Origin of the sequence: Saccharothrix sp. S26, from assembly GCF_021390395.1 — a bacterium.
GTDB lineage: Bacteria > Actinomycetota > Actinomycetes > Mycobacteriales > Pseudonocardiaceae > Actinosynnema.
In genome coordinates this window covers 1-88,470 of record NZ_JAJUWT010000033.1, presented here as the reverse complement: position 1 = coordinate 88,470, position 88,470 = coordinate 1, and the positions used below count along the sequence as shown (strand labels likewise).

The following is an 88,470-nucleotide window of genomic DNA, read 5'->3' as shown; positions in this document are numbered from 1 at the left end:
GGTCACGGGCGACCCGCACGACATCGTCGCGGAACTCCCGGGGGTAGGGCTTGGGCACAGCGACATCCTCCCGGCTCGCCATCACGGCAAGCCAGCTCAGATGTCACCAATCCGTGCAGCACACCCGGTTGGTGCACGCGGTGAGCGTCCCGTCGACGGTGAACGTGACCGTCTGCGGTGTGTTGGTCAGCGGCGGGCTGTAGGTCACCTTCTCGGTGAGCGTGCAGGTCTGGCCCACCAAGGCGTGGGCGCTCGGGGTCAGCACGGACATCGTCACGGCGGCGGCCACGAGAGCTGCGGCGGTTCGCGCAATCTTCACCATGGCGCACCTGTCTACGCCGACAGGCCCTGAGCCGGTAGGTCCATCAGGGCGGATTCCGCGGCCCCGGTGTCGACGCTACCGGGCCTTCCACGCCGTACGGCAGCCGAACACGTCGGCCGGCTTGCGGTGAGGACGTGGTGGTGTTCTTGACGCTCGGCGTGCCGTTGATCAGCATGATGCGGGTACAGCCGTTCGATCGGCTTGCCGGGGCCCGGTCCGTCTCACCGGGGTCGGACACCGAGGCGAGCATGCGCGGACCTTCCCGGTGCGGTGGGACGGTGTGGCCCGCGCCGGTTAGGCGCCCCCGGTGTGGGCGGCGGTCAGTGGTGCCGGGATGGAAGGGGCCGGGGCGTGGCGGGCGAGCTGGTCGCGCAGCTCGGCCAACCCGGCCGCGGCGACGTCGTAGGCGCTGTCGACGCCGGGAACCGGGTCGTCCTCGCCGGGTCGCCAGAACCGGCGGCGGGTCATCCGCATGGAGCTGTCGAACGGCGGGATCGCGTTGAACACCTCGACCAGGTACGGCCCGCGGTACCGGGGCTCGACTACGGGCAGGACGACGTCCCAGGGGATCCAGCTGTCGTGCACCGCGCCGCGGTCGGGCGCGGAGACGTGGACGTAGAGCAGCCGACCCAGGCGTGCGGCCCGGGCGACGTCGTCCCGGAACACCGAGGGCCCCTGGCTCTCCATGACGACCTGGGCGGTGTCGATCGTGGCGCCGCACTGGGCGTGCCCGAGGTCGTCGAGGAAGTCCAGCACCTGCGAGACCGCGTTGGGCGCGGGCGTCTCCCAGTTCTTGACCGGTTCGATGGCGAGCTTGACCCCGCGTTGCGCGGCGTACGTCGCCAGCTCCTCGAAGACCGGGCGTGCCGCCTGGTAGCGCGGCCGCATCCAGTCCAGCAGGGCGTCGCTCCAGATGCCCTGGCCGTCGTCGGTGACCGGGAAGACGCCGTAGGGGTAGAGGAACGGGCCCGACATGATCGAGTCGCCACCCAGGACGCGGGTGATGTCGACGCGCGACTTGAGGTAGGCCAGGGCCTGGCGGCGCTGCTCCTCGTAGGGCGAGGTCGGGTCGAAGGTGCGCGTGGTCCCGACGTTCGTGGTGAACTTCAGCCAGCCCAGCCCCGCGCCGTCGAACGCCTCCTTGAGGCGGGCGTAGCTCTCGACCTCGAGCCGGTGGTCCACACCCGGTGGCCGGGAGGCGATGTGCAGGTCGAAGCCGGCGTAGCCCAGGTCGGCGCACGCCTTCAGGTGGGTGATCAGGACCTTGGTGTAGCGGGGATCCTCCGGCTTCAGGTCGGCGGTGAACATGAAGAAGCTGAAGAACACGTCTCGTTCGGCTGTCGCGTTCATCCGTGGTGTCCTCTGCGTGAGGTGGGTTCGGTCCGCGTCCGGTCGGGCGCGCTACCGGCCCAGGAGACCGGCGAGGTAGGCGCGGGCCTTCTTGGCGTACGCGAGCGGGTTGGCCTTGTTCGGGTCCTGCTCGGCTTCCACGACCAGCCACCCGCGGTAGTCCGCGGCGGCCAGCACCTCGAGGATGGGCTTGAAGTCGATCGCGCCGTCGCCGGGCACGGTGAAGACGCCCAGCTCGATGGCATCCTGGAACGACAGGCCCTCCACGGTCACCTGGCTGACGACCTCCGGCCGGACGCTCTTGAGGTGGACGTGGCCGATGCGGCCGGCGTGCGCCTTGGCCAGGTCCAGCGCGGCCAGCGGGTCGCCGGTGGCGAACGCGATGTGGCCGGTGTCGAGCAGCAGGTGGACCCGGTCCGAAGTCGACTCCATCAACCGGTCGACGTCGTCACCGAACATCACGCCGGTGCCCATGTGGTGGTGGTAGCTGAGCCTCATCCCGGCCGAGTCGGCGATCTCGGCGAGCTCCTCCAAGCCGGACGTCAGCTCGTCCCACTGCGCGTCGGTGAACACCGGGCGGTTGGCGAACAGGTCGATCGGGAGCAGGTGCGAGGACGCGCCGAACTCGGCCACGACGACCTCGCTGCCGCCCAGCGCCTTGATGCGGGCCAGCGTGGTCTCGAACGCCGAGATCGTCTTCTCCCGCATCTTCTCGATCGTGAAGTACGTGCTCGTCCACGGCTCGGAGACCTGGAGGCCGCGCAGGTCGAGGGCGGCCTTCAGCTCGGCGTTGTCGGAGGGGTACTTGTGCCCGATGCTGCACCCCTCGAAACCGGCGAGCGCCATCTCGCTCACGGCCTGGCCGAACGGGATGCCGGCGTCGATGGTGGGGAAGTCGTCGTTCCACCACAGCGTGCAGCACACGCCCAGCTTCACCTTGTCGGGGCCGAGGCGGTCACCCAGTTCCGTCATGTCCTTGCCCTTTCCGGTATCGCGGGTCGATGCGAGGCGGCTGGGCCCACGAGCCGTAACCGGGGGCCTTGGCGCCGGGTGGATTGGCCGCGATGGCCCGCCACAGCAGCCCTTCCTGGTAGGAGGCGGCCGTGACGGTGGAGGTCTCGGCCGCCGGGCGGGCCCCGTAGCAGTCGGTCCACTCGGGTGGCAGGCCGTACCACGTCCCGGCGTACCACAGCTTGATCACGTTGCGCGCCACCGGTCCGAGGCGCTCGTCGCTGAAGACGCGGTGGCGCAGGGCCCGGTCGAGCCGCCGCGGGTCGGGTCGCCCGTCGTCACCGGTCGCCTCGGCCCTGGCCGCCCGGTAGGCGTCCAGCAGGGCGGTGACGACTTCCTCGCCGCACGCGTCGCGCACCTTGGCCAGGTACTGGTGGGCTAGACCGGTGCCGAGCAGGTCGGTCTCCTCGAACGCGGTGAGGTCCACCGAGAGCGAGAGGAACTCCTCGAACGCGGGGGCGGTCACGGCGTCACCACCGCGGCCGCCTCGCCGACCACGAGCGGACCGTCCGGCGTGGACCGTCCGATCGGCATCTCGAACGTGGGCGCGGCGTGCAGGCCGCCGCTGCCCGGCAGGGGGTTGCGCACCAGGCGGTTGATCCCGTCGCGCAGGCGGAACATGTGCCAGATGGCGTCCTGCAAGAGGTTCGGCTGCCCGGTGAACGCCTCGGTGAGCAGGCCGAGGAACGACCAGTACTCGACGTTGAAGGCCCGGGCCACCTCGGCGATCTGCGAGTCCGGCGGGTAGTCGGCCAACCGGGCGCTCACCTTGACCGGGTAGACCTCGTGCCAGTCGATGGCCAGGTGCGGCCCCGAGGGTCGGTCCGGGTGGTCGCCCACCTCGTAGTAGCGGCCGAGCTGCAACTGCCGGAACCGGTAGTAGTGGGCCAGCTCGCCCGCCTCGTCGTGGATGCCCGCGTCGAAACCCTCGCCCTGGTCGGCGATGAACTCCAGCGCCCGCCGGGCGGAGTCCAGGTCGAAGACGGGGATCGCCGTGCCGCCGCCGGAGAAGAAGTACTCGGGCCCCACCTGCCGGCTCGGATCGCCGCGGAACAGCCCCGGGTCGTGGGACGCCACCTCCTCGAGCCCTTCGATGATCTCCGCGTAGAACTCGCCGATGCTGTAGAAGCGCATTCCGTCCGCGGTCGGGCTGGTGACCAGGGACGGCCTGGCGAGGTCGTGCTCGGGCACCAGCCGGGCGCGGTCGCGGGGAGCCTCGCCCGGCCGTTCGATCTTGCAGAACGTGTCCACCGCGTCGGGCGAGAACGGGCGCAGGTCGACGGTGAAGTCGTCCTCCCCGTCGGGCAGGTAGGCCGGGTACGTCGGTACGAAACCGCGGCGGGTCAGGTCGGGCTCGCCGCCGATGGCGTTGAGCACGTTGGCGGCCAGGGTCAGGTGCAGCATCTCCTCCACCGCGACCACGCGGATGATGTGGGCCGCGTCGGAGTTGGTGGTGGAGCGGATCGAGTAGTACGCGGTCAGGTACGGCGGGATGGTCGCGTGTTCCAACGCCATCGCGGTGTGCAGGTACGCGATCAGGTCGTGGCGGTCGCGGATGGTCGACGCGGTCACAGGACCACCTCCTGGGGTCGGGCCTGGGCGGTGTCGGTGGAGGTGAGGCGGATCGGCGCGGACTCGGCGTCGAGCTGGGCCAGGATGGCGGCCGCGCTGCGCAGGCACAGGGCGGCGATCGTGAGCGTCACGTTGGACGTGCTCACGGTGGGCATGCTGCCGCCGCCGACCAGGTAGAGGTTCGAGTGCTCCCAGGACCGCTGGTTCGCGTCGACCACCGAGGTCTTCGGGTCGCTGCCCATCATGTGGGTGCCGGCGAGGTGGTTGCCCCCTCGGATCTCGTACCCCTCGCCCCCGTACACGGCGTAGCCCCAGAAGTCCGGGTCGTACCGCGTGTGGTCCTCGGCCCCGAGGCGGGCGAAGATCCGCTTCGACAGTTGCCGGGCGTACGCCACGCCGCGCATCGTGTAGTCGGGCAGGTCGTAGGTGAGGATCGGCCGCATGTTCCCCAGGTGGTCGGTGTAGGCCGGGTCGACGGTGACCCGGTTGCTGGGGTTGGCGGGGACCTCGACCATGAACGCCAGTTGCAGTTGGCGCGAGACCCGGTCCACCAGGCCCTGGCGCAGGGACTCGCCGTAACGGCCGCCGGCGTCCACCAGGTCGGCCAGGTCGGTCATCGGCGCGCCCCTGGCCCAGCCCCAGCCGTCGTTGTGGATGTCGACGCTGAACGCCGCCTGGCGACCGCGGAAGCCGCCACCGCGCAGGTCCGTGATGCCGCCGGTGCAGTTGGTGCCGCGGAACGTGCCGGCCACCTCCGGCAGCAGCGCCCACGCCAGCAGGTAGGCGTGGTCCATGAAGTTGCGCCCCACCAGCCCGTTCGACCCGGGCAGGCCGGAAGCCAGCATCAGCCGCGGGTTCTCCACCGCGTTGGCGGCCAGGACGAACAGCCGGCCACGGGCCCGTTCGGTGGTGAAGTGGGTGCTGTCGGGCTTGTCGTAACGGCGGTACTCGATCTCGGTGACCCGGCGCGTGTGCTCGTCGACGTGCACCCGGTAGGCCACCGCTTGGCCGACGAGGTGCACGTCGGGGCTTTGCAGGGCCAGCGAGAGGGTCTTGCCGGCGTGGTACTTGGCCTGCACGGGGCACAGCGGCACGCAGTTGTTGTTGCCCTGGCACCGGCCGCCGACCTCGACCTGGTACGTGCTCACCGCGCCCCGCGGCACGTAGCCCGGGTTGGGTATGCCGTTGCGCGCCTGCGGATACGGCCGCACCCGCAGCTCCCGCCGCACCCCGTCGAGCTCGACCGGCATCCCGTCGACGTCCTCGGCGACCATCCGGTCCAGGTACGACAGGGGCAGGCCCTTCATGGGGAACACGTAGCCCTCGTCGAACTCCACCCCGAGGTAGGACTGGTCCTCGACGTCGGCGGAGACGCCGATCTCGTGTTCGGCCTCGTTGTAGTACGGGGAGAGGTCCTCGTAGGTCAGCGGCCAGTCGGCGCCCACGCCGTAGAGGCTGCGCGTGCGGAAGTCCTCGGGCAGCATCCGCGGGGTCTTGGCCTCCCAGTGCATGGTCGTGCCGCCGAGGACCCTCGTGTAGGTCGTGTCGGTGGCGAACGGTCCGCTCTGCACGAGGTAGGCCGAGGAGTCGGGCGTGCCGGGGGAGATGCGCCGCGCGTCCGTGCCGCGCGGCATCGGGGCGTTGGGGTTGACCGGGTAGGGGGACTGGTTGTCCTTGCTCGTGGCCGAGTAGAAGCGGTCGAGGTAGCCCTCGTAGCCCTTCAGCGTGAGGTCCTCGGCCGGGCCGGCTTCCAGGATCAGCACGCTCTTGCCCGCCGCGCCCAGCCGCGAGGCGATGATGGCGCCGGCGATCCCGCCGCCGACGATGACGGCGTCGTAGACGACGTCGGCCGCCGCCTCGGGGTTGGTGCGCTTCGTGGCCCCCTCGGGGAATTTCACGTACATGAGGCAGTCGCTCCTCTACCGGGAGCCGGGCGGGGCCGGGCCGGTGTGGTGGTCGGGGGTGGTCGGTCGGCCATGCGTCACACGGCCTCGGCACGGGCCCGCATGGCGGACAGGTAGGCCGCGTAGCTCCACGTCAGGTTGTGGACGCTGCGCTCGTAGCCGGACGTGCCGTCGAACTGCTCGGAGAGCTCCAGGTTGTCGCTGTGGTGCACGACCGCCCGCACCATGGCGTCACCGGTGGTCGCCAACGCGGCCGCGGCCGCCGCGGGGGTCGTCGAGGAGTCGATCCCGGACTGGGCGAAGAAGGGCGCGGACAGCTCGTCCACACCCACCTCGCCGCTCGACTTGACCGCGGCGGCCAGCCGGTAGTGCAGCTCGGCCACGTTGCACGTGGACAGCGCCCACGGGTGGCCGCCGAGCACCGGGTGCGCGACGTCGCCGTCGTAGACGTCGCCCGGGTAGCGGCCGAACAGCGGCCCGATGCCGTACTGCTCCCGGTCGGTCTTGTTGATCGGGTAGAAGGCGATGCCGCCCTCCTCCCACTGCGCGCGCAGCTGGGCCGCCGTGGCCAGCAGCCTGGTGTCGGTGACGGGTACCGCGCCGTACACGGCCGCCTGGACGATGTCGATGTTCGGGTCGTACCCGCTGACGACCGGGTCGTGGGGCGAGGGCGCGAGCCCGTCGCCGGGGTCGGCCATGACGCTCACGTACTTGCCGCCGTCCCAGTGGCCGGCGAGGGCCTGGCGCAGCCAGTCGGCGGCGGCCGCCAACCCGGCCGGCTTGGCGATGCCGGGGACGGTCGAGGCCAGGACCTCCTCGAAGCAGCGCAGCTGGGCGGACCGGGCGAAGAAGCTGTAGCCGGTGTGCTCCTCCCACAGGTTCGTGGTGGGTGCCTCGTAGACGCCCAGGAGGAAGGCCACGTTCGCGTTCACCAGGTCGACCGCCCGCGCGCGGGTGGCGGGGTCGAGTTGGTCGTGGGCGGCCAGGAGGGTGACCGACTGCAGGGCCGGGCCGTCGTTCTGCTCGGTCCACGGGCGCACGTCGCCCGCGATGGTGAAGCAGGCGTGGCCGGGGGTCCACGGCGGTTGGGCGTTGGCGTGGCACAGGTCGGCGAACGCCACGTAGTCGTTGAGCGTCTGCACCGTGCCGCCGGGGCCGGGTGGCATGGCGGCCTTGGCCACCTCCATGGCCGTGATCGCGCCGTCGCGCACCCAGTTGTAGACGTAGTCCTGGTCGATGCCCGGCGTGTCGGCGGGGAAGGACGGCGCGGCGATCACGCACCCCGGTTTCGAATCCCGGGAGTAGTCGCCCGGGGCCTGCGGGTCGCTGAAGACGAAACCGTCACTGGCGATGTTGCGGAAGAGGAACGTGTACATGATCGGCGCGAGCGAAGGCAGGTCGACCGCTCCCGGTGCGAAGGAGTGCTGGACGCTCGTCCACCCCCGGGAAGTGCCGGGTGATCGGTTCGTGCGGGCGGGCAGGTCGAGCTTCAGGGTGGGTGCGAGCATGGTCGGGCTCCGATGTCTGCGAGCCGATTCCCCGGCTCGGTGAGCGGCGGGTCGCGCTTCCGATGTGGATCGGTCGAGGGCGTTGTGGCGCGGGGCGCCTGCGCGGAGGTGCTGGGCTCCGGTTGACGACCGTCGTCACGTTTCGTCGGTCATGACGACCGCTCCTTCGCGCGCCGTCCGTCGAACGTAACTTCGCCGGGGTGCTGCGGGAAGTCGATGGCGGCACGAACACCTTCGCGTGTGGCTTGGCCACCACGAATAGCCCAATCGCGTCACCCGCGGTGTGCTTTCGCCGCCGATGGCCTGTGCGGACGTCACCGGAAATAGTGATTTCCGGCTCTGATTTCCGCTATTTTCCGGTGGGGAACCTTCGGGTCGAGATCATTCTCGGGATGGTCGCGAAGATGGCGATTCCCGACCATTTCACTCGACTGGCCCAGTCAGGTACCTCGATGGTGGGAAATGCCGCCGCCGGCACCGTGCCCGAGGGGGCGTTGTCCATCCGGGGTGCCCCGGAGCGCACGTCCCCGTGCTCGATCAGAAGGGGTAGCGGGCCGCTTCGGTGGCGAGGGTCAGCCAACGGGTGGTCGTGAAGGCTTCGACGCCCCAGCGACCACCGAAGCGGCCGTAGCCGCTGGCCCGCACGCCGCCGAACGGTGCCTGCGGCTCGTCGTCCACGGTCTGGTCGCCCACGTGCACGATGCCGGTGCGCAGGCGTCGGGCGACCGCGAGCCCGCGCCGGGCGTCGCCGGTCAGGACGCCCGCCGTGAGGCCGTAGTCGGTGTCGTCGGCCAGCGCGACGGCCTCGTCGTCGTCGGCCACCGGGATGACCGTGACGACCGGGCCGAACGCCTCCTCGTGGTGGACGCGCATCGCCGGCGTGACGCGGTCGAGCACGGTCGCGGGGTGGTGGGCCCCGTCCGGCGGGCCGCCCCCGGCCCGCACGCGGGCGCCGTGCCCGACCGCGTCGGCCACCAGCTCGGCCACGCGCCGCGCCGATGCCGGGTCGATCAGCGGGCCGATGACGGTCGCCGGGTCGGTCGGGTCGCCGTGCGGCAGGCCCGCCGCCTTCGCGGCCAGGCGCGCGGTGAACTCCTCCGCGACCGAGGCGTGCACCAGCGCCCGGTCGGCCGACATGCAGATCTGGCCCGCGTTGTTGAACGCGCCGAACGCCACCGCGTCCACCGCGTGCCCCAGGTCGGCGTCGTCCAGCACCAGCACGGCGTTCTTGCCGCCCAGCTCCAGCACGGCCGGCTTGAGGTGCCGCGCGGCCAGTTCGCCGACGATCCGGCCGACCCTGGTGGAGCCGGTGAAGTTCACCGCCCGCACCCGGTCGTCGCCGATCAACGCCTCGGCGACCGCGGCCGCGTCCGCCCGGTCGTTGGTCACCACGTCGAGCACGCCGTCGGGCAGACCGGCCGCGCTGAGCACTTCGGCGAGGAACAACCCGCTCGCCAACGGCGCGTCCTCGCTCGCCTTGAGCACCACGGTGTTGCCCGCCGCCAGCGGCGCGGCGATGGCCCGCGTGCCCAGGATCAGCGGCGCGTTCCACGGCGCGAACGCCGCCACCACGCCCATCGGCTCGCGCACCGCCATCGACAACCGGCCCGCGGCCTCGGTGGCGAGCACGTCGCCGACCGGCCGGGTGGCCGCCGCGGCGGCCTCGCGCAGGACGTCGGCCGCCAGCCCGACGTTGAAGCGCGCCCACCCGGCGACCGCGCCGACCTCGGCGGCCATCAGCGCGACCGCCTCGTCGGACCGCGACTCCAGCACGTCGGCCGCGCGCAGCAGGACCCGGCGGCGGGCCGACGGCGGCAGCGCCGACCACGGGCCGAACGCGGTGTCGGCCGCCTCCACCGCGCGTCGAACGTCGACCGGGCCGGCCGCGGCGACGGTCGCGTGCACCTCGCCGGTGTGCGGGTCGAGGTCGGTCGTCGTGCGCCCGGCCGCAGCGGGCACCTCCCGGCCGCCGAGGTGGAGTCCGCGGTGGATGGTCATGAAGGCTCCGTTCGCTCAGCGAAATCCAGTTCGCTGGAGGTGCACAGAGTGTCGTGCTCCCGGCCGCCGGCGTCAAGATCCGCCTACGATGTGCGCGGACACGCCGATCGAGCCGAGGACCAGACCGTGCCGGACGCCAGCACCGAGGCCGCGGGCACGTTCGAACGCGGGCTCGCCGTCCTGCACGCCGTCGCCACCCACCCCGAGCCGAGGTTGCGCCGCGGCGACCTGGCCAAGGCGACCGGCCTGCCGCGCTCGACCGTCGACCGCGTCACGGCCACCCTGCTGCACCTGGGCTACCTGCGCGCCGAAGGCCCGGACCTGCGGCTCGCCCTCGACGCCATGCGACCGGGCAACGCCTACCTCGCGTCGTGCGGCCTGGTCGGCCCGCTCGCGCCCCTGCTCACGCGGCTCGCCGACGAGCTGGACGAGTCGGTGACGCTGACCGCGCCGGACGTCGACGGCGCCCGGCTGATCGCCCAGTCGACCCGGCGGCGGGCCGTCTACCTGGCGTTCCACGTCGGGGCCGTGCTGCCCGACGACCGCACCGCCGCGGGCGTCGTGCTCGCCACGACGTGGGACGAGGAGCGGTTCGAGGCGTGGCGGCACCGCCGCACCGCCGACCCGCTGGACGCCGGGTTCCCCGCCGTGCCCACGTTGGCCGGCCCGCTGCCGGACCGCGAGGCCGTGTTCCGGGCCCGCGTCGACGCGGCCCGCGCGCGGGGGTGGTCGCTGGACGACCAGTGGGTCGAACCGGGGCTGCTGGCCGTCTCCGCGCCGGTGCGTGACCCGGACGGGCGCCCGGTGGCCGCCGTGAACGTGCTGACGCACACCAGCAGGCACACCGCCGAGACGTTCCCGGACACCGCCCTGCCGCGCGTGCGGGCCGCGATCGCCGACATGGAGGCGGCGTTGCGCGAGTCCCGCCGCGCCGACCCGGCCCCGCGCCGCGCCGTGCCGCCCGCCGACGACCTGCGGTCGGCGAAGGCGGAGCTCGGGATGAGCTTCCTGGAGGGCCTGGCCCGGGGCCTGGCCGTGCTCACGGCGTTCCGCGACGTGCCGGACGGGCACACGATCGCCACCGCCGCCGAGGCGTGCGGCCTCGCCCGTGCCACCGCGCGCCGGGCGCTGCACGTGCTGTGCGGCGCGGGGTACGCGCGCACCGACGGCCGGCGGTTCGCGCTCCGGCCGAAGGTGCTCGACCTGGGCTACGCCCGCCTCGCGCCGCTCACGCTGTCCGACATCGCCCAGCCCCACCTCGCCGACCTGGCCGCCGAGGTGGGCGAGTCGGCGTCGATGGCGGTGCTCGACGGTGACCAGGTCCGGTACGTGGCGCGGGTCGCGACCGGTCGGGTCATGCGGGTCGACATCACGATCGGCACCCGGTTCCCCGCGGTCGCGACCTCGATGGGCCGCGTGCTGCTGGCCGGCCTGCCCGCCGTCGAGCGCGCCGAGCTGGTCCGCGCCGCCGACCGCCGCCCGCTGACCGCCCGCACGCTGGTCGACCCGGCCGCGCTGGAGGCGGCCGTGGCCGCGGTCGGCCGGGACGGCTGGGCGATGGTGGACGAGGAGCTGCACGAGGGCCTGCGCTCGCTCGCGGTGGCCGTGCGGGACACGTCCGGTGCGGTGGTCGCGGCGGTCAACGTCGCCCTGCACGTCGGCCGCGCCACCCCGGAGGAGACCGCGCGACGGCTGCTGCCCGCGCTGCGCTCCGCCGCGGCGCGGATCGAGGCGGACCTGGCCGTGGCGTTCGACCAGGCGCCGCTCGTCGTGCACTGATGCTCCAGCCCGGCCTGGCAGCGCCGGTCGGCCGGCGCCGGAGCCGAGGCTCGACGGCTCTCGGGGGCATCGTCGGCACCAAACCCGTGCCCGCGCCGGCCACCGCCGACGGCGAGCAGCCGCCATCGGCCGTGGATCACGAACAACGGCTGGGGTACTAGTGTCACCTCGGTGGACCGATCGGAGATCTTCGACATCGCGCACCTGCGCCACCCCATCGCGGCGCCGGTCGCGCCCGACCGGTTGCGCGAGTTGGTCGGGTGGTTGAGCCCCGCCGCCGGCGCCCGCGCGGTCGACCTCGGCTGCGGTGAGGGCGAGTGGCTGCAGCAGGTGCTGCTGGACCACCCCGAGACGACGGGCGTCGGGGTCGACCACGCGCTGCCGGCCTCGGCCGCCCGGCGCACCGGCGAGCGCGGGCTGACGGACCGGGTGCGCTGGATCGAGACCGACGCCGCCACCTGGCACGACGGGCTCTTCGACGTGGTGCTCTGCGTCGGCGCCCGGCACGCCTTCGGCGGGTTGGAGGACATGCTGGTCGCCGTCCGGCGGCACCTGCGCCCCGGCGGCTAGGCGCTGGTCGGCGAGATGATCTGGGAAGCGACCCCGTCCGCGGCGGCGTCGGCCGCGCTCGGACTCCCGGCCGACTCCGTCCCCGACCTCGCCGGCCTGGTGCGGGCCTTCCACCGGCACGGCCTCGAGCCGTCCTTCGGGCATGTCAGCACGCTGACCGAATGGGACGACTACGAGTTCAGCTGGACCGGCTCGCTCGTCGACTGGGCCGTGCGGTCGGCCCCGACCGTCGAGGACCGCGACCAGGCGCTCACCGCCGCCCGCGAGCACCGTGACGCCTGGCTCGGCGGCCTGCGGCGTGAGCTCGGGTTCGCCACCTTCGTCCTGCACGATGTCGCGGCCGGGCCGGTCTGACGGCCATCGGCCACTGGTCACGCACTACGGCCGGAGCACTGATCGGCGTGCGCCCGGACCAGGTCTTCCACCGCCCGCGGGATGGTGGTCTCGAAGTCCAGCAGCTTCGCCCAGGTCGGCTCGACGGTGATGCGGACCATGCCCGCGTACAACGCCCGCACGCCCGCCTCCCAGTCCTCGAACCGGTCGGCGGGCACCAGCTTGCGGCTCGCCTCGACGTACTCGTCCGGCACGCCGTCCACCAGCTCGACGCTCGCCGTGCCGCGGACCAGCAGCACCCGCGGCGGGAACCGGCCCTCGGTGTCGATGGTCAGCGACACGTTCGGGTCGCGGCGCAGCGCACCCACCTTCGCCGCCTTCGGCACCGTGCACACGACGATCCGCGTGCCGTCCCACAGGAAGGCGACCGGCACGACCCGCGGCGCGCCGTCCACCCCGATGTAAGCGAACCTGGCCGGGATCCCCGAGGACAACAGCTCCCGTGCGATCGGCTCGGCCATGACCTCGGCGACCTCTTGGCGTTCCACGTCCGTCTCCTCCGCGTCGTCGGGTTCCGCTTCACGGGTGGGACGGAGCCGGTTCGCCGTTCTCGACATCGGCCGGGTGTCCTGCCCGAGGAGCACGCCGGCCGGCACGAGCACGAGGCCGAGCACCTGGTGCGCGCCCAGCGACTCGCCCGCCAGCAGCACGCCCAGCACGACGCCGGTCACCGGGTTGAGCAGCCCGATCAGCCCCACGGTGCCCGCGTCGAGGTGGCGCAGGCCGGTGAACCAGGCGACGAACGCGACCGCGGTGGCCACCACCGACACGAACGCGAAGCCGAGCAGGGCCGAGCCGGTGAGCGGCGGGGGAGCGCCCTCGACCGCGAGCGCCGGCCCGACGAGCACCGCGCCACCGGCGACGAGCTGCCACGACGTCACCGGCAGCACGCCCGAGCCCGCGCCCCAGCGCCGGGTGAGCACGTGCCCGAACGCGGACATCGCCATCGCGGCGACCGAGACGACCACCCCGAGCGGATTCACCGCGTCCACGCCCGAGGCGAGCATGAGCACCACGCCGACGATGCCGGTGAGCGCGCCGAGCACCGCCCGGCCACGTGGTCGCTGCCCGAGCAGCGGCCACGCCAGCGCCATCATCACGACCGGTGACGTGGCCATGATCGTCGAGGCCAGGCTGGTCGGCAGCAGTTGCGCGGCGAGGTAGACCAGCGCGAAGAACGCGCCCATGTTCAGCGTGCCGAGCACGAGCGAGCGCCACCACCACCGGCCGCGCGGGCGTTCGCGGCACAGCAGGAGCAACAGCACGCCGGCGGGGAGCGCGCGCAGCACCGCGCCCCACAGCGGGTGGTCGGCGGGCAGGAAGTGGTGGGTGACGTAGTACGTCGAGCCCCACGCGACCGGGGCGATCGCGGTGACCAGGCCCCAGCGGATAGTTTCCACGGAAGACATTGTAGCTTCCGTGGAAGCTATCCTGGTGCCGTGGAACTCGACCGCGTGGCCCGGATCCAGGCCGAGTGGGCCCGCGAACGGCCCGACCTCGACGTCACGCCCCAGGGCGTCATCGGCAGGCTGCACCGGCTCGCCGCCGTGCTCACCGAGCAGTTGGCCGTCGTGTACCGGCGGCACGGGCTGGGCGAGGGGGAGTTCGACGTGCTGGCCGCGTTGCGCCGGGCGGGTGAGCCGTATGAGCGCGCGCCGGGGGAGTTGGCCCAGCACACGATGGTGACCACGGGCGCGATCAGCAAGCGCATCGACCGGCTGGAGCGCGACGGCCTGGTCACGCGCCGGCCGGGGCGGGAGGACGGCAGGCGGCGCGTGGTGGCGTTGACCGAGGCCGGCAAGCGCGTCATCGACCGGGCGTTCGCCGAGCACATGGCCAACGAACGGCAACTGCTCGACGCCCTGGACGCCGAGGACGCCCGGCTGCTGGAGCGGATCCTCACCACGTGGCTGGCCCGGTTCGAACCACCCCGCTGAGGAGTCGTTTGCGTTCGCGCGCGCGGGGTAGTCGATCGGCGACCGAAGAGGGTTTTCGCGATCGCCACGGGAGTCGACATGTCCAGACCCGACACAGCGACGTCACGCACACCGGTCCAGTTGGCCGCCACGGTCGTGGGCGCGGTGTTCCTGGTGGTCGGCATCGCCGGGTTCATCCCCGGGCTGACGACCGACTACGACACGCTCCAGTTCGCGGGTCACGAGTCCCAGGCCAAGCTGTTGGGCGTGTTCGCCGTCTCCATCCTGCACAACATCGTGCACCTGTTGTTCGGCATCGCGGGCCTGGTGATGGCCAAGTCCGCGCGCAACGCGTTCCTGTACCTCGTCGCCGGCGGCGTGATCTACCTGCTGCTGTGGCTGTACGGTTTGATCATCGACCACGACAGCGCGGCGAACTTCGTGCCGGTGAACACCGCCGACAACTGGCTGCACCTGCTGCTGGGCCTCGGCATGGTCGCGCTGGGCTTCGCGCTGGGCCGTTCCGCACCGCGGTCGAGGTGACCTGATCGCGGTGGACGGCGGCCTGGACGACACACCGACCGGCGGCCTGCGGCGGTACGTCCGGGCGGTCGCGGCGGAGCTGGGGTTGGCGGGCCGTCGCTGGCGCGCCGACCCCGGCCCTCCCGCGAGCGCCTACCTGAAGGTGGACGGCACCCTGCCCACCTTCCCCGATCGCGACCTCCTGCTGCTCTGGGACGAGGAGTTCGGCTGGGCCGCCGCCCTGCGGGCCACCACCGCCGAACCGCCGGTGGTGATCAGCTACCGGGGCGGCGACGTCCTGCCGCCGGCCCCCGAGGTGGCCGCGTACGTGGCGGCACTGCGCCGCGGCGACCACCCGGGCGACCCGCGCCCGATCCGCCTGCGCGCCTACGGCACCCCCGACGACCTGACCGACCGCCTGCGCGCCTACCGCGGCTGACCCGGCCTTCTCGGACCACTTCGGACCGCGCGCCACGCCTCCGCCTTGGACGGTCCCGCGATGTCGGCGACGGGCCGATGGTTGCGCCTCAGCGCGCCAGCCCCAGCGGCTTTCCGCGGTCCCGCGCCCGGCAAGGTGCGCGGGACCGTCCACTGTGGTCTCAGCCCTCGTGGGCCGAGGCTTCCACCGCCTCGGGCAAGCCGGCCGCCTGGCGGTACACGCGCACCGTCTCCGCGGCGATCCGGACGGTGCTGAACCGGGCTTCCACCCGGTCGGCGGCGGCGATGCCGTAGGCGTCGCGGCGGGCGTCGTCGACCAGCAGGGGGCGCAGCACGCGCGCCAGCACCCGCGGGTCGCCTGGCGGCACCAGCAGCCCGGTGACGCCGTCCACGACGATGTCCGTCGACCCGCCCACCGCCGCCGCCACCACCGGCACGCCGCACGCCATGGCCTCCAGCGGCGTGACGGCGCGGTCCGCGCCCGCGCACACCACCACGTCGGCCGACCTCAGCAGCGCCGGCATCGCCACCTGCGGCACCCGGCCGACCAGGCGGACCCGGTCGCCGACGCCCGACGCGCCCGCGTGCTCGCGCAGCCTGCGCACGTCCTCCGCCCGGCCGCCCACGACCACCAGCTCCGTGTCCCACACCGCCCGCAACGCCGTGATCACGTCACCGGCGCTGGCCGCGGGCGACACCAGGCGGTGCCGCAGCGGCCGGTTCAGGCGCGGTCCCTCCGGCTTGAACCGGTCGACGTCCACCCCGGGCGGCACGACCGCGATCCGCGTGCGGACCACGCCCAGCTGCACCAGCTGCGCCTTCTCGTCCGTGCAGTGCGCGACGACCCGGCTCGCCTCGCGCCCGATCAGCCGTTCGGTGGACAGGCGCGCCTCGGGCACGCCGTCGTCGCCGGACTGCCGCTCCACCGCGCCGACCGAGTGGAAGGTCTGCACCACCGGCACGTCCAGGCCGTTGGCCGCCAGCACCGACGCCACCCCGGACGTCCAGTAGTGCGCGTGCACGACGTCCGGCCGGTCGGCCCGCCACTGCGAGCGCAGGCACCGGGTGAACTCGTCCAGGTGAGGCAGCATCTCGTCCGGGTGAACGGGGCTCGCCGGCCCCGCCGGCACGTGCACGACGTCGTAACCGTGCCGCGTGCGCACCACCCCGGGGGTGCGGGGTGAGTCACGCCGGGTGTGCACCGTCACGTCGTGACCGGCCGCCGCCAGGGCCGCCGCCAGATCGGCGACGTGGACGTCCTGCCCGCCCTCCTCGGCATCGCCGAGCACGGGCAACGGGCTTGCGTGCGCCGAGACGACCGCGATCTTCATGTGGGGTTCCTCCAGCCGGCGAGCACGGCTCGCAGCAGACCAAGGCTGTCGTCTCAACCCGTTCGCACGCTACAAGCAACCCCGGGGCCCTGCCACTCGGCGGAGATCACGTCCGGGTGGTTGACGGCGCGGCTGCCGGGTATGGCACAGGAGGACCGACTCCGCACCGAGCGAGACCGACCAACCGACCGAGGAGGGACCATGGCCACCGGCGAGACCGGCTTCGACGACGTCAGCTACGACCTGATCTCCGTGCAGTACCACGCGCTCAAGGCGGGCCACGACTACGGCCAGTACGTGCGCGACGCCGAGAACGCGGGCAAGGAGGAGATCGCCGCTTTCTTCCGCCGCGTGATGGAGGAGGACTCCGCGCGGGCCAAGCAGTGCCACGAGTTCCTCAAGGAGCTGAGCGGGAGCGCCGACTCGGGCCCGGCCCTGACCTGAGCGCGCGAGCGGCAGGTCCCCCACCATGCGGGTAGTCGTGCTGTCCGACACCCACGCGCCCCGGCGGTGGAAGTCGTGCCCACCGCGAGTGGCGGAACACCTGCGCCACGCGGACGTCATCCTGCACGCGGGTGACGTCTGCGTGGCGTCCGTGTTGGACGAGCTGGCGCAGTACGCGCCGGTGACCGCGGTGTGCGGCAACAACGACGGGCCGGACGTGGTCGAGTGGGGCGCGCCGGGGACCGTCGAGCTGGACTTGGCCGGGCTGCGCGTGGCGATGATCCACGACAGCGGCCAGGCCGCCGGTCGCACCGCGCGGATGCGCCGCCGGTTCCCCGGGGCGGATCTGGTGGTGTTCGGCCACTCCCACATCCCGATGGACGTCACCGGTGACGGCGTGCGCGTGTTCAACCCGGGCTCGCCCACCGACCGCCGCCGCCAGCCGCACGGCACGATCGGGCTGCTCGACATCGAGGACGGCGAGCTGCGGTCGGCGCGGATCCTGCCGGTGACGTGACCCCGCCCACCCCGCGTGGAGGACCATGGGGTGGACACAGGGGGGAACCGTGCCGGAAGTCCTGTTGCTGGGTGAGGTCGCGGTGGCGCACGCGGGCGTCGAAGTCGGGCTCGGGCCGGACCGGCAGCGGTGCGTGCTGGTCGCGTTGGCGGTGGACGCGGGCCGGGTGGTCTCGGTCGAACGCCTGACCGAGCGCGTCTGGGGCACGACGCCGCCGTCGCGCGCCAGGGGAACGCTGTTGAGCTACCTGTCCCGGCTGCGCCACGCGGTGGCGGGGGTCGAGGACGTGGACGTCGTCCGCGCTCCGGGCGGTTACGCGCTGGAGGTCGACCCGGCCGCGGTCGACCTGCACCGGTTCCGCGACCTGAGGGCGCGGGCCCGCGCCGGTGACGACCACCGCGCCGCGGTGCTGCTGGAGCAGGCGTTGGACCTGTGGCGCGGCGAGGCGTTGACCGGCCTCGGCGGCGAGTGGGCGGCGACCGAACGCGCCCGCCTCGACCAGGAGCGCCGTGACGCGGAGAGCGACCTGGTCGACGTGCGCCTGCGGTCGGGCCACGGCGCGGACCTGGTGCCGCGCCTGGCCGTGCGCGCCGCCGAGTCGCCGTTGGACGAACGCGTGGCGGCGCAGTACGTGCTGGCGCTGCACCGCGCCGGCCGCACGGCAGACGCGTTGGCCCACCACCGCCAGGTGCGGGCACGTCTGGTGGAGGAGCTGGGCACCGATCCCGGGCCGGCCTTGGAGCACCTGCACCAGCGGATCCTCACCGGCGACCCCACCCTCACCGCCGCGTGCACCGCCCCGGGCCCCACGTCCACCCCGGCCCCGGCGACCACCGGCCCGACCCCCACCTCCGCCCTGGCCCCTGCCGGCCTGGTCACCGCCGGCCCGACCGCGCACGGTTCGACCGCCACCGCCGTCGCTCCCACCACCGCGGGCTCGGCCACCGCTGCCCGCCCGGACCCCATCCCCGACCAGGCGGCCGGGCCCGTGCCCCGCCAACTGCCGGCCGTGCCCGCGTCGTTCGTCGGACGCCGCGCCGAGCTGGCCGGGCTCGACGCCGCCCTCGCCGACAGCCCGACCGTGGTCATCACCGCCATCGCGGGCGCGGGCGGCATCGGCAAGACGGCCCTCGCGCTGCACTGGGCGCACCGCCACGCCGACCGGTTCCCCGACGGGCAGCTCTTCGCCGACCTGCGCGGCTTCAGCCCGGACGGGGAGCCGATGCCGCCGGCGGTGGCCGTGCGCGGGTTCCTGGACGCGCTGGGCGTCGAACCGGCCCGCATCCCCACCGACCCGCACGCCCAGACCGGCCTGTTCCGCAGCCTGGTCGCGGGCAGGCGGATGCTGCTCGTGCTGGACAACGCCGCCGACACCGCCCAGGTCACGCCGCTGCTGCCGGGCAGCCCCACGTGCGCGGTCGTGGTGACCAGCCGCCACCAGCTGCCCGGCCTCATCACCGGCCACGCGGCCCACCACGTGCGGCTGGACGTGCTGCCGGACGCCGAGGCCCGCGCCCTGCTGGGTGAACGGCTCGGTGCGCGCGTCGCGGCCGAGCCGGGCGCGGTGGCCGAGCTGATCGCGTCGTGCGGCGGCTTCCCGCTGGCGCTGAGCATCGTCGCCGGTCACGCCCGCACCCGGCCGCACGTCCCCCTGGCCGCGCTCGCCGCGGAGCTGCGCGACTTCGGCCTGGGCGCGTTGGACGACGACGAGCCCGCCGCCAGCCTGCCCGCCGTGCTGTCGTGGTCCCGCGACGCCCTGACGCCGGCGCAGGCCACCTCGTTCGCCCTGCTCGGCGTCGCGCCCGGCGTCGACATCGGCCTGCCCGCCGCCGCCGGCCTCATCGGCCTGTCGGTGACCGAGGCACGCGCGGTGCTGCGCGGGCTGGAGCAGGCGTCGCTGGTCACCCAGGAGCCGCACGGCCGCTACCGCATGCACGACCTGATCCGCGCCTACGCCGCCGACACCGCCCGCGACCTGCCCGACGACGTCCGGGACGCGGCCCTGCGGCGGGTGCTCGACTGCTACACCCGCACCGCGCACCAGGCCGCCCGCCTGCTCAACCCCCAACGGCTGCCCCTCGCGCTCGACCCGCCCGAACCCGGCGCGCGGCCGCACCCGCTGCCGGACGTGCCGGCGGCGCTGGCCTGGCTCGACGCCGAGCACGCCAACCTGCTCGCCGCGCAGCGGGCGGCCACCGCCCACCAGCGCCACCACACCGTCTGGCAGGTGGCGTGGGCGCTGATCACGTTCCAGGCCCGGCGGGCGCACCTGCGCGACCGGCTCGCGGTGTGGCGGGCCGCGCTGGACGCCGCCGCGCACCTGCCCGACCCGGCCGCCCGCATCCGCGCGCACCGGTTCCTCGGCATCGCCTGCGTCGACCTGGGCCGTCACGACGACGCCGCCGAGCACCTGCACCACGCCCTGGCCCTGGCCGAGCACCACCGCGACCCCACCGAGCAGGCCCTCACCCACCAGACGCTGGTGCGCGCCTGCGAACGGCGGGGCGACGACCGCCTGGCGCTGCTGCACGCCACCCGCGCGCTCGGCCTCTTCCGCGGCCTCGACCAGCCGGTGTGGGTGGCGTCCGCGCTCAACGACGTCGGCTGGTGCGCCGCCCGCCTGGGCGAGTACGACACCGCCCGCGCCCACTGCCAGGACTCGCTGGCCCTGCAACGCCGGCACGACAACCCGCGCGGCGTCGCGGACACCCTCGACAGCCTGGGCTACATCGAGCACCGCACGGGCGAGCACCGCGAGGCCGTCCGGTACTACCGGCAGGCCCTGGCCCTGTACCGCGAGCTGGGCAACACCAACACCACCGCGACCACGCTGGAGAAGCTCGGCCAGGCGCACGCGGCCCTCGGCGAGCACGACGCCGCCCGCGCGGTGTGGCGGGAGGCCCTGGACCTGTTCCGCGCCCAGCACCGCGCCGAGGACGCCGAACGCGTCGAACGGCAGCTCGCAGACCTGCGCCGGGGCGTGCACGAACCCGGCACGACGATCCGTGGCTGACCACCCAGGCCGCGACGCCGGTGGTCAGGCGGGGGAGCGGGCGATCAGCACCCCGCCGGGCACCTCGTCGTCGGGGCCGAGCAGTACCTGCGCTTCGAGCGCGAAACCCGCGTCGCGCAGCCACCCCGCCACGCGCTCCACCGGGCGGCGGTGCACGTGCAGCGACATCGGCAGCCCGCCGTAGCCCTCGGTCTTGAAGGAGTCGCGGTCGCCCACGTGGAAGCCCAGCATCACCACGCCGCCCGGCCGCAGCACCCGGCGGAACTGGGTGAACACCGCCGGCACCTCGGCGTCCGGGACGTGGATGACCGAGTAGAACGCCAGCACGCCGCCGACCGAGCCGTCGACCAGGTCCAGGTCGGTCATCGAGCCGACCTCGAACCGCAGCCCGGGGTGGTCGCGGCGGGCGATCTCGACCATCCGGGGCGACAGGTCGACGCCGAACGCGTCCAGCCCCAGCCCGCGCACGTGGGCGGTGATGAGGCCGGGGCCGCAGCCGACGTCGGCCACCGGCCCGCCGACCTCGCGCGCCGCCTCGGCGAACAACGCCAGCACCCCGCGCAGCAACGGCAGCTTCGCCAGCGCGTCACGCGTGAAGTCGGTGTAGTTGTCGGCCACCGTGTCGTAGGACGTCCTCGTGTCGGCCAACCAGTCTGGTGCGCTCACCGCCGAGACGGTAGCGGCCCGCGGGAACGCCCCGCGGGCCGCCCACCCGACCTCAGCCCATCGCCGCGCGCAACGACGCCGGCCTCATGTCGGTCCACACCTCGTCGACGTGCGCCGAGCACTCGTCCTTGGTGCCCTTGGTGCCCTCGAACCGCCACCCGGCGGGCACGTCGTGGTGCGCGGGCCACAGCGAGTACTGGCCCTCGTCGTTGACCAGGACCTGGTAGGTGATGTCGTCCCTCATGACTCGTTCTCCTCCTGTGACTTCGCGTACCCGCGCAGAGTCGGGTTCACCGTGACGAAAACCGTGATCAACAAGATGCCCGCCGCGCACACCAGCACGGCGGTGCGGGCCGACAGGGCCTCGGTCAGCACGCCGCCGACCAGCGGGCCGGCCGCGCCCGCGCCACCGACGACGACACCCATCACGCCGCTGAGCCGCCCGCGCAGCTCGTCGGGCGTGAGCAGCAGTTGGTGCGTGCTGATGGTGGTGTTGGCCGTCGGCGCCAGGAAGCTCATCAGGGCGAACAGCACCCCGAGCAGGTACGGCGACGCCACCAGCACCGCGCACGGCACCAGCAGGGTCAGCACCCAGAACACCGAGGCGATCGACCGGTGCGGCCCGAGCGCCCGGTGCAGCCGGGGCGCGGCCAGCGCGCCGAGCACGCCGCCGACGCCGAGCATCGCCGCCATCACGCCGATCTCGGCCCCCGACGCGCCCCGACCCTCCACCAGCACGATGACGACGACGTAGAACGCGGTGAAGAACAGGTTCAGCACCACCGCGCACAGCGCCGTCACCCGGATCTCGCGCCGGCCCCACACCCACCGCAGCCCTTCGCCGATCGACCGCAGCAGGTGGGGGTGCGACTCGACCGGCGCGGACGGCGGCACCCGCAGGAACAGCAGCGCCACGAACGCCAGCACGTGCGTGACCAGGTCCACCAGGAACGGCAGCCACCGCGCCACCGCCAGCAGCACACCGCCCAGCGCCGTACCGGACATCTGCCCCAGCGACGACCGGGCGCTGTTCATCGCCACGGCCGTGGCCAACTGCGACTCCGGCACGAGCCGGGGCAGGCACGCGTCCTCGGCGGGTTCGAACAACGCCCGGCACACGCCGAGCACCGCGGCGACCGCCAGCACGTGCGGGACGGTGACCGCGTCGGCCCAGATCGCCACCACGAGCCCGCCGAGGGTGAGCACCTGGGCGGCCTCGCAGCACAGCATGATCCGGCGGCGGTCCCACCGGTCGACCAGCGCGCCGGCCGGCAGCCCGACCAGCAGTTGCGCGGTCGCGTCGACGGTCAGCACCAGCCCGGACAGCACCGGTGAGTCGGTCAGGAACAGCACCAGCAGCGGCAGGGCCAGCATCGAGGCGCTGAACCCCACCTCGGCCAGCGCCTGACCGCCCCACAGCAGGGTGTAGTTCCGGTTGCGCGCCAACGACGTCGTCACAGCGCACCCCGGCAGTCCGCGGCGATGGCCCGCAACGCGGCGGCGAAGTCGGCGGCCACCGCCTCGACCTCGGCCGCCGGGTGCGCCGACGGGTGGTAGTACCAGGTGAAGCCCAACGTCCGGCCGGCCTCGCCGACCACGTCGACCAGGTGGTCGCCCGCGTCGGCCGGGTCGTGGTCCGCGCCGACCGACGGGCGCACCGCCCGGTACAGGCCGGTCGACTCGGCCGACCCGCCGTCGAACTGGCCCAGGTAGTTGAACGACACCGCGGGCCGCCCGCCGTCGGGCACCAGGCCGTGCTGCCGCAGCGCCCCGTACCCGAACCCGTTGCCCGGCACGGCCCGCAACTGCCGGCGCACCGCCTTCACCCGGTCGCGCCAAGTGCCGTCGGGCACCTCCAACGACACCGGGAACATCGTGGTGAACCAGCCGACGGTCCGCGAGAGGTCCACGTCCAGCACGTCCTCGCGGCCGTGGCCCTCCAGGTCCACCGCGACCCGCGACGACCCCGTCCACCGCGACAGCGCCCACGTCAACGCGGCCAGCAGCACGTCGTTGATCCGCGTCCGGTAGGCGGCGGGCGCGCCGCGCAGCAACGCGTCGGTGTCCTCTTCGGACAGTTCGACCGTCACCGCCTCCGCCGTGCCGGTCGGCCGGGGGAACGGCGGGAACGACTGCGTCCAGTGCTCGACCTCGTCGTCCAGCGCCCCGCCGAGCACGTGGGCCTCCAGCCGCCGCGACCACTCCTGGTAGGAGGTGGTCTTGGCGCCGAGGTCCTCGCCCCGGTAGGCGGTCTCCAAGTCGTCCAGCAGGATCCGCCACGACACCCCGTCGACCACCAGGTGGTGCGCGACCAGCAGCAACAGCGGCTGGTCGCCCCGGAACAACACCGCCTTGACCAGCGGCCCGGTCGCCAGGTCGAACGACGCGTGCACCTCGTCGGCGACCTTCTCCAGCTCGTCCGCGCCGTCCACGACGGTCAGCACGTCGACGTCGCGGACGTCGTCGTTGTGCTGCCGCCACACCCCCTCGACCCGCGTGAACCGCAGCCGCAACGCGTCGTGGTGGGCGAGCAGGGCGTCGAGTGCCCGGCGCAGCGCGGCCTCGTCCACCGCCGGGTCCAGCTCCACCAGGTGCGACTGGTTGAAGTGGTGCGGGCTGCGCCGCCCGGAGGTGAGGAACCAGTGCTGGATCGGCGTCAACGGCACCTCGCCCACCACCGGCGCGCGGTCGGCCGAGGACGCGACCTCCACCGCCACGTGCGGTGCGAGCGACGCGACGGTCTGGTGCGCGAACAGGTCGCGGGTGCTGAACCGGTACCCGGCCTGCCGCGCCCGCGCCACCACCTGCATGGTCAGGATCGAGTCGCCGCCCAGCGCGAAGAAGTTGTCCCGCGCGCCGACCCGCGGCACCCCGAGCACATCCGCCCACACCGCGGCGAGCGCTTCCTCCACCGGCCCGGACGGCGCCACGTAGCCCTCGCCGGCCGGCACGTCGAAGTTCGGCTCGGGCAGCTTCGCCCGGTCCACCTTGCCGTTCGGGCTGATCGGCAGCGCGTCCACCGGCACGAACACCGACGGCACGAGGTAGTCCGGCAGCGAGTCGCCCAGGAACTCCCGCACGTCCTGCACCCGGAACGACCCCACGACGTAGGCGACGAGCCGCTTGTAGCCCCGCGCGTCCGCCTTGGCCACCACGACCGCCTCGCGCACGTCGGGGTGCCGCAGCAAGGCCGTCTCGACCTCGCCGAGCTCGATGCGGAACCCGCGGATCTTCACCTGCTCGTCGGCCCGGCCGACGAACTCCAGCACGCCCCGCGAGGTCCACCGCACCACGTCGCCCGTGCGGTACATGCGCGACCCGGGAGGTCCGAACGGGTCGGCCAGGAACCGCGACGCGGTCAGCCCCGGCCGGTCCAGGTACCCGCGCGCCAACCCGACGCCGGACACGTGCAGCTCACCCGGCACGCCGACCGGCACGGGCTGCAGCCACGCGTCCAGCACGTGCACCCGGGTGCCGGGGATGGGCCGCCCGATCGGCGGCGGGCCGCCGGGCTCCAGCGGCTCGCTCCACGACGTGACCACGGTCGACTCGGTCGGTCCGTAGGCGTTGATCATCCGTCGACCGGGTGCCCACCGGCGCACCAGGTCCGCCGAGCACGCGTCACCGCCCACCACCAGGGTCCGCAACGTGGGCATCGCCCCGTCCGGCACGGTGGCCAGCGCGACCGGCGGGATCAACGCGTGCGTCACGCCGAACGCGTCGACCACCTCGGCCAGCTGGTCGCCCAGCAGCGGCCCCGGCGGCGGCACGACCAACGCGGCCCCGGCGGGCCAGGCCAGGCACAGCTCCAGCACCGAGGCGTCGAAGCTGGGGGAGGAGAACTCCAGCACCCGGTCGCCCGGCGACACCGCGAAGTGCGCGACCTCCGCCGCCGAGAACGTGGCCAGCCCGGCGTGCGACACCACCACGCCCTTCGGCCGCCCGGTCGACCCGGACGTGTAGATCACGTACGCGGGGTGCTCCGGCCGCACGGCCACGCGCGGGTTCGCGTCGGGCTGCCCGGCGCAGTCGACCGGACCGTCCAGCACGACCAGCGGGCGGGCGTCGTCGAGCATGAACGCGATCCGCTCGGCCGGGTACTCGGGGTCGACCGGCAGGAACGCGGCGCCGGCCTTGAGCACGGCCAGCTCCGCCACCAGCAGGTCCACCGACCGGGGCAGCCGCAGCGCGACGATCCGCTCCGGCCCCGCGCCCAAGCCGATCAGGTGGTGCGCCAGCCGGTTCGCGCGGGCGTTCAGCTCGGCGAAGGTCAGCTCCTCCGCGCCGGTCACCGCCACGGCGTGCGGCGTCCGCTCGACCTGCGCCTCGACCAGCTCCACGAAACCCGGGCCGTCGACGGCCGGTCCGGTCGAGCCCCACGCCGCGAGCAGCTCGCGTTCGGCGTCGGGCAGCACCGGCAGCGCCCACAGCGGGCGGTCCGGGTCGGCCGCGATGCCGGCCAGCAGCACACCCAGGTGCTCGACCAGCCGCTGGGCCGTGCCCGCGTCGAACAGGTCGGTGTTGTACTCGACCGAGCCGTGCAGCCCGCCGTCGGCGACCTCGGTGAACTCGACCGTGACGTCGAAGTTGGTGTTCACCGTGGGCTGGGCGACGTCGTGCGCGGCCAGGCCCGGGAAGCCGGGCGCCTGCGGCGCGTTCTGCAACGCCACCACGGCCTGGAACAGCGGCGTGCGGCTGGTGTCCCGGTCGGGCTGCACCGCGTCGACCACCCGCTCGAACGGCACGTCCTGGTGCGCGAACGCGTCCAGCACGGTCTTGCGGGTGCGTGACAGGAACTCCGGGAACGTCGCCGAGGGCTCGACCCGCGCCCGCAGCGCCACCGTGTTGACGAAGAACCCGACCAGGTCCTGCGTCTCCGGCCGGTCCCGCCCGGACGCCACCGTGCCGACCGCGAAGTCGTCCTGCCCGGACCACCGGTGCAGCAGCACTTCACAGGCCGCCAGCAGGGCCATGAACAACGTGCCGTCCACGGCCCGCGCCAGCTCGCGCAGCCGTCGCGCGACCGGTGCCGGCACGACGAACTCGGTCTGCGCGCCCGCCGTCGTCTGCACGGGCGGCCGGGGCCGGTCGGTGGGCAGCTCCAGCGCGGGCACGTCGGCCAGCTCGGCGCGCCAGAAGTCGAGCTGCGCCTCCAGCGGCTGCTCGCGCTGCCAGGCCGCGAAATCGCCGTACCGGATGGGCAGCGGCGACAGCTCCTCGCCGCCGTACAGCGCGGCCAGGTCGGACATCAGCACCCCGCCGGACCAGCCGTCGGTGATGATGTGGTGCATCGTCAGCGCCAGCACGTGGTCGTCCGGGCCGCACCGCACCAGCGCCGGCCGGAACAGCGGCCCCTCGCCCAGGTCGAACGGCTCGATGTAGGGCATCTCGTCGACCACCGGCAGCGTCACGTCCGCCGCCGGCCGCACCACCGCCACCGGCAGGCCGTCCACCGCCGGGAACGTGGTCCGCAGCGACTCGTGCCGCTCGACCAGCGCCGTGAGCGCCCGCTCCAGCCGCGGCACGTCCAGCTCGCCGCGCAGCCGCACCGCCAGCGGTGTCACGTACTCCGTGCCGCCGGGCTGGAACTGGTCGAGGAACCACAACCGCTGCTGCGCGAACGACAGCGGCCCGTCGCCCTCCACCCGCGTGATCGCGCCGCCCGCCGAGGTCGACCCGGCCAACCGGGCCGCGAGCGCGGCGACGGTCGGGTGGTCGAACAGGTCGCGCGGTGAGACGTCGAACGACGACCGCAGCCGCGACACCACCCGGATGCTGGAGATCGAGTCGCCGCCGAGGGTGAAGAAGTTGTCGTCCACGCCGACCTGCGCGAGCCCCAGCACGTCCGCCCACACCTCGGCGACCAGCCGTTCGGTCTCCGTGCGCGGCGCGACGAACCCGACCGCCGCCGACGCCTCGCGCTCCGGTGCGGGCAGCGCGGGCCGGTCCAGCTTGCCGTTGGCGTTGAGCGGCAACCGCTCCAGCGCCACGTACGCGGTCGGCACCATGTAGTCCGGCAAGGTCCGCTCGACGTGCTCGCGCAGGCCGACGACGTCCGCCGCCCCGGCGGGCACGAAGTAGGCGACCAGCCGGTCCTCCCGCACGATCACCGCGACCTGCGCCACGGCGTCGTGCGCGGCCAGCACCGCCTCGATCTCGCCCAGCTCGATCCGGAAGCCGCGGACCTTCACCTGCTGGTCGGCGCGGCCGAAGTACTCCAGCCTGCCGTCCACCCACCGGGCCAGGTCGCCGGTGCGGTACATCCGCGAGCCGGGCTCGCCGAACGGGTCGGCGGGGAACCGCTGCGCGGTCAGGCCCGGCCGGTTGAGGTAGCCGCGCGCGACACCGGGCCCGGCCACGAACATCTCGCCGACCACACCGGGCGCGACGGGCTGCAACTCGTCGTCCAGCACGTAGACCCGCAGGTCCGGGATCGGCACGCCGATCGAGCCGTCCGCGGGCGTCCACGTGACGTGGACCGTGGTCTCGGTGATCCCGTACATGTTGACCAACCGCCCGCGGCCGCGCCACGCGGACAGCTTGCGCACGTCCAGCGCCTCGCCGCCGAAGATCACGTACCGGACGTCGAGGTCGGGCGCCTCCGCCAGCAGTTGGTAGAACGCCGACGGCGTCTGGTTGAGCACCGTGACGCCCTCGTCGGCCACCAGCCGGGCGAACTCGCGCGGCGACCGCGACACCTCGTGCGGCACCACGACCAGCCGCCCGCCGTGCAGCAGCGGGCCCCACAGCTCCCACACCGAGAAGTCGAACGCGTAGCTGTGGAACAACGTCCACACGTCGTCCGGGCCGAAGCCGAACCAGTGGTCGGTCTCGGCGAACAGCCGCACCACGTTCGAGTGCGGCACGACGACGCCCTTGGGCCGCCCGGTCGACCCGGACGTGTAGATCACGTACGCGGCGTTGTCCGGCCGCAGCGGCACGTCCGGCGCGTGCGTCGGCATCCCGGACAGGTCCGGCAGCGCCTCCAGCGTCACGGCCGGCCGGGCGTCCTCGATCATGTGCGCGATCCGGTCCGCCGGGTACGACAGGTCCAGCGGCAGGTAGGCCGCGCCCGACTTCAGCACGCCCAGCACCGCCACCACGAGGTCGAGCGAGCGCGGGAACCGCAACGCCACCAACGACTCCGGCCCGGCACCGGCCGCGACCAGGTGGTGCGCCAACCGGTTGGACCGCTCGTCCAGCTCGCGGTAGGTCAGGCCCGCGCCTTCGAAGGTGACCGCCACCGCGTCCGGCGTGCGCGCCGCCTGGGCGGCGAACAGCGACGGGACCGTGTCCTCGACCACCGAGCCGGACGACGTGCCGTTCCACGTCACCAGCACTCGGTCGCGCTCCTCGTCGGACAACCACGGCAGCTCGAACACCCGCCGCCGCGGGTCCGCGCCGATCGCGTCCAGGAGCCGGGCCAGCCGGTCGCCGAGGGTCGAGATCGTGCCCTCGTCGAACAGCCGGGGGTCGTAGGTCAGCTCGACGTGCAGCGCGTCGTCCACGTGCGCGCGGACGGTGAGCGGGAACGAGGTGGTGTCCAGGCCGTCCACCTCGCCGATGCCCGGCGCGCCGTCCGGCGTCTCCTTCTCCACCGGGTAGTTCTCGAACGCCAGCAGGCTGTCGAACAGGCGCGTGCCCGAGTCCGGCGCGATGCCGGCCCAGCCCTGCGCCTGCGCCAGCGACACGTGCTCGAACTGCCGCGCCTCGGTCTGCGAGTCCTGCAAGCGCCGCAGCCAGTCGACCACCACGGCGTCGGACTCCACCGACACCCTGGTCGGCACGGTGTTGATGAACATGCCGACGATCGACTCGACGCCCGGCAGCTCCGCCGGGCGGCCGGACACCGTGCTGCCGAACACCACGTCCCGCCGGCCCGAGGTGCGCGCCAGCAGCACCGCCCACGCGCCCTGCACCAGCGTGTTCACCGTGAGGCCGTGCGCGCGGGCGACCGCGTCGAGCCGGTCGGCGGGCAGCTCCAGCACGACCTGCGCGGACGACTCGGCGCGGTGCGCCTCGGCGGGCTCCCGGTCGAACGGCAGGGGGGTGGGCGCCTCGAACCCGGCCAGCACACCGCGCCAGTACTCCCGCGCGGCCGACTGGTCGACCTCGGCGAGCCAGGCCAGGTAGTCGCGGAACGGCCGCCGCGCCGGGGCTCGGCCGCCCGCGTACTCGGTCAGCACCTCGCCGAACACCTGCGCCGTGCTCCAGCCGTCCAGCAGCAGGTGGTGCGAGGTCCACAGCAGGTCGACCTCGGTGTCGGACACGCGCCCGACCGCCAGCCGCATCAGCGGCGCGGTGGTCAGGTCGATGCCCGCCGCGGCGTCGGCCGCGACCAGCTCGTCGGTGACGTCGGCGTGGGTCACCGGCACGGTCACACCGCGCCGCACCACCTGCACCGGCTCGTCCAACCCCTCCCACACGACCTCGGTGCGCAGGACCGGCGTGCGGTCGACCACCCGTTGCCACGCCTCGGCGAATCGGTGCGGGTCGTCCACACCGGACAGTCGCACGCGGAGCTGGTTGACGTAAGCCGTGCCCTCGTCCATGAGGCTGTGGAACAACATGCCGGCCTGCAACGGGGTCAGCGGGTAGACGTCCTCCACGTCCCGGTCGACGATCCGGTCCACCTGCTCGGCGGTGAGCCGGGCGAGCGGGAAGTCCGACGGGGTGCGGCCCCACGCGTCGGGCCGGGCGCAGAAGGCCACGATCCGGCGCAGCGCGTCGAGCATCCGGTCGGCCAGCGCCCGCACCGCGGCCTCGTCGTGCGCCTCGGTGGAGTACTCCCACTCCAGCACCAGCTCACCCGACGACACGGCGGCGGTGATGTCGAGCGGGTGCGGCCGGGTGGCGTCGTCGGGCACCTCGCGGCCGTGGTCGACGTCGGTGCCGCCGTCGTCGTACTGGCCCAGGTAGTTGAAGCACACGCGCGGCAACGGGCCCGTGACGCCGCGGTCGGCGTACTTCAGGGCCTCGTAGCTCAAGCCCTTGTCCGGGACCGCGCGCAACTGCTCCTTCACCGACTTCAGCGCCACGCCCCAGTCGCCGCCCCCGGGCAGCTCCAGCGCCACGGGGAACTGCGCGGTGAACCAGCCGACCGTGCGGGACAGGTCCACGCCGTCGAACAGCTCCTCGCGGCCGTGGCCCTCCAGCGTCACCAGCGCCCGCCCGGCGAACGCCGAGGCCAGCGCGGTGAGCAGCACGTCGTTGACCTGCGTGCGGTAGGCGTCGGGCACGGCGTGCAGCAGGGCGTCGGTCTCGGCGCGGCCCAGCCGCACGGACACGCTGCGCGCGGTGCCCGCCTTCGTCGGCACGGGCTCTTCCACGGGCACGTCGGCCCAGTGCGGGAGGGCGTGGTCGAACCGGCCCTCGCGCACGTGCCGGTCCAGCCGGTGGGCCCAGTCGGCGAACGCCGTGCTCTTCGGCCCGAGGTCGCGGCCGGCCAGCGCGGTGTCCAGGTCCTCCAGCAGGATCCGCCACGACACCGCGTCGACCACGAGGTGGTGCGCGGTGACGAACAGCCGGCCGTCGTCGAACAGCACCGCGCGCAGCAGCGGGCCGTGCCGCGGGTCCAGGCTCGTGCGGGCCTGGTGCGCCTCGGTGGCGAGGTCGGCCGAGGCGACGCGGAACACCTCGGCGGTCTCGGACTCGGCGACCTCCTGCCGCCACTCGCCGTCGACCTGCGTGAACCGCAGCCGCAGCGCGTCGTGGTGGGCGAGGACGGCGCGCACGGCGTCGCGCACGGCGGTCGGCTCGACGTCACCGAGCTCCACCACGACCGACATGGTGAAGTGCGCCAACGGGCCGTGCTCGGCGAAGAACCAGCGCTGGATCGGGGTCAGCGGCGCGGGCCCGGCGACGGTCGCGTGCGCGGTCGGGGCGTCCTCGGTGACGGCGAGCGCGAGGTCGGCCACGGTCTGGCGCAGGAACACGTCCTTGGACGTGAGCCTCAGCCCGGCCTGCCGCGCCCGTGACACGACCTGCATGCTCAGGATCGAGTCGCCGCCCAGGGCGAAGAAGTTGTCCCGCGCGCCGACGCGCTCGACCCCGAGCACCTCGGCCCAGATGTCGGCCAACGCGGCCGCCACGCCCGGCTCGGGCGCCACGTACCCGGTCTCGGTGAACGTCGGCTCGGGCAGCGCCCGCCGGTCCACCTTGCCGCTGGGCGTGAGCGGCAACGCCTCCAGCGCCACGAACGCCGACGGCACCAGATAGTCCGGCAGCCGCTGCCTGAGCCAGTCGGCCAGGTCGGCGGCCGTGCCCGCGGTGTAGGCGACCAGCCGCGCGCGGCCGTTGTGCTCGCGCGCCACCACGGCGGCCTGCGTCACGTCCGGGTGGTGCAGCAGCGCCGCTTCCACCTCGCCCAGCTCCACCCGGAAGCCGCGGATCTTCACCTGGTCGTCGGTGCGGCCCAGGTAGTCGAGCTGGTCGCCGACCCACCGGACCCGGTCGCCCGTGCGGTACATCCGCGCGCCCGGCTCGCCGAACGGGTCGGGCAGGAACCGCTGCGCGGTCAGGCCCGGCCGGTCGTGGTAGCCGCGGGCCACCTGCGGGCCGCCCAGGTACAGCTCGCCCGGCACGCCCACCGGCACCGGCCGCAGGTCGGCGTCCAGCACGTGCGCGACGAGGTTGCCCAGCGGGCGGCCGATGAGCGGCCGGTCCCCGGTGACGACGGTGGCCACCGCGTCCACCGTGACCTCGGTGGGGCCGTAGAAGTTGTGCGCGGTGGCGGGGGAGGCGGCCAGCGTCCGCCACAGCGGCGCGGGCAGCGCCTCACCGCCCAGCAGCACGTGCGAGGGCACGTGGTCGCCGTCGAGGAGCCCGAGCCCGAGCAACTGCTCGGCGTGCGACGGGGTCAGGTCCACCAGGTCGATCCGGTGCTCGCGGACGTGCTCGACGAACACCTGCGGTTCCAGGCGCACGTCGTCGGTGAGCACGTGCAGCTCGTGCCCGTCGCTCAGGAACAGCAGCTCCTCCCACGACGTGTCGAACGAGAACACGGCGGTCAGCGCGACCTTCAGGGGCGGCTCACCGCCGAACACCCGGTGGTGGTTGCGCATCAGGTTCGCCAACTGGCGGTGCTCCACCACGACGCCCTTCGGCACACCGGTCGACCCCGAGGTGTAGATGACGTAGGCGGCCTGGTCCGGCCGCACCACCACGTCCGGCCGCGTGTCCGGGTACGCGGCGAGATCGGGCACCTCGTCCAGCACCAGGGCCGGCCGGGCGTCGCGGAGCAGGAAGTCGACCCGCTCGGCGGGCAGCTCCGGGTCGATCGGCAGGTACACCGCGCCCGCCTTGTGCGCGGCCAGGATCGCCACCACCGAGTCGGTCGAGCGCGGCAACGACACCGCGACCACCCGCTCCGGGCCGGCTCCGTGCGCCAGCAGGTGGTGCGCCAGCCGGTTGGCCCGCGCGTCGGCCTCCGCGTAGGTGAGGCGGGTGTCCCCGCACACCAACGCGCCCGCGTCCGGTGTGCGCCGCACCTGCTCCTCGAACGCGGCGACGAACGTGGTGTCGGGGACGTCCAGCCGCACACCGCGCCCGTCCGGCTCGTCGCCCAGCAGCAACGGCACCTCGGCCAGCGGCCGGTCCGGTGCGGCCGTGACGCCGTCCAGCAGCGTCACCAGGTGCCGGGCCATCCGGTCGATCGTGCCGGCGTCGAACAGGTCGGTGCTGTACTCCACCGCGCCGCGCAGCGCACCGTCCTCCTCGCCGAACTCGAACGTGAGGTCGCACATCGCGGTCAGCAGCGGCAGCCCGACTTCCGCCACGTCCAGCCCGGGCAGGTCGGGCACGTCGGCACCGAAGTTCTGCAGCAGCACCATGACGTCGAACAACGCGTTGCGGCTCGGGTCGCGGTCGGGGTTGACCGCGTCCACCACCCGCTCGAACGGCACGTCCTGGTGCGCGAAACCGTCCCGCACGGTCTCCCGCACGGCCGCCAGCACCTCGGTGAACGAGCGCCGCAGGTCGACCGCGGACCGCAGCACGACGGTGTTGACGAACAGGCCGACCACGTCGTCCAGCTCGGCCCGACCGCGCCCGGAGACCGCCGTGCCGACCGCGATGTCGTCCTGTCCGGTGTAACGGGCCAGCAGCACCTTCGTGGCCGCGAGCAGCGTGGTGAACAGCGTGTCGCCGTGCTCGGCGGTCAACGCCCTGAGCGCCTCGGCGACCGGCGCGGGCACGGTGAACTCGTGCTTCGCGCCCGCCGTGCCGCGGACCGCCGGGCGCGGGCGGTCGGTCGGCAGCTCCAGCGGCGGCACGCCGGCCAGGCGCTCGGCCCAGTGGTCGACCGGGGGTTCCGGCAGCCACGCCGTGTAGTCCACGTACTGCACGGCGAGCGGCGGCAGCTCCTCGCCCGCGTACAGCGCGCCGAGGTCGCGGGCCAGCACCCCGGTCGACCAGCCGTCGGTGACGATGTGGTGCAGGGTCAGCACGAGCACGTGCTCCTCGGGCGACACCCGCACCAGCCGGGTCCGCAACAGCGGCCCCTCCCGCAGGTCGAACGGCGTGCCGACCTCCTCCAGCAGCACCGACTCCCAGTCGGTGTCCTCGACCACCGGCTCCACGCGGTACGGCGCGTGCACGAGCTGCACGCCGTCGTCGAACGTGGTGCGCAGCGACTCGTGCCGGGCCACCAGGCCGTCCAGGGCGCGGCGCAACGCGTCCACGTCCAGCTCGCCGCGCAGGCGCAGCGCGGTCGGCGTGACGTACTCCGTGCCGCCCGGCTCGAACTGGTCGAGGAACCACAGCCGCCGTTGCGCGGGCGACTGCGGGTGGACCAGCGGAGGGTGGACGCCATCGCGCGGGATCACCGGGATGGCGTCCACCTCATCCTGGCCGGACCCCGCCCCGGTGCTGATGGCGGAGGCGAGGCCGGACACCGTGGGGTGCTCGAACACCGCGCGCGGTGACAGCTGCACGCCGAACGCCGCGCGCAGCCGCGACGTCACGCGGATGCTGAGGATCGAGTCGCCGCCGAGGCGGAAGAAGTCGTCCAGCGCGCCGACCCGGTCCAGCCCGAGCACGTCGGCCACGACCTCGGCGACGACCCGCTCGGCCTCGGTGCGCGGTGCGACGTGCCCGCCGGTCACCTCCGGCTCCGGCAGCGCCCGCCGGTCCAGCTTGCCGCTGGGCGACAGCGGCAGCTCGTCCAGCACGACGACCGCGGACGGCACCAGGTAGTCGGGCAGCGCGCGGGCCAGCGCGTCGCGCGGGTCGGTCTCCGGCGTGCCGGTCACGTACCCGACCAGCCGGCCGCGCCGGACCACCACGGCGGACTCCCGCACGCCGGGCACGTCCAGCAGCGCCGCCTCGACCTCGCCGGGCTCGATCCGGAAGCCGCGGATCTTCACCTGGTCGTCGGCCCGACCGAGGTATTCGAGGAGTCCCGCCTGTGCCCCGTCATCGGCTAGCCACCGCACCCGGTCACCCGTGCGGTACATGCGCGTGCCGGGCCCGCCGAACGGGTCGGGCAGGAACCGCTGCGCGGTCAGCCCCGGCCGGTCGAGGTAGCCGCGCGCCACCTGCGCCCCGCCCACGTACAGCTCACCGGGCACACCCGGCGGCACCGGCCGCAGGTCGGCGTCCAGCACGTACGCCGACAGGTTGGCCAGCGGCCGCCCGATCACCGGCCGCGCGCCGACGACCGGCGCCATCGCCGAGTCGACCGTGACCTCGGTGGGCCCGTAGTAGTTCACGCCCTCCACCGGCGACTCGGCGATCTGCCGCCACAGCGGCGCGTCCACCGCCTCGCCGCCCAGCATGACCCGGCGCAACCCGGACTCCAGCAGCCCCGCCTGGACGAGCTGGCGCGCGTAGGACGGGGTGAGGTCGACCGTGCCGATGTCGTGCTCGGCGAGGTAGCGGACCAGCGCGGGCGGGTCGAGCCGCAGCTCGTCGTCGATCACGTGCAGCTCGCTGCCCGCGGCCAGGAACAGCAGGCCCTCCCACGACGTGTCGAACGAGAACGTCGCGGTGACCGCGAAGCGGGTCGGTCGGTCCAGCCGCAGGCCCTCGTGGTTGGCGTGGAACAGGTTCGCCAGGTGCCGGTGCTCGACCACGACGCCCTTGGGCCTGCCGGTCGACCCGGAGGTGTAGATCAGGTAGGCGGCCTGCTCGGGCCGCAGCACCACGGGCGGCGGCGTGTCCGGCAGCCCGGACAGGTCGGGCACGGCGTCCAGCACCAGCGCCGGTCTCGCGTCGCGCAGCAGGAAGGCGATGCGCTCGGCGGGCAGGCCGGGGTCGATCGGCAGGTACACCGCGCCCGCCTTGAGCACGGCGAGCACGGCCACCACCAGGTCGGCCGAGCGGGGCAGCACGACCGCGACCGTGCGCTCCGGACCCGCGCCGTGCGCGAGCAGGTGGTGCGCCAGCCGGTTCACCCGGGCGTCCAGCTCGGCGAACGTCGCCGCCTCGCCCCGGAAGACCAGCGCGGTCGCGTCCGGCGTGCGGCGGGCCTGCTCGGCGAACACCTCCGGGTACAGGCCCCAGGGCGTGTCCCGGGCGGTCCGGTTCCACTCCACCAGCACCTGGCGCCGCTCGGCGTCGGTCAGCCACGGCAGGTCCGCGATCCGGGTGGTCGGGTCGGCCGCGATCGCCCGCACCAGCTCGCGCAGCCACCCGGCGAGCCGCTCGGCGGTGGCGGCGTCGAACAGTTCGGGGTCGTAGGCCAGGTCGAGGTCGAGCCGTTCGGTCAGCGACGCGCTCACCGTCAACGGCAGCGTGGTGTTGTCGACCGCGTCGACCTCGACCACGCGCGGCCCGGCGCCGTCGCGCTCGAACGGGTAGTTCTCGAACACCACCACGGAGTCGAACAGCCTCGTCCCGACCCAGGACTGGATGTCGGCCAACGAGGTGTGCTCGAACCGCCGCGACTCGCTCTGCGCCGCCTGGAACCCGCGCAGCCACGCGCCCACCTCGGCGGTCGGGTCCACGACCGCCCTGGCCGGCACGGTGTTGATCAGCATGCCGATCATCGACTCGACCCCGGCCAGCTCCGCCGGGCGGCCGGACACCGTGCTGCCGAACACCACGTCGGCCTCACCTGTGGCCCGTGACAGCAGCAACGCCCACGCGCCCTGCACGACCGTGTTCACGGTCAGGCCCGCGCGCTGCGCGGCGTCGTCCAGGTCGAGCGAGAACCGCACCGACGCCGACGCCTCCGAGCGGTGCGCCCGCGTCGGTGCCCGGTCGAACGGCAGCGGCGTCGGTCCGTCCACATCGGACAGGACGGACCGCCAGTGCGCCTCGGCCGCGGCCCCGTCCTGCTCGGCGAGCCAGTGCAGGTAGTCCCGGAACGGCCGGCGGGCGGGCAGCCGGGCGGACGTGCCGGTGGTGATCGCCCGGTAGTGCTCCAGCACCTCGCCGAACACCTGCGCGGTGCTCCAGCCGTCGAGGATCACGTGGTGCGACGACCAGACCAGCTCGACGCGGTCCTCGGCCAACGGCGTGACGGACACTCGCAGCAGCGGCGCGACGCCCAGGTCGAACGGCGCGTCCACCGGCCCGTCCGGCAGCTCCACGTGCCGGTGCACGACCTGCACCGGCTCGGCCACCCCGTCCCACACCACGCTCGACCGCAGCACGGGCGTGCGGTCCACGACCCGTTGCCACGCCGCGCGCAACGCCGTCGGGTCGCGCACGCCGTCGAGCACCAGCCGCATCCGGTCCACGTAGGTGCCGGGCTCGACCAGGCTGTGGAACACCATGCCCGCCTGCAACGGCGTGAGCGGCAGGACGTCCTCCACGTCCGGCCCGGCGATCGCGTCGACCTGCTCTTGGGTGAGCCGGGTCAGCGGGAAGTCCGACGGCGTGCGACCGCCGACACCCGGCTGGGCGCAGTGCTCGACGATCTCCCGCAACCCGGCCAGGGTCCGCTCGGCCAGCCGCCGCACGGTCCGCTCGTCGTGCACGTGCTCGGAGTACTGCCAGCTCAGCTCCAGCTCGCCGCGCTCGACCAGCCCGGTCACCTCGATCAGGTGGGCGCGCGGCGCGTCGGGCGGCACGTCCTCGCCGACCGCCTCGCGCCGCGCCCGGTAGAAGCCGCCGTCGGCCACGTCGAAGCGGCCGTGGTAGTTGAACGCGACCTGCGGCAGCGGTCCGCCGCCCAGCGCCTCGAAGCTCAACCCCCGGTGCGGCGCGGCGCGCAACGACTCCTTGACGGCCTTCAGCGTGCGGCCCCAGTCGTCGGTGGAGGGCAGCACCACCGGGAACTGCGTGGTGAACCAGCCGACCGTGCGGTTGAGGTCCACGCCCGGCACCAGCTCCTCGCGGCCGTGGCCCTCCAGCGTGACGCTGACCGCGTCCCGCCCGGTCCACTCGGCCAACGCCCGGCCCACCGCGCTGAGCAGCACGTCGTTGACCTGGGTGCGGTACACCGGCGGCACGGCGGTCAGCACCGCCTCCGTCGTCGCCCGGTCCAGCCGCACCGACACCACGCGCGCCGAGCCCGCGGTGTTCGCGCCCTCCCGGTCCACCGGCAGCGCCTCGGGTTCGGGCAGCGAGTCCCAGTGCTCCCGCGCGCCGTCCAACGCGCCGGACCGCACGTGCTCGGCCAGCCGGTGCGCCCACTGCGTGAACGACGTGCCGACCGGTTCCAGCGGCTCGCCGCGGTAGGCCCGCTCCAGGTCACCCAGCAGGATGCGCCACGACACGCCGTCCACCGCCAGGTGGTGCACGGTGAGCAGCAGCTCCGGCCGCGCGCCGGGGAAGAACACCGCGCGCAGCAGCGGTCCCTCGCCCGGGTCCAGGCCGCGCTGCGCCTGCCGTGCCACGGCCTCCACGTCGGCGTCCGGCTCGACCCGGAACACGTCGATTTCGGTGTCCGCGACCTCCTGCGCCCACTGCCCGTCGACCTGGCGGAACCGCAGCCGCAGCGCGTCGTGGTGCCCGACGACGGTCCGCACGGCGGCGCGCAACGCCTCCGCGTCCACCCCCGGTTCCAGCTCGACCAGCAACGACATGGTGAAGTGGCGCAGCGGTCCGTGCTCGGCGAAGAACCACCGCTGGATCGGGGTCAGCGGCGCGGGACCGGTGAACACCGGCTCCGGCGCGGTCTCGGCCGCCGCCGACACCACCAGCGCCAGCTCGGCCACGGTCTGGTGCCGGAACACGTCGCGCGAGGTCAGGTGCAGCCCGGCCTGCCGGGCCCGTGACACGAGCTGGATCGACAGGATCGAGTCGCCGCCCACGGCGAAGAAGTTGTCCTCGACGCCGATGCGGTCCGCGCCCAGCACCTCGGCCCAGATCCGGGCCAGCTCGGCCTCCACCGGCGTGCGGGGCGCGACGAACTCGCCGTCGGCGACCGCGCGGGGTGCGGGCAGGGCGGCCCGGTCCAGCTTGCCGTTGGGCGTCAGGGGCAGCCGGTCCAGCTCCACGAACGCCGACGGCACCGCGTAGTCCGGCACGACGTCCCGCAGGTGCGCGCGCAGGTCGGCGGGCCCGGTCGTGACGACGTAGGCGACCAGCCGCGCGTGCCCGTTGTCCGTGCGGGCCACGACGGCGGCCTCGGTGACGTTCGGGTGGGTGGACAGGGCGGCCTCGACCTCGCCGGGCTCGACCCGGAACCCGCGGATCTTGACCTGGTCGTCGGTCCGGCCGAGGAACTCCAGCGCGGTCCGCCGCGTCCCGTCGGCGTCGTCGAGGGCCAGCCACCGCACCCGGTCGCCCGTGCGGTACATGCGCGTGCCGGGTTCGCCGAACGGGTCGGCCAGGAACCGGTCCGCGGTCAGGCCGGGCCGGTCGAGGTAGCCGCGGGCCACCTGCGGCCCGGCGATGAACAGCTCGCCGGGCACGCCCACCGGCAGCGGCCGCAGGTCGTCGTCCAGCACCCGCGCGGTGAGGTTGGCCAGCGGTCGGCCGATGACCGGCCGGTCGCCCTCGACCAGGCAGGACAGCGCGTCCACCGTGGTCTCGGTCGGCCCGTAGAAGTTGTGCGCCGCCACGTCGGCCCGCGCCAGCTCCCGCCACAGCGCCGGGCCCAGGGCCTCGCCGCCGAGCATCAGCACCCGGGGCCGGTGCTCGCCGTCGAGCAGCCCGGCGGGCAGCAGTTGCTGCACGTACGACGGGGTGAGGTCGAGGAAGTCGATCCGGTGCTCCCGCACGTACCGCACCAGCGCGGTCGGCTCCAGCCGCACGTCGTCGGTGAGCACGTGCAGCTCGTGGCCGTCGGCCATGAGCAGCGGGCCCTCCCACGACGTGTCGAAGGAGAACACGGCCGACACCGCGACCCTCATGTGCTCGCGCGCGAAGTCGTCGCGGTGGTTGTGCAGGAGGTTCACCAACTGCCGGTGCTCGACCACGACGCCCTTGGGCTTGCCGGTCGAGCCGGAGGTGTAGATCACGTAGGCCGCGAGGTCCGACCGCAGCGGCACGTCCGGCCGCGTGTCGGGCAGGCCCGAGGTGTCGACCGCCGCGTCGAGCACGAGCACCGCGCCGGAGTCCTCCAGCAGGTAGCGCCGGCGGGCCTCGGGCAGCCCCGGGTCGACCGGCAGGTACACCGCGCCCGCCTTGAGGATGCCCAGGATGCCGACCACCGAGTCGGCGCCGCGCGGCAGCGACAGCGCGACGACCTGCTCGCGCCCGACGCCCGCGCGCAGCAGGTGGTGGGCCAGCCGGTTGGCCCGCGCGTCGACCTCGGCGAAGGTGAGCCGGGTGTCCCCGCACACCAGCGCCGTCGCGTCCGGCGTGCGGCGCGCCTGCGCCTCGAACAGCTCCGGGAACGTGGTGTCCGGCACGGCGAGCGCCCGGCCGCGGCCGTCGGGCTCGTCGCCGAGCAGCAGCGACAGCTCGGCCATCGGCCGGTGCGGGTCGGCGGTGACGCCCGCCAGCAGCACGAGCAGGTGCCGCGCCATCCGGTCGACGGTGGCCGCGTCGAACAGCTCGGTGCTGTACTCGACCAGGCCGTGCAGGCCGTCGTCGGTGCGGGTGAAGTCGATGCTCAGGTCGAAGTTGGACCACTCGCGGCTGAGCGGGTGCTCCTCGACGCTCAGGCCCGGCAGCTCCGGCAGGGCGCGGCCCGCGTTCTGCAGCACCACCATCACGTCGAACAGCGGCGTGCGGCTCGGGTCGCGGGTCGCGCCCACCGCCTCCACCACCCGGTCGAACGGCACGTCGTCGTGCGCGAAGGCGTCCAGCGCGGTGCGGTTGACCTCCGCCAGGAACTCGGCGAACGACCTCGTGGTGTCCACAGTGGACCGCAGCACCACGGTGCCGACCAGGAACCCGACCAGCCCGGCCAGCTCCGGCCGGTTGCGCCCGGTGGTGACCGTGCCGACCGCGATGTCGTCCTGCCCGGTGTAGCGGGCCAGCAGCAACTGGCAGGCGGCCATCAGCGTGGTGAACAGCGTGGTCTCGTTCACCCTGGCCAGCTCCGCCAGGTCGCCCGCGAGCCGGGCGGGCACGGTGAACTCGTGCGTCGCGCCCGCCGACGTGCGCTCCGCCGGCCGCGGCCGGTCGGTGGGCAGGTCCAGCGGCACGACACCGGCCAGCCGGTCGACCCAGAACCCGGTGTCCACCGGTCGGCCGCGCTGCCAGACGGCGTAGTCGGCGTACTGCAACGACGGCTCGGGCAGTGTTTCGCCCCGGTAGAGCGCGCCCAGCTCCTCGATCAGCACGCCGAGCGACCAGCCGTCCACCACGATGTGGTGCGAAGTCAGCAGCAGCACGTGCGCGTCGGCCGACTCGGTCCTCAGCGCGGCCCGGAACAGCGGGCCGCGCCGCAGGTCGAACGGCTCGTCCAGCACCTCGCGCAGGTCGTCCACGGCGGCCAGGTCGAGGTCGACCTCGTCGTGCACCACCTGCACCGGGCGGCCGTCGACCTGGTCGAACGTGGTGCGCAGCGACTCGTGCCTGTGCACCAGCCCGCGCACGGCGTCGGTCAGCCGCGCCACGTCGAGCCGACCGGTCAGCCGCAACGCGATCGCGCTGGTGTACTCGGTGCTCTCGGGGTGGAACTGGGCCAGGAACCACAGCCGCTGCTGGCCCGCGGACAGCGGCAGCGGTTCGTCGCGCGGCGCGGGCGGGATCACGTCCGCGGTGGGCGCGGCCCGGCCGGCCAGCCGCGCGCGCAGCTTCTCCCGCAGGTGCTCGGGCAGCGCGGAGATGCGGTCGTTCTTGGAGGTGGTCATGTCCGGTCACGCCTCCGTGTCGGCAGCGAGGGCTTCGAGATCCGCGAGAACCAGTTCCTCGACCAGGTCGGCCAGTGCGGAGACGGTGCGGGCGGTGAGGACGTCGCGCGGTGACAGGTCGACGCCGAAGGCCGCCTTGGTCCGGGACGTGATGTGCAGGCTGCGGATCGAGTCGCCGCCGAGGGTGAAGAAGCTGTCCTCCACGCCGACCCGGCCCACGCCGAGGACGTCGGCCCAGATGGCCGCGATGGCCTCTTCGGTCTCCGTCCGGGGCTCGACGTACTCCCCGGACGTGACCGCGTCGCGCTCGGGCGCGGGGAGCGCGACGCGGTCGAGCTTGCCGTTCACGGTCAACGGCAGGCTTTCCAGTGCGACGAACGCTGCGGGCACCATGTGGTCGGGCAGGACCTTGGCCGTGTGGTCGCGCAACTGCGTCGCCGTAGTCGGCTTGTCCGGCACGTAGTACGCAACCAAGCGTTGTTCGTTCGCCAGTACAACGACCTGGGCGACGGCAGGATGCGCGGCGAGGACGGATTCGACCTCGCCGAGTTCGATCCGGAACCCGCGGATCTTCACCTGCTGGTCGGCGCGGCCCAAATAGCGCAACGCGCCGTCCTCCCACCGGGCCAGGTCACCACTGCGGTACATGCGGGAACCCGGTGGGCCGAACGGGTTCGCGACGAACCGCGACGCGGTCAGCCCCGGCCGGTTCAGGTAGCCGCGGGCCAGGCCCGGTCCGGCCACGTACATCTCGCCGGGCACGCCCGCGGGCACCGGGTTGAGGTCCTCGTCCAGGACGTAGATCCGCAGGTCGGGCATGGCGACGCCGATGCTGCCGTCGGCCTCGGTGTAGGTGACGTGCACGGTGGTCTCGGTGATGCCGTACATGTTGATCAACGTGCCGGGACCGTCCCAGCCCTCCAGCTTGCCCATCTCCAGCGCCTCGCCGGCGAAGATCACGCACCGCAGGCTCAGCCCGGTCGGCCGCTCCGGGATCAACTGGTAGAACGCCGACGGCGTCTGGCTCAGGATCGTCACGCCCTCGTCGACCAGCAGCCGGGCGAAGTCGCGCGGCAAGCGGGACACCGCGTGCGGCACCACGACCAGCCGGCCGCCGTGCAGCAGCGCGGCCCACAGCTCGAAGACCGAGACGTCGAAGGCGTAACTGTGGAACATCGACACCACGTCGTCGGGGCCGAGCCGGAACCAGTGGTCGGTGGCGGAGAACAGGCGCACCACGTTGCCGTGCGGGATGACCACGCCCTTGGGCCGTCCGGTCGAACCCGAGGTGTAGATCACGTAGGCCGCGTGGTCCGGGCGCAGGGCCGCCGCCGGCGCGGTGTCCGGCAGCCCGGTCAGCTCGGGCAGCTCCGACAGCACGGCCACCGGTCGGGCGTCCTCGATCGTGGCCGCGATCCGGTCCGCCGGGTACGCGGGGTCCAGCGGCAGGTAGGCCGCACCCGACTTGAGCACCGCCAGCACGGCGACGACCTGGTCCAGCGAGCGCGGCAACCGCAGCGCGACGATCCGCTCCGGCGCGGCGCCCAGGTCGACCAGGTGGTGCGCGAGCCGGTTCGCGCGCTCGTCCAGCTCCCGGTAGGTCAGGTGCTCGCCCTCGCACGTGACCGCGACCGCGTCGGGCGTGCGCGCGGCCTGGGCGGCGAACAGCTCGGGGATCGTCGTGCCCGGCTCGCTGACCATCGTGCCGTTCCAGTCGAACAACACCTGGCGGACCTCGTCCTCGGACAGCCACGGCACGTCGGCCACCGGCCGGTCCGGGTCGGCGACCAGGCCGACCAGCAGCCTGCGCAGCCGCTCGGCGAGCCGTTCGACGGTGCCGGGCTCGAACATCGCGGGCTCGTAGCCGAGCAGCAGGCCGAGCCGTTCCCGCGGGTAGACGGTGGCGCTGAGCGGGAAGCTCGTGGTCTCGACCGCGGCGATGTCGCGCAGGCCCAGGTCCTCGGCCAGCTCGACCGGGTAGTTCTCGAAGACCACCACGCTGTCGAACAGGTTCGTGCCGCGCTCGACCTCGCTCCACGCCTGGATGTCGGCCAGCGGCACGTGCTCGAACCGCCGCGACTCGACCTGGGCGTCCTGCAACGCCCGCAACCAGTCCGCGACCGGTGCGGCGCCGTCGACCTGGACGCGCACCGGCAGCGTGTTGATGAAGATGCCGGTGATGGCGTCCACACCGGGAAGCTCCGCGGGACGGCCCGAGACCGTCGCGCCGAAGCACACGTCACGCCGGCCGGCGGACCGGGCCAGCAGCAGCGCCCACGCGCCCTGCACGATCGCGCTGGGCGTCACGCGGTGGTGGCGGGCGAACTCGTACAGCCGCGCGGACTCCTCGTCGGTCAGCTCGACCTCCAGGCGTCGCGACGACGTGCCGTGCCCGGCCGGCCGGTCGGCGGGCAGCGGCGTCGGCGAGTCGAACCCGGCCAGCGCCCGCCGCCAGTGCTCCCGCGCCTCGGCCTCGTCCTGCTCGGCCAGCCAGGCGACGTAGTCGCGGAACGGCCGCCGGTCGGTCTCCGCGCCGGGGTCGAGCACGTCGGACAGCACGTGGAAGACGCTCCAGCCGTCGAGCAGCACGTGGTGGAACGTCCACAGCACCTGCACGCTGGTGGGGGACAGGCGGGCGATGGCGACCCGCATCAGCGGCGGTCTGGCCAGGTCGATGCCCTGGTCCCGGTCGCGCGCCAGCAGCTCGCGCAGCCGGTCGGCGCGGGTGGCCTCGTCGAGGTCGCTCCAGTCCAGGAACGTGAACGGCACCTCGGCGTGCTCGTGCACCACCTGCAACGGCTGCCGCACGCCCTCCCACAGCACGCTGCTGCGCAGCACGGGCGTGCGGTCCACCACCCGCTGCCAGGCGGCGGCGAACGCGGCCGGGTCGGTGACGCCGTCGACCACGAACGTGGTCTGCTGGAAGTACACGCCCTGGTCGCCCAGGCCGTGGAACACCATGCCCGCCTGCATCGGCGTGAGCGGGAAGGCGTCCTCGCCGGTGATCAGGTCGACCTCGGCCTGGGTCAGGTCGGCCAGCGGGAAGTCCGACGGCGTGCGACCGCCCGCGCCCGGTTCGGCGCAGTGGGCCGTGATGCCGCGCAGCGCGTCGGCGAACGCGTCGGCCAGGTGCGCGACGGTGTCGCGGTCGTGGACGTTCTCGCTGTGGTGGAAGGTGAACTCCAGCCGGTCGCCGCGCACCTGCCCGACCACGTCCAGCAGGTGGGGTCGCGGGGCGCGCGGGTCGACGGACAGCTCCAGGTCGCGCTGGTCGGCGTCGAACCGGCCCAGGTAGTTGAACGAGACCCGGGGGTCGCAGGCGGGCGCGGTGCGGGCCAGGTGGCGCAGCGCGCCGTACCCGATGCCCCGCCCGGGCACGGCCCGCAGCTGCTCCTTCACCGACTTCAGCGCCTCACCCCACCCGCCGTCGGGCAGGTCGAGCGCGACCGGGAAGACGGTGGTGAACCAGCCGACCGTGCGGGACAGGTCGACGTCGGCGAACAGCTCCTCGCGGCCGTGGCCCTCCAGGTCCACCAGCACCCGCGACCGGCCGGTCCAGTCGGCCAGCACCCGGCCCAGCGCGGTCAGCAGCACGTCGTTGACCTGCGTGCGGTAGACGGCGGGTACGTCGCGCAGCAGCGCGGCGGTCTCCCGCTCGGTGAGCCGCACGGTGACCTCGCGCTGGGAGCCGACCGTGTTCGGACCGGTCCGGTCGACCGGGATGCCGGTCGGCGTGGCGGCCACGGCCGCCCAGTGGTCGAGCTCGGCGTCGAAGCCGTGCGGGGCGTGGTCGGCGAGGCGGGTGGCCCAGTCGCGGAACGACGTCGTCTTCGGCCCGAGGTGGATCGCCTGCCCTACGCACGCCTGGCGGTAGGCCGTGGTCAGGTCTTCGACCAGCACCCGCCACGACACGCCGTCGACCACGAGGTGGTGCGCGGTCAGGCGGACCGATCCGCTGTCCAGCAGCTCGGCGCGCAGCAGTGGGCCGCGGGTGAGGTCGAAGCCCTCCAGCGCGAGCGGGTCGGCGTCGGTGACGGGGGCGACCACCTGCCGGTCGCCCTCGAACCGGGTGCGCAGCGCGTCGTGGTGCCCGACCAGCGCGGCCAGGGCGGCGCGCAGCGCGGGCACGTCGAGGTCGACGTCGAGGTCGACCACGACGGACTGGTCGAAGTGCTCGGGCCGCACCGCGTGGCTGTCGAGGAACCAGCGCTGGATCGGGGTGAGCGGTGCGTCGCCGGTGACCTCGCCCTGGTCGGCGGCGGGCGGGAGGTCGCGGGTGACGTGCGGCGCGATCGCGGCGATGGTCTGGTGCGCGAAGATGTCCCGCGAGGTCAGCACCAGGCCCGCGCGCCGGGCGCGGGTGACCACCTGGATGCCCAGGATCGAGTCGCCGCCCAGGGCGAAGAAGTTGTCCCGCACGCCGACCCGGGCCGCGCCCAGCACCTCGGCGAACACGTCGGCCAGCACCGCTTCCACGGGTGTGCGCGGTGCCACGTAGCGAACTTCCGAGCGCTCTTCGGGCGGTGCCGGCAGCGCGTCGCGGTCGAGGTGGTCGAGGCCGACGACCGTGGTGGGCACGGCGTGCGCGGGCAGCACCTGGCCGAGGAAGCCGCGCAGCGCCGAGTCGTTCACCGGCGGCGTCACGTAGGCGACCAGCCGCCGGTCGACCGCGACCACGGCCGCGTCGGTCACCTCGTGGTACCGCCGGATCGCCCGCTCGACCTCGGCCAGGTCGACCCGGGTACCGCGGATGCGCACGGTGTGGTCCGACGCCGTGTGGTCGGCGGTCGCGTCGAGGGCGGCCAGGCCGCGCAGCGGGCGGTCGGGGTCGTCGACCACCAGGCGCAGCAACGCTTCCAGGTCGTCGCCCAGCGCCTCGATCGTGGCCGCGTCGAACAGGTCGGTGTTGTACTCCAGGGTCAGCGCCAGGTCGTCGCCGCGCGGCCAGAACTCCACCACCAGGTCGAACCGGGCCACCGGCCGGGGCAGGTCGTGCTCGACGGCGGTCAGCTCGCCGAACGCCGGGTCGCGCAGCAGCGGCTGGTGCAGCGCCACCACGGCCTGCACCAGGGGCGTGCGGCTGGGGTCCGGGTCGGGCCGCACCTCCTCCACCACCCGGTCGAACGGCACGTCGTCGTGCGCGAACGCCTCCAGCGCCGTGTCGCGCACCTGGTCCAGGAACGCGGTGAACGGCAGGTCCGGGTCGACCCACGAGCGCAACACCAGCGTGCGGACGAAGAAGCCCACCGCGCGTTCGAGGTCGGCCCGGTCGCGACCGGAGCTGACCGTGCCGACGGCGATGTCGCGTTGCCCGCTGCGCGCCGACAGCAGCACCTGCACGGCGGCGGTCAGCGTCATGAACAACGTGGCGTCGTGCGCCCGGCCCACACCCGCCAGCCGGCGGACGAGGTCGGCGGGCAGCGGCCGCCGCAGCACCGCGCCGGACGTCGTGCGCAGCGGCGGCCGGGGCCGGTCGGTGGGCAGGTCCAGCGCCTCGACGCCGTCCAGCCGGGCCCGCCAGTACGCCGGGTCGCCCTCGGGCCTGGTCCGGTCCCACGCGGTGAAGTCGGGGTACTGCACCGCGGGCTCCGCCGGCTGCCCGCCCGCGTACAGCTCGGCCAGCTCCTCCAGCAGCACCTGCACCGACCAGCCGTCGGTGACGATGTGGTGCTGGACGAGGACCAGCAGGTGCTCGTCCGGGCCGAGAGGGCTCAGCACGGCCCGGGTGAGCGGACCGTGCCGCAGGTCGAACGGCTCGTCCAGGCCCAGCTCGGCCGGGCTCGGCTCGGTGGCGTCGGCACGGGCCGGCAGCACGCGCAGCGGGATCGTGCCCCGCGGCGCGACCACCTGCACCGGCTCGTCACCCATCACGTCGAACGTCGTGCGCAGCGCGTCGTGCCGGCACGCCAGCGCGTCCAACGCCCTGGCCAGCCGCGGCACGTCGAGCGGCCCGGTCAGGCGGACGCCCGCCGCGGTGTTCTGCTCGGCGGTGCCGTCCAGCGAGAACAGCCGGCGCTGCGCCGACGACAGCGGCAGCGGCCCCACCCGCGGCACGCGGGGGATCGGCGCGCCGTCGAGGTCGGGCAGGGCCTCGGTGAGCGCGGCGACCGTGCGGTGGTCGAACATCGCCCGCACCGGCAGCCCACCGAGCCGCGACAGCGCCCGCACGGCCAGGATCGAGTCGCCGCCCAGCGCGAAGAAATCGTCGTGCGCGCCGACCCGGGGCACGCCCAGCACCTGCGACCACACCTCGGCGACCCGGCGCTCGGCCGGGGTGCGCGGCTCGACGTGGTCGGCCGGGGTGACGGCGTCGCCGACGACCGGCTCGGGCAGCGCGTCGCGGTCGAGCTTGCCGTTGGGCGTGAGCGGGAACGCCGCCAAGCCCACGAACGCCGAGGGCACCAGGTAGTCGGGCAGCCGCGCGGCCAACCGCTCGCGCAAGCCGTCGGTCTCGCCCACCACGTACGCCACCAGCCGCTTGGGCTCGCCGCGCGCGACCACCACGGCGTGCTCCACGCCCGGCTGCTGCCGCAACACCGCCTCGATCTCGCCGGGCTCGACCCGGAAGCCGCGGATCTTCACCTGGTGGTCGGCCCGGCCGACGAACTCCAGCTGGCCGTCGGCGCGGGTGCGGACCACGTCACCGGTGCGGTACATGCGCGAACCGGGTGGCCCGTAAGGGTCGGCCACGAACCGCTGCGCGGTCAGCCCCGGCCGACCCAGGTAGCCGCGGGCCAGGCCCACACCGGTCACGTACAGCTCGCCCTCGGCGGCCTGGCGCAGGTCGTCGTCCAGCACCCGGACCGAGGTGCCGGGGATCGGGCGGCCGATGGGCGGCGTGCCGCCGGGCTCCAGCGGCTCGCTCCACGACGTGACCACAGTGGACTCGGTCGGCCCGTAGGCGTTGATCATGCGCCGACCCGGTGCCCACTTCGCCACCAGGTCCGGCGGGCACGCGTCACCGCCGACGACGAGCGTGCGGAACGACGGCAGGTCGACGTCGGGCATGGTGGCCAGCGCCACCGGCGGGATCAGCGCGTGCGTGACGCCGAACGCGGCGATCACCTCGGCGAGCTGGTCACCCAGCAGCGGACCGGGCGGTGGCACCACGAGGGCCGCGCCGGCGGGCAGCGCCATGCACAGCTCCAGCACCGAGGCGTCGAAGCTGGGTGAGGAGAACTGCAGGACCCGGTCGCCCGGGCGCACGGCGAAGTGCTCGATCTCGGCGGCGGAGAACGCGGGTAAGCCCCGGTGCGGCACCACCACGCCCTTGGGGCGACCGGTGGACCCGGAGGTGTAGATCACGTAGGCCGGATCCTCCGGGTGGATCTCCGCCTCCGGCGCGGTGCCGGGCCGGCCGGCGAGGTCCCGCGGGCCGTCGAGCACGAGCAGCGGCTCGGCGTCGGCGACCATGAACGCGATCCGGTCGGCCGGGTAGTCCGGGTCGATCGGCAGGTACGCCGCGCCCGTCTTCAGCACGGCGAGCCGGGCCACCACGTTGTCCACCGAGCGCGGCATGGCCACCGCCACGACCCGCTCCCGCCGCGCCCCCTCGGCCTGGAGCAGGTGCGCGAGCCGGTTCGCGCGCTCGTCGAGTTCGCGGTAGGAGAGCGCCCCGTCGGCGGAGAGGACCGCGGGTGCGTCGGGAGTGCGCAGCGCCTGCGCGGCGATCAATTCCGGCAATGTGCGGGCGTGCGTCATCGCGAGAGGTGCCTTTCTGGCTGTCGGGGGCGCGGCTTACCCATTCCGCGGAGGTTCAAACGTGAAATTCAGACCATTTTCGCGGTCTGCCGGCGGGCCAGTCGGCCGCCGATCTGGATCCACCCGATCCCGCCGCCGCCCGGATCGCGCAGGAAACGTCCGGTTTGGTTGGTGTCGCCCGTGTCGGAATCACGCATCGCGAACACCAGGCCGTCGAACAACGACAGGTCCGCGAACGGCTCGCCGTCCACCGTCAGCGCCAGGCGCTCCCGGTCGACCGCCCGCACCGCGTATTCGACGTCGCCGTTGCGGAAGCGCCCGGTGCAGTCCGGGGGAGGGGCGATGCGGTGGTGCAGACCGCGCATTCCGTCGTAATCGGCCACCGGCAGCCCGGCCGCGACCAAATCGGGCACCAGGTCGCGCCACAGCGCGAACCCGCTGCTCCCGGTGGTGGTCAGGGCGACCGCCGACCCGTCGGCCGGGTTGATCCGCAGGTGGCACGACGTGCCGTCGGCGGTGCCGTCGTGACCGACCCAGCGGACGCCGTCGCGCTGGAACAGCGCCAGGCCCAGGCCCCAGCCGTCGGCCATGCCGAACGGCTCGGCGTGTCGGACGGGTTCGCGCATCAGGGCGAGCTCCCGCGGGCCCATCAGGTGCGGCGCGCCGCCACCGAGCATCCGGCCGAGCGCCAGCAGGTCCGTCGCGCTCGCGGCCAGGGCGCCGGCGGGCGCGTCGACCGGGGCCAGCGACTGCTCCACCGGCACGACGCGGCCCGTGGTGGCGTTGACGGCGTGGCCCGTGGCCACGTCGGGGTCGGGGCTCGTGGTGAACCTGGCGCGCACGCCCAGGGGGCGCAGCAGGACCGCTTCCACCGCTTCCGCCCAGGTCATCCCGGTCGCCACCTCGATCAGGTGGCCGATGAGGGTGTACCCGATGTTGGAGTAGGAGAAGCCCGCGCCGGGCTCGTGCAGCGGGTGAAGCTCGCGCAGCGCCTGGCGCACGTGGTGGCGCAGGGACGTGGTGCGCACGTCCTCCGGGTCCGACGGCAGGCCGCCGGTGTGGCTGAGCAGGTGCCGCAGCGTGAGCTCGTCGGCCACGCCGGGCAGGTGGTCGGACAGCGGCGCGTCCAGCTCCAGGTCCCCGTCGGAGACCAGGGCCATGGCGACGGTCGCGGTGAACGTCTTGGTGATCGAGCCGATGGGCACGGCCGCGTCGGCGGCCAGGCCCACCTCGTGGGTCCACGTGCGCCCCTCGTGGTGCACGGCGAGCTGCGCGCCGGGCACCAGGTGCTCACGGGCCAGCGCGGTTAATCGGGTGGAGATCCGGTCGGTGTCCATGCGTGATCCTCTGAGAATGAGCCACAGCGTCAATGAGTACCGGGCTGCGAGGCCAACGGTGACGGTCGCCGGGAGACTGTCGCGACCGCCGAACGGAGCATTTGCTGAATAGTCATTCCCTATTTTGAGGGGACTGTAACCGGATGTTAGAAGTGTCACTTCCGGGATTCACTCGATCGGGCGGTTTGGACCGGCCGGTCTCGTAAATACGTGCAGTACGCGAGGGTTATTCGCAGTCACGTGTCAAGGGGGTTGCGGGTACCCCTACGCTGTCCATCAAGAGGGCATGAAATGACTTCCTGCTCCAGTCGGACGGATTTCAACGATATTTCGGGAGCGGCCGTAACCTTTTCCCTCGAAGGTCGTTTGACGTTACTCGGCCGTACTGCCCACCGCGAGAGTCCAACCTCCACCCCGCGCGTGTCCTACGTTCAGGACGCGCGTGTCCTACGTTCAGGACCGGTGAGGTGAACGTTCGGGTCCGCCGGCGGCCGTGCCGGGGCGTGCCGGGGCGGGGCTAGTCGCGCTGGACCTCGTGGTGCAGCCGCTCCATCCGGGCGTCCAGCTCGGCCGCGATCGCGGCGGTGGCGGTCAGCTCCTCGACGAACCCCGCGGGCACCTGGTCGTCGTACTTGTAGTAGAGCTTGTGCTCCAAAGTGGCCCAGAAGTCCATCGCGATGGTCCTCAGCTGCACCTCGACCTTGACGTGCTCCACCCGGTCGGACAGGAACACGGGGATGCGCACGATCAGGTGCAGGCTGCGGTAGCCGTTGGGCTTCGGCGCGGCGATGTAGTCCTTGGTGCGCAGGATCTCCACGTCGTTCTGCCGGGCCAGCATGTCGCGCACGCGGTACACATCGGACACGAAGGGGCACACCACCCGCACGCCCGCCACGTCGTGCAGGTGCTCGGCCGCCAGCGACAGGTCCGCGGGCAGCCCCTTGCGCCGCAGCTTGTCGAGGATCGCCTCCGGCCGCTTCACGCGGTGCGTGACGTGCTCGATGGGGTCGTGCCGGTGGACGAGGTCGAACTCCTCGCTGAGGATCCGCAGCTTCGTCATCAGCTCGTCGACCGCGAACTTGTGGACCACGAGGGACCGCCGCAGCAGGTCGTCCGCGACGCCGCTCTCCATGATCCCACGATACCGGGCCCCGGTTCGGCTACGATGCCGGTCGTGAACACCCACTGGCACGTGGTCCTTCCGCCGCCGTGCGCCTGACCGGGCGCACTCGCTGACGCACGCCTGCACGCCTGCCTGACCGCTCGGCCCGACCGACGCGGTCCCCGCAGTGCGCCCGTTCGCGTCCCTCTCACCTCGTCTCGCGAACGGAGACCCCGTGTCGACCCTTGCCGTGGAAACACGCGCTCGTTCCACCCGCGGACCGCTGCCGATCCTGGCCGCGTGCGTCCTGTGGGGCACCACCGGCACCGTCAGCTCGCTGGCACCCGCCTCCGCACCGGCCTCGGCCGTGGGCGCGGCGGGCCTGGTGCTGGGCGGCTGCCTGCTCTTCCTCACCGCCCGGGGCACGCGTGCCGTGCTGCGGACCGCCGACCGGCGGCTGCTGCTGCTCGGCGCGGTGACCGTGGCGGGCTACGCGCTCGCGTTCTACCCGGCCGTCGCCCGCACGGGTGTGGCCGTCGGCACGACCGTGGCGCTGGCCACCGCGCCGATCGTGCTCGGGCTGCGGTCGCGGCCGCTGCTCACGTCGGCCGCCGTGGTCGGTTGCGCGGCGCTCGTGCTGGGCGGCGGTGACGCGCACGTCGACCTGATCGGCGTCGGGTTGGCGCTGGTCGCGGGCCTGTCGTACGCCGCGTACTCGGTGATCTGCGCGCACCTGATCGCCCGCGGGCACCCGTCCCGCGCGGTGGTGGGCGTGGTGTTCGGCGGCGCGTCCGCGTTGACGTTGCCGGTGCTGCTGGTCCTCGGTGTCACGTGGGTGGCCGACCCGGCCGGGTTGGCGGTCACCGCGCACCTGGCGGTGTTCACCACGTTCGCCGCGTACCTGCTGTTCGCCCGGGGCCTCCGGCACACCGGCGCGGCGGCGGCGACCACGTTGACGCTCGCCGAGCCCGCCGTGGCGGCGGTGCTGGGCGTGGTCGTGCTGGACGAGCGGTTGCCGCTCGTGTCGTGGTGCGGGATGGCCGTGCTGGCGGTCGCCCTGGTGGCACTCGCCCGGCGCTGAGGTGGGCTTCGACGGGCCGGCGCTCCGACCGGGGGGCGTCGGCCCGCTCGGGGACGCCGGCCCGTCGAAGGCTTCTCACTCGTGGAAGGTCAGCTCCCACTCCTGGCTCAGGTCGGGGCGGGTGTCCTGGACGTCCACCCGGGGCGGGTAGATCAGCCACGGCGACTTGTCGAGCCGCAACGGCTTGCCCAGGGCCGAGAGGGTCACGCGGTTGGGCGCGGAACCGGTGCGGACGACCCACGAGTAGGGGTAGGGACTGGCGACCACGGGCCGGTGGTTCTGCGCGTCGAGCCCGCCGAGGGTCAGGTAGAGGCCGGTGCCGAGGTTCTTGATGATCTGCGTGTGGTTGCTGTCGCGGACCAGCTGCCACTCCTGGTAGCCCGGCGCGCCGACGGCGGGCAGGAGGACGGTCGGCGCGCCCTCGTGGTCCGACAAGGGGGTGAGCAAGGCGTCCTCGTCACCGCCGAACGTGATGCCGTACACCCCGTCGGGGACCATCGCGCGTTCGGTCGAGGCCGTGGCCGAAGGTGTTGCGGTCAAGGCGATGGCCGCGCCGAGGGCGGCGGTCCACCCGATCACGGTCCTGGTGGCGCGTCGGAGGTTCATCAGCGGTCCCTTCCACGAGGTGCGCCCCGGGTGGGACGTCCTTCATGGCTTACCGCCATTCGGCCGCCGTGGCAGTCCTTCGACCGGTGGTGCTGCCTGCCCGAACGGGCGAACCGCGCCGGTGCGTCAGTCCGGTCGGTGCGCCCCGCCGCCCAGGCCGTAGAGGATGCGCTGGATGACCTCCGGGTCCACGTCCGGCTCGTCGCCCAGCGCCTCGGCGGCGGGGGAGCGGCGCGGCTCGCGGCGCGGCAGCGGCACGGCGGAGGCGTTCATGCCCGACGGCAGCGCCAGCTCGCACCAGGCCAGGTGGCCGCCCGCGGTGAGGTCCACCAGTCCCGCGCGGGAGCCGGCCAGCTCCGGCGGCAGCGCGACGCGGTTGCCCTCGACCTCGACCACGAGGTAGGTGCCGGTCAGCCGCAGGCGCACCAGCAGGAAGCCGGGCGCGCGCCGGTCGGCCACGTCGACCGCGGCGCCGACCAGGCGGCGGACGGTCTGCGCGGCTTCGTCCTGCATCGCCCGCAAGCGCCATTCGCCGAGCGAGAAGCGCACGAACATCTCCGCCACGTTCACCGCGGTGGGCAGCGCGACGAGTCGAAGGTCGTCGACCTGTTCGGTCTGGGCGTTCACACCGATCCTCCTCGCCTGCGTCCCGGCGCGTGCTGCGCCAGATGGTGCCATGAGTGCGTCCGATATCACCCGCGTGGTCTACGACCGTGAGCGGACTGTGTCCGCATCGAGTTCTACCGCTTCAGTGTGGATCGAAGCAAAACCCTGGTGCCACGACCTACTACGGCTGGAGACGGTGGGCGGTTCAGGCAGGTTGCGCCGGCGCGGACGAAAGTACCGAAATGCAGGGCGAAATGGAATGACAGTCCGGTACGCCCGGTTCAGCGACTGGACCTACGCAGCGTAGTGGCACCCGAAACGGGCCGGTGAGCAGCGCGAAGGGCCCGCCGGTGTGTCGGCGGGCCCTCGGGTGTGGCTGCGGCGCGGGCTGGGGTCAGCCCTGCTTCACGGCCTCGATCTCGAGCAGGATGGTGATCTTGTCGCCGACGACCGCGCCCGCCGCGCCGCCGGTCACGCCGAACTCGCGGCGGTTGATCTCGGTGGAGGCGGAGAAGCCGACGACCTTCGAGCCCTCGAACCCGTCGCCGAAGCCGTTGATCTCCAGCTCCAGCGTGACGGGCTTGGTCACGCCGTGCAGGGACAGCTCGCCGTCGACCAGGAAGCCCTCACCGTGGGCGCGCACGCCGGAGGAGGTGAAGGTCAGCTCGGGGAACTTCTCGGTGTCCAGGAAGTCCTCGCCCCTGACGTGGGCGTCGCGCTGCTCGTTGCGGGTGTCGATCGAGCCGGCGTCGATCTTCGCCGTGACCGTGGACTCCAGCGGGTTCTCGGCGGTGACGATGGTGCCCTCGAAGGTCCCGAAGTGGCCGCGGACCTTGGACACGCCGAGGTGGCGCACCACGAAGGAGATGTCCGAGTGCACCGGGTCGATCGCCCACGTGCCCGTGAGGTAGCCGGGGATCTGCACAGTCTGCGAGGTCATGGATGGTCCTTCTCGGTTGGTCTGGTTGAACTCTCAACTGAACATAGCGCATCCTGGTTGAAGGTTCAACAACGGCCGTATGATGGGGGTATGAGCGACGTGCGGTGGCTGAGCGCCGAAGAGCAGCAGGTGTGGCGTGCCTTCATGACCGCCGTGACCAAGTTCACCGAGCACCTGGACCGGCAGTTGCAGCGCGATTCCGGGATGCCGATGGCCTACTACGAGATCCTGGTGGCCCTGTCGGAGGCCCCGGAGCGCGCGCTGCGGATGAGTGAGCTGGCTTCGGTGTGCCACTCGTCACGCTCAAGACTCTCCCACGCGGTGGCCCGGTTGGAGAAGGAGGGCTGGGTCGTGCGGCAGGCCTGCCCGTCCGATCGGCGGGGTTCCATCGCGGTCCTCACCGAGACCGGGTTCCGGGTGCTGGAGCAGGCGGCGGCCGGGCACGTGACGGCGGTCCGCGAGCACCTGTTCGACGTGCTGACGCCCGACCAACTGCGGTCGCTGGCGGAGATCAGCCGGGCTGTGGACGCCGGGTTGACGGTGCAGTGCGCCAAGGTGCGGCGGGAAGAGTTCGCGGACCTCTGACGGACGCGCGGGTGAGCCGGACATCCCACGGGTGGGGCGGCATCGGTCCCAAGTGGACGCATCCGGCGGAGTCGGTGTGGGCCGGTCGGAGCAGGCTCGCCGGTCGCCTCAGGATTGTCATACCGGGCCGTTAGCATCCCGGCCGTGGGAGCGAAGCTGGGCAGGATCGCGCGTCGGGCCATCGGCGCGGGCCGGCGTGAGTCGGCCAGTGTCAGCGCCGCCGCGTTGGGGCTGTTGCTGCTGGTCGGAGCCGCGCTCGGCGACGGCATCTCGCGCACCGCGGTCGAGGTGAGCGACGGGCTCACCTGGCTGAACGACGACCAGCGCGGCGAGGTCGTGCAGGTCAACCCCAGCTCCGGCAAGCCGCAGACGCGGTTGCAGGTCAGCGGGGCCGACGCGCAGCTGGAGATCGCGCAGTCCGACGACAAGCTGATCGTGCTCGACCGCCGCACGGGGCAGATCACGGTGATCGACCTCGCCACCCTGCTGTCCTCCGGCCGCCGGCAGGCGCCACCCGGCCCGTCGGCGAAGGTGCTCATCGCGCTGGACCGGGTGTTCGTGGTCGACCGCGCGGCGGGCTCGGTGCACAACGCCGACCCGGTGACGTTGGCCGACGTCGGGTCGCCCTGGTTCGCGGGGCAGCCCCTGGCGGACGTGGTGGCCGACGACGACGGCGTGATCTGGGCCGTGGACCACGGCGGCAACCTGCACGCCCTGGAGTGGTCCGACGACGAGCTGAAGTTCCTGGAGCGGTCCAACAAGCCGGTGGCTGGCGCCGGTCCGCGCACGGCGCTGGTGCCGCACGAGCGGGGCGTGACGCTGCTCGGGTTGGAGGGCGGCGTGGTGGTGCGCGACGGCACCGGCCGCGACCTCACCGCGAGCACGAAGACGTTCGGCGGCGAGGTGCTCGCCGCGCAGACCAGCCCGACCGGGCTGGCGCCCGCGTCGGTCCCGGACGCGGCGGTGGTCGTGCTGGTGAGCGGCGACGAGGTGGTCCAGGTCGACATGGGGCAGTACGACTGCCCCAAGCCCGGTCGACCCGCGGTGTTCCGCGACCGGGTCTACGTGCCGTGCCTCGGGTCGGGCAAGGTCGTGGTGCTGGACCGGTCGGGGCGCCGTGGCGCGGACGACGTGCGGACGGCCGGTGGCGGCGACCCGGCGCTGGTGTTCGACGACGGCAAGCTGTTCATCAACACGCCCGGCGCGCAGTCGGGCGTGATCGTGGACTCCGACGGGCGCACCCGCGAGGTGGTGATCCGCAGCCCCGAGCTGCCGGTGATGGACCCGGAACGGCCACCCATCCCGAGCGTGCCCAGCCCGCCGCCGCCGCGCCCGGACCCGCCGGGGCGCGACAACCGTGGCAACGGCCAGAACCCGCAGCAGCGCGGTGAGACGACGACCACCGCCGCGCCGGTGACGACCACGCCCAGCGCCGGCGCGTCGGGTGCGGTGCCGGGGCGTCCGGCGGGCGTCACGGTGGCGCAGCGCAGCAACAACGGCACCTCCGTGGTCGTGGCCGTGAGCTGGACCGCCGCGCCCGACGGCGGCGAGCCGATCACCGGCTACACCGTGACGGGCACCGGCGGGTTCTCGGGCGGCACGCAGGAGACGCGGGTGGCGGGCACGTCGGCCGAGTTGGTGTTGCCGTGCGCGGGTTCCACGTTCTGCGCGAGCGGGAAGGTGGACGTCGCCGTGGCGGCGTACAACCGGTTCGGCGCGGGCGAGGCGGGCACGGCGTCGTGGACCGTTCGACCGGCCGCGGGGACGACGACCACCCAGCCGCCGGTGGTGCCCACTACGACGACGACCACAGCGGCCCCGCCTCCACCGCCTCCACCGCCCCCCACGACGACGACCACGACCACGCCGCCTCCACCCCCGCCGCCTCCGCCGTTGCCGAGCGCGGGTGCCGTCGTGATCAGCACGATCGGCGCGGGGGCGCACGTGTACGAGAAGCGCGTGACGACCGCGCCGCCGGCGGACTGGGCGAGCCACACCGGGCGGTGCGAGGTCGTCAACACGACCCTGGAAGCCACCGCGCCGATCGCCTGTGCCGGCGGCACGGTGACGATCGCGGTCGACTACGGCTCGAACTCCATCGTCGTGCGTGCCTACGCCGCCTCCGGGTCGGGGTCGGTCGAATCGGCGGTGCGCACCGCGATCGTGCGGGAGCCGATCGAGAACTGCGGCGGCGGCCGGATCTGCCGGCCCAATAGCCTGCCGGCGTCGGAGGACAACCAGCTGATCGGCGGCGGCATCGGGCTGCTGGCGACCGCGTGGCTGTTGACCCTGCGCAACCGGCGGCTGCGGCGTGAGTCGGGCGAGTGACGAAGGGCGTGGCGTGACGACAACGGCGGTGCCGGCGATCGGCGAGGACGAGATCGCGGTGTTCCGGGCCCTGCACGCGCGACTCGGCGACGCGGTCGAGTCGGCGGTGCGGGGCAAGCGGGACGTCGTCGACCTCGTGCTGGTGGCGATGTTCGCCGGCGGGCACGTGCTGCTGGAAGACGTGCCGGGCACGGGCAAGACCACGCTCGCCCGTGCCGTGGCGGGCGCGTTGGGCGGGGTGTCGCGGCGCGTGCAGTTCACGCCCGACCTGCTGCCGTCGGACGTCACGGGCACCTCGGTGTACGACCCGCAGACCGGCGAGGTGCGGTTCCGGCCGGGCCCGGTGTTCGCCAACATCGTGCTCGCCGACGAGATCAACCGCGCCGCCGCCAAGACGCAGTCGGCGTTGCTGGAGGTCATGGAGGAGCGGACGGTCACCGTGGACGGCGTCGCGCACGCCGTGCCCGCGCCGTTCCTGGTGGTGGCCACGCAGAACCCCATCGACCTGGACGGCACCTACCGGCTGCCCGAGGCGCAGCTCGACAGGTTCATGCTGCGCACCTCCATCGGCTACCCGGCGGTGGAGCACGAGATCGACGTGCTGCGGCCCGGCAGCGGTGCGGGCCAGGTCGGCGCGGTGCCCACGGTGAGCAACCCGCACGTCATCGCCGAGCAGGGGCGTCGGCTCGCCACGCTGCACGTCGCGGACGCGTTGCTGCGCTACATCAGCGACATCGGGGTCGCCTCGCGCGAGGACGGCCGGTTGCGGTTGGGCGCGAGCACGCGAGGGCTGCGCGCGCTGGTGCGGTGCGTGCAGGTGTACGCGGCGGCGCAGGGCAGGCACTTCGTCGTGCCGGGTGACGTGCAGGCCCTGGCGGTGCCGGTGCTGGCGCACCGGTTGGTGCTGACCCGCGAGGCGCAGTTGGCGGGCACGACGACCGAGGAGGTCCTGTCCGACGTCCTGGCGGGCGTGGCCGTGCCGCGACCGACCGCGCGATGACCGGCGTGCGGCTGACCGCGCGCGGGTGGGGCGCGGTGCTGCTGGGCGTGCCGCTGGTGGCGTTGGGGTTGTGGTGGCGCTACCCAGGGGTGGCCGGGCTGGGCATCGCGCTGGTGGTGCTCGCGGCCGGGGGCGTGGTGTCGGTGCTGTCGCGGGCCCAGGTCGCGCCGAAGCGCACCGTGCGGCCGCGGACCGTGCAGCGGTTGGGCACGTGCACCGGGGTGGTCGAGCTGACGGGCACCAGCAGAAGGTTCCCGGTCGTGTTCGACGCGACCGACGAGGTGGCCGGTGAAGCGGTCGCCGTGGACATCCCGCTGCTCGCGCCGGGGCAGAAGGTGAAGGTGGAGTACCCGATTCCGACGCACACGCGCGGCCTGCTGCGGGTGGGGCCGTTGACGTTGAGCCGTCGCGGTCTGGCCGGGCTCGCGCACGCTCGGACCGTCGTGGGTGACGTTGTGGAGGTTCGCGTCGTGCCGCGCGTGCTGCCGGTGCGCGGACTGCCCGGCGGGGTGCGGCGGGGGCACGTCGGCGCGGACGAGCGGGTGGAGCGCGGCGGCACCGACCTGGTGGGGCTGCGGGAGTACGTGCCGGGTGACGACCTGCGGCGGCTGCACTGGGCGACCTCCGCCCGGACCGGGACGTTGATGATCCGCGAGGACGCCGACCCGGCCCGTCCGCACCTGGCGGTGGTGCTCGACGATCACGCGGAGTCCTATGCGCGGGGCAAGGATCTGGAGGACGCGGTGGAGGTGGCGGCGTCGCTGGTGGCGGTGGCGGTCGCCGAGGGACACCCCGTGCGGCTGGTGACGTCGTCGGGTGCGGTGGACGTGGAGCTGCCGGCGGGCGCGGTGGACGCCGACGCGTCGGCGGTGCTGGCGGCGTTGGCGGATTTGCGGGCGGCATCGGGATCCTCGGCCACGCGTTCGCTCCCTGTCCGGGATCTCGACGTGGTGGCCGTGGTGTGCGGGGCTCGAGCGGACATGGCCGCGCTGATGCTGGAGGCGGGCCGGGCTTCGGTGGGCGTGGTCCTGGCCGTCGACCCCGAGCCGTCCCAGCCGATCTCGGCCGTCGGCTCGGTGTTGTTGCTGCGCAACGCTAAGGCCGAGGGCCTGTTGGACGCTTGGAACACGGCGGTGTCCCGATGACCGCCCGCCTGTCCGGAGATCACCCGATCGTGATCACGGGCCTGGGGATGAATGGAAGCGCCGATTTTGTTGCCGGAAGTATGGAGGCGCGGCGCCCCGGCCTCGGGTGTCTCCAGGCGGTGGGTGCGTGAGTGCGAACGAGCCTGCCGCTGGCGCTGGCGCTGGTGGCGGGGTTGGCGGGGTTGGCAAGGCTGGCGGCGGGGCCGGTGCGAGCGCGGGTGTCGGTGCGGGCGCTGGCGCGGCTGGTAGCGGTGCTCGTGCCAGCGCTGGCACGGGTTCCAGCGCGGCTCGCGGCGCCGATGCGGGCGCACGTGCGCGTGCCAGCGCGAGTGCGGGCGCTGGTGCGGGTGCGGGCGCTGGTGGTGGGGCTGGTGCGGGCGCTCGGGCTGGTGCGGGCGTCGGTGGTGGGAGTGCGAGCGCCGGTGGCGTGAACGCCGGTCCTGGTGCGAGAACCGGTGGTGGCGCGGACGCCGGTGGCGATGCGAGGGCCGGGGCCGGTGTGGGCGGTGGTGCCGCCGCCGGGGCGGGCGCGCGTGCGCGTGCCGGTGGGCCCGGACGAGGTGGTGCGGGCGTGCGGGGTGGTGCGGGCGTGGGTGGTGGTGGCGGTGGGAGTGCTCGGGTGGCGTGGGCCGCGCTGCTGCTCGTGGTGGCCGCGCTGCACCTCGGCTCGGGCTGGCAGGGGTATGTGGCGTCGCTCGTGTTCGCGGGTGCGGCGGTGGTCGGGGTCGGGTGCTTGCCGTTGTTGCGGTGGCGGCGGATGCCTGCCGGGTTGGTGGCGTTCTCGCTCGTGGTGCTGGCGCTGGTCGGCGGGTACTGGGTGGCGCGGGGTTCGGCGGTCGACTCGGCGGACCCGACGTCGGTGCTGCTGGACCTGGTGCCCCGCCTGCTGACCGCCGCCCGGCCCGCGCCCGCCACGCCCGAGCTGGTCGCGCCGGGCGCGCTGCTGGTGTTCGGGGTGTCGCTGGTCGTCGTGCTGGCGCTGGGGCGGGGCCGGTCGTTGGTGGCGCCGGTGGTCGGGGCGGCGGTGCTGTACACGTGCACGGCGCTGTTGACCGCGGGGCGGGCTGATCGGCACGGCGTGATCGCGGTGGCGTTGGTCGCGATCGTGGCGGTCGGGTGGTTGGTGGTCGATCGGCTGGAGGCCGGCGGCCGGGTGCTGCTGGGCCTGCCCGCGGTGCCGGTGGCGGTGGTGGCGGCGTTCGCGGTGGTGTTGCCGGCCGGGGGTGCGTTCGAGCCGCGGGAGTTGGTGGAGCCGCCGGTCAGCGACCTGGGGGTGGCGAGCCCGTTGCCGCAGCTGGCGGCGTGGGCGAACCTGGGGGACACCGAGCTGTTCCGCGTGCGCGGCCCGGAGCGGGCGGTGCGGTTGGTGGCGTTGTCGGACTACTCGGGCGCGGCGTGGCGGGCGGCGTCGCTGTACGGGCCCATCGGGGCGGTGGCCGAGCCCGACCTGCCCGCCGGGGCCCGGGTCGAGGAGACCGAGGTGGAGATCACCGTCGGTGAGCTCGGCGGGCGGTGGTTGCCCACGGTCGGGCGACCGACGGCGGTGACGTTGGACGGCGCGATGGTCGATCCCGACTCGGGGTCGCTGGTGCTGCGCAACGAGGTGACGCCGGGCCTGACCTACCGGGTGCGCGGCGTGCTCGACGTGCCCGACGACGAGGACCTGCTCGACGCCACCGTGCCGACCAACGCGGGCCGGTACCTGGAGCTGCCCGGCCTGCCGTACTCGCTGGCCGAGTACGCCCGCCAGATCGTGCGGAACGCCCGCACGCCCTACGAGCGGGCCGTCGCGATCGAGCAGGTGGTGAAGCAGGGCCGCACGCCGGACGCGCAGGCCCCGGTCGGGTCGTCGTACGCGCGGCTGGAGCGGTTCCTGTTCGGCAACCCCGGCGAACCCGGCGCGAACGCGGGCACGGCCGAGCAGTTCGCGTCGGCGTTCGCCGTGCTGGCCAGGGCGGTGGGGTTGCCGACCAGGGTGGTGGTCGGCTTCCAGCCCGCCACCGGTGCGGAGCGCGTGGTGCGCGGCAGCGACGCGACCGCGTGGCCCGAGGTGTACTTCGCCGGGTGGGGCTGGGTGCCGTTCGACCCGGTGGCCGGTGTGTCGTCGGGCGGGTCGAGCGCCGCGCAGAAGCGCGAGGTGCTGGACCGGCTCGCGTCGATCACGGCCACGCCGACCAGCACCCCGCTGTCCGCGCCACCGCCGTTGGTGACGCCGTCGAGCCCGGTCGCCGCGCAGGCCACGTCGACCGGGTCGCAGCGGTGGATCGGGTACGCGGTGCTGGGCGGCGTGCCCGTGCTGGTGCTGCTGGTGCTCGGGCTGGCCCGGCTGGTGCGGCGCGGACGGCTGCGCGCCGCCGGCCCGACCGGCGCGTGGGCCTACGTGCTGGACGGGCTGCTGCTGGCCGGCCGGACGCCGCCCGCCCACCGGACCGCCCCGGACATCGCGGCGGCACTGGCGCCGCCCGCGGCGGAACTGGCCCGGATGGCCGATCACGCGGCGTTCGCGCCGACGCACCCGGCGGCCTCCGGCGCGGTCGGCTACGCGCCAGCGCCACCCCGGCACGCCACGAGCGCCCGGTCCGCCGCCGACACCCGGTCCGCCGAGAACACCTCGCCCGTCGATGGCGAGTCGGCGTGGCGGTTGGCGCGGCAGGTGCGAACCGGTCTGCGGCGCGGGATCCCCTGGTACCGCCGGGTGTTCTGGCCGGTCGACCCCCGGCCGCTGTGGCGGCGCTAGCCGTTGCGCACGGCGCACGTGCGGGCCGACGCGCCGCGTTGCGTGGCCGGGTCGTCGAGACCGATGGCGAGCACCTGGAAGCAGTACTGCGGCGCCCGCGGCTCCAAGTCCTCCAGCACGTGGGACGTCGCACCGGCCGCCACCGTGACCAACGGTTTGGGCGACGATCCCGTCACGTCCACCACGACGAACTGCGCCCTGCCCTCGCTCGGGTCGGTCCAGATCAGCTCGATCCGGTCCCCGTCGTCCTCCAGCCGCTTGAGCACCGGCGTGAACCTCGGGTCGCCGCCCTGCGGCAGGCTCGCGGTCGTCGTCACGGTCGTCGGGGCGACGGTCGTCGTCACGCTCGAAGTCACGCTGGACGGAGGTGACGCGACCTCCTCCGACCGACCCGGCAGGCTCAACGCCACCCCCACCGCCACGCCCACGAACACCGCGCTCGCCGCCGCCAACTTCCACGACCGCCGCGGCCGGGACGGCGGCGGCTCCGGCAGCTCCACCAACGGCGGCGGGGGCGGCGGCACGGGCGGGCGGTGCTCGGTGTGGTGCCGCACGGTCAGGTCGGCCAGGTCCTCGGTCCACGTCTTCAGCGGCTCGGGCGCGGCGACCGCCGGTTCCGGCGCGGCCTCGACCACCGGCTTGGGGCCGAAGTCCGGCAGCTGCGTCGGGCCGTCCGGGTAGCGCTCCGGCACCTCCAGCCGCACCGCCGCCGTGCGCTCGGGGTCCACAGTGGACTGCGGGGGCGACGTCGGCACCGACGCCAGCGCCGCGCGCAACGACGCCGCGTCCGGGAACCGCTCCTCCCGCTCCTTGCGCAGGCACCGCAGGATGATCGCGACCAGCTCCACCGGCACGTCCCGGCGCAGCAACGACCGCGGCGCGGCCTCGCGCACCCGGCCGAGGTAGCCGAGCATGGTGTCCTCGCCGGGGTTCTCCGACGCGAACGGCGGCTGCCCGTCCAGCAGGGTGAACAGCGTGGAGCCCAACGACCACAGGTCGTCGGCCGCGGCGGGCGGTCGGCCGTCCACCATCTGCGGCGCGGCGTGCCGGTAGCTCACCATCCGCAACGACGCCGTGTGCGCCGCGTCCGCGCCACGCGCGATGCCGAAGTCGGCCAGCACGTACGACGTCGGCAACACGAGGATGTTCTGCGGCTTCACGTCCCGGTGCAGGATGCCCTGGCCGTGCGCGAACGCCAGCGCGTCGGCCACCGCGATCCCGGCCGCGACGACCTCGTGCACCGGCAGCGGCCCCCGCTGCCGCAACCGGCCGTGCAGCGAACCCAGGTCGTAGTACTCCATCACGATGCACGGCCGCCCGGCGATCACGCCCGTGTCCAGCACGGTCACGATGTGCGGGTGCTGGCGGCCGAGCCGGACGGTGATCTCCAGCTCGCGGTGGAACCGGCTGACCGTGTCCTGGTCGGTCACGTCCAGCACCTTCACCGCGACGTCACGGCCCAGCCCGTCCTGCGTGGCCCGGTACACGGTGCCCTCGCCGCCGTGCGCGACGAGCCGGAAGTCGCTGTAGCCGGGGAGCACGACGGCCTGGGCCGCACCGCTCGGGCCGGGCGGGGGCGCCCAGGCCAGCAGGTCGTCGGCGGGGTCCACGCCCGGGATCGTATCGGGCGGGCACGACACCCGAGAGGTGTCGTCGACGTGCGGCCGGCCGCCGGTCGTCGGATGGTGTGGGGTGTCGCCGACGTCGGCTGGAGGGAAGCTGTGATGGGTGGCCCGATCGTGGTCGGAGTGGACGGCTCGGAGTCGGCGCTGACGGCCGTGAGGTGGGCGGCCGAGGAAGCCGCCCGGCACCGCGTGCCGCTGCGGCTCGTGCACGCCTACGAGCTGCCCGGTCGCGGCTACCCGGAGATGCTGGTGTCCGGCCGCGAGGTGCGCGAGGCGTTCGAGGAGCAGGGCCGGGCGTGGCTGGAGACGGCGGCGTCGAGCGTGCGCGACCTCGTGCCCGAGGTGCGGACGTCGGTGGTGGTCGCCCAGCCCGCCGCCGCGATGGTCGACGCCTCGCGCGAGGCCCGGCTGGTCGTGCTCGGCTCCCAGGGGCTGGGCGCGTTCCTCGGCATGCTCGTCGGCTCGGTGGCGGTGTCGGTCGCCGCGCACGGCCGCAGCCCCGTGGTCGTCGTCCGCGGCCCGTACCCGGCCACCGGTCCGGTCGTGCTCGGCGTGGACGGCTCACCGGCCGGGGAGGCGGCGATCGCGCTCGCGTTCGAGGAGGCGTCGGTGCGGGCCGCCGCGCTCGTCGCGCTGATGGCGTGGACGCCGCTGCTCGCGGGCACCCCCTACGCCGACACGATCCGCGTCCAGTGGCAGGACATGGAGGAGCAGCAGCGGCAGCTGCTGGCCCAACGGCTGGCCGGGTGGCAGGAGAAGTACCCGGACGTGGCGGTCGACCGGCGGGTGGTGCGCGAGCGTGCGGCGAAAGCCCTGATCGACGCCTCGCGGGACGCGCAGCTCCTGGTCGTTGGCAGCCGGGGCCGCGGCGGCTTCGCGGGCCTGCTCCTGGGCTCCACCAGCCAGGCGCTGGTCCACCACGCGTCGTGCCCGCTGGCCGTCGTCCGACCGGGTGGTTCGGCGGACTGACCCACCGCGCCCGCCGGCCGGGGTGATCTTGGGGCATGATCGGCACCGCGAGGTGAACGCCTCGGTCCGTACCGGCGACGCGGCGGGGGAGCGGAATGGTCGCAGTGCTCGGCGGTCTGCGGGGTAACCGCGACCTGGCGGTGCTGGTGGGCGGGTCCGGGGTGGCCGCCTTCGGCGCGCAGCTGACGTTGATCGGGTTCACCACCGCGCTGGCCGGCTGGGGCGCGTTCGCCGTGGCCGGACTGTTCGTGGCGGTGGCGTTCGGCGCGGTGCTCGGCGCGCCCGCCGCGGGCTGGGCCGTCGAGCGGTTCCCCAACCGGCTGCTGCTCGCCGTGACGGTGTTCGCGCAGGTGTTGTTGCTGGTCGGGTTGCTGTTCGGGCACGAGCGGCTGCCCGTGCTGTACGGGCTGGTGGCGTTGCTCGGGGTGTGCGGCGGGGTCGTGCGGGCGTGCGCGTCCGCGCTGATCCCCGCGGCCACCGGCACGGCCGACGGTCACGCCGCGTGGTCGTCGGCGCAGAACACGGCGGCCGTGGCGGGCATCGTGCTCGGCGGCGTGCTCGCCGCCGGACCGGGGGTCGAGTGGGCCGTGATGGTGGACGCGGTGTGCGTGTTCGTCCACCTGGCCCTCGTCGTGCTGTGGTTGCGGGTGGACCGCGACCCGGCGCAGGACGACGCCGGCGGCGCGCCGAGCGGCCAGTGGAGCGGCTGGGTGCTGCTGCGCAGCGACCGGCTGCTGCTGGGACGGGTCGCCGCGCAGGCCGTGGCCGGCGTGGCGGTGGCGATCGCGCTGGTCAACGAGGTGTTCCTGGTCCTGGGCCCGATCGGCGGCAACGAGTTCACCTACAGCGCGGTGCTGGCCTGCTGGACCGCGGGCCTGCTGCTCGGCGCGCGTCCGGCCCGCCGATTCACCACCCCGCGTGCGCTGACCGTGGCCTTCGTCGGGGCCGGCTTGGTGCTGGCGCTGGCCTTGGCCGCACCCGCGCAGCTGCCGCACCTCGTGGTGAACGCGCTCGCGTGGCTGGTCGCCGGGGCGTGCGGCTCGGCGCAGAACGCGACGCTGAACGGCCTGGTCCAGGCCAGGACGTCGGACGCGGTCCGGGGCCGGGTGTTCGCCACCGTCGGCGCGATCATGGCCTGCTCGGGCGTGGTCGGCATCCTGGTGGCGGGCGCGGTCGTCGGCGCGGCCGGACCCCGGGTCGCGCTCACCGTCGCCTCCGGTTTCGCGCTGGTCGCCGCCCTGATGGCGGTGCTGGCGGTGCTGCGCCGCGACCACCTGCGCGCGTCGCTGGTGTCACCGGACTTCGACCGCGTGCCGCTCTGACCGACCCGCCACCACCACGACCAGCGTCACGCAGGTATGGCGTCACGCAGCACGGACGGCCGGGTGACGTGCACGGCGGCGACGTCACGCGAACTCCGACCCGATCAGGCCGATCGGCGGGATCTCGGTGGTCACGATGCGCCGAGTCCGGCGGGATCACGACGTTTCGGTCGCCGGGCCCTTCGGGTGGATCTGCACCTCCTTGCCGGTGACGACGTCGATCGCGAAGACCCGCTCGACGCGGGGATTGCCCTGCAACGTCGGGAAGTCGGCCAGCTCGACCGGGCCGTCCTCGGCGCGGTTCGGGCCGACGAGCACGTAGACGTCACCGTTGGCGCTGCGAGCCGGGCTGGCCGTGACGTCATCGGACACCTCCGGCCGCCCGGTCGGCTCGGCGCGCCCGTCCAGGTTCGCCATGAACTCGGCCAGGTCCATCAGGGAGTGCCGCTGACCCTCGGTGTCGATGGTGTCGCCGGCCCAGAAGAACGACCCCTCGCCCTTGGTGGCGAGGATGTCGCGGAGGTTCTCCTGCCAGCGCTCGGCTTCCTCGGCCGGGAGGTCGCGCAGGTCGACGCAGGGCTTGCCGTCCACCGAGGTGATCGGGAGACCGTGCTCGTCGCGTTCGGGCGAGGGGTGGCGGTCGTGGGCCGGTGAGGGCTCGCCGGGCTCGGGCCGGGCGTCGTCCGGGAGCGGCGACTTGCCCGCGTCACCCGAGGGGTCGGTCCCACCGGCCGTGCCGCCGCCGGAGCCGCCCGCGTCGAGGTCGGGCAGCGTCGGCTGCTTGAACAGGTCCTCGGGCACTTCGGGGACGGGCGGCGCGGGCGGCGGCGTCGTGCCGGTGCCGCCGGACGCGCCGGTGCCGCTGGGTGAGGTCAGGTCGGGGATCGTGGGCTGCTTGAAGAGGTCCTTGGGCGCTTCGGGGATGGGAGGCATCGGCGGCGGGGTCGTGGTGGCCGAAGTGCCCGTGCCGCCGGGGTTTCCGTCGCCGGAACCCGTGCCGGTGCTGCCGGACGTGCTGGAGTCGGGGATGGTGGGCTGTTTGAACAGGTCTTTGGGTGCTTCGGGGATCGGGGGCATCGGCGGCGGGGTCGTGCCGCCGGTGGAGCCGTTCGGGACCGGGGGTGGGTCGGGGATCTCCGGGAAGTCCGGCACCGGGGCCGCTTGCGGGGGTGTGGCGGCCGGGGGTGTGGCGGCCGGAGGTGTGGGAGCCGGGGTGCTTTGCGGAGTTGTGGTGGTCGGGGTGTTTTGCCGGGGATCGGGGGTGGGTGGGGGTGTCTGACCGGTCGTGCCTTGGGGTGTGGGCACCGGGTCCGCGGAAGGGGCCTGCGTGGTGTGGTCCGGGATCGGGGCTCCGGAACCGCCGGGAGGCTGTTCGGTGGCGACCGGCGGGGCCTGGGTGGTCGGTGCGCCGCCCGAAGGTGCGCCCTGGGCGGCCGGTGCGCCCGGTGGGCCCTGGGTGATCTCGGCCGGTGCCATCGTGGTGAACTGCTCGCCGTTGGCGCGGTCGGCGTCGAGGTGGGTCTGCGCGGTGGCCTTCAGGCCCTCGCCGACCAGGCCCAACATCGAGGCGGCCTGACCCACCAGGTCGACCGACCTGCCGTTGGAGGCGTTGAACGCTTCGGCGGCGAACGAACCGACGCTGCCGAACGCGTTGCCCGCCAGCGCCTGGCCGGACAGCTTCGACGACACCTCTTCGTAGCCGGTGCGCAGCTCGTCGGCCTGCTGCTGGAGCGAGTCGATCGCGGACCGGTCCATCGTGAAGCCCGGGCCGCCGACCGATGCGGGCGTGGTGGGGGACGAGTTGGTGACCATGGCGTTCTCTCCGCGGAAGGCAGGTGGGGGAAGGGCGCTTACTCGGTGACCCGGCGGACCGCGGTCTCCCGGGTGGCCCGCAGCACCGGCTCGGCGACCTGGTGCTCGACGGCGAACGCCCGCCTGGCCTCCATCGGCTGGAGCGGCTCCGCTTCGTCGGCGACCACCAGTCGCCTGGCCTCCATCGGCCGCATCGCCGTGTGCTCGGCCGCCACCGTCCCGCTCACCATCGGGCGCAGCGCTTCGTGGTCGGGTTCGGCTGCCACCCGGTGGCTCTCCATCGGGCGCAGCAAGGCGTGCTCGGGTTCGGCTGCCACGACGCTGTTCGCCATCGGCCGCATCACCGCGTGCTCGGCGGTCACCGTCGCGCGCGTCATCGGCCGCGAAGCCTCGGTCTCACGCTCGCCCGCCGACGGCCTGGCGACCGTGCGGGCCATCGTGGCGGTCGCCTCGCCGCCCGCGGCGGCCTCGAAGCGGTCCCACCGGCGGCCGATGTCGTCGGCGATCTCGTCCAGCTGCCGCATCCGGTCGACCTGGCGGGTCAGGGCGGCGGTCAGGTCGTCCATCTTGCCCGCGATGGTCGTGCCGAGCTGCGTGGCGCTGTCCACCACCGAGCCCAGGAACATGGCGATCGACGCGCCGAACGTGACCGGGGCGAAGACGTAGGCGTGGATCGCGCCCGGCACCAGCGAGTCGGAGTACTGACCCACGGTGTGGAGCACGGCCTCGCGCAACGCCTGCACCATCGCACCGGTGCTCTCGACCACGACGCCCTTCACGGCCACCGCGTCGGCCACCGCGCTCAGCTCCTCGCCGAGCGCCTCCATGCTGGCCTGGTAGGCGTCCCTGGCGACGCCGGTCCACCCCTCGGGCTTGGCCAACGTCTCCCGCTGCGCCTCGGCCAGCTCGCGCAGCCGTCGCGCGGCGGCCCCGATCGCGTCCGCGGTCGCCCGCACGCTGCCCGGGTCGCCCTCCAGCCGGTCGATCGGCTCGCGCAGGAACGCCACGTAGTCGAGCGCCCAGCCCGCGACACCGCGCAGACTCGCGAACGGGTCGGCGGGCACCTGGCCGCCGGTCGGCCTGCCCACCACGGAGTCGGGCTCGGCCTGCGCCTCCTGTCCGATCGCCTCGATCCGCGGGCCGACCTCGGCCCGGACCGCGGCTTTCCGGAGCGGGGTTCGCGTGGGGGCCACCGCGGCGTCTGGTGCCATTGAGCCGGACCTTCCTCGGAGGACGAGTGACCCGGGCAGTCAAGTGAGCGCCGCCAACGCCGCGCCAACGTTGGGCTAACGATCGAACCGGACGGTCCGCTCCCGCCACGCCCGCACGGCCACCGCGGTCGGGAAGGCGGCGGTGATCGCCGAACCCAGCACGATCAGGACCACCGACGGCAGCGTCACGCCCGCGATCACGGCCAGCAGCCCCACCGCGTAGGTCAGGCACAGCGCCGACGCGAACAGCACCCGCCTCGGGATGCGCGACCACGAGCGGGTGCGGCTGAGTCGGGCGGCGAAGCGGGGGTCGTCGTCGATCAGTTGCCGCTCGATCTGCGCGAGCGCACGTGCTTCGTGGTCCGGCAGTCCCATCCCGCTCACCTCCGCGTCGAGTTGCCCGTGCTGTCACTTCCCAGTGTGACTCGAATGAGACCGGAACGCTATGGAATCGGAGCCGTCGCGCGATCGGCGAGAACCGCCGCGCGGCGCATTGACGGGTCACCGGCCGCGGGACTTGGATCCGATCATGCCGATGGGGTCAACCGCCGCCGGCGACCGCGTGCTCGCGAAGGTCGCCGTCCGGATCCTGCCCTTCCTGGGCCTGCTCTACTTCGTCAACTACCTCGACCGCGTCAACATCGGGTTCGCCGGCCCGAACGGGATGAACGACGAGCTCGGGCTCACCGCGACCGCGTTCGGGTTCGCCTCCGGCATCTTCTTCCTCGGCTACCTGATCCTCGAAGTGCCGAGCAACCTCGCGCTGCACCGGTTCGGCGCGCGCCGCTGGCTGGCGCGCATCATGATCAGCTGGGGCGTGGTGGCCACGGCGATGGCGTTCGTGCCCAACGCGGCCACGCTCGTCGTCCTGCGGTTCCTGCTCGGCGTCGCGGAGGCCGGGTTCTTCCCGGGGATCATCCTCTACTTGACGTACTGGTTCCCGGCCGCGCAGCGCGCGAAGGCGGTCGCGCTGTTCATGACGGCGATCCCGGTCTCCTCGGCCATCGGGGCGACGGTGTCCAGCCTGCTCATCTCGCACGGCGACGGCGTGTTCGGGCTGTCCGGCTGGCGGTTCATGTTCCTGGTCGAGGGGGTGCCCGCGATCCTGCTCGCGTTCGCCACCTGGTTCTACCTGACCGACCGGCCGGAGCAGGCGACCTGGCTGGCCCCCGACGAGCGCCGCTGGCTCACCGAGGAGCTGGAGCGCGAGCGCCGCGCCACCGAGGCCGAGCACCACTGGCCGTTGCGCATGGCGTTGCGGCACCCCCGCGTCCTCGGGCTGGCGTTCGTGTACTTCGCGATCGCCTACGGCCTGTACGCGCTGGGGTTCTTCCTGCCGACGATCATCGCCGGGTTCGGCCGGCAGTTCGGGACCGAGCTGACCGTGCTGGAGGCCGGGCTGGTGACCGCCGTCCCGTACGTCGTCGCGGCGGCGGCCATGGTGTTCTGGGCGCGGCACGGCGACCGCACGGGCGAGCGGAAGTGGCACGTGGCGCTGCCGATGCTGCTCGGCGGCTGCGCCATCCCCGTCGCGCTCTACCTGGGCGACCCCTACGCCGCGATGGCGGCGGTGACGGTGTGCGCGGTCGGCGTGTGCTGCGCGCTGCCGACGTTCTGGGCGCTGCCGTCGAGCTTCCTGACCGGCACGGCCGCGGCGGGCGGCATCGCGTTGATCAACTCCCTGGGCAACACCAGCGGGTTCGCCGCCCCCTACGTCACCGGGTGGCTGCGCGACCTGACCGGCACGCAACGCGCCGGCCTGTGGCTGGTCGGCGGCTGCCTGGTCGCCGGGGCGCTGCTCGCGCTCGCGCTGGGGGCCAAGCCGAAGGAGCGGCACCGGGACTGATCGCGCGCGAACGGCGGACCCTCGGGCCAACAGGAGGTCGCCGGACCCCGGTCGTCGGCTGCACGGCGGCGCACGGGGTCCGATCGCGACTGCCCGACCACCTCAGCGGGGCCCGAGGGCGTGGGATCAAGCCGTTGGACGCCGTGGGATCGCGGTCAACTGGCATCGCGGTGGTGGGACCGGGCTCGGGTGACCGGCCGGACCCGGGCCGTGGACGCCGCGGGACGCGGTGGGAGGCGCGGGCACGCCGTCGCTGTCGCGGGACTCCAGCGCCGTCACCAGCGATCCCGCCGAGATCGGTGGAAACCGCGAGCGGCGGAGTTCGTCGTGCTGCCGCGCCGCGTGCAGGTGCGGTCGGGGTTCACCCCGGCCGAGGTCGCACTGCGGGGCGGTGTCCCGCGCAGCACCGCCCATCAAGATGGACCAGGCACGTGCGGCCTGCCGGAGCCGCAGGTCGAGAAGGTCGTCGTGGTGCGGTGTGAGTCGCAGGGCACGCCGGTGGACGCCGCGCCGCCGGCCGAGCCGGAACCGCGCGATCCCGCCGCGGAGGCGCACCACGTGACCGAGGTGGACGAAGCGCTGCGCGTCCGTGACGTCGTGGTGCCGCTGGTGACCGGGTTGGCGCGGCCCGTGCCGGCATGGCCGCGGTCCTGGTGACGACGGCCGGCACCGCGAGCGTGGTGATCTTCGCCGCCGGCCGGCCCGCCGGGCAGCAGGTGACGCGCTCCGGCCGTGATGGGGCTGGACGAGCGCAACGACCCAGCCCCGCACGCCGCTGAGCTGCCGCCGTTCCGCTGACGGCGTCTCGGTGCGCTCCGGCCGTTTTGCACGATCTGTGATCAATGGCACAGATCGTTATGTCTTCCGTGCCCTGTGTGGGTGATTTGTCGCCCTAACGGCGGTCACTCGAACGGGTGAAAGATGGTGATGTTCCCGCCGGGCGGGTCGTGATCCGGCCCGGGTCCGCTTTTTCCGAAGGGCTTCACCCTGTGGCAAGAAAAGGCATTATCGCCATCGCCGTCCCCGTCGTCCTGAGCGCGTTGTTGACCGCCGGTGCCGCGCCGGCGCAGTCGCAGGTGCCGTTGCAGAGCCCGATCGACATCACGCCGTCGTCGATCCGCATCAACCCGCACCTGCCCCAGCTGGAGATCTCCTACGGCCACCACGCCGCGGGCGACCTGCACTACGTCCGCAAGGACGCCGCCGCGGCCAACGGCTGCACCGTGCGCGACCACGAGGAGACCGAGGAGTTCGAGGTCGAGCCCGGCGCGGGCCACGTCACGCTCTCCGGCGTCCGGTACGACCTCGTGCAGTTCCACTTCCACACCCCGTCGGAGCACCGCTTCGCCGGGCACGCCGACCCGCTGGAGATGCACCTGGTGCACCGCAGCGCGGCGGGCGCGCTCCTGGTGATCGGCGTGCCGCTGCGCGTCGGCGCGGCGTCCACCGTGGACAGCGTGCTGGCCCACCTCGCGCCCGAGTGCGGCGAGGAGGTGCACCTGGAGGACATCGACCTCAACACCCTGCTGCCGGTGAACCGCGCCACGGCCCGCTACACCGGCTCCCTCACCACCGCGCCGTTCACCGAGGGCGTGCAGTGGTTCGTGATGGGCGAGAAGACGGTCACCCAGGCGACCGTGTCCCGCTTCCAGAGCCTGTTCTACGCGGGCAACGCCCGTCCCGTGCAGCCGCTCAACGGCCGCAAGGTCGAGGTCGAGCTGCCGCACCTCTGACCGGTCGGTGGGGCGGGGGACACCCGCCCCACCCGCTCGCTACGAGACGGCTCCCAGCGGCAGGTCGACGCCGCGCCAGGTCTCCGCCAACTCCTGCACGGGCAGGCCGAGCGCCTCGCCCAGGCAGACGATCGTGCCGAAGCCGGGTGACGGCAGCCGGCCGGTCTCGATCTTGCGCAGCGTCTCCGGCGAGATGCCGGCCGCGTGCGCGACCTCCGTCAACTCGCGTCCCGCCCGTGCGCGGCGCAGCAGCGCGCCCAGGCGTCGGCCGGCTTCGATCTGCTCGGGCGTGAGCGGTTGGCGGACCATGTCGCCACGATACGGTTGGGATTACTATACCGGCAAGTGCTAGGGTGACGGTATTACTATACCGACATCCTGGGACGCGAGGTTCTCGTGATCGAACTGAAGACGCCCGCCGAGATCGAGCGCATGCACGTGACCGGGCGGTTCGTGGCCGAGGTGCTGGCCGAGGTCGGCCGGCTCGCCGAGGTGGGCGTCAACCTGCTGGACCTGGAGCACCACGTCCGGGGCATGATCGACCGGCGCGGGGCCGAGTCGTGCTACTGGGACTACGCGCCGTCGTTCGGGCGGGGGCCGTTCCGCAACGTCATCTGCCTGTCGGTCAACGACGCCGTCCTGCACGGCCTGCCCCACGACTACACCCTGCGCGACGGTGACGTGCTCAGCGCGGACTTCGCGGTCGGCATCGACGGCTGGGTCGCCGACTCGGCCCGCACCATCATCGTCGGCACGCCCGCCGAGGAAGACCTGCGGATCATCCGCGCCACCGAGGAAGCGCTGGAGGCGGCGATCGAGGTGGCTCGTCCCGGCAACCGCCTGGGCGACATCTCGGCCGCCATCTGGGCCGTCGCCCGCGACCACGGCTACCCGGTCAACACCGAGTTCGGCGGCCACGGCATCGGCCGCACCATGCACGAGGACCTCCACGTCTCCAACAAGGGGCGGGCCGGTCGCGGCATGACCCTGCGCCCCGGCCTGACGCTGGCACTCGAACCCTGGTTCACCCGCACGACCGACCGGATCGTCTACGACCCCGACGGCTGGACCATCCGCTCGGCCGACGGCTCGCGCACCGCGCACTCCGAGCACACGATCGCCATCACCGACGACGAGCCTCTCGTGCTGACTCGGCGTGAGGGCGACTGACGCGGGTTCGTTGCGTCAGTGGCCGGGCGGTGTGAGCCCGGTGCCTCCTGTGGTCAGGAGGGCGTGATGGCGGGTTCGGGGCGGTGGACGCCGCGGGGGCGGTAGGGCAGCGCTTCGGACAGGCCCAGCAGGTCGGCGAGCAGCCAGATCACCGCCAGCCACATCTCCGTGCCCTGCAAGCCCGGTGCGGTGGTGAGCAGGCCGGTGGTCGTGGGGTGGGGCGCGCGGAAGGCGAAACCGGCCCCGTCGGTCCAGCGGCTCACCGCGTCGGTCAGCAGTCGGCGGGCCAGGGCCGCGACCTCGTCCGCGCGGTGCCCGGTGTGGCGGGTCAGCCACAGCGGGTGGGCGACGTCCAGCACGTGGCAGGCGTCCTGCCGTTCGGGGCGGAAGAAGCGGGCGTCGCGGGCGTGTTCCAGGACCGTGTCGACGACCCGCCGCGGGTGCGGCACGGGCAGGCCGAACTGGGCGAACGTGCCGCGTGACGCGCGGTAGAAGCCGTTGACCACCTGCCGCAGGCCCTCGTCGGACGACGGGCGGCCCCACGTGCCGGTGCGCGGGTCGACCGCGGTGACCAGCCACCCGAAGAGGGCCTCGGTCGCGCCGGGCGAGTTGGGCGTCCCGCGTCGCCGGTTCCAGTGCAGGGCCGTGCCGAGGGCGTCCACCCAGGCACCGGCCGACCAGGCGTTGGTCGCCCACGGCTGCCGCTCCAGGCCCGCGACGACCTCTTCGGCGCTCATGCGGGCCGCCGCGTGGACCGGCTCGGCGAACCCGCTGCCCAGCAGGTCCAGGGCGTAGCCGACGGAAAGGACGTGGTAGGCGGCGTCCGGGTCGGACAGTCCGCCACGGGGAGGTCGTGCCACGCCGTCCTCGCCGAGCCCGCCGACCAGGCCGGTCTCCGGATCCTGCCAGCCGCGCAACCGGTCGACCTGGGCCCGCGCGGGCAACTGGTCGGGTGCGCGGCCGAGGAGCAGGTCTGCGACCTCGATCGCGTCGCACTGGGCGCGGACCGTCGGCGGGGCCTGCGGCTGGTCGGTGAACAGACCGAGGTCGGGGTTCCAGCAGCGCTCCAGCACGCGCTGCGCCTGGGCGTGCGCGGTGTCGGCGAACGCGGTGAGCGCGCCGACGAGGTCGTCCGACCGGAGGGCGGGCACGCGCCACCGCAGCACCTTCGCCGGGTTGCCGCCGACGATCGCGCCGGCCGGCACGTCCTTGGTGACCACCGCGCCGGCGGCGAGGACCGACCGGTCGCCGACCGTCACCCCGTCCAGGACCACGACGTGCGAGCCGACCCAGACGTCGTCACCGATGGTGATGCCGACCGACCGGAGAGGCTGCCGGAACACCTCGGTGTCGGGGTCGTCGACGGTGTGGTTGAACCCGAGGATCGAGGTGTGCGCGCCGATGCGCACGGCGTTGCCCAGTCGGACCTCGCCGCGCACCACCGCGTACGGGTTGATCGTGCAGTCACGCCCGGCGTGCAGCGACCCGCTCAGGTACGCGCCCGCGGCGACGTAGCTGCCGTCACCGAGGTTGAGCACCTCGTTCTGCACGGAGGCGAGCTCGGAGACGAAGCAACGCTCCCCGATCCCGTACCCGCGCCGCTCGACGAGGTCCCGTCGGAGGTCCCGCTGGCGTGCTCTGGCCCGTTCGTCCGCCTCGTCCCAGAACGCCCAGGGCGAGTAGTCGAAGCGGTGGCGCTCGAACGGCCGGTCGTCGGCGGTCATGGCGTTATGGAAAGCGCTTTCCGTTGCCTTTGTCAAGCGCATCGTCCGGCGATGGAGCGGGCGGACCGCATCGCCCCGCGTGCCGTGAGGTCGTGACGAGGGACATGCGCGGCTCCTCGTTCCCGGCGCACCCGGAGAACACGCACGTCGAGCCACGTCCTCATCAGCTACGGCCGGAAGCAACAGAACTACGCGTCGGCGACCTCCAGTACGAGGACGTCCGCGGCGGCGTGATGCCGGGGGAGCGCTTCATCAGGGCGTTGCCGGTTCGCCGGCATCGAGGCCGCGGAACCCGGCGTGACCTTGATCGTGAGCAACGACCACGGCGGCACCGGCTCGTGAACCCGGCGCGTCACGGGCAGGTGGTCGGGTCTTCGGTCGACAGTTCGCCGCCGACGGCTCGGATGTTCGCCGCGACGAGGTCCGGCAGGTCGGCGACCGGTGGGTGGTCGGGGTGCGTGCGCTCCAGCTCCGCGATGATCGACGCTTCCTCGGCGGTGGTGATGGTGGTGGCTTCGGGGGAGTCGGCCGCGACGGCGGGGCCGACCAGGTCGCGGAACCGGTGCAGGTAGCGGCGCTGCTCCGCGATCAGCTCCGTGGCCGGGCCCGGTGCCCCGTGACCGGGGTGCATCGTCGTGGCGGCGGGGAAGCGGCGGGCCAGTTCGTCGAGCACGCGCAGCCAGCCGCAGCTGTGGCCCTCGATCAGGGCCGGGGTGACCTGGCCGGTCGCGAGGTCACCGGAGTACAGGTCGCCGGTGTCGGGGCGGTAGTAGGCCGTGGCCGTGTCGGACTCGCCCCCGACGAACGTGGCCGTCTCGAAGTCCAGGCCGGCCACGTGCAGCGGGGCGTTGTCGTCGAACGTCCGGTCCGGGTGGGTCAGCTCGGCGGGGAAGTTCGCGTTCGCCGAGTGCGCCAGCGGGTAGAAGCCCCGCTCGTCCTCGCGCATGGCCCGGGCGGTCGAGCGGGACGCGTGGATCGGTGCCTGCGGGAACGCCCGGTGGAACGCCCCGGCGCCGCCCACGTGGTCAGGGTGGGAGTGGGTGAGCAGGATGGCGGCCACCGGCTCGCCGGTCTTCCTGATCTCCGCGATGGCCCGCTCGGCGTCAGCCGGCGTGCGCAGGGTGTCGATGACGACCAGGCCCTCCGGCGCGCGGATCCAGTGGGTGTTGACCGATCCCGGGTCGGGTGAGGCGAAGCGGCCCGGCCGCGCGGCGACGTCGTCCGAACAGCCCGCCACCATCGCCAACAGGAAGGCGGTGGCGAGGACGGGCCGCAGCCGCCCGCGCCTGTGTCCGACGATCACGCGAGCGTCCGTCCGAAGTGGGCGGCCGCGGTGTCGGCCGCGAGGGTGACCTGGGGTTCCTGGTCGTAGAAGTCGAACTGGGTGCCTCGGGTCCAGAGGATGTCCCCGGGGCCGGCCAGTCCGGCGTGGAAGCGGCGTGCGCCGTCGGGGATGGCGGCGTCCTCGCTGTGCACCAGGACGGTCGGCTGGGTGATCTTCGGGGCCAGCGAGATCGAGTCGTAGGTCAGCCAACCCTCCCACGCCATGACGGCGAACCGGTTGGGCCACGCGGGGATGCCGCCGCGTTCGGGGTTGAGGTAGAAGTCGATGTCGTACGGCATCGCGGCACGCGGGTCGGTCGTGCCGACCACCGGGACGTAGTCCACGACGCCGGTGTCCGCGTAGCGGGCCCTGGCCGCGCGGGCGGCCTCGATCCGCTCGGCGACCGCGTCCGCGCCGCCGTAGGCCGCCTCGCAGATCTCGGCGTCGTGCAGCCACGGCGCGACCAGCGCCAACGAGCCGACGCGGGGATCCCCAGCGGCGTTGTCCGCCATGTACATCGCGGCCGCGCAGATGCCCAGCGCGCCGATGCGGTCGGGGTCGACGGCGGGGTGGGAGGCCAGGAAGCCCACCGCGTGGTGGATGTCGCGGACCTTGAGCGCCGGGTCTTCCACGTCACGCGGTTCGCCCGTGGACTCGCCGAAACCGGTGAAGTCGAACGACAGGGCGGCGAAGCCCCGATCGGCCAGCCGCTGCGCGTACCGGTCGGACATCAGCTCCTTGACGCTCGTCCACGTGCCGGCCACGACGACCCCCGGAGCACGTGCCCCGGTGTCGGGCCGGTAGAGGGTGCCGGTCAGGGTGGCGTCGCCGCTGGGGAAGGTGACCGTCTGCCGGGTCGTCACGAACGTTCCTCTTTCGGTGATCGGTGATCGGTTCGGACGGCGGGGCAGGGCCGGGTCATCCGGCCGCCTTCGCCATCAGCTCCTTGTTGCCGTCGGCCCACTCCGCCGTCATCACGACGCCGCGGATCCGCCACTCGCCGTCGGTGCGCACCAAGTCGAACCGGTAGACGCCGCCGAGCGTCCACAGTGGCGCGCCGAAGGGGTCCGCCAACCGGTGGGTGGCCTGGAACGACGCCGTGCACGCGGCGGTGTCGCCGTGCAGCGTCACGAGGTGGTTGGCGACCAGGTGTTGCGTGGCGTCGAACCCGCCGAGCACACCGGACCAGCCCGCGACGATTCGCTCCGGCGACAGCACGACGGGTTCGCCGCCGTCGAGGCTCGTGTAGTCCAGCCGCACCTCGTCGGCGAACACGGTCTTCAGCGCCTCCCACTCGCGTCGGTCGGCGTGCCACGCCATGCGCGTGCAGACCTCGACCACGGCTTGGCGCTCCACGAGGTCGAGCAGGCGCGTGTGGTCATCGTTCACTGGGAACTCCTGTGCTTTCTGGGTGAAATCCAATGGCCTGGGGCCACGAAGAGTCTGGATGTCCCGACCGCACAAGGGAAACAACGATGCGTTGTGCCGGGCACAGCGGATCGTTGTGGGGTTAGGGTGTGGTCGTGAGCGACATCGATCTCCGACACCTGCGGTCGTTCCTGGCGGTGGCGCGCGAGCGGTCCATCACCGCCGCCGGGACGGCGCTGCACCTGACGCAGCAGGCGGTGTCGACGCACGTGCGGCAGCTGGAACGCGCGCTGGACGTGGCCCTGCTCGTGCGCACGTCGCGCGGTGTGCTGCTCACCGCGGCGGGGGAGGAGCTCGCCGCCGGGGCCGCGACGGTCGTCGACGACGTGGCACGCCTGGTGGCACGGGTCCGCGCCGCGGCCGACGCCGAGGCGGGCACGCTGCGGGTGGCCTGCTGTCCCGCCGCCACGTCGCTGTTCGCCGTCGACGTGGCGGACGTCCTGGAACGGGCGGTGCCCGGGCTGCGGGTCCGGCTGATCGGCGCGCAGGACCCCAAGCACGAGCTGGCACTGCTCACCGACGGGCACGCGGACGCGGCCTTCATGTGGCTGCCGGTCGGGGACGTCGGGCTGCACCACGCGGTCGTGCGCAGCGATCCCCGGTCCGCGGTGCTGTCCACCCGCCACCCCCTGGCCGACCGCCCGGAGCTGACCCTGGCGGACGTGGCGCACGAGCCCGTCGTGCGGCCCGACGTCCTCACGTCGGCGGAGGCCGAGCGGTTCTGGCTGGTGGACCCCAGGCCCGACGGCCGCCCCGCGCCGCTGGGCCCGGTCGTGCCCCTGGTGGCGGACTGCCTGTTCGAGGTGGGCCGAGGCCGCGGCATCTGGCTCGCACCGCGACCGCTGGAGGTGTTGCTGCCCGCCGCCACGGTGCGGTGGATCCCGGTCGTCGACGCGGAGCGCTTCGACCTGGCCGTGGTGTGGACCGACCGCGCACCCCAGGCCGCGATCACGCGCCTGATCGCGGAAGTCCGGACGATCACCGGCTACGACCAGGAGCTGCACCCGGTGTGACGCCGGCGAACCGGGTCGGGGGTTCGGCGCGGTGACGCCGGCCGGCGGCTCAGGCCAGGTGGCGGTCCACCACGGCGGGGGAGAGCACGTGCTCGACCACCATCGCCGCCGCGCCCAGCACGCCCGCGTCGTCGCCCGCCTGGGACGGCACGATGCGCAGGTTCCCGGTGGCCAGCGGCAGGGAGCGGCGGTAGATCGCTTCCCGCACGCCGGCCAGCAGCATCTCCCCGGCGAGCGCGACCGTTCCGCCGACGACGATCAGCGACGGGTTGAACATGCTCACGCACGCGGCGAGGACTTCGCCGATGGTGCGGCCCGCCTGCCGCACGACCTGGCCCGCTTCGAGGTTGCCCGCCCGGACCAGCGCGACGACGTCCGCGCTCGTGTGCGCCTCGATGCCCAGGTCGCGCAGGGACCCGGCGATCGCGGGCCCGCCGGCGACCGCTTCGAGGCAACCGGTGTTGCCGCAGCGGCACGGCACGTCGCCCGCGTTGGGCGCGAGGATGTGGCCGAGGTCGCCGGCCGCGCCGACCGCGCCGCGGTGCAGCATGCCGTTGCTGATGAAGCCGGACCCGATGCCGGTGGCGACCTTGACCACGATCAGGTGCCGGGCGTCGGGGAAGCACTTCGTGTGCTCGCCCAGCGCCATCAGGTTCACCTCGTTGTCCACCAGGACCGGCACGCCGAACTCCGCGCTCACGCGGGCGGGCACGTCGTAGCCGTCCCAGCCCGGCATGATCGGCGGGTTGTTCGGTCGGCCGGTGGAGTGCTCGACCGGGCCGGGCAGCCCGATGCCGACCCCGGCCGGGCGCACCGGGCCGAGGTCGGCGTCGGCCAGCAACGACCGCCAGGCCGCGACCAGCGCGCCCAGCACGACGTCCGGCCCGTCGGCGATGTCCTGGTCGAGGTGCCGCGTGACCAGCGGCGTGCCGGTCAGGTCGGTCACCGCGACCGTGGCGTGGGTCGCGCCGACCTCGGCGGCCAGCACGACCCTGGCCCTGGCGTTGAACACGAACCGGCCGGCCGGTCGCCCGCCGGTCGACGCCTCGTTCCCGCCGTCGCTCACCAGGCCCGCGTCGAGCAGCGCGGCCAGCCGGGCTCGCACCGTCGAGCGCGCCAGGCCCGTCACCGCGGCGAGCTCGTTGCGCGTGCGGGGCACGCCGTCGCGCAGCAGCCGCAGGAGGTCCCCGGCCGAGGCGGACCCCGTGAGCGGTGCGTCAGCGTTCACCGGTCAATTGAACCAGAGGTCAGGACTTCGGGCCGGTGCCCGCCGAAAGCCCGACGAGGACCGCGTCACCGCCCGGCGGGCGTCCCGTCGGTCACCGAGCCGGTGATCGGGACGCTCGGCGCACCCGTCACCCGCGGGGCGAGGTCGAAGCGGACGAGCTCGACCGGCTCGACCTCCGCGTCGGCCGCCGTGAGCACGAACACGTCCTTGCCGACCTCCCCGCGCTGGAAGTAGGCGATCACCAGCACCCCGGTGCTCGACAACGGCCGCGACGGCAGCGGCTCCTCCTGCGACACGCGCTGGCGGAACCACACCTCGTCGACGTCGGTGGTGGACAGTTCGGCCCCGTCCGGCGCGACGGCCCGACCCGCGACGGTCAGGTTGGAGTCGGTCGCGTCGGACAGCGTCACCCGCCAGAGCAGCGTGCCGCCCTCGGTGACCGCGTCGGTGACCGGGGTGGCGGTGATGGTCGGCAACGGGTCGTCGTTCGGCACGGTGAGCCGGTCCGAGTAGTGGCCGACGACCGCACCTCGCACGGCCTTGACCAGCACCACGCGCCGCAGGTCGAGGCTCCAGCGGGTGTTGCCCGCGATCTCCACCGGCACCTCGAGCTCGTGCTGCCCCGGCTCGACCGCCACCACCCGTTCGCGGTACGTGCGGCCGTCCTCCTGCTGGACGAACACCCGCACCGCACCTTCACCCGCACCGGTGACCGAGACCGGGAACCGGACGGTCCGCGTGCCCGAGTCGCCTTCCTCGACGGTCAGCGCGCCCACGTCCACCCGCGGCAGGGCCACCGGCCGGGGCTCCGGCAGGCCGGGCGACCAGCCGTGGGCGTCGACGAGCCACGCCCGGCCGACAGCGCCGTGCGGGACCAGCTCCAGCTCGGCGACGCGACGCAGGTCGAGCCCGCGCGGCGGCAGCGGCACGCGCACCTCCTGCGCCCAGTCCGCGGACAGCCGCTCGGTGGCGGGCAGCCCGTCGAGCGAGACCGTCCCCAGCACCGCGCGCCGCCCGGCCGCGTCGGTCACGGCCACGTCGAAGCGGGTCGCCGTGCTGTTCGGCGGCACGGCGACCCGCAGCGCCAACTGCCGCGCACCCGCCAACGACACCGGCGCGCCGGGGCGCACGGTCGCGGTCTGCCCGTCGGCGGTCCACCGCAGCGCCACGGCGAACCGCCCGGACTCCGGCACGACCCGGTTGAACCGGGTGAAGTGCGGTGACGGGCGGGCGGCCGGATCGGCGCACGCGACCTCCGGGTCGGCCGAGACCTGCGCGCACACCCGCGCCGACCCGCTCGCCGACGTCGTCCCATCGGGCACGACGAACCCCGAACGCGCACCGCCGACCGCGTGGGCGAGCACGCGTGCCGGGTCGGCCGAGGGCGCGCGGACCCCCGACCCGTCGAGCAGCGGCAGCACCCGCCGGTCACCCGCGACGAACAACCGGGCCGCCGCGGCGATGTAGGTCGCGCCCGCGGTCTGCTGCTGCGCGGCCGTGAGCCGGGTGGCGGTCCCGGGAGAGCACACCGCGTCGACCCACGTGTCGCGGAAGTCGTCGGAGGCCGGGGCCTCGGCCTGGCCGGGCGTCCACTCGGTGTTGAAGAAGTTGTGGTTGGCCCCGACGAAGTACAGCGCGCTGTGCAGCGCGGTTCCGCCGCTCACGCCACGGGTCGCGTCCACGAACAGCTGGCCCTGCAAGTCGGACACGTCACCGTCGCAGCCGGGCAGGATCGTCACCGACGGCACGTCCGGCGCGGGGTTGTGCCCGAACATGGTCGGGCCGATGAGCACCTGTCCCCGGACGGTCCACCGCGCCGGGCCGTCGTGGTCCGGGGGCGAGAGGCTGTCGAGCGCGGCCCGGTTGACGCCCTCGCCGCCGCGCGAGTGCCCGACCAGCACCACGTTGCCGAGGTCGGCGACGGGCGCGGCGCGGACCGCCTCCGGCGCCCGACCGCGACCGGGGCCCGCCCAGTCCGCCCACTTCGCCAGGTGGGCGCGCACCAGCGCGGACCGCGCGCCCGCGCCCGACTCGAAGTCCAGCGCGTCGTGGGCGTTGACCGCGTTGGCCGACACCGACACCGTCACGTAGCCCTGCGAGGCGAGCAACCGCTGCGCCTGGAGGTAGCCGCGGTGGCTCGGCACCGGCTTCGCGGGCGCGGGGCACGGCCACTCCAGCAGCATCTGGGTCCCGTGGTAGCAGGTGATGTGCCTGCCGTGCAGGAAGAGCGCCAGCGGCCGCCTGCCCGGCGCACCGGTCGGCGCGACCACCACGGCCTTCATCTCCAGCGGCGCGGGGTAGCCCGGCACGGTGATCGGGTCGACCTCGTACTCCCCGGTGCGGGTGGCGAACGGACCGGGCACGCCGGGGTCGACGTCACCGGCGGGCCGCGCCGCGGGCGGCGTCGCGGTGGTCGAGGTCGACGGCGGCACGGGCTCCTCGACGTCCACCCGCCGGCCCGACGCCCGCACCTGGAGCCCGTCGACGTCGGCCACGTCGACCGCGTCGAGGGTGTAGGTGCGCAGGTCCCGGGACGGGCGCGGCACGCCCAGCAACCGGTCGTCGTCCCAGAACTCGATCTCCGCGCCACCCGGTGGGATCGGGGCGGGAGCCGTCCACGCCAGCCCGCCGGCGGTGAGCGTCCACCCGGGCGGCGGGACCTGGTGTGCTTGACCGGCTCGTGCGGCCGTGACCGGGACCGCGAGGGCCACCGCCAACAACGCGGGAAATAAGACCGTGATCGGGCGCATGTGCGATCCCCTCCCAGAATCGACCACCGGTCGACCGACAGGTCTTTCCTACCGGTCGCGGGGCGCGAATACCGGACCCGTTCGGCGGCGGAGGCGTTGCGCCACCGCCCTCGCCGCGTCTTGCGCTGATCCGAACGGGCTGTCCCGGTGCGCTTTTCGGGCCACCGCGGATCGGCCGGACGCGGTGGGCGACCATGGCGGAGCTAAATAACCGGCGATATTTTTTAGCGTGCCGGATCGGCCGAATGGGGACCGCGCGGCCGATCGGTGACGGGTTCTTGTGAATGCGAACTCCGCCGTGCCAGGCTGGATCGGCATTACCGCATCCACGCGAATCCACGTGCCCCCGACCGCGCGCACCGCAGCGGTGGGGAAGGGGAGTGACCATGGCGCGAGTGCTCGTCCTGACCGCCGACGCCGCCGAGGAACTCGACTCGATGTACCCCGTCTTCCGCTTGCGCGAGGGCGGTCACGAGGCGATCGTGACCGCGCCGACGACCCGCGCGGTGAAGCTCGTGGTGCACGACTTCGAGCCCGGCTGGGACGCCTACACCGAGAAACCGGGCCACCTGCTGCCCGTGGACCTGGCGTTCGCGGACGTGGACCCCGCGGACTACGACGCCTTGGTGATCCCGGGCGGCCGGGCACCGGAGTACATCCGCACCGACCCGGACGTGGCCCGCATCGTCGGCCACTTCTTCGACCGCGACCTGCCGGTCGGCACGATCTGCCACGGCCCGCAGGTGCCCGCCGCCCTGGGCCTGCTGCGCGGCCGCACCACGGCCGGCTACCCGCCGCTGAAGTTCGACCTGGAGCAGGCCGGCGCCACGTTCGTCGACGAGCCCGACGCCGTGGACGGCGCGATGGTGTCCTGCCGGGGCTGGCCGGGCCATGCGCGCTTTCCGAGGTCTTCGACCTCGGCACCGCGTTGCGCCGCCGACCTGCCCGGTCCCGCCGAGGCTCGATGTTCACGCTCACACAGAGAGGCGTCCCAGTGGTCCAATAGTGGATCAGGCGAGCGGTAGGCGGCGGGATTCCATCGATGTAACAGCAGGTCCGGACCCTGAAGGGCGGCCGAGGTCCGTGCCGGCGGCTAAAGTGAGCGTGAACATTTTAGCTCCCGCTCGCCGTTGACGGCCCGTTTCCGCGGTGGCTACTGTGCTGGCAGTCGGGTCGCCAGGCCCGAGTCGGTCACGCGTCCGCCGGCACGACCGCCCGTCAACGACGACGAGGGGACCTCGATGCGACGAACACGGCAGCCCGCGGCGAGCGCGCCGCTCGGCGCCTGAGCGCGAATCACACCCTCCACAAAGGACTCCAGGTCCGGCGCGACCACCGCGGACCCGTGAGCCCGGTCTTCCCCCTTGCCACCGCCAGGTCCGCCCACCCGCCTCGCCGTCCGCCGACGGCGCCACGAGGCGCCCCCGACCGCACCCAACCCACAGGAGAGCTCAATGTCGTCACCCTTGAGCCGCCGAACGCTGCTGCAAGCCGTCGGTGTCGCGGCCGTCGCGACGACCGTGCCCGGCCTGACCTCGGGGTCCGCCGCCGCGGCGACGGTGCCGCCCGCCCGCGCCGACCTCGGTGTGTCCGCCTACCCGTTCGACCTCGGCGAGGTGCGCCTGAGCCCCGGCCGCTGGATGGACAACCAGACCCGGACCCTGTCGTACCTGAAGTTCGTCGACGTCGACCGGCTGCTCTACAACTTCCGCGCCAACCACCGCCTGTCGACGCAGGGCGCGGCGGCGCTCGGTGGGTGGGAAGCGCCCAACTTCCCGTTCCGCACGCACAGCCAGGGGCACTTCCTGAGCGCGTGGGCGCAGGCGTGGGCCGTGCTGGGCGACACCACGTGCCGCGACCGGGCCAACTACATGGTGGCGGAGCTGGCCAAGTGCCAGGCCAACAACGCGGCGGCCGGGTTCAACACCGGCTACCTGTCGGGCTTCCCCGAGTCGGACTTCGACGCGATGGAGGCGGGCTCGCCCAAGTCGGTGTCGTACTACTCGCTGCACAAGACGTTGGCGGGCCTGCTCGACGTTTGGCGGCACGTCGGCAATACGCAGGCGCGTGACGTGCTGCTGCGGTTCGCCGGGTGGGTGGACTGGCGCACGGCCCGGTTGTCCTACAGCCAGATGCAGCGGGTGCTGGGCACGGAGTTCGGCGGGATGAACGCCGTGCTCACCGACCTGTACCAGCAGACGGGCGACAGCCGGTGGCTGACCGCGGCGCAGCGGTTCGACCACGCCGCCGTGTTCGACCCGCTGGCCGCCAACCAGGACCGGCTCAACGGGCTGCACGCCAACACGCAGGTGCCGAAGTGGATCGGCGCGGCCCGCGAGTACAAGGCCACCGGGACGACCCGCTACCGCGACATCGCGTCCAACGCCTGGAACATCACCGTCGGCGCGCACACCTACGTGATCGGCGGCAACAGCCAGGCCGAGCACTTCCGCGCGCCCAACGCCATCGCCGCGTACCTCAACACCGACACGGCCGAGGCGTGCAACACCTACAACATGCTCAAGCTGACGCGCGAGCTGTGGCTGCTCGACCCCAACCGCGCCTCCTACTTCGACTTCTACGAGCGCGCCCTGCTCAACCACCTCCTGGGCCAGCAGAACACCGCCGACCCGCACGGCCACATCTGCTACTTCACCGGCCTCAACCCCGGCCACCGGCGCGGCAACACCGGCCCCGCCTGGGGCGGCGGCAACTGGAGCACCGACTACACGACCTTCTGGTGCTGCCAGGGCACCGCGCTGGAGGTCAACACGTCGCTGGCGAACTCCATCTACTTCCACAACGGCACCACGTTGACGGTGAACCTGTACACGCCGTCGGTGCTGACGTGGGCGCAGCGGGGGATCACCGTCACGCAGACCACGACGTACCCGGCCTCCGACACCACCACGCTGACCGTGACCGGCAACGCGAGCGGGTCGTGGACGATGCGCCTGCGGATCCCGGCGTGGACCACGGGCGCGACGGTCAGCGTCAACGGCGTGGCGCAGGACATCGCCACCACGCCCGGCACGTACGCCGCGCTCACCCGGTCGTGGGCCTCCGGCGACACGGTGACCGTCCGCCTGCCGATGCGGGTCGTGCTGCAACCGGCCAACGACAACCCGGCCGTCGCCGCGGTGACCTTCGGGCCGGTCGTGCTGTCGGGCAACTACGGCAACACCGCGCTGTCCAGGCTGCCGGTGCTCGACCCGACCTCGATCACCCGCACCTCGGGCCTCGCGTTCACCGCGCGCGCCGACGGTGCGACGGTCAACCTCGGCCCGTTCTACGACGCCCACGGCTTCAACTACACCGTCTACTGGAGCACCACCGGCGGCGGTGGCGGTTCCACCGGCGGCTACCGGCTGGTCAACGCGGCCAGCGGGCTCGTGCTGGGCGTGCAGGACATGTCGACCGCGGACGGCGGCCAGGCCGTGCAGTGGAACGACACCGGCACCGCCGACCACAACTGGGAGCTGCTCGTCGACGGCAGCGCGGTGCGCCTGCGCAACCTCAACAGCGGCAAGGTGCTGGGCGTGCAGGACATGTCCACCGCGGACAACGCCCGCGTCGTGCAGTGGAGCAACACCGGCACCGCCGACCACAAGTGGACCGTGCTGGACAACGGCGACGGCACCCACAAGCTGCGCAACGGCAACAGCGGCAAGCTGCTGGCCATCCTCGACGGCTCCACCGCGGCGGGCGCACAGGCCGTGCAGGACCAGGACAACGGCACCGCCGACAACCGCTGGCGGTTCGTGCCCACGGGGGCGCGCCGCATCCAGAACCTCGCCAGCGGCCTGGTCCTGGGCGTGCAGAACATGTCGACCGCGGACGGCGGCCTGGTCGTGCAGTGGGACGACAACGGCACCGCGGACCACCTGTGGACCGCCGTGCTCGACCCCGACGGGTACTTCCGGCTGCGCAACTCCAACAGCAACAAGGTCCTCGGCGTCGAGAACGCGGCCAACGCCAACGGGGCCAGGGTGCTCCAGTGGGCCGACAACGGCACCACCGACCACAAGTGGCGGCTGCGCTACGGCGGCAACGGCTACTTCCGCATCCAGTGCGGCAACGGCGGGCGCGTGCTCGGCGTCAACGGCGCCTCCACCGCCCGCGGCGCGCAGATCGTGATCTGGGACGACAACGGCACCAACGACCACCTCTGGCGCTTCGTCTGACCCGACAGCACGACGACCCCGCCCCGGGCATGTGGGGCGGGGTCGTCGCAGGCGCGGGGAAGGCCCGGTGGCCTCAGGCCTTCCCCGCGCCGGTTCAGCCGACCCGGCAGGAGACGCTGGGCCAGGACCAGTTGCCGCCGTGCTGGATGGTGAAGCCGAACGTGTTGCCGTTGCCGTTGGGCCGCGCGGTCATCACGTTGGCGCTCTCCCACGTGGCGCTGGTGTTCCAGGTGGCGATGATCCGCTGCGGGTACGACACGGTGACCGTGACGACCCAGTTGTTCGTGCCCGAGACGGTCACCTGGCCGTTGAAGCGGTCACTCCACTTCTGGCCCTCGGAGTAGGTCGCGGTGCAGCTGCCACCGGGGTTCTGCGGGGTGGTGGTGGTCGGACCGGTCGGGTCGCTGGTGGTCGGGTTCGACGTGCCCGTACCGCTGTTCAGGACGTTGAGGACCGAGGTGTAGGCGGCCTTCTTGTTGCCGGAGCCGTCGAAGAGCAGGGGGGTGCCGGAGGCGCGCCAGGAGTCGCTGTCGCGGATGCCCCAGACGGTGATGCCGGTGCAGCGGGTGAC

58 protein-coding genes are annotated in these 88,470 nt (G+C 73.6%); 25 read left to right on the top strand and 33 right to left on the bottom strand.

Annotated elements, in window-relative coordinates; all coding sequences use genetic code 11:
- Positions 1-103 precede the first annotated feature (103 nt).
- From LZG04_RS38760 to LZG04_RS38725, 8 genes are all read right to left on the bottom strand, one after another.
- Positions 104-319 carry a hypothetical protein gene (locus LZG04_RS38760; protein ID WP_233826802.1) on the bottom strand — a complete coding sequence of 72 codons (216 nt, stop codon included), beginning with the start codon at positions 317-319 and terminating at the stop codon, positions 104-106.
- A 297-nt stretch (positions 320-616) separates the two neighbouring features.
- Entirely contained in the window at positions 617-1,672 is a 1,056-nt protein-coding gene (locus tag LZG04_RS38755) for a sugar phosphate isomerase/epimerase (RefSeq protein WP_233826800.1), read from the bottom strand.
- A gap of 51 nt (positions 1,673-1,723) precedes the next feature.
- Positions 1,724-2,644, bottom strand: coding sequence for a myo-inosose-2 dehydratase (iolE, locus tag LZG04_RS38750; protein WP_233826798.1), 921 nt, complete (start codon positions 2,642-2,644; stop codon positions 1,724-1,726).
- Entirely contained in the window at positions 2,628-3,149 is a 522-nt protein-coding gene (locus LZG04_RS38745) for a hypothetical protein (protein WP_233826796.1), read from the bottom strand. The genes iolE and LZG04_RS38745 overlap by 17 nt, the downstream gene beginning before the upstream one ends.
- Positions 3,146-4,255 (bottom strand): ferritin-like protein, encoded by a 1,110-nt coding sequence (locus LZG04_RS38740; RefSeq protein WP_233826794.1) that lies wholly within the window; start codon positions 4,253-4,255, stop codon positions 3,146-3,148. The genes LZG04_RS38745 and LZG04_RS38740 overlap by 4 nt, the downstream gene beginning before the upstream one ends.
- Positions 4,252-6,159 carry a GMC oxidoreductase gene (locus LZG04_RS38735; protein WP_233826792.1) on the bottom strand — a complete coding sequence of 636 codons (1,908 nt, stop codon included), beginning with the start codon at positions 6,157-6,159 and terminating at the stop codon, positions 4,252-4,254. The genes LZG04_RS38740 and LZG04_RS38735 overlap by 4 nt, the downstream gene beginning before the upstream one ends.
- Positions 6,160-6,236: 77 nt before the next feature.
- Complete coding sequence (locus tag LZG04_RS38730; RefSeq protein ID WP_233826790.1) at positions 6,237-7,667, bottom strand: glycoside hydrolase family 15 protein; 1,431 nt, start codon at positions 7,665-7,667, stop codon at positions 6,237-6,239.
- A 537-nt stretch (positions 7,668-8,204) separates the two neighbouring features.
- Complete coding sequence (locus LZG04_RS38725; protein ID WP_233826788.1) at positions 8,205-9,665, bottom strand: aldehyde dehydrogenase family protein; 1,461 nt, start codon at positions 9,663-9,665, stop codon at positions 8,205-8,207.
- Between the two features lie 126 nt (positions 9,666-9,791).
- Between LZG04_RS38725 and LZG04_RS42865 the strand changes: the two genes are divergently transcribed.
- The 3 genes from LZG04_RS42865 to LZG04_RS38705 all read left to right on the top strand — a co-directional run bounded on the left by LZG04_RS42865 (position 9,792) and on the right by LZG04_RS38705 (position 12,368).
- Positions 9,792-11,444 (top strand): IclR family transcriptional regulator C-terminal domain-containing protein, encoded by a 1,653-nt coding sequence (locus LZG04_RS42865; protein WP_308199669.1) that lies wholly within the window; start codon positions 9,792-9,794, stop codon positions 11,442-11,444.
- A 171-nt stretch (positions 11,445-11,615) separates the two neighbouring features.
- Positions 11,616-12,014 carry a class I SAM-dependent methyltransferase gene (locus LZG04_RS38710; protein WP_233826786.1) on the top strand — a complete coding sequence of 133 codons (399 nt, stop codon included), beginning with the start codon at positions 11,616-11,618 and terminating at the stop codon, positions 12,012-12,014.
- Between the two features lie 15 nt (positions 12,015-12,029).
- On the top strand, positions 12,030-12,368 hold the full coding sequence (locus LZG04_RS38705; protein ID WP_233826784.1) for a hypothetical protein: 339 nt from the start codon (positions 12,030-12,032) through the stop codon (positions 12,366-12,368).
- A 17-nt stretch (positions 12,369-12,385) separates the two neighbouring features.
- On the opposite strand, the gene LZG04_RS42860 is transcribed toward LZG04_RS38705, so the two are convergent.
- On the bottom strand, positions 12,386-13,807 hold the full coding sequence (locus tag LZG04_RS42860; protein ID WP_308199668.1) for an EamA family transporter: 1,422 nt from the start codon (positions 13,805-13,807) through the stop codon (positions 12,386-12,388).
- 39 nt (positions 13,808-13,846) lie between these two features.
- Here LZG04_RS42860 and LZG04_RS38690 point away from each other — a divergent pair, with 39 nt between their 5' ends.
- The 3 genes from LZG04_RS38690 (at position 13,847) to LZG04_RS38680 (ending at position 15,284) form a co-directional block, all read left to right on the top strand.
- A complete protein-coding gene (locus tag LZG04_RS38690) occupies positions 13,847-14,344 on the top strand; it encodes a MarR family winged helix-turn-helix transcriptional regulator (RefSeq protein WP_233826782.1) in 498 nt (165 codons plus the stop codon).
- Positions 14,345-14,422: 78 nt separating this feature from the next.
- Positions 14,423-14,866, top strand: coding sequence for a DUF4383 domain-containing protein (locus LZG04_RS38685; RefSeq protein ID WP_233826780.1), 444 nt, complete (start codon positions 14,423-14,425; stop codon positions 14,864-14,866).
- A 10-nt stretch (positions 14,867-14,876) separates the two neighbouring features.
- Positions 14,877-15,284 carry a DUF6292 family protein gene (locus tag LZG04_RS38680; RefSeq protein ID WP_233826778.1) on the top strand — a complete coding sequence of 136 codons (408 nt, stop codon included), beginning with the start codon at positions 14,877-14,879 and terminating at the stop codon, positions 15,282-15,284.
- Between the two features lie 160 nt (positions 15,285-15,444).
- Here LZG04_RS38680 and LZG04_RS38675 read toward each other — a convergent pair whose 3' ends face one another.
- Positions 15,445-16,614 (bottom strand): glycosyltransferase, encoded by a 1,170-nt coding sequence (locus tag LZG04_RS38675; protein ID WP_233826776.1) that lies wholly within the window; start codon positions 16,612-16,614, stop codon positions 15,445-15,447.
- Between the two features lie 201 nt (positions 16,615-16,815).
- Here LZG04_RS38675 and LZG04_RS38670 point away from each other — a divergent pair, with 201 nt between their 5' ends.
- Genes LZG04_RS38670 through LZG04_RS38660 form a run of 3 tightly spaced genes read left to right on the top strand, consistent with a single transcriptional unit; the run spans position 16,816 to position 20,588 of the window.
- Positions 16,816-17,058, top strand: coding sequence for an acyl carrier protein (locus tag LZG04_RS38670; RefSeq protein WP_233826774.1), 243 nt, complete (start codon positions 16,816-16,818; stop codon positions 17,056-17,058).
- Between the two features lie 25 nt (positions 17,059-17,083).
- The gene (locus LZG04_RS38665; protein ID WP_233826772.1) at positions 17,084-17,575 is read left to right on the top strand and encodes a metallophosphoesterase family protein; all 492 of its coding nucleotides are present in this window, start codon (positions 17,084-17,086) and stop codon (positions 17,573-17,575) included.
- Between the two features lie 49 nt (positions 17,576-17,624).
- Positions 17,625-20,588 carry a BTAD domain-containing putative transcriptional regulator gene (locus tag LZG04_RS38660; protein ID WP_233826770.1) on the top strand — a complete coding sequence of 988 codons (2,964 nt, stop codon included), beginning with the start codon at positions 17,625-17,627 and terminating at the stop codon, positions 20,586-20,588.
- Between the two features lie 24 nt (positions 20,589-20,612).
- Here LZG04_RS38660 and LZG04_RS38655 read toward each other — a convergent pair whose 3' ends face one another.
- The 7 genes from LZG04_RS38655 to LZG04_RS38615 form a co-directional block, all read right to left on the bottom strand.
- On the bottom strand, positions 20,613-21,254 hold the full coding sequence (locus tag LZG04_RS38655) for a class I SAM-dependent methyltransferase (RefSeq protein ID WP_233826768.1): 642 nt from the start codon (positions 21,252-21,254) through the stop codon (positions 20,613-20,615).
- A 52-nt stretch (positions 21,255-21,306) separates the two neighbouring features.
- Entirely contained in the window at positions 21,307-21,498 is a 192-nt protein-coding gene (locus tag LZG04_RS38650; RefSeq protein WP_233826766.1) for an MbtH family NRPS accessory protein, read from the bottom strand.
- Positions 21,495-22,712 (bottom strand): MFS transporter, encoded by a 1,218-nt coding sequence (locus LZG04_RS38645; protein WP_233826764.1) that lies wholly within the window; start codon positions 22,710-22,712, stop codon positions 21,495-21,497. The genes LZG04_RS38650 and LZG04_RS38645 overlap by 4 nt, the downstream gene beginning before the upstream one ends.
- Positions 22,709-41,392 carry a non-ribosomal peptide synthase/polyketide synthase gene (locus LZG04_RS38640; RefSeq protein WP_233826762.1) on the bottom strand — a complete coding sequence of 6,228 codons (18,684 nt, stop codon included), beginning with the start codon at positions 41,390-41,392 and terminating at the stop codon, positions 22,709-22,711. The genes LZG04_RS38645 and LZG04_RS38640 overlap by 4 nt, the downstream gene beginning before the upstream one ends.
- 6 nt (positions 41,393-41,398) lie before the next feature.
- Positions 41,399-49,066, bottom strand: a complete 7,668-nt coding sequence (locus LZG04_RS38630) for a non-ribosomal peptide synthetase (protein ID WP_267938918.1) — start codon at positions 49,064-49,066, stop codon at positions 41,399-41,401.
- 95 nt (positions 49,067-49,161) lie between these two features.
- Positions 49,162-50,430, bottom strand: coding sequence for a serine hydrolase (locus LZG04_RS38620; protein WP_233826760.1), 1,269 nt, complete (start codon positions 50,428-50,430; stop codon positions 49,162-49,164).
- A 517-nt stretch (positions 50,431-50,947) separates the two neighbouring features.
- Positions 50,948-51,562 (bottom strand): GTP pyrophosphokinase family protein, encoded by a 615-nt coding sequence (locus LZG04_RS38615; RefSeq protein WP_233826758.1) that lies wholly within the window; start codon positions 51,560-51,562, stop codon positions 50,948-50,950.
- Between the two features lie 205 nt (positions 51,563-51,767).
- Here LZG04_RS38615 and LZG04_RS38610 point away from each other — a divergent pair, with 205 nt between their 5' ends.
- The gene (locus tag LZG04_RS38610) at positions 51,768-52,613 is read left to right on the top strand and encodes an EamA family transporter (protein WP_233826756.1); all 846 of its coding nucleotides are present in this window, start codon (positions 51,768-51,770) and stop codon (positions 52,611-52,613) included.
- A 75-nt stretch (positions 52,614-52,688) separates the two neighbouring features.
- Here the strand turns inward: LZG04_RS38610 and LZG04_RS38605 are convergent, their stop codons facing one another.
- The 3 genes from LZG04_RS38605 to LZG04_RS38595 all read right to left on the bottom strand — a co-directional run bounded on the left by LZG04_RS38605 (position 52,689) and on the right by LZG04_RS38595 (position 54,765).
- Complete coding sequence (locus tag LZG04_RS38605; RefSeq protein WP_233826754.1) at positions 52,689-53,219, bottom strand: hypothetical protein; 531 nt, start codon at positions 53,217-53,219, stop codon at positions 52,689-52,691.
- Positions 53,220-53,345: 126 nt separating this feature from the next.
- Positions 53,346-53,846 carry an ATP-binding protein gene (locus LZG04_RS38600; protein ID WP_233826752.1) on the bottom strand — a complete coding sequence of 167 codons (501 nt, stop codon included), beginning with the start codon at positions 53,844-53,846 and terminating at the stop codon, positions 53,346-53,348.
- A 373-nt stretch (positions 53,847-54,219) separates the two neighbouring features.
- Positions 54,220-54,765, bottom strand: coding sequence for a YceI family protein (locus tag LZG04_RS38595; protein WP_233826749.1), 546 nt, complete (start codon positions 54,763-54,765; stop codon positions 54,220-54,222).
- 90 nt (positions 54,766-54,855) lie between these two features.
- Here LZG04_RS38595 and LZG04_RS38590 point away from each other — a divergent pair, with 90 nt between their 5' ends.
- The 6 genes from LZG04_RS38590 to LZG04_RS38565 all read left to right on the top strand — a co-directional run bounded on the left by LZG04_RS38590 (position 54,856) and on the right by LZG04_RS38565 (position 62,560).
- Positions 54,856-55,350: a MarR family winged helix-turn-helix transcriptional regulator gene (locus LZG04_RS38590; RefSeq protein ID WP_233826747.1), complete on the top strand. Its 495-nt coding sequence runs from the start codon at positions 54,856-54,858 to the stop codon at positions 55,348-55,350.
- A gap of 144 nt (positions 55,351-55,494) precedes the next feature.
- Positions 55,495-57,678 (top strand): hypothetical protein, encoded by a 2,184-nt coding sequence (locus LZG04_RS38585; protein WP_233826745.1) that lies wholly within the window; start codon positions 55,495-55,497, stop codon positions 57,676-57,678.
- Between the two features lie 13 nt (positions 57,679-57,691).
- A complete protein-coding gene (locus tag LZG04_RS38580; RefSeq protein WP_233826743.1) occupies positions 57,692-58,678 on the top strand; it encodes a MoxR family ATPase in 987 nt (328 codons plus the stop codon).
- The gene (locus LZG04_RS38575) at positions 58,675-59,823 is read left to right on the top strand and encodes a DUF58 domain-containing protein (protein WP_233826741.1); all 1,149 of its coding nucleotides are present in this window, start codon (positions 58,675-58,677) and stop codon (positions 59,821-59,823) included. The genes LZG04_RS38580 and LZG04_RS38575 overlap by 4 nt, the downstream gene beginning before the upstream one ends.
- Positions 59,824-59,954: 131 nt before the next feature.
- Positions 59,955-60,254: a hypothetical protein gene (locus LZG04_RS38570; protein WP_233826739.1), complete on the top strand. Its 300-nt coding sequence runs from the start codon at positions 59,955-59,957 to the stop codon at positions 60,252-60,254.
- 140 nt (positions 60,255-60,394) lie between these two features.
- Positions 60,395-62,560, top strand: coding sequence for a transglutaminaseTgpA domain-containing protein (locus LZG04_RS38565; protein WP_308199667.1), 2,166 nt, complete (start codon positions 60,395-60,397; stop codon positions 62,558-62,560).
- On the opposite strand, the gene LZG04_RS38560 is transcribed toward LZG04_RS38565, so the two are convergent.
- On the bottom strand, positions 62,557-64,170 hold the full coding sequence (locus LZG04_RS38560) for a serine/threonine-protein kinase (protein ID WP_233826737.1): 1,614 nt from the start codon (positions 64,168-64,170) through the stop codon (positions 62,557-62,559). The two genes, LZG04_RS38565 and LZG04_RS38560, sit on opposite strands and share 4 nt — an antisense overlap.
- 114 nt (positions 64,171-64,284) lie before the next feature.
- Here LZG04_RS38560 and LZG04_RS38555 point away from each other — a divergent pair, with 114 nt between their 5' ends.
- Positions 64,285-65,154 (top strand): universal stress protein, encoded by an 870-nt coding sequence (locus LZG04_RS38555; RefSeq protein WP_233826735.1) that lies wholly within the window; start codon positions 64,285-64,287, stop codon positions 65,152-65,154.
- A gap of 95 nt (positions 65,155-65,249) precedes the next feature.
- Positions 65,250-66,476, top strand: coding sequence for an MFS transporter (locus tag LZG04_RS38550; protein ID WP_233826733.1), 1,227 nt, complete (start codon positions 65,250-65,252; stop codon positions 66,474-66,476).
- Between the two features lie 156 nt (positions 66,477-66,632).
- Here LZG04_RS38550 and LZG04_RS38545 read toward each other — a convergent pair whose 3' ends face one another.
- From LZG04_RS38545 to LZG04_RS38535, 3 genes are all read right to left on the bottom strand, one after another.
- A complete protein-coding gene (locus LZG04_RS38545; RefSeq protein ID WP_233826731.1) occupies positions 66,633-68,288 on the bottom strand; it encodes a hypothetical protein in 1,656 nt (551 codons plus the stop codon).
- A 38-nt stretch (positions 68,289-68,326) separates the two neighbouring features.
- A complete protein-coding gene (locus LZG04_RS38540) occupies positions 68,327-69,499 on the bottom strand; it encodes a hypothetical protein (RefSeq protein ID WP_233826729.1) in 1,173 nt (390 codons plus the stop codon).
- Positions 69,500-69,574: 75 nt separating this feature from the next.
- The gene (locus LZG04_RS38535) at positions 69,575-69,874 is read right to left on the bottom strand and encodes a DUF3040 domain-containing protein (RefSeq protein WP_233826727.1); all 300 of its coding nucleotides are present in this window, start codon (positions 69,872-69,874) and stop codon (positions 69,575-69,577) included.
- Positions 69,875-70,034: 160 nt separating this feature from the next.
- On the opposite strand from LZG04_RS38535, the gene LZG04_RS38530 reads away from it, so the two are divergent.
- From LZG04_RS38530 to LZG04_RS38520, 3 genes are all read left to right on the top strand, one after another.
- Positions 70,035-71,345: an MFS transporter gene (locus LZG04_RS38530; protein WP_374202976.1), complete on the top strand. Its 1,311-nt coding sequence runs from the start codon at positions 70,035-70,037 to the stop codon at positions 71,343-71,345.
- Positions 71,346-71,672: 327 nt separating this feature from the next.
- The gene (locus tag LZG04_RS38525; RefSeq protein ID WP_233826723.1) at positions 71,673-72,002 is read left to right on the top strand and encodes a hypothetical protein; all 330 of its coding nucleotides are present in this window, start codon (positions 71,673-71,675) and stop codon (positions 72,000-72,002) included.
- A gap of 332 nt (positions 72,003-72,334) precedes the next feature.
- Positions 72,335-73,078 carry a carbonic anhydrase family protein gene (locus LZG04_RS38520; RefSeq protein WP_233826721.1) on the top strand — a complete coding sequence of 248 codons (744 nt, stop codon included), beginning with the start codon at positions 72,335-72,337 and terminating at the stop codon, positions 73,076-73,078.
- 39 nt (positions 73,079-73,117) lie between these two features.
- On the opposite strand, the gene LZG04_RS38515 is transcribed toward LZG04_RS38520, so the two are convergent.
- Positions 73,118-73,387, bottom strand: a complete 270-nt coding sequence (locus LZG04_RS38515; RefSeq protein WP_233826719.1) for a helix-turn-helix domain-containing protein — start codon at positions 73,385-73,387, stop codon at positions 73,118-73,120.
- Between the two features lie 87 nt (positions 73,388-73,474).
- Here LZG04_RS38515 and map point away from each other — a divergent pair, with 87 nt between their 5' ends.
- The gene (gene map, locus LZG04_RS38510) at positions 73,475-74,248 is read left to right on the top strand and encodes a type I methionyl aminopeptidase (RefSeq protein WP_233826717.1); all 774 of its coding nucleotides are present in this window, start codon (positions 73,475-73,477) and stop codon (positions 74,246-74,248) included.
- Positions 74,249-74,301: 53 nt separating this feature from the next.
- Here map and LZG04_RS38505 read toward each other — a convergent pair whose 3' ends face one another.
- The 5 genes from LZG04_RS38505 to LZG04_RS38485 all read right to left on the bottom strand — a co-directional run bounded on the left by LZG04_RS38505 (position 74,302) and on the right by LZG04_RS38485 (position 78,685).
- Entirely contained in the window at positions 74,302-75,972 is a 1,671-nt protein-coding gene (locus tag LZG04_RS38505) for an acyltransferase (RefSeq protein WP_233826715.1), read from the bottom strand.
- Between the two features lie 188 nt (positions 75,973-76,160).
- A complete protein-coding gene (locus LZG04_RS38500) occupies positions 76,161-76,328 on the bottom strand; it encodes a hypothetical protein (protein ID WP_233826713.1) in 168 nt (55 codons plus the stop codon).
- Positions 76,325-77,275, bottom strand: a complete 951-nt coding sequence (locus LZG04_RS38495; RefSeq protein ID WP_233826711.1) for an MBL fold metallo-hydrolase — start codon at positions 77,273-77,275, stop codon at positions 76,325-76,327. Before LZG04_RS38495 ends, LZG04_RS38500 begins: the two co-directional genes overlap by 4 nt.
- On the bottom strand, positions 77,272-78,159 hold the full coding sequence (locus LZG04_RS38490) for an alpha/beta hydrolase (protein ID WP_233826709.1): 888 nt from the start codon (positions 78,157-78,159) through the stop codon (positions 77,272-77,274). The genes LZG04_RS38495 and LZG04_RS38490 overlap by 4 nt, the downstream gene beginning before the upstream one ends.
- A gap of 55 nt (positions 78,160-78,214) precedes the next feature.
- Positions 78,215-78,685, bottom strand: coding sequence for a nuclear transport factor 2 family protein (locus LZG04_RS38485; RefSeq protein WP_233826707.1), 471 nt, complete (start codon positions 78,683-78,685; stop codon positions 78,215-78,217).
- Positions 78,686-78,819: 134 nt separating this feature from the next.
- On the opposite strand from LZG04_RS38485, the gene LZG04_RS38480 reads away from it, so the two are divergent.
- Positions 78,820-79,737 (top strand): LysR family transcriptional regulator, encoded by a 918-nt coding sequence (locus LZG04_RS38480; protein WP_233826705.1) that lies wholly within the window; start codon positions 78,820-78,822, stop codon positions 79,735-79,737.
- A 49-nt stretch (positions 79,738-79,786) separates the two neighbouring features.
- Here LZG04_RS38480 and LZG04_RS38475 read toward each other — a convergent pair whose 3' ends face one another.
- Positions 79,787-80,965 (bottom strand): ROK family transcriptional regulator, encoded by a 1,179-nt coding sequence (locus tag LZG04_RS38475; protein ID WP_233826703.1) that lies wholly within the window; start codon positions 80,963-80,965, stop codon positions 79,787-79,789.
- Between the two features lie 65 nt (positions 80,966-81,030).
- On the bottom strand, positions 81,031-83,715 hold the full coding sequence (locus LZG04_RS38470; RefSeq protein ID WP_233826701.1) for a hypothetical protein: 2,685 nt from the start codon (positions 83,713-83,715) through the stop codon (positions 81,031-81,033).
- Between the two features lie 386 nt (positions 83,716-84,101).
- Between LZG04_RS38470 and LZG04_RS38465 the strand changes: the two genes are divergently transcribed.
- Positions 84,102-84,740, top strand: coding sequence for a DJ-1/PfpI family protein (locus LZG04_RS38465; protein ID WP_233826699.1), 639 nt, complete (start codon positions 84,102-84,104; stop codon positions 84,738-84,740).
- 429 nt (positions 84,741-85,169) lie between these two features.
- A complete protein-coding gene (locus LZG04_RS38460; RefSeq protein WP_233826697.1) occupies positions 85,170-87,899 on the top strand; it encodes a beta-L-arabinofuranosidase domain-containing protein in 2,730 nt (909 codons plus the stop codon).
- Between the two features lie 94 nt (positions 87,900-87,993).
- On the opposite strand, the gene LZG04_RS38455 is transcribed toward LZG04_RS38460, so the two are convergent.
- The coding region (locus LZG04_RS38455) for an endo-1,4-beta-xylanase (protein ID WP_233826695.1) at positions 87,994-88,470 on the bottom strand (477 nt) is incomplete at its 5' end.

Bases quoted from the DNA above. Each gene is read 5' to 3' on its own strand.
- LZG04_RS38755 (WP_233826800.1), bottom strand. From the start codon at position 1,672: ATGAACGCGACAGCCGAACGAGACGTGTTCTTCAGCTTCTTCATGTTC.
- iolE (WP_233826798.1), bottom strand. From the start codon at position 2,644: ATGACGGAACTGGGTGACCGCCTCGGCCCCGACAAGGTGAAGCTGGGC.
- LZG04_RS38735 (WP_233826792.1), bottom strand. From the start codon at position 6,159: ATGTACGTGAAATTCCCCGAGGGGGCCACGAAGCGCACCAACCCCGAG.
- LZG04_RS38730 (WP_233826790.1), bottom strand. From the start codon at position 7,667: ATGCTCGCACCCACCCTGAAGCTCGACCTGCCCGCCCGCACGAACCGA.
- LZG04_RS38725 (WP_233826788.1), bottom strand. From the start codon at position 9,665: ATGACCATCCACCGCGGACTCCACCTCGGCGGCCGGGAGGTGCCCGCT.
- LZG04_RS38705 (WP_233826784.1), top strand. From the start codon at position 12,030: ATGATCTGGGAAGCGACCCCGTCCGCGGCGGCGTCGGCCGCGCTCGGA.
- LZG04_RS38685 (WP_233826780.1), top strand. From the start codon at position 14,423: ATGTCCAGACCCGACACAGCGACGTCACGCACACCGGTCCAGTTGGCC.
- LZG04_RS38675 (WP_233826776.1), bottom strand. From the start codon at position 16,614: ATGAAGATCGCGGTCGTCTCGGCGCACGCAAGCCCGTTGCCCGTGCTC.
- LZG04_RS38670 (WP_233826774.1), top strand. From the start codon at position 16,816: ATGGCCACCGGCGAGACCGGCTTCGACGACGTCAGCTACGACCTGATC.
- LZG04_RS38665 (WP_233826772.1), top strand. From the start codon at position 17,084: ATGCGGGTAGTCGTGCTGTCCGACACCCACGCGCCCCGGCGGTGGAAG.
- LZG04_RS38650 (WP_233826766.1), bottom strand. From the start codon at position 21,498: ATGAGGGACGACATCACCTACCAGGTCCTGGTCAACGACGAGGGCCAG.
- LZG04_RS38640 (WP_233826762.1), bottom strand. From the start codon at position 41,392: ATGACCACCTCCAAGAACGACCGCATCTCCGCGCTGCCCGAGCACCTG.
- LZG04_RS38620 (WP_233826760.1), bottom strand. From the start codon at position 50,430: ATGGACACCGACCGGATCTCCACCCGATTAACCGCGCTGGCCCGTGAG.
- LZG04_RS38615 (WP_233826758.1), bottom strand. From the start codon at position 51,562: ATGGAGAGCGGCGTCGCGGACGACCTGCTGCGGCGGTCCCTCGTGGTC.
- LZG04_RS38605 (WP_233826754.1), bottom strand. From the start codon at position 53,219: ATGAACCTCCGACGCGCCACCAGGACCGTGATCGGGTGGACCGCCGCC.
- LZG04_RS38595 (WP_233826749.1), bottom strand. From the start codon at position 54,765: ATGACCTCGCAGACTGTGCAGATCCCCGGCTACCTCACGGGCACGTGG.
- LZG04_RS38590 (WP_233826747.1), top strand. From the start codon at position 54,856: ATGAGCGACGTGCGGTGGCTGAGCGCCGAAGAGCAGCAGGTGTGGCGT.
- LZG04_RS38575 (WP_233826741.1), top strand. From the start codon at position 58,675: ATGACCGGCGTGCGGCTGACCGCGCGCGGGTGGGGCGCGGTGCTGCTG.
- LZG04_RS38555 (WP_233826735.1), top strand. From the start codon at position 64,285: ATGGGTGGCCCGATCGTGGTCGGAGTGGACGGCTCGGAGTCGGCGCTG.
- LZG04_RS38550 (WP_233826733.1), top strand. From the start codon at position 65,250: ATGGTCGCAGTGCTCGGCGGTCTGCGGGGTAACCGCGACCTGGCGGTG.
- LZG04_RS38545 (WP_233826731.1), bottom strand. From the start codon at position 68,288: ATGGTCACCAACTCGTCCCCCACCACGCCCGCATCGGTCGGCGGCCCG.
- LZG04_RS38540 (WP_233826729.1), bottom strand. From the start codon at position 69,499: ATGGCACCAGACGCCGCGGTGGCCCCCACGCGAACCCCGCTCCGGAAA.
- LZG04_RS38535 (WP_233826727.1), bottom strand. From the start codon at position 69,874: ATGGGACTGCCGGACCACGAAGCACGTGCGCTCGCGCAGATCGAGCGG.
- LZG04_RS38530 (WP_374202976.1), top strand. From the start codon at position 70,035: ATGGGGTCAACCGCCGCCGGCGACCGCGTGCTCGCGAAGGTCGCCGTC.
- LZG04_RS38515 (WP_233826719.1), bottom strand. From the start codon at position 73,387: ATGGTCCGCCAACCGCTCACGCCCGAGCAGATCGAAGCCGGCCGACGC.
- LZG04_RS38505 (WP_233826715.1), bottom strand. From the start codon at position 75,972: ATGACCGCCGACGACCGGCCGTTCGAGCGCCACCGCTTCGACTACTCG.
- LZG04_RS38470 (WP_233826701.1), bottom strand. From the start codon at position 83,715: ATGCGCCCGATCACGGTCTTATTTCCCGCGTTGTTGGCGGTGGCCCTC.
- LZG04_RS38465 (WP_233826699.1), top strand. From the start codon at position 84,102: ATGGCGCGAGTGCTCGTCCTGACCGCCGACGCCGCCGAGGAACTCGAC.
- LZG04_RS38460 (WP_233826697.1), top strand. From the start codon at position 85,170: ATGTCGTCACCCTTGAGCCGCCGAACGCTGCTGCAAGCCGTCGGTGTC.